This is a genomic window from Rahnella sp. AN3-3W3 (genome assembly GCF_003263545.1).
Taxonomy (GTDB): domain Bacteria; phylum Pseudomonadota; class Gammaproteobacteria; order Enterobacterales; family Enterobacteriaceae; genus Rahnella; species Rahnella variigena.
This window is the reverse complement of sequence record NZ_JYDG01000001.1, coordinates 57,672-173,014: the sequence shown is the minus strand read 5'-3', so window position 1 is coordinate 173,014 and position 115,343 is coordinate 57,672. Positions and strand designations below refer to the sequence as shown.

Here is a 115,343-nt window from a genome sequence, read left to right as displayed (position 1 = left end):
CGCACAAATTTGGCAGGCAGTTCGAGATCCCAGACCGGCTTAAGCGAGAAGTCGAGGAACTGGATGCCGCTGTCCCGGATCAGAGTAATCTTTTGTTTAAAATCAGTAATGGTTGCCAGCATGGTCTTATTTACCTTCGCGCTTAATCGTCATTGGGTAAACCGTGTCGCCGTTATAACGGCCCTGACACACGGCAGCGCCAGTCGCGCCCTGGGTACAACTGATTTCCGGCATCTGATATCGGGAGCCGTCACTGCATTTCGCTCTGTAACGGGTGTTGATCACCAGGTTTCCTGACTGCATCAGCCCGGCATTGACCGGCGCACGACAGGTAACCCCGGCACCATAGGTAATTTTCACCGTACCCTGACCCTGTTTGAACTGATAACGCAGCACCGGCGGCTTGCCGGTTACCGGGTCTTTGATTTCAACGATGCCGTTCCAGTTACCGTTGAGGAATTTCGTTGAACCGATTTTTACCGCATCCGGCGGCAGTACCAGCGCATTTTTGCTGACTGACGCTGGGGCAGGTTCTGCCACTACCGGCGTTTTCTCGACTTCCGCGATCGGGTCTGGCGCAGGCACCACTACAGCAGCAGGCGCGGCTTGCGGGGCTTTCACTTCTGATGCTGTAACTTCCGGTGCCTTCGCGGGTTCAGCAACTGGTGGCGGGGCGATCACCGCAGGTTCAGCTGCCGGAGCAGGTTTCCGGGTTTCGGTTTGAGCTGTCTCTGCTTTCGGCGCAGGGGGGCGGGAATACAACCAGCCCGCTGCCGAACCGGCCACGACCAGCGCCGCCACCGGCAGTGCCCAGATTAGTGTCGATATTTTACGGCGCGGTGCAGCAACCGGTTCAGGCGTGACGGCCTGCTGTTCTGCGGCGCGCGCCTCAATGGTTTTTATCACACGCACTGGCGCTTCAGGCGCGATAACCGGTTCAGGCGTTTTGACTTTTTCGGCGGCCAGCGAAAGTGAAGGCAACGGTTCGTCAGCTTTGAGCGTATCGCGCAGGGCGGCAAAAGGTTCGGCACTGGCTGTGCTGTCGAGGCTGACAAAGCCCCAGAACGTCAGAACAGGCTGGCCGCCGACCAGATAAACGTGGTTCTGATCCGGAAAACGAAAGGCTTTCTCCAGCAGCGCACCAAAAAACTGACTGGCTGATTTTTCGGAGGATTTAGCGGCTTTGCTGATTTGCGACACGACATCGAGGCAGTTTTCCAGCTGACGTAAGGCCGAGGCACGCGCCGCGTCAGTGGCAGCCGCCCAGGAAACCACTTTGCCTTCGCGAGGGGAATACCAGTCGAGGCGGTCACCGGCCTCATTGAGTTGAGGAATAGCCAGACAATCCGCGATTGCGGGTTGTTTACGCAGGCGTAAGGTTTCCCGTAATTGCAGGGCTGATGCGTATACCGGCTGCCCGTTTTCGCCCAGCGCGAGGATGTCGTTGAGACTGCCACTGCGTAAAAATGATTTTGCCACGCCTGAATAGCCTTTAGTGGTTTTGCACCGCGCCAGCGCGCAGGCAGAAAAGGTTCATGATGCTGCCACCTTAAGCGATTTAAGCGAAATCAAACGGGGGAATAAGGGTCAAAAAGGGTGGCTGTTTGTTGCGTGACATAAAAGCGGCGGCATCCCCCTCGGGAGGGTGTCGCCGTTAAAATAGAGGGGAATAGCAAATTATCTCAGGAGAACGTGTGAGGCATGTAAAGCCGCCACATATTCCTGCAATTCCGCACCACGGTTTTTAAGCCGCATCTGGCTCTCAATGCTTGCCATAATATTAAGATGCGGTGAACGGATATTGATGATTTCGTGCACGGAATGATAGCCGCCCCCGACGAACAGGGCGATAGCGGACAGGGTTATCTGATCAAGCTGAGACTGACTCAGTGTATCGTCCAGAACATCTGCCGCCGTAAATAAACAGGCGGTGCTGCCCGAGATAGAAGCAAGCAAAGGATTATCACGATCAAACATGCGTTCAACAAATGCCGGACTGCCGTCTGCCAGTTTATGACTGATACGGGTACGGAAAAGCGGTCTGTTTTTCGTCAGGCCGTTAATGGTTAATATTTTTTGCAGTTTCGGGTCAAGCTGACTGAAGACGGCTTGGTCAAGAATACCGATATCTTCACGATAGGTATTAGACATCACGCCACTGCGTCCCCTCACGGTGAACAGACTGTCAGGCCTGTTTCTTTGCACTATTTTTGCTACCGGAGGAACATTATCTTTAAACAGAAATGTGTATTTCCCCGCATCATTAATGGCATGATTGATGATAAATTCACCCATAGCCTTAACTAGCAGTATTTTTTTGGCAAAAATTTCTGCTGAATATTCTGATGACAAAAGGTTGGAGGTAATATCCTGTTTAAATACCCTTGCAAACTGGCCAGTAGCATCTACATTTTCTTCAACTTCCTTTGCAAAAAAGTTAAATGCTTCAGAGCCGTTATTTTTTAACCAGATCTTCGCAAACTTAGCGCAAAGAATATAAATCGTCTCACCAAAAACAGGGGCATTCCTGAGAATAACGGCAGCAGCCCAGGATTCCTGAACCGTTTTCTCTATATTGTTGAAATTGCGATCATGTACCAACTTTCCCTGAAACTCATAAGTATGGCTTAACTTTTTTTTCGTGCTGGTGAGTTGAGCAAGTTGTTTGTTTTTCAATCTGTATATAAATAAATCATCTTTGGACTGGGATCCATTTCTTGCCTGTGGCAGCATAAATTTCCTTATTATTTAAAAGAATCACTTCTGCAAAAAATCAGATTTCATTTTTTGGCAGCGGAGTCTAACACAAGGAAATAACCAAACGGATTAAATCGTTAGTTTAGGTTTATTAATAAACTTAATGAATAATAGAAATGGGAAATATCTATTAATAAGATAAATGGTTCTACTTTGCCTACAGGGCGGAGGACTTAAAAGTCAAAAAGCTGCCATCCTGAGCAATTTCAGTGCAATCATAGGGATGGTAATCAACAAAAAGGGTGACTGTAGAAGCCGTGACGTAAAAGCGGCAGCATCCTCACTGTGCAGGACCCTGCCGGTAAAAAGCGGGGGAATAAATTATCTGAGCCGGTCGCAGGCATCATGTAAAGCCGCGATATATTCCTGCAACTCTGCACTACAATTTTTTAGTCGCATCTGGCTTTCAATGCTGGCAATAACATTAAGGTGAGGTGAACGGATATTAATGACTTCGTGCATAGCGTGATAGCCGCCCCCGACAATAAGGGCGATAGCGGAAAGGGTTAACTGATCAAGCTGAGACTGGCTCAGTTTATCGTCAAGAACTTCTGCTGCAATAAATATGTCTGCGGTACTGCCGGAGATAGAGACGAGCAAAGGGTTATCGCGATCAAACATACGTTCCACAAATGCGCGACTGCCATCAGCCAGTTTGTGACTGATCCGTGTCCTAAAAAGCGGTCGGATCTTCGTCAGCCCGTTAATGGTTAATATTTTTTGCAGTTTTGGGTCAAGCTGATCGAAGGTGGCTTTATCAAGAATACCGATGTCTTCACGATAAGTTTTCGATAGCACGCCGCTGCGCCCCCTGACAGTGAACAGACTGTCAGGTCTGTTCCTTTGTTTTATTTTTTCCACCGGGGAGGCATTATTTCTAAACAGAAACGCATATTTACCCGCATCATGAATCGCATGATCGATGATAAACGTCCCCATCGATTTAAGTAACTGTATTTTTCTGACGAACATTTCTGCTGAATATTCGGCAGACAACAGAACAGAGGTAATATCCTTTTTGGATATCCTTGCAAACTGACCATCGATATCAACATCTGTTTTTTATTGTCTGAGTGAGTTTCGCGAGTTGTTTATTTTTAAGTCTTTGAAGAAAAAGGTCATCTTTGGACTGATGCCTATTTTTTGCCTGTGTCAGCATAAATATCCTTATTTTTTAAATAATCACATCGACGAAAGTTGAAACTTCATTTTTAGGCAACCCAGTCTAACACAGGGTGAAAGGCAAAAAGAGGAACTTTCTATGTATCAGAACTTAATAAACATGATGAATAATAGCAATACCATCTATTTATAAAATAAATAACTCTTACCTGCTGCGCAGATGAAATAAATATCGGCGGAAATATTTCCGCCGCGAATATCAGGCTCGCAAATTAAGCTGTTCAATAACACGTGCCAGTTGCTGGCGTTCATCACCCGTAACACACTGAAGCGGTAACGGCAGACATGGGGCAGAAACCAGGCCGAGAATTTCTGCGGCGGCTGCCACAACGCGCAGGCTTCCGTGCTGGCGGAACATTTCCCATAACGGCTCAAGCTGTGCCGATAAAGACTGCGCAGTTTGGGTATCCCCGTTTTGTGCTGCACGTGTGATCGCCACCGGAATTTCCGGGAACAATCCGGCAATGACCGAATACCACACATCGCCGCCCTGCGTCAGAACCGTGGCAGCAGCCAGATCACCCGCCGCGCCGAGCGTCACATGCGCCGGAACCAACGGACGAAGCGCCGCCAGACGTTTTTGCGTGGCAACAGGGTCAGCAGATAACCCGGGGATTTTGATACTGGCAACATGCGGCAGTTGCGCGATACGCCCGTAAAGCTCATCGGTGAAATCAAAATGCGTCGTGGCAGGATTATCGTAAACGCACAGCGGCACCGAAAGATGACGGGTCACCGTTTCATACAACGTGAAGACTTCATCACTGGTGAGTTTCTGATACGACACAGGCGCCAGTAATACAGCACTCACCCCCGCCCGCTGGGCATCTTCCGCAAGGTGCAGCACGTCAGAAGTACGCACTGAACCGATACTGACCATCACGGGAATACCCTCAGCGTGTTCTACCGCCAGCCGGGCAACGCGGTCACGTTCACTGTGTTTCAGATAAGCATAACTGCCCGTCGAGCCCAGTGCGCCGATGGAATCCACACCCGCACTCACCAGACGCGACATTAGCCTGACAAAAGATTTCTCATCAATGCCTTTATCCGTCAGCGGGGTGAGAGGAAAAGCACTTAATCCTGTGAACATCGGAAACTCCCAAAGGGGTTAATTAACAAGACTCAGCATAGAGCAGCGATTTACTTTTTGCCCGAGACAGATGAACCGGCATCCGGTTTCAGGCGCAACATATCCAGCCAGCCAATCAGGGTCAGCACCGCGATAACAATAAAGGCCACTTTGAAACTCATGCCGGGAACAGACTCCCAGTGCAACATATCCACCAGTTGTTCACCCAGGCGCGTACCGAGCGCACCGACCGTGATCCCAAGCCCGACCGACAGTTGCAGTACCGTGCTGAACAGCGTATTAGCATCGGCCATTTGTTTTGCAGGCACATCAGAAAAGGCCAGCGTACTGATGCCGGTAAACTGCATTGAACGGCTAAGGCCGCCGAGAAACAGCAATAACATCACCAGCCAGTCCGGCGTGCCAGGCGTCAGAAACGCGCAGAACAGCAGTGAGAAAACGCTCAGCAGGCCATTCACCACCAGCACCGGACGGAAGCCGAAACGGCGGATCAGCGGCGTGGTCGCCGGTTTCATCGCCAGATTACCGGCAAACACCGCCAGCACCAGTAAACCGGCATGGAACGGATCCATACCAAATCCGACCTGTAACATCAGCGGCAGCAGGAACGGCACCGCGCTGATGGTCACGCGAAACAACGAACCGCCGCCCATACTGATACGAAATGTCGGGATCACCATCGACCCCAGATTCACCATCGGCGCGGGGTCGCGGTAAAGATGACGGACAGCCAGCACCGAAAGCACCACACCAGCGACCAGTAACAGCCCGGCGGTTGTCCACAAAATATGATCCTGGCTGATCAGCTCCAGCCCGGTGACCAGCGAAAGCATCGCCAGCCCGGTGAGCAGGAACCCCGGTTTGTCGAAATGTTTGGGTTCATCGGAAGGTGCCTGAGGAAACAGACGCCACGCCAGCATCATCGCAATAATTCCGAGCGGCACATTGATATAGAAAATCCAGTGCCATGAGGCGTAATGGGTAATGAATCCACCGAGCGGCGGCCCGAGGATCGGCGCCACCAGCGCAGGCCAGGTGAGCGTGGCGATAGCTTTGATTAACTGTGGTTTTGGCGTAGTTTTCAGCACCGTGAGACGCCCGACCGGCACCATCAGCGCACCGCCAACACCCTGAATAATACGCAGAATGATAAACTCACTGACGCTGGTCGCCATAGCACAAAACAGCGAAGCCAGCGTAAAGACGGCGAGGGCAAAGGTGAATACGTTGCGGGCACCAAAACGTTCTGCCGCCCAGCCACTGGCGGGGATAAGTACCGCCAGCGTCAGCATATACGCACTCATCCCGGCATTGAGATCGACCGCTGATACGCCGAAAGAAATCGCCATTTGCGGCAGCGCGGTGGCAATCACCGTACCGTCGATAAACTCCATAAAGAAAGCAGCAGCAACCAATAAAGCAATGACGGAGATCCCGTTACTGGCGGCGGTTTCTCCCTGCGGATGTTCTGACGCATCCGATTTACTGTGGCTCATTGTCTTCTGTCCCGGAAAAACAGCATCGCTGCAGAACGCAGCAAAAGATAGATGATAAGTATTAAACCTATCACACACCTTTGGCTGGGTTATAGATCGCATGAGGATCAAAAAGAGCGATTTCCTGTCATCGGAGCGCAGTGAAGAACCCGCCCTGCAACTGGCAGGTAAAATCGCTGACATCTTCCTCCAGACAAAGTGCGATATCGGCGGCAAATCCACGACGGTTCAGCTCACGCGCTGAACCACAGCCTTCAAGTTCTGCCCGTGTCAGATGTTGATAAACAGCACAGGCAGCGCGGGCTTCAGCAGATAAACGACGGTGCGAAAGGCGCGAAACCAGCCCGCCAGCGGCGGCAAAATCTTCAAGTGCCGGACGCAGTGAGTTGTCCGGCCACTTTTCACCAGCGGGCACGATCAAAATCTGGCGAAACTTTTCACACGCGCGGGCGGTCGCGGTCAGATTGCGAAAACAGGCGGTGAAAATCGCCGCCTTGTGCGCCTTGGCTTTAAAAGTCAGCGCGGATCCGTTCGGCGAAGGCAGCACCAGCCGCGTTCCCGCTGTCATGTTCAGCAAGGAGCAGGGAGAAAGAGTGAAACCCTGCCCCTGAAAACGCCGGTCAAACTGCGCACATTCGGCATTATTCTCTGCGGCAAATTGCTGCGCACTGGCGTCTTTCCAGGGATACGGGAAGATCATGCCGCCGCGTTCACCGGCCACACTCACGCAGGTGGAAAACGACATCACGTCGATAATGACAATACAGTCCGCTTCTGCCGCCAGATGCTCCATGGCAGGCGCGCCCCATTCCACACGAACATCAAAATCAGCCTGCGAAAAATCAGTCATGAAAGCGTCCTGTTCAGAATATAAAAGCAAGAAAAAGCAGATTAATTCGCCAGCGTATTCACTACACTGATTAACACGATTTTAACGTTGATAATTCCATTACTAAAACAAGGCAATAGCCAATATTCAATAGGGGATGTGAATGAAAGCGGGTGATTTTTGCCGTCTGTTACTGCTGGCGGCGATCTGGGGGGGTAGTTTTCTGTTTATGCGGGTGGCGGCACCGGCATTCGGTGCCATCAATACTGCGTTCTTGCGCGTGCTGTTTGGGTTTATCGGACTCGTCGTTATCCTTGCCGTGATGCGAACGCCGCGTGATTACCAGCAAAAATTTGGCAGTTCGCTGCTGCTCGGGGTGATCAACTCCGGTTTGCCGTTCCTGATGTATTGTCTGGCTGTGCGTGCTGGCAGTCGGCCTTATCTGTACCGCGTGGGCGTATATCCTGTATTTCCGGCTCATTGCCGACATCGGCCCACTGCGCAGCATGACAGTGACATTTCTGATCCCGCCGTTCGGCATTTTGTGGGGTTATCTGTTACTCAATGAAACGCTGTCTGAAGGCTTCTTCGCGGGCGGAATACTGATCTGCGTGGCGGTGTGGCTGGTACTCAGTCCGGGAAAAAAGTTGGCGGGAAAAGCAAAAACGCCCGCACCTGAAGCCAAATAGATTCAATCCCCTAAGCAAGGTACGGGCAGGGCGTCAGCCAAGATATTCGATGATTGTTAAACCACCGTTGTAGTCGGTGCTGTAGATAATGCCCTGTGCATCGACAAACACGTCGCAGGACTGGATCACCTGCGGCCTGCCCGGACGTTTATCCATCATGCTTGCTGGTGCAGCGGGCACCAGCGCACCGGTTTCTTTTGGATGATACGGATTGCTGATGTCGTACGCACGCACTCCGGCATTCTGATAGGTGGCGAAAATCAGCGTCGAACTGACAAAACTACCGGGACGGTTTTCATGCAGATTATGTGGCCCGAAATGCGCGCCCTTTCTGACGTAATTCCGTTCTGCCGGTTGCGGGAAGGTCGAAATACTCACCGGATTCGACGGCTCGCGCACATCAAATACCCAGATCAGCTTCTCGCCATCTTCCTGATTATCCAGCACCGCTTCATCGAGCACGACCAGCAGATCCCGGTCCGGCAACGGCAGAGCGGTATGCGTGCCGCCGCCAAATGGCGGGCTCCAGTTGCGGTGTGAAATCAGCTGCGGCGCGCTGCGGTCTTTGATATCCAGCAGTGTCAGGCCGCCGTCGCGCCAGCTGGCATAGGCAGTATCACCGCTGATGATCGCGTGATGCAATGCGTAGCGTTTACCTTCCGGCCAGTCCGGCGTTTCACCGCCAGCGGTGTGCATTCCGGGCAACCACCAGCGACCGGCAACCTGAGGATTGCGCGGGTCGGCCAGATCAATGGTCAGGAAAATGTAATCGCTGTAGCCGTCAATCAGCGCGGACACATACGCCCAGCGCCCGCCGACGTACCAGATACGATGCACACCGATCCCTTCCAGCCCGAGAAAGCCGATCTCTTTTGGCTGATCGGGCAGCGAAATATCAAAGATACGCACACCGGCACTCCAGCCACGCTGTTGCGTGTCTTGCACTGTCTCGCTGACGGAGCGGGTGTAATAGACTTTTTCATCGGCAAAACGCACGTCGGCGAACAAATCCCGCGCGTTGATCACCAGCAGTAAATCGTCGTGCGCCTGTAAATGCACGTTCCAGGTGCCCGGAGGCGCAGCGACAAAACCGGCAGGGCGCGGATTTTTTAGGGTCGCGCACATCCACAATGGAAAAGCCCTGCGACACCATATGACCGATATAGGCATAACCACGGTGAACCATGACCTGCACGCCGTCAGGTTTTCCGCCCTGATCGCTGTGGCCGATCAGCCGCATATTCCGGCTGTATTCCGGCGTGGGGAGAGAATGTGTAGTCATCTTCAGGCCTTATTTTTTGTGCTGCGCTTCAAGCGTGGCGAACCACGGCGCAATAAAATCATCTGATTTACCCCAGCCCGGGATCACTTTCGCCAGCGACGCCACATTTACCGCGTCAGGATTGCTGACCAGCAGCGCCTGCGGAATGGCTGCGGCTTTGAATTCATAGCTGGCAGGCGTTTTCTCACCGGCAATTTTATTAGCAACCAGACGCAGGTTGATCGCCCCAATCAGTTTCGGATCGACCGCCACGCTGACTTTCCACGGGCTGTTAGCTTCGCGCATCAAACCAATATCCTGATTGGAAATATCAATGCTGTAGAGTTTGATTTCGGTACGGCCATTCTCCTGCAGGGCTTTGTACGCGCCCTGACTGAACGCATCCCAGGTTCCCCAGATAGCATCGATTTTGCCTTTCGGGTATTTCGCCAGCAGCGCGCCGACTTTATTTGCGGTATCCCCCTGAACGTCAGAAGATACCGCGCCGACGGATTCCAGCTCATGAATGCCCGGATTGGCGGCTAAGATTTTTTTTATACGCGTCCTGACGACGTTCCATTGGCGGGAAACCGGCGACCCACAGTTTGACGATATTGGCTTTGCCATTGAAATCTTTAATCAGCTGACCGACGGAAAGATCGGTGAGCGACGCATCGTCCTGCTGGGTGACGGTCACACCGGGAATGTCGCCGTTGACCGCCGTATCAAACACTGAAACGGCAATGCCGCTGGCGGTGATGCGTTTGAGCAGTTCGGTGGAATAGGGATCGCGCCCTTGCGACAAAATAATGCCATCGTATTTCTGGCTGATCGCCTGATTCACAAAGTCCTGGAATTTGGCGTCATCGCCGTTACTGAGAAATGTATTCACCTGAAAGCCCAGCTTGCGGCCTTCCTGAATTGCGCCGGAGACAAACTGCGTAGTGTTGTCGTCTGAGCCCAGATTGCGGATCACTGCAATGCGTACCGGCCCTTTATGATCGCTGATGGCTTTCGGTACAGGCGCAGTGCCGGCGGCAAAAGAAGGGAAAACGGAGAGCAAACTTAACGCCAGTAACGACGAGGAAAACAGTTTCATGGTTATTACCCTGTGTGGTTAATCATCATTTTAACGGGAGGACAATTCATGACAGGCCTTGTACAGGCTCTTATATTGAGTTAATGAATTGATTGCCCGAGTTTTGATGACCCGCGAATGAATGGCAACGAACGAAAAGGCATAAGTTAATGCAAAAGATTATTAGCCATCCGGATGTCCGGGCGTAGGATTATAACAGCTTCTAAATTAAGGATTTCCCCATGAGTGAGACAGATATCCGCGTGGTCACCGGCCCCGCCAACTATTTTTCGTTCCCCGGCGCTATCGAACGGCTGAGCGACTTCTACACACCGGCGCAACTGGATAACGCGCTGTGGATTTACGGCGAGCGTGCCTTAGTGGCAGCACAGGATTTCCTGCCGGAAGCCTTTACCGCTTCGCAGGCCAGGCGGGTTCTGTTTAAAGCGCATTGCAGCGAAACCGAAGTGCAGCGTATTGCGGATATTGGCGGGAATGACCGTCAGGTAGTGATCGGTATTGGCGGCGGTGCAGTGCTGGATACTGCGAAAGTCGTGGCGCGACGTCTGGGATTGCCGGTTGTCGCTATCCCGACCATTGCCGCGACCTGTGCCGCCTGGACGCCACTGTCTGTCTGGTACAACGATGAAGGGCAGGCGTTGCGTTATGAAATCTTTAACGACGCTAACCATCTGGTTTTGGTCGAGCCACGCATTATTCTGCGTGCGCCCAAGGAATATCTGCTGGCCGGTATCGGCGATACGCTGGCGAAATGGTACGAAGCCGTGGTGCTCAGCCCGCAGCCGGAAAAACTGCCCTTAACCGTTCAGCTCGGCCTGAATACTGCGCTGACCATTCGGGATGTGTTGCTCAATGAAAGCGAAGCGGCGTTGCAGGCGCAGGATGATAATCAGCTGACGCAGTCGTTCCTCAATGTACTGGACGCGATTATCGCGGGCGGAGGATTAGTCGGCGGACTGGGCGACCGTTATACGCGTATCGCGGCGGCGCATTCCGTACACAACGGCCTGACCGCATTGCCGCAAACCGATGCGTTTCTGCACGGCACGAAAGTGGCGTATGGCATTCTGGTGCAAAGCGCGTTGCTCAATCAGCCGCAAGTGGTGCAGCAGTTAACCGCACTGTACAAAGTGCTGGATTTGCCGGTCAGTCTGGCGCAATTGCAGGTGGATATTCACGATGAACGGCAGATGTCGCGCCTGATTGAACGCACATTACAGGCCGGGGAATCCATTCATCTGTTGCCTGGAAATCCGAATGCGGAACAGCTGCGGCTGGCATTTGAATTTGTAGAGAATAAATAGTCATGCGCTAATTTATTCTATTCATGTTTTTGTATTCATAAATAAATAACCCGGCATTGACCGGGTTTAATTTAACTTTTTACGTTTAATACTCCTCTGAACTGCTTTCACTATTGCTTCAATAATAACCATTATTAACAGGGTAGAGATCAATCCAGTAACAGACAGGAGCACGGCAAAAATATCATCCTGCAATCCAGGCCACGGCGGCTCTCCGTAATCTGGCTTCATCAGTTGATCAAAATAATCCGCGATGGCTATCGATTTGATGTATTCATAATCAATCAGCCAGCCGGGAAAGGGCGACAACAGGTAGTAATCTATAAAAATAAAAAGCGCCAGCCGCACCGCTATCTTACAGAATAAGGCATGGCGCATTCATATCCCCCGTAACATCCGCATTAGTTTTCTAAAAGATGCTTCAATGACGGCTATAAAACACGTAGCAATAATTGATGTAGTAGTCACCGAAAATATTAGAAACGTAAGTTCTTCCATATCCCCGCGGTCACCTGCATCAAATCCTAAAAAAGAATGATAAAACTCCACAACCGGATCAGTTATCAGGTAAATATAGTGTGTGACTGACTCGTTTAAAGGTATCAAAAGCCATGTAATGACAATGAACAGCACCAACCGCCAAACAATTTTCAACGCGCTAGAAATGCAGGCATGGTGCATTGATATCTCCCAGAACTTCAATTTCTCCATACGCTTTTTGGTCTAAGACAGGAATAATCATCGTATGAGCGCGAAGCAAATAATCCCGCAAAACGTTAAAATCCGTATGGTTATAAAAGGTGATACAACCATCAGAAACCCCAGTACCATCGGGTCTGAGAGGATGAAGACGAAAATTCCCGCGTTCCCTCGTTCCTATAAATGTCCAATCATCTACGAGAGAATCCTGTCTATAAAGAGCAAACCATGAATCGTAATCGTTACCCGATTTCCACTCCTTTCTCATTTTCACTATCCACGAATTTAAACCGCCGGTAGGGCGATCAACAATCCAGTACCTTCCTGGCGGAATAGCTCCATTTTTTAAATCTGAACATCCCTGCCTGTTGAGCAGTGAACCAAGTCCTGAAAATACAGGAAAGACCCCCACACCAGCACAATAAAGTTTTGCGATTTTTCCGCCTTCATAAAGACGATTGAAATCCACTTTGCACGAAATCATCCCTGTGTTCCCTGTTATGCGTACAAGCTGGAATTCCATTCATCGGTAAAACTGATATGTCCATCGAGGTACAACCAGGTGATTTTATGATACCCGAGACCAATGGACTCGGTAGGAATGCTGGCCTGTCCCTCAGCATGTTTAAAATTATGCATATGCGGATTGATATTAAGAAGACGAACACCTTCCATTGTCATATTTAAATATTCATCTTCCATTCCGGCCGCGTTAATCCGATACCATTTAACGACTGCTTTTTGTAGCTTCTCGCTGGTAGCTACTGCGCGGTAAAGATAAGGCGTAGATTTATCAAACTCTTTGACAAGCCCCATCGTTTGATGGACACGAGTAGACATTAACCGCCCGGTATTCCCATCGAAAGGAACGGAAAGACCGTGTGTGAAACTCTGTATTTCAATCGCGCCTTCACGACCTAAAATCTCAGAACCTCCCTGGATTAATACACCGTTTGAATCGTATAACCATAAATAAGCTGGTACGGACATAATCAAATCCCTTTATGTATTGAGGGGTATACGTTATGCCTGTGCAAGAGGTCTGACAATTAGCAGTTCCTGTAAAAAAGACAATTTTCAGACATTTAGTATCTATCCACGGAAAGCCTTATGTACTCTCCGACGCTTCGCACAATCAGGAGGCAGAAAGAGGTTAATGTCAGGAATATGTAAACGGCAACTAAACGCTCGTCATTTTCCCACCTGCATTGCGTTCTCTTTAATTCTACGTTGTAAAGATGTTTAAAAATCGGGTGATACCGTGATTATTTCAGGCAGCGGAAACCGATCATGGAACACTCATCCCTTAACGAAACCGAATCCCTCAACGGCGCATTTTCCTCCGGACAAATCGGCGTTGAAGAAACAATCAAGAAAAGCAGCGGATTCAGCTTGTTTATGGATCTGCTGAGCGGCGCGTGCGTGCCTGATAATCTGTGGCGCGACCGGATGTTCCGTGTGAAATACGCCGTGCGTACCTTGCTGCACCCGCTCGATACTCTGAAAGTGCTGAACAAAATGGCCAGTGAACCCGTCTGGCAGGAAGCATTCAGTATTCAGACCAAACTGCCGAGCAAAATTCACAAACCTTATCTGCATCTTGGCCTGCCTTCTGCCGGTCGTGCTGATGCGCTGGTGGATCACTACGAGTTCGTCAAAAATCTCGAAAACGTGCAGATGCGTAACACTTTCCTCAGCGAAAAGGGGAATACGGTTACGCAGTTCACCGGTAAAGATGGGGAAGCTTTTCGCGTGGTTCTGGGTTCCATCGGTAAATCCGAGCGCGAAGGCGAAGCCAATATGTTCCTGTATATGGAAGACACCTTGCTGGCGGCGCTGACCTTCAGCATTGTGCAGCGCCCGGAAGGGCCGACGATGATCGTCGGGGGATTCCAGGGCGCACACCGCTCGACGCCACATGAAGTCATTAAACAGGCGACGAAATCCTGTTACGGGCTTTTCCCAAAACGCCTGCTGCTTGAAAGCCTGCAACGCGTCGCGGCGGAGACCGGCGTTCAGCGCATTCTGGCCGTAAGCGATACCGGCCACGTTTTCCGCAGCCTGCGCTACCGTCACCGCAAGAAAAATGTGTTTGTCGCCAGTTATAACGAATTCTGGGATTCCATCAGCGCGACGCCGTATTCCCCGGCACTGTATGACGTCCCGCTGGAATTGCCGCGCAAACCGATGGAAGAGATTGCCAGTAAGAAACGTTCCGAATACCGCAAACGTTACACGCTGCTCGATGAACTGCATGAAAGCACCGCGTCGCTGCTGAAAAGCTGACAGCAACGTCCTCAGAATTATGACTCGCTGTAGCAGGCAACAGGGCCAGGGAATGGCCTTTCTGCCTGATTTTGCATGCCATAGCCCCGGTAACGCCCGTCAGATGCACGACCTTCACGGAAAATTCCCTTTAGAAATTCTTATCTGCACTTTGCTTAAGCCACGGTTTCATAAGTCATAGTTATCTAATCATTCGAATTAAAACCAATTCATTCCCAATAGTCGCGCAAATTGTGTATTAATTATGAATGATATTGTTACACGTATCTCAAAACTGACCGCTCATTCGTACACTCCTGTGTCAAATGTGAACTAATTCACATCTATTCATTCGCCTCGCCTATATAAAACGCCATATCCATAAAATCGAAACAGCGGTTCAGTTTTATAATCACTCTCCGGGCGGGACGACTATGAACGCAGAAAAACCAATTCTTTTCAGACACCAGCTGGCCTATGGCGGCGGGAACTTACTCGGCAGCGGGGCGCTGGCAATCGCCGGTATCTGGTTGCTGTACTTCTACACCACGTTTTGCGGCCTGACGTTGTTGCAAGCTTCAGCAATCTTCTCTGTCGCCAGTATCATTGATGCTATCAGTAATCCGCTGATGGGTTATCTTTCTGATAACTTTGGCAAAACGCGCCTTGGCAAACGCTTCGGGCGTCGTCGTTTCTTTATTCTGCTCGGCGTACCGCTGATGATGTTCTACCCGTTGTTATGGGTCGAAGGCTTCGGTTTCTGGTATTACCTTTCCACCTATGTGCTGTTCGAACTGATTTACACTTCGGTGATGGTGCCTTACGAAACACTGGCCACCGAAATGACCACTGATTTCTCAGCCCGCTCTAAACTGACCGGCTACAAAGCGATTTTCGGCAAAGTGGCGAACTTCCTGGCGGCCTTTATTCCGGGTCAGTTCATCCTGATTTACGGCAAAGATTCCGCTGAGCCGTTCTTCTTCACCGCACTGACTTACGGCGTCATTCTGTTTATCGCCATCGGCCTCTTATATTTATCTTCCTGGGAACGTCCGGTGGAAGAAACCACGCCGGTGGATGAGAAGAAAATGACGCTGGGCAAAACCATGCTGACGCTGGTGCGGGACATGAAATCCACGTTTCACCTGCGCGTGTTCCGCAAGCATCTGGGCATGTATTTGTGCGGCTTCGGCGCGGAATGGCTGTTCGCCTCGGTGTTCACGTATTTCATCATCTTTGTGCTGCAATATGATCCGACGATGGTGGCCGGGCTGAGCAGTCTGAACTCCATTCTGCAGTTGTTCTCCACCGCCATTTTCATCGGAATTTGCGTGAAGCACGGCTTCAGCAAGCCTTACATTCTGGCGCTCGGCATCGTTGTATTCTCGGTTGTATGCTACAGCCTGCTGCACTTACTGCATCTGCCGCAACAGTACGCGACCGTGGCGATGCTGACGATCACCGTGGTGTTTGGGATCGGCACCGGTGGCGTGTATTACATTCCGTGGACCGTTTACACCTTCCTGGCTGATATTGATGAAGCCTTTACCGGCCGCCGCCGTGAAGGGATTTACGCCGGTGCGATGACTTTCTCCGGCAAGCTGATGCGCTCGGTGATCGTCTTCGTGATGGGCGCGATTTTAAGCTTCTACGGCTTCCAGTCTAAATCCCATACGCAGCCTGAAAGTGCGGTAACGGCGATTGCGCTGGTGTTCTGCATCGGCGTGATAGCACTGGCACTGATGGCGATGGTATTCAGCCACCAGATGAAACTTAACCGCAAAACACACTTAGTGGTTCTGGGGGAAGTGGCGCGTATCAAAGCCGGCGGGGCGATCACCGACGTTCAGCCGGAAGTTCGCGCAGTGATGGAAGAACTGATCGGCTATCCGTATGAAGAATGCTGGGGCAACAGCAAAGTCTGCCGCAAAATCTTCGACACTCCCGCCGTTGAACTGGACGCGGCCAAACCGATGGTCAGCGCCACGCAAAAACCGTAAACCCTGATTTAACTCTGCATTTCTTACTTCACCGACTGGCCGGGAAACCGGCCAGCGACCCCTCACGTTTTTAGGATAAGAACGATTATGCGGGCATCAAAATTTGTTATTGCCGCGCTGTCCCTCGGGATGTGCGCACAAAGCAGCGCCGCTGCATTGCCTGACGCCAGTAAACTGGTCTGGCGCAGCATCACGTTTGGTCAGTCTACTGACGTCAATTTTGCCACCAACGTTTTGCCACAAAAAATCGGCATGAACGAAACCCGGCTCGCTGACGGTAAACCGGTGCCTGCCACAGGCACTTTGCTCAGCACGCCGTTTACGCTGGAAAGCCGCGGCGGTAAGGTCGGTAACAGTCATGATGGATTAACCTACTTCTATACGAAATTACCGGCTGACGTGAATTTCCGTCTTGAGGCCGATTTCACCCTCAACCAGTTCGGGCCGGAAAACGGCGCAAAACCGGCAGGGCAGGAAGGGGCAGGATTACTGGTGCGCGATATTCTGGGTACGCCTCGTGAACCCGTGACCAAACCCGGCATTGAAGAATTACCGGCCGCATCAAATATGGTGATGAACAGCGTAATGGCTACCGGCGATAAACCGCCGGTTCTGGCGCTGATTGCCCGTCAGGGCGTGCAGCAACCGTGGGGAAATACCGGGATCAGCATCGTGCGTGAGAGTTATCACCCGCTGACCACACCTGCGCATTTCTCATTACGCCTGACCCGCACGGATAACAGTTTTGATGTCGCTTACGCGCCGCAGGGCAGCGACCAGTGGATCAGCCAGTCCGTTGCAGGCGCTGACCGTGTGACGCAGCTGGATAAAACCGGCTATTACGTCGGATTCTTTGCTTCCCGCAATGCCAGCATCACCGTCAGTCACGCCAAACTGACGCTGGATGAAGCGCATACCCAACCTTCCGCACCTTACGTGACGCCGTCACTTAATGCGCGTATCGAAGTCATGTCATCGCCACTGATCACCCGGCGTGAAAGCGTGATCCAGTGGCGTACCAACGGTGACGGTCAGTTGCAGATTGATCAGGATGGCAAACCTTTACTGCGCCAGACCGCCGTTCGCGGCGGCGAAGTGATGACAGCGCCATTCCACGCACAGCAGCCTGTCACGCCGTTACAGATAATTTTTACGCCGGAAAACGGCACACCGGTCATGCTGGAATTTCCGCTGAAAATGGCACTGGTCAGCAACCCTGATGAATTGCACGTGTCCCCGCAGGGCGAGGCCGGTAACGACGGTTCCGCGCAACATCCGCTTGATTTCGCCAGTGCCGTTAATCTGTTAGCGCCGGGCGGCACCTTGTGGCTGGCAGAGGGGGAATATCCGGCTGGCGTGATACCGGCAACGGCCAGCGGCACGGTACAGAATCGCAAAACGCTGCGAGCGCAGGGCGACAACGTGGTGTTTAACGGGCTGAAGCTCGATGCGAGCTTCTGGAATATACGGGACATTACCGTCACGCAGAAAAGCTTCCACATTGCCGGCAGCTACAATCATATTGACCGCGTGAAAGCCCATCACGCCGATGATACCGGCATCTGGGTCGCCTCACCGGACGGCATTGGCCGTGCGCTGTGGGCCAGCCATAACCTGATCAGCAATTCAGAATCCTGGGGAAATCAGGATCCGGGACGCAAAAATGCTGACGGTTTCGCGGTCAAAATGCGCGTCGGAGAGGGTAACCGGCTGGTGAACTGCTATTCGCATGACAATGTTGACGACGGCTTTGACCTGTTCAACAAAATTGAGGACGGCCCGAACGGCAGCGTGACGATTGAAAACAGTCTGTCGGTTCACAACGGCAGTAACGGTTTTAAACTGGGCGGTGAAGGATTGCCTGTCGCACACATCATCCGTGACAGCGTGGCGGTCGAAAACGGCATGGACGGTTTCACCGATAACTTCAACCCCGGTGCGCTGATTGTCGAAAACAACCGCTCGCTGGACAACAAGCGTTTCAACTTCTTGTTCCGCCCGTCGCCTTACACCACGGCGGACAAGCAGGGCACCTTCAAAGGCAATCTTTCCTTGCGCACCTCGCCGGGTAAATATGACGATGCCGTGACCGGCAATGTGGACGACAGCAATTATTTTTATACCGGCCACAAAACGATGAATAAACAAAATAAAGAAATTCAGCCCGGAGATTTTATTTCTTTGCGGCTGCCGGATCCGATAACCCGTCTTTCAGACGGCGGATTTAATTACGCTGACTTTCTCAAGAAAAAGTGAATGCAGCGCAGTTAAAAAGCAATACCCATTTTAAATAAATAATATTACTCAATATCTCTGGGATCTAGAACTAATGAAAAATTGCAGACTGATACTCTCCGGCTTACTGCTGGCCAGCGCCAGCAGTCATGCCGTGACGATTGATCTTCGCCATGAATGGCTGGATGACAGTAAACAACATAAAGACCGCGCGATGGTGTCACACCGTTTCGCTAACGGGTTTGGTTTCTCGCTGGAAGCCAAATGGAAGTCCGGCGGTGACAACCCGAACAAACCCTTTAATAATCTGGTGGATAACGGCACTGAAAGCACCATAAGCTATCAGTATAAGATCACCCCTAAAGTGTTTATCCAGCCTGGCTTCACGCTGGAGTCCAGTTCTGACAGCAGCATCTATAAACCTTTTTTAACCGCAGGCTATACATTCGACAACGGGATCTATTTTAATGCCCGTTATCGTTATGAATATACCCGTTATACCAAAGAGAATACCGAAGACCGTAAAACTAATCGTGGTGAAATCTGGTTAGGTTATCGGATTTCCGACTGGCGCTTTGAATATAATTATATTTATAAACACAGCGATCAAATCCTTTACGACAATGATAAATGGGATTATGAGCAGGATCTGAAAGTCGCTTACAATATTAATAAACAATGGACGCCTTATGCGCAAATCGGCAATGTGTCTGTGCGGAAAACCACTGACGAAAGACAAACGCGTTTCAGGTTAGGGATCCAATATAATTTCTGATGTTATCACATTCGGGTGAGACATCTGCCAGCCGGTCAGCGAATGCTGTCCGGCTATTTCTTCACTGAAATATAAACGAAACATATCAAGCAATGTTTTCGGGTTGACAATAATATAGCGCATGGGTAAATTGCACGAGCCGCAAGTAGCGGCCTTTATTAACTTTACATAAGAGACTAATGGACACTGTAACCAGTAGCTTGCCGGATGACGCTGATATAGCGTGCCGGAACAGTAAACATAAAATCGATTGTGATCATTTCATCGTTTGGGTGTACCTCGCCAGAGCCTGATGCTCTCGTGTAATCCTGCCTCAACCTGAATGTCACGGTCCCGAGGTGTGTTATGAAGTTCAAATCTACCCTTTTTTCTGATGGCAAAACAATGACATCCACTTTGCGTGTCCGCCCGTCCCGTGACAGGATGTTGGCTTCCCGCAAGAAAGACGCAACATCTATTTTTTCCTCTAAAATCAACAAGATTAATCACCGCGTTACCACGTGGCGGGTCAGTCCTGTCACCGGTCAGCTGGAACAACGCTGTATCGTTTCTGACAGCGAAGATCCACATAGTCGGATTTCCTTTCACTGATTCAACGTCAGCATTTCGCTGCGCTGAACATCGTCTTGACACATGTCTGACGGCTTTGGTCGTTTTATTATTTCTTTAATAAAATTCCAGCGTCAGTTATGCATCAATAAAAGACACATAATCGATTTCACTCTGTTTATAAACTTTTTAATTAAAGGGAAATAAACGGCGGGAATTCTGCACGAAAATAATTAAATACCGATCACTGAAATAAGGTGAAGGGTTTCTGCTGTCTGAAAATAACAGACTGCGGTTTCATCTGCGCGTTATCCGGTGACAGGAGCATCACCATGACTGTACCGGTTTTTATCGTGACCTTGCTTTTCGTAACGGTTTTCACACCACAAAAACAACCCTGAAAAAGGGGAATGACAATGATTATGACGACTCAATCCGGAACCACACTGCTTGTCCATCTGGCAGGCGCCATCGCGCTGCTGCTGTGGGGTTCTCATATGATTTCAACCGCGCTGCAACGCGGATTTGGTACGCCGCTGCGTCACTGGATGGGGCGGCATCTCACTAACCGCTGGATGGCGCTGCTTGCTGGCGTCGGGATTACCGGCCTGTTGCAAAGCAGCACCGCGGTCAGCCTGATGGCGACTTCATTTACCGCCGCCGGAACGCTGAGCCTGGCACCGGCGCTGGCGGTTATGCTCGGCGCGAATGTCGGGTCGACGCTGGTGGTTCAGCTGATGAGTTTCAACACCGAAATTGCCGTTCCCTTGCTGATACTGAGCGGATTTGTGGTGTTTAAACTTCGTGACCATTCCGGTTTCGAAAGTGCGGGCTGCGCGCTGATAGGCCTCGGCCAGATGCTGCTGGCGCTCGGGATGCTCAGCGCCACGCTGGGACATATCGAAACCACGCCGGTATTTCATGCGGTGATGCAGGGGCTGGAAGGCGACACGCTGATTGCGCTGATGGTTGCCATTATTCTCACGCTGGTTTGTCACTCCAGCGTGGCGGTGATTTTGCTGATTGCCTCGCTTGCTGCCACTGGCGTGATGACACCGGTTACCGCGATGGTGCTGGTTCTGGGTGCCAATATCGGCGGGGCGCTGCCACCATTACTGAACGCGGGTTCTGCCGTGGCTCGCCGTCTGCCAGCTGGTAATTTGCTGGTGCGCGGTGCGGGATGCGTGGTGGCTCTGGCGCTGATGCCGCTGCTCGGCAAACTGGCCGCCGCTTTCGAACTGCCCACGCCGCAGCTGGTGGTGATGTTTCATACCGCGTTCAGCGCCGTTCTGGCCATTATTTTTATCGGGCTGACCGGTCCGCTGGCGCGCGCACTGGAGCGGTTTTTCCCGGAAGAACCGCGTCCGGCGGATCCAGGTATGCCGATGTATCTCGACGAAACGGGGCTGGATATCGCCTACATCGGGTTGTCCAATTCCGTGCGCGAATCACTGCGGGTTGCGGACATGCTGAACGTTATGCTCGACCGCCTGCGTGCGCTGTTTGCCGCTCCGGATCCGCTGAAAGCAGGCGAAATCAGGCAGGCCGATCAGTCACTCGACGGGCTGAGTGCGGCGATCCGCGCCTATCTGGCGGATATTGGGCAGGAAGGGCTGAGCGATTCAGATGCCGACCGGGCGCAGGAAATCCTGATGTTTGTCATTAATATCGAGCACGCAGGCGACATTCTTTCCAGCAGCCTGACGCAGCTGGCAACCCGTCGCGGACGCCGTGGCGAGCAGTTCAGCGCATTCGAGCTGCACAATATGGGCCTGCTGCACGCGGAAATCCTGGTGAGTCTGCGTCTGGCCATCACCGCATTTCTTGGCGAAGATCTGGCGGCAGCGCATCAGCTGGTGGCGCGTAAAGAGGTGGTACGTCAGATAGAGGCGACAGCCAGCCGCGAGCACTTCAGAAAGCTGCGTGACGATAAAAATGCCTGGGCGGAATCCGGTGATATTTTCCAGCGCGTGCTGCGTGATTACCGGCGTGTGCATCATCACATTGCCGCCGTCGCCTATCCGGTGATTGACCGTCTGAGCGATGACGAAATCGTAACTGATGAAAGCCGGGCAAACGCATGAGTGACATTGTCACCTTTATCGGGATTTTCTGAGAATACCCTGCACCGGCGGGCTTGTGGATAAATCTGATTATCCCGGCGGTGCGCTGATAAGAGACTATATTTGTTAATTCGAAATTGTTCATCGCGAAATAGCTTGTGGTGAAATAGTTCAGAGTGAAATAGCTCAGCGGTTAATAGTTAATCGCGAACAAGGTATCAGATACAACTATTACAAAATAAGAATACGCCCGAGGGTTTTCAGCGCATTGACGCGTTGTTTCGTAACTTATCAGCAGGAGAATGACCTTGACCTCAGAAATTCAGGAAAATACCACCGAAACACCGCTACTTCCGCACCCGGACAGTCAACAATACGCCTTCTTTTTCGATGTCGATGGCACCCTCGCCGAAATCCGCGATGAGCCCGATGCCGTGTCCATTCCGTCCGATGTCCGTCAGCATTTACAGGCGTTGTTTACCGCGTCCTCCGGCGCACTGGCGCTGATTTCAGGCCGTCCGGTTGAACAACTGGACCAGCTGGTTGCACCGTTAATTCTGCCAGCAGCCGGTGTTCACGGTGCAGAAATGCGTGACGGCGAAGGGCAGTTTCACCGCGTGACGTTACCGGCGCAGATGGCGAAAGACGTTGAACAGACGCTCGCTGCCGGTATGGAAAAGCTGCCAGGCACCTTACTGGAAGTGAAAGGGATGGCCTTCGCACTGCATTACCGTCAGGCCATGCTTCATCAGCAGCACGTGCTCGAACTGGCAGAATCTGTGGTAGCAAAACACCCGGAGCTGGTTCTTCAGCCGGGGAAGTGCGTAATTGAAATTAAGCCCCGCGGCAAAGACAAAGGCGCGGCGATTTATGATTTTATGCAACAACCGCCGTTTGCCGGACGCCTGCCGGTATTTGTCGGCGACGATCTGACCGATGAGAAAGGGTTTGAAGTCGTCAACGCGCTGAACGGAATTTCCGTAAAAGTCGGCGAAGGTTCCAGTCTGGCGAAATACCGTGTTAAACACGTTCGCGATGTTTATCAATGGCTGGATACGTTACAACGTCACGCCGCATTATCTTCATCTACTACTCATACAAACACACATACAAAGGAGTCACACTCATGAGCCGCCTGGTTGTTGTATCTAACCGTATCGCTATTCCTGACGGGTCGAAGTCCGCAGGCGGGCTGGCCGTTGGGATCCTTGACGCACTGAAAAACACCTCAGGTCTGTGGTTTGGCTGGAATGGCGAAATCAGCGAAATTTCCGGCGAAGATGACGAAGATGAGCTGAGTCTGGTTGAAGATGACGGCATCACGTACGCTTCTGTTCCGCTGGATCAGAACGATTACGACCTTTATTACTGCCAGTTCTCCAATGCCGTCCTCTGGCCCGCGCTTCATTACCGCATTGACTTAGTCGATTTCCAGCGTGAAGCCTGGGACGGCTACTGCCGCGTTAACGACCTGCTGGCAAGAAGATTGCAGCCGCTGATTAAAGAAGACGACATTCTGTGGATCCACGACTACCACCTGCTGCCGTTTGCTGCCGCATTACGCAAGCTGGGCGTGAAAAATCGCATCGGTTTCTTCCTGCATATTCCGTTCCCGACGCCGGAGATTTTCAATGCAGTGCCGACGCATGATGAGCTGATCAAAATGATGAGCGAATACGACCTGCTCGGTTTCCAGACCGAAAGCGATCGTCAGGCGTTTCTCGATAATCTGAGCCAGCTTACCGCGCTGGAACAAACCGGTTCCGGCACCCATCAGGCTTTCGGTAATACTTTTGCCACCGGCGTGTATCCGATCAGTATTGCGCCAGAAAGTATTAAAGAGATGGCGGAAGGGCCGCTGCCGCCAAAAATGGCCGCCATTGAACGTGAACTGCGTGAAGCGCAGAATATTATTTCCTGCGAGCGCCTCGATTACACCAAAGGGCTGCCGGAGCGTTTTCTGGCCTTTGAAGCGTTGCTGGAAAAATTCCCGCAGCATCGCGGCAAAGTGCGTTATACCCAGATTGCGCCGACGTCGCGTGGCGATGTGCAGGCCTATCAGGAACTGCGTCATCAGCTGGAAACCGAAGTCGGACGCATCAACGGTAAATACGGCAGCATGAATCAGACGCCGCTGTTCTATCTCAACCAGCATTTTCAGCGCAGTCTGCTGATGAAATTGTTCCGTCTGACCGACGTCGGGCTGGTGACGCCGCTGCGTGACGGCATGAATCTGGTGGCGAAAGAGTATGTCGCGGCGCAGGATCCGGCTGACCCCGGCGTACTGGTGCTTTCGCAATTTGCCGGCGCGGCGAATGAACTCACCTCGGCGCTGATTGTCAATCCTTATGACCGTGATGACGTGGCGTCGGCGCTGGATAAAGCCCTGACCATGCCGCTGGCCGAACGTCAGGCGCGATATAACGACATGATGGCCGTGCTGACTAAAAATGATATCGCAAACTGGGGTGACACCTATTTGCGAGATCTGAACAATCTGACATTGCACGGCGGCAAATAAAACGCTGTTGCAATCGTTCTCAAAATCCAAGTCCTCTAACCAAAAGGCTCGCTTATGCTAAATGAGAAATATCAGACGAAGGAGATCGCAGCACCGGAAGGCGAAGAGTTTCGTCTGAGCGAACTCGAGCCAATTGAGCTGATCCTTGACCGGATGATGGACGCCGAGCCGGAACCGGAGATGATCGAAGGTCTGCCGCCTTCCGATGCGCTGACGCCTGCCGACCGATATATGGAACTGTTCACCAGCGTCCAGTCCTCATCGCTTTTTGCCGACAGCAAAACGTTTCCTGACTGTCCGCCAAAAATGGATCCGCTGGATATCCTGCTGCGCTACCGCCGGATAAAAAACCATCCGGGCTTTAATCTGAAACGCTTTGTTGAGGCGCATTTCTGGCTGCCGGAACCGCACGGTGACGAATACGTGTCTGATCCGGGTGATTCGCTGAAAGAGCACATCGATAAACTCTGGCCGGTGCTGACGCGCCAGCCGGAAGACCATGTTTCCTGGTCGTCACTGCTGCCGCTACCGCAGGCTTACGTGGTGCCGGGGGGGCGTTTTGGCGAAACCTACTACTGGGATTCGTATTTCACCATGCTGGGACTGGCGGAAAGCGGGCGCAACGATTTGCTGCGCACCATGGCCGATAACTTTGCGTGGTTGATCGAGATTTACGGGCATATCCCTAACGGCAACCGCACCTATTATCTCAGCCGTTCGCAGCCGCCGGTCTTTGCGCTAATGGTCGAACTGTTTGAAGAGGATGGTGTGCGCGGTGCGCGTCGTTATCTTGATCATCTCAAAATGGAATATGAATTCTGGATGGATGGCGCGGATTCACTGGCACCCAATCAGGCTTATCGCCACGTGGTTTGTCTGCCGGATGGCACCTTGCTCAACCGTTACTGGGATGACAGGGACACGCCGCGTGATGAATCCTGGCGCGAAGATGTGGAAACCGCGAAACTCTCCAGTCGTCCGGCTAACGAAGTTTACCGCGATCTGCGCGCCGGTGCGGAATCAGGCTGGGATTATTCCTCGCGCTGGCTGCGTGATGGTCACCGGCTGGCCAGTATCCGCACCACGCAGTTTATTCCAATCGACCTCAACGCTTTTTTATTCAAACTGGAAAGCGCCATCGCCAATATTTCCGGCCTCAACAGTGACCGGGCGACCGAAGCGGAGTTCCGCCAGAAAGCTGAAACCCGCCGTGAAGCCATCAACCGCTATTTGTGGGATGAGACAGAAGGGTGCTTCCGCGATTACGACTGGCACCGTCAGCAGCTGGCACTGTTCTCAGCCGCCAGCGTGGTGCCGTTGTACGTCGGTCTGGCCACGCATCATCAGGCCGTTCGTATTGCTGACGCCGTGCAGACGCGCCTGCTGACCTCCGGCGGACTGATGACCACGGAATACGAAACCGGCGAACAGTGGGATAAACCTAACGGCTGGGCGCCGCTGCAATGGATGGCAATTCAGGGCTTCAAGCTGTATGGCAACGACGCACTCGGCGACCAGATTGCCCGCAGCTGGCTGAAAACGGTAAATCAGTTTTACCAACAGCATCATAAACTTATCGAGAAATATCACATTTCCGGCAATGCGTCGCGCGAAGGTGGCGGCGGGGAATACCCGCTTCAGGACGGCTTCGGCTGGACCAACGGCGTCGTCCGCCGCCTGATTGGTTTGTACGGCGAAAACTACGACTGATCCGCGATCCCATCACCACTGTGACCCTGCTCCACCAGCCAGTCTTCAGAGGCGTGGTGGAGCAGGTTGATGTTTTACCTGGTGGGCTCAGCGCTGGCCTGAAATATCCGTTAGAGGCTGGGATATTTGCCGTCATCATCCACCAGATCCACGGCGGTCAGATACCAGCGGTGCTGCTGATACACCAGACGGTACTCATACGTCGGCGTGTAGTATTGCTGCGGGAACTTCGTCACCACCACCGCTGCGCCACCTTTGATTTTCACCGACACGATTTTCTCTTTAGCCGGATCGTGCATCGGTTCAGAGCTGTAAGCGACAGGTTCGCCGACAAAATCGGGCAGGGTGTATTTCTTCAGCATCTCGCGGTAGGTTTTATCTGCCATCGCCATATTGTCAGCGGATGTCTGATCCGCTTTCGCCGCCATGGTCTGGTTATTCCAGCGCAAATAATCTGTCTGGAAGGCAACCACTACATCTGCCGGAGACGCCATCTCAGCCGCCTGCGCGGCACCAACTTTCAAACCCGGCCAGCACAAAAGCAGGCTAGTCAGTAAAGTCATGAAAATACGGAAACCGAAAGGAAGGATGCGCAAAATAAAGTCTCGCTGAGCAAAAGCATCAATGAAAGCATAATGATAGAGCAAAGCCTTGCTGCGGGAAACACAGCAAGGTGCAATTGAGCAGGCAATCTTATGATCCGGTTTCCCTGTACGCCGAACACCGATTTTAGCGTGTTTTTATTCCTGGCAATTCTTCGGAAAAACGCGCCGTAATGGCATCACGTTCATAGCCCTGACGCTCAGTCAGAATGTGGTAGAGATCGGGGCGACGTCCTGCCATCCAGCGCCTGCCGGTACTCATCGGAATAAGCGAAAGATCCAGTTCTGCACTCACCATCGCGTCTGCCGCCGCCCAGGTTTCTTCGACGATGCGGCCGTACGGGTCGATAATCATCGCGTTTCCTGTGCGGACTTCATCATCGTCTGCACCCACGCCATTGCTGAACAAAATAAACATGCCGTTATCGTGCGCCCGCGACGGCAGCCAGCGCATCAGCCACTCACGGCCACTGGCACCTTTAAAGGCTTCGGTGATTTCCTCCGGTCGTGTGGCGCGCTGCTCCCATAATTCCAGCGCAACGGGCTTCATGCCGTACGGACTGCGGGAATTTGTGCCACCGGTCTGATGCGGTGCCAGTAAAATATCTGCCCCCAGCAGTGCCGTTGCACGGGCGTTTTCCACCAGATTGTTATCCCAGCAGATAAGGATACCGACCTTCACGCCCCAGGGCGTATCAAACACAGTATAGGTATCGCCGCAACTGATGGAAGGATGTTCAAAGGCGTGCATTTTGCGGTGCGTATGCACTGAACCGTCCGGCATACAGGCGGCATAGGCGTTATAAAGACGACCGTCATCTCCCCGCTCGATAAAACCGGCACCAATCAGCATCTGATGTTTCACGGCCAGTTTGCGGATAAGGCGCACAGACGAACCAGTTTCGACGGATTCGGCCAGCGCCGCCACACCGTCGTTATCCAGTTTCGGCACATGCCAGTAGCCGGTGATACACATTTCCGGGAAAGCCAGAATTTGTACGTCGTTAATCGCCGCCTGCTGGATAAAACCCTCCATCATCATCAGATTATATTTTTTGTTTCCGGCCTGATGCTGAAACTGAACTACCGCCGTTTTAATCGATGCCGACATTGTCATTCTCCGTAACGTTAAGGTTTAGGGTTCACGCTGGTATTAAAGCAATGCGGCTGATAACTTTATAATGAAGTATTTTCTGGTTCTGATAACTAAACGGAATGCAAAATGAATACGCGTTTGCTCAAAGCTTTCGTCACGCTGGCGCAGGCAGGGAATTATGCAGCGGCGGCTGATACTCTTTCCATCTCGCAACCGGCGCTGACCAAGCAGATCAGTTTGCTGGAATCCCGCCTTAACGTGATGCTGTTTGATCGCGGACGCCATGGCACCACGCTTACGCCGGGAGGGCGACGACTTTTGCCCGAAGCGGAGAAGGTGCTGCGTCAGATGACGGCCTTTATGCAGCACGTCGGTCAGGTGGAAAAGGGCGGTCAAGGGTTACTGGCGGCGGGATTTGGCCTGTCGAGTTTTACCTTTGCGCCGCAATGCATCGCCAGGTTCAGGGCAGTATATCCCGGTGTGGATATCACGCTGGAAGATCTGCCTTCTGCCGTGCAATACGACATGTTGCAAAGCGGGGAATTACAGACTGGATTTGTGCGCGTGCCACCGGCTGCACCGTTGAGTTATCACACCTTGTTTGAAGATCAACTGGTGTGTGTGGTGCCCGCTGACGACGGAACGACGGTCGCAGGCTGGCTGAAACAGAAACCGCTGCTGCGTTTATACCCCGATCGCGGGCGGGGGCTGAACGCACAAACTGACCGCTTTCTGGATGAAAACCAGTTGCACACGCCTTTCGTACAGCAGTCCGAAGATATCCAGACGATTGTCGCGCTGGTTGTCGCCGGTGTTGGTGTCGCGCTGCTGCCCAATAGTGTCATGCATATTGCGCCGCCAGGACTGAAGACGCTGCCGCTGAGTGGCAAAGCCACCCGCTGGCAGGTCGGGATCGCATGGGATCCGCGCAGAGAGGATTTAATCCGCGATAATTTTGTGCGGATGGTGACTGAAATGACGGATGCTGGCTAAAACCCTCGAATCCTTCACTAGCCTTGATCAGTCTTTCTTCAGATAAAGCCCCGGACGGGTGATCACCCAGGTGTAATTGGGCTCGTTCACCGGCGTATAGCCAAACTTCTCATACAGCCAGGGTGCCGTTGAGGTAAACAGCGCCATTCTGCGCAGCCGGGCGGTGACCGGATGCGACTGAACACATTCAATCAGCCATGCTCCCAGATTTTTCCCCTGATATTCCTCTAACACATACACATCGCACAGATAGGCAAAGGTGGCGTAATCAGTAATGAAACGTGCGTAACCGATTTGTTTTTCATCGTCGAACAAGCTGAAATTGAGGCTGTTTTCCGCGCCATCGCGCACCGTTTGCTCGTCAATTCCCGGCGCCCAGCTCGAGCGGGTCAGATAGGCGTGGACGGCAGGAATATCCAGCTGGCTGATGTCGGTGGTTATCCGGTAGGCGTCTTTGCTCCAGTTGCAGACTTCTTTCACATTTGTCACAGAATCCTCACGAGTACGTTATAAAACGGGTTATTTTCAACCTTAGCGGTTATCTGGAAGAAATTCACGCCTGCGCCGCACTATAAAAAACAGGCTGGATGATGTATCCTGCATTGATTATTGGTATGCTGTATATAATTACAGTATAAGGAGCGAATCATGGCTGTTGAAACAAAGTTTGTTGTCGTCAGAAAAGGTGAAGAAAAAATGACATTTGCCAATAAGAAAGAAGCGGACGCTTACGACAAAATGCTCGATATGGCAGATGCTTTTACTGACTGGTTGTTGCAGAGCGAACTTGAGATCGATGAATCGCTGGCAGAAAACATTGCCCTTCGCCTGGCTGAGCAAAAAGATACCGTTCAGCACATCCTGCGCACCAGCAAGCTGCCGGAAGAAGAAGCTGCAAAAGAACCTGTCGCGCAGATTGAAGAACCGGCAGTGACTGAAGCTGAAACAGAAGAAGCAGCGGAAGAAAACACCGAAGAAACCGCAGCAGCGCCAGCTCCTAAAAAGACGCGTGCGGTTAAAGCGGCCTGAATCGCTTTCTGCTCTCCGTAAAAAAACCGGCTTATCAGGCCGGTTTTTTTGTTTTTTATAAGCGATATTTGAAAATAAAAATTTTCTGAAAGACGCTTATTTGTGTTGTTTCGCGAACTCTTCTTTAGCTTTCTTCAGTTGCTGCTGGAAAGCGTCGTTGGTGTGCAGCGTTGCTACAACCGCAGAACCGACGATACGCGCTGCATCCACATCACTCTGCCAGTGGTATCCGCAAATCACGCGGCTCTGGCCTAAATCATAGCCACGCTGCAGGATCTGATCCTGACGTTGCGGGTTGATTTCAGTCAGCACTAACGCCGTTGCCCAGCCAATAGACGTATGACCTGAAGGATAAGAGCCGTTCTTCGAAAGCTTATCCTGCTCGGTGGTGTTACAGGTCGGGACGCCGTAGAAGGCAAACGGGCGGATACGCATGTACTTCTCTTTCGCGCCACGCGTCGCCAGATCTCCGGCATCTTCAATCATATTGGTCAGCAGCTTGTGCAGTTCCGGCGTGTCTTTGGCGGTGATCGGTGATCCAAACGCACCGGAGAAGGCATTCGCCACACCGCCTCCGCTCAGGTTTGCATCTTCAGCAGCCTGCTTGCCGCGCTCGGTTGAACGCAGCAGACGGCCTTGCTCATACATCGCCTGGTCATTGAGGAACGCAATGCTGCCCACAGCCGGTGGCGGTGGCAGTAAAGTCAGGCTGTTGATGGCCTGGTCATTCTTTAAATAGTAGAGATCCGGTTTGGTGGTGGCATCGTTGCCGGTCAGGGCAAACGCATTAAATGATACAAGTCCCGCGAGGCAAAAAGTGGTGAGTCTTTTCATGTTAGCTTCCTTACGTGCAGCTATTTTATTTTCATTACGGAATCATTTCCGTAACATTTCCTAACATCGGGTAGTAAAACAAAATAGGTGACAGAAAGTTGGTATGAGATCTCAAAACGAGAAATTGATAGCGGGCGTGAATGTTTTACGGCTAAAAAATGGGCTTTTTAAGGGAAAGCTGTAATCAGCGGCGAAATTTGGTACAACATTTTCTCCGCCTATCCGTCTGTTCATCCGACACAGGGAGATTGCTATGCCAGATAAATTGTCCGCTCAATGCCATTGTGGTGCCGTCACGTTCAAGGTCGCACTGACCGACGGTTTTAACGGCGTGCTGCGCTGCAACTGTTCATTTTGCCGTATGCGCGGCGCGGTCGTCGCCACTGCCGGTGAAATTGACATCACGCAAGGCAAGGATAAGCTGACGGAATATCGCTTTAACAGCGGTGAGGCCGCGCATTTCTTCTGTTCGGTCTGCGGTATTTATACCTTCCATCAGCGTCGCTCCAATCCCGAATTTTATGGCGTCAATGTCGCCTGCATCGAAGGCGTATCGCCCTTCGATTTCTCTCCGATCCCGGTCAGTGATGGCATCAACCATCCGAAAGACGGCGGGAAGGGCGGCGTGGCGGGCTACGTTATTTATGAACCCAACATTTCTGAATCTGACTCCTGATAATGATTTCTGACGCATAAGGAAACGCAATGAATTCTGATACTGCCTACACACTGGCCACTGTCCCGGCACCGGTCACTTACCCTCAGGTGCCCACGCCGGTGTTGTCGGATGAAACCATGAAAGCCCGCCTGAACAACGTTCTGAGCGCCATGCAGCAACAAGGCTTATCGTCGCTGGTGATTTACGCCGATAAAGAACACGGCGGCAATTTTGAATACCTTTCTGGTTTTATCCCGCGTTTTGAAGAAGCTTTGCTGGTGGTAAGCAGTGACGGCGAACTGACCTACATAATGGGTAACGAGAATCTCAAACTGGTGCCGCATGCCCGCAACGGAGGAGCCTGTCTGCACGCGCCGGTGTTTTCCCTTCCCAATCAGCCGATGAAACATCATCAGCCGCTGCAAAATCTGCTGGCAACGGCTGGCGTGACAGCGTCACAAACCACCGGCGTCGCGGGCTGGAAATTGTTCCGTACCGATCCGCAAACAGATCCATACAGCTTTGATGTTCCGGCGTTTATTCTGGATGCTGTGCGCAATGCTGCCGGTGGAAAAGAGAATGTGGTGAATGCCACCGGCCTGTTTATCGCACCTGAAAATGGCGCACGCTGCATTAATAACGCCAATGAAGTCGCGTTTTATGAGTACGGCGCAAATCTGGCGTCATCCAGCCTGATGGCCGCACTGGACGCGATTGCTCCCGGAAAATCCGAGAAAGAAGTCGGTCAGTTGCTGGCAGGCGATGGTCAGCAGGGCAATGTCATCATGATTGCCGCAACCGGCGACCGGTTCGCTCACGCCAGTCTTTATCCCTCGGACAAAGTCATCCGTCACGGGGATAAATTTTCACTGACCGTCGGTTATAAAGGGGGGTTATCGAGTCGTGCCGCGTACGTCGTTGCCAGTGAGGAAGAGTTGCCGCAGGACGTCGCTGACTGGCTGCCGCGTCTGGCGATCCCTTATTATCATACGGTGGTCACCTGGCTGGAGAATTTGCATATCGGTATGCGCGGTGGCGATGTATACCGCCTGGTGGAAAAAACGCTTGAGCAGAAAACCTGGAACTGGCATCTCAATCCGGGGCATCTGGTGGCCGATGAGGAATGGCTGTGTTCGCCGGTTTACCCTGATTCGGCCGTGCCACTGGCGAGCGGAATGCTGTTCCAGATAGATATTATTCCCTCGCTGCCGGGTTACGGAGGCAGCAGCATTGAAGATACCGTTGCGCTGGCGGATGAAGCGTTGCGCCGCGAACTGGAAAGTCAGTATCCGCAGGTCTGGCAACGGATGGTGGCGCGCAAAAAATATCTGGCGGACGTGCTGAACATTCAAGTTTCTGACGATGTGATTTTGCTGTCGAACACCGTGGGTTATCTGCGCCCGTTCCTGCTCGATAAAACACGTGCGCTGGTGAAGGCGTAGAAGGTATAAAAGAAAAGGGAGGCAATTTTCCTCCCTTCAAAATGATGGCAAACATGAAAAGCTGAGCCATTGCCGTAACCGGTTATTTAATCTTTTTACCCTGACCATCCACAACCTGTTCACCGTCTTCTTTGGTAAACGCGCCACGTTGAGTATCAGGCAAAATGTCCAGCACCACTTCAGACGGGCGGCACAGTCGGGTTCCCAGCGGGGTCACCACGATCGGACGATTGATCAGAATGGGATGCTGCAACATAAAACTCATCAGCTGATCGCCGGTGAAGACATCCTCAGCCAGTCCGAGTTGCTCATAAGGCTCAACGTTCTTACGCAGCAACTGCCGCGGGGTAATATCCATATCTGCAAGCAACGTAGCCAGTTCCTCACGGGATGGCGGCGTTTCCAGATACAGAATAACGGTGGGTTCAGTGCCGCTGTTGCGGATCATTTCCAGCGTATTACGAGACGTACCGCATGCCGGGTTGTGATAGATAGTGATCAAGCTCATAGGATATCTCATTAGAAAGTGACTGATAGCCGCAACGCCAGCGCAGCAAGCGTGACGAACAGCACCGGAATAGTCATCACCATGCCCACCCGGAAGTAATATCCCCAGGTGATTTTGATATTTTTTTGCGACAGAACATGCAGCCACAACAATGTTGCCAGACTGCCAATGGGCGTGATTTTTGGCCCCAGATCGCTGCCGATCACATTGGCGTATATCAGCGCTTCTCTGATAACACCGGTCGCGGTACTGCCATCAACAGACAGCGCGCCGATAAGAACGGTAGGCATGTTGTTCATCACTGACGACAGGAAAGCCGTGAGGAAACCCGTTCCCAGAGTGGCGACCCACAACCCCTGATCTGAGAGATGATTTAACAGGGAGGAAAGATAGTGGGTCAGCCCGGCGTTGCGTAGCCCGTAGACCACCAGATACATTCCCAGCGAGAAGATAACGATTTGCCACGGCGCGCCACGCAACACTTTTCCAGTGTTAATGGCATGACCTCTCTTCGCAACAGCCAGCAGAAGCAGGGCACCCGCGGCAGCGACCAGGCTGACTGGCACCCCCAGCGGCTCCAGGGCAAAGAATCCCACCAGAAGCAAAACCAGAACCAGCCAGCCGGTTTTAAAGGTTCCGGCATCACGGATAGCGGCTTTCGGCTCTTTTAACAGCGTGACATCGTAAACAGCAGGAATGTCTTTGCGGAAAAACAGGTGGAGCATGAGCAGCGTTGTCGCAACAGACGCCAGATTGACCGGTACCATTACGGCGGCATATTCAGTAAATCCGAGATGAAAGAAATCCGCCGAGACGATATTGACCAGATTCGACACAATCAGCGGCAAGCTGGCCGTATCGGCAATAAACCCTGCGGCCATGACAAATGCTAACGTTGCCCGCTGACTGAATCCGAGTGCCAGCAGCATCGCAATGACGATGGGGGTCAGAATAAGCGCGGCACCGTCGTTAGCAAACAGTGCAGCGACCATCGCGCCCAGCAGGACAATCCAGGTAAAGAGCAACCGTCCCCGGCCATTGCCCCAGCGGGCGACATGCAGTGCGGCCCACTCAAAAAAACCTGACTCATCAAGCAACAGACTGATGATGATCACAGCAATAAAGGTTGCGGTCGCATTCCAGACAATCTGCCATACCACCGGAATATCGGCAGGGTGAACGACACCTGTCAGCAAAGCCAGACCGGCGCCCAGCGTAGCGCTCCAGCCAATTCCCAGTCCCCTTGGTTGCCAGATAACCAGAATGAGGGTGAATACAAAAATAGCACCAGCCAGTAACATCAGAAACCCCTGACACATTCACTATGGTGAATGTGAATGCATGTTTTAACAAGAAGTGGGCGATGTGTTGTCGAGCTTTTTGCGCACATTCTCTCTTTCACAATTCCACGCTGAATCAATAATGGCTGCAGCCCAGGCAGGCATATGGGGGGACAACCGGTAATGCACCCATTTTCCTTCCCGGCGATCGATAACCATCCCGGACTCTCGCAACATCGCCATGTGACGGGATATTTTCGGCTGAGATTCCGCCGTTGCTGCGCAAATATCACAGACACACAGCTCACCTGATTCGCGCAGAAGCATCACAATGGCCGAGCGGGTTTCATCGGAGAGCAGTTTAAAAAGCTGGACAGGCTGAAGCATGGAAAACCTCGGTTTGAAATACTCACATATATGCTATTTCATATGTATTAAGTTTTAAAGCATAACTTACGACACGGGGAAATTTTATAACGCAGTTACCTGCAATTGAACCAGATTGCTTTGATGGGGCGATTGCTGGCAGAAATGGGAGCAGAAGTGGAAATCTTTAATCCTTCCGGTTGCCTTTGCCGGATGATGCGCCGGATACCCATTCGAAAGTGCTCGAATCAAGGTTTAAGGAAAGGTGTACCGGCTTATCGGTGATATATTCATACAAATGAGTGCAGAACAATATACTTAACAACAATCTTTAAGAGGCGAATTAAATGTACAAGCTTGGATTTTTGCTGATTATTATCGCCATATCTGGCTGTATTGACCTCGGCCGGGTAGGGACGCACCCGACCCTAAAGACTGCTTACTTTGACGGTAAGCCACAAGACGTGTCGGATTGCCTATTCTTAGCCGCGCAAAAACAACGCCTGACGTTACTGGAAGATGAAACCGGTGCCGGTGGTTTACAACGATATAACTTAAAAGACGGGAATGATGAGGATGTCGCATGGATTGATTTATCTTCTGGCGGCAGGAGAAAAACCAGTGCTAATTTTTACTATGCTCCGCATGCACCCGAGATTACGGCTGCGATAAATTCGATGATCTCCCAATGTCGGCTTTTGTAGTTGAAGGCTGATTCAGTCTCGCAAAAATGCAAATGCATCAGACGCCAGTGGCATAAAGCATCCGCATCTCCTATCGATGTAAACCAACAGGCAGCACTTGGAGGCACGTCCTTCAAACTAAAAAGTGACATTATCAAATGGGACTTACAATTTGGTGCGCATAATCATGATTATGTTAAATTGAATGCATTGATCAATGCGTTCATCATTCATCCCCCATCCCCCCGTCGCATGTTGACTCATTCAGTATTGATTCTGTCATATTGGCTGGCACAATGCCCAATTCATAACTACCTTGAATAATCCGCATCCGGATTGTGTAAATCCAGTATAAATAACTGACAACCAAAGGCCTCCCTATGAGCGAAGTAAAAATTGTTGCCACACTGACCCCTTTGCCCGAATTCATCGAAACGGTAAGAGATGCCGCATTGGCAATGGTTTCTCCAACTCATCAAGAAGCAGGATGCCTGCAATATGATCTGCATGAAAGTCATGCTGTACCCGATGTGCGTAACCTCGAAAATAAAGGCAAAGTCTCATTCATCTTTATTGAACGCTGGAAGTCTGAAGAAGATTTGAAAAAACACGTGGCAATGCCTTACCACGACGATTTTCTCGATATCCTGAACGGTAAACTGGAAAGCCTGAACGTTCAGCGTCTGACTGAGCTGTAATAAGTCTCGCATCCTTCACATCCCCTGTACAAAAATCCGACGCATTGCCTGAACCAGGCATAAAAAAGGCAGCGCCGGAAATCCCGATGCTGCCCTGATAGTCTTTATCGCATCACATCAAAACGCATAATTCGCGCTGACCGAGACACTGCGCGGTTCGCCGTAAACGGCGTAATCACTGAGCCATGAGTAATAGGTGCGGTCAAACAGGTTGTTGATGTTGGCCTGAACCGACAACTGTTTTGTCACCTGATAACGGGTGAACAGATCGACAATCGCCGTGCTGCCCTGCGATACACGATGGGTCTCGCCGTCTGGCCCGGTTGCATCCTGGAAGGTGCGGTTTTGCCAGTTAACACCGCCGCCTACCGTCAGATCAGGCATCATCGGCAACTGGTAACGGCTGAACAGTTTCAGCTGTGTCTGTGGCATGTTGCTGTTCAGGCGGCTGCCGGTATCGTCTTTCGCCACATAACGCGTCGCACCGAAGGTCATTTGCAGATTGTCGGTGACAGCGCCGCTCAGCTCAAACTCTGCCCCTTTGCTCACTGTGCCATTTGCCGCGACGTACGCCTGCTCGCTGGAACCGTTGACATAATTGCTACCATCGGCCTGCGCGACATTATCCTGCTCAATACGGAACACCGCCAGCGAGGCGTTAAGACGACCGTCCATCCATGCCGATTTCAGGCCAGTTTCGTAGTTTTTACCCGTAGTCGGTGACAGATAATGGCCGTTGATATCGCGGTCTGTCTGCGGCTGGAAGATTGAGGTGTAGCTGGCGTAGGCCGACCAGGTGTCATTGATGTCATACACCAGCCCGCCGTATGGCGTTATGTTGTTCTTCTGCATGTTGCCGCTGCTGCCATTGCTGGTCCACTCGGTGTAACGCGCGCCGACGATCAGCGAAAGCGGATCAGCCAGCGAGAAGCGTGTGGCGAAATAGCCCGCTTTCTGACGAACCACATCGTCGGCGTTCAGGTACCAGTCGCCCCACTCCGGCTCGCTGACGCTGCCGTCCCAGCTGTTGCCAAAGCTGCCAATGGCGTCGCTGTCAATGGATCCATCCGCACTGTAAGTCTGGTTATGCTGGCGGCTGTAGCTGAGACCAGCAACCATCTGATGCTGACGACCAAACAGTTCAAACGGCCCGGTGGCATAGGTATCCACCGAATCCACTTTGCGCGTGCCACGGTCTTTACTGCCAAAACCGCTCAGCCCTTCACCAGTGGTGTGATCCGGGAAATCCATCAGATACAGCAGTTTATCATTAAAGGTTTGCTCGCCATGCGTGCCGTTAACCCGCCATGTCCAGCCGTTATCAAAATCGTGTTTCACGTTGGCGAACACTTTACGCGACTGAATGGCGTAATTTGTCCAGTCGGCGGAAGTATTGGTGCTGCGGTCGTAATGCGTACGCGAACCGTCCGTATACCAGGTCGGCAGGCCGCCCCAGGTCGGATTGCCGGTGTTGGTTTCCTGATAATCGTACCCCAGAGATACCGTGGTGTTGTCAGTAACATCGGCATCGATCACGCCGTAGAGGAATTTTTTACGCTTGTGATAACGATCCAGCCAGCTGTCCTGATCCTGATAGCCCGCCACGACCCGTCCGCGCACTGAACCTTCCTGATTCAGCGGGCCGGAAGCATCCAGCACATAACGCTGCTTGTTCCAGCTGCCATAACTGGCGCTGATATCGCCGGTAAATTCTTTGCTGTCGGCGTGTTTACGCACCATGTTCACCGACGCTGCCGGATTACCTGCGCCGGTCATCAGGCCGGTTGCGCCACGCACCACTTCGATACGGTCATAAATCGCCGTGTCTTCAGCTGCATCGCCAAAGTTCCAGGTGTCGCTGACGGACGAAGGAATATCGTCATAGGTGTAATTGTTGATGTAAAAGCCACGGGAGAAATAGGACACGCGTTCGCTGTCGATCACTTCCGTGGAGATGCCCGTGGTGTTGTCGAGCACATCGCCGACCGATTGCAGGTTCTGATCCTGCATACGCTGTCGGGTGATCACGCTGACCGACTGCGGAATATCGCGCGGGGTCAGGTTCATTTTGGTGCCGGCGGTCGTCGTTTTCACCGCATAATCCTGCGCGTCACTGCCGGCGACGGTCGGTGAGCCTTCGATCACCATATCCTGCGAGTCGCCAGATGTTGCGGCATTTGCCGTGCTGCTGGTTTCAGCCGCCCAGACGGGATTGATCGCCACAACAATAGCCAGCGCCAGTGATGAAACGGTAAAGACTTTTCTTATATCTGGTGCGCAAAACTCCGCGACTTTTCCCCTGCCAGTAAAAGACATAACGCATTCTCGTAGAATTTTTTGATGACGCGACGCTGTTTCTATTTTTTATTTTTACAAGAACAGATCGCAATGAGAACGGGAATAGTAATTATTAGCATTGGCATTGTCGCGAGAAGGTTCATTTTTATTGCGTAACAAATTATTAATTTGAGTTTAGGGAGAATGGGAAGTTTTGATGAAGGAATGCAGGCTTCCTGCCTGCATTCCTGAGCATGATGTTACTGCGCCTTACTTACCCGCCAGACGACGTTGCCCGCATCGTCGGCAATCAGTACGCCGCCCTGTTTATCCATCGCCAGCCCGACAGGAAGACCGCGAACCTGTTTCTGATCATCAGTCAGGAACCCCGTCACCACAGGTTGCGGCAGCCCCACCGGTTTACCCTTTTCGAATTTCACCCACATCACCTGATAGCCGTTCAGCGGTTTACGGTTCCAGCTGCCGTGCTCGCTGACGAAAGCACCATCGCGATATTGCGGCATGTTTTCGCCGGTATAGAACAGCAATCCAAGGGGCGCGACGTGTGAGCTGATGGCATAATCAGGCTTGATCGCTTTCTCTACCAGATCCGGACGCGGCGGTTTGACCCGTTCATCAACGTGCTGGCCGTAATAGCTGTATGGCCAGCCGTAGAAACCGTGTTCCTGTACCGACGTCATGTAATCCGGCACCAGATCAGAGCCAATTTCATCGCGCTCATTCACCACCGCCCAGAGTTTTCCACTCTGCGGTTCCCATTGCAGGCCGGTCGGATTGCGTAATCCGCTGGCAAAAATGCGGCTGGCCCCGGTTGCAGCATCCACTTCCAGTATCGCCGCACGACGGTCTTCTGCCCCGATGCCATTCTCGGTGATATTACTGTTCGAACCGACGCCGACGTACAGTTTGCTGCCATCCGGACTGGCCAGCAGGGATTTCGTCCAGTGATGGTTAATCGGACCGCCCGGCAACAGCGTCACCACTTCACCAGGCGCGGTAATTTCTGTTTCACCTGTCTGATAGGGATATTTTATCAGGCTGTCAGCACTCGCTATCCACAGCGTATTTCCGGTCAGCTGAATGCCGAAAGGTGAGTTTACCTGCGCAATAAACGTATGTTTCTCCCATTTGCCGCCGGTATTACGCAGCAACGTAATGCGGTTGCCGCCCTCGCCGCCTTTACCTGACGACTTCTGCACTATGCCCATAATCAGCTCTTTCGGACGGAAGATGAGTTTTTTGGCCGGACCATTCGATTCCGCCACCAGCACATCGTTATTGGGCAGCACGTAAACCTGACGGGGATGTTTCAACCCTTCAGCGATTTTCTCGATTTTCAGTCCGTCGGCAACTTTCGGCATTTCGCCGCTTTTCCAGGGAATACCTTCCGGCACTTTCATTGGCGGCATCAGGAAATTCTGCGCTTTTGGCAGTTCAGGATCTGCCCCGGTTTGTTTTTTCGGATCAATTTGCGAACTGTTATCACAGCTGCTGAGCAGCCCGGCAAGCACACAGGCGGACAACAAACGTTGATAATTTTTCATCGTATCGCCCCTCCTGCAACCGGAAGGCGTAATGCCAGCTGGACATTGGCCAGAAGCATAAGCACCACCACCAGCGTTGAAAGAATGACGCCCGCCGGGACAACCGCATAAGCATCACGGCTGTGAATAAAGGCATTGAAAATCGCCAGCACGATTGCCAGCAGGTTCAGCCAAAAGTGCAGTTTACGCGCGCTGTCAGCGATAGATTCAGGACCTGTCCAGACCTGGAACAGATTGATAAGACGAGGAATAACAGCGATGAAAAGCCCCAGTACAATCAACCAGTTCGCCGCATCGGTCCACATGGTGATAAAGGTTTTCATATAGAGAATGTCGAAAATCCAGGCGGCGACAAAAAAACCAAGAGGAATGGGGTTTAACAGTTCGTACAACGCCGTGGCAATTCCACGGCGCGTCGAATTCGAATGCGTTTGCATGTCCTTCTCCTTTGACTAATCCAAAGCTGTCAGCGCCAGAAATGGCGCGACAGCCGACAGGGTTACCTGTAATAGATTAGTAAAGTTGAAGAATGCTGCCGGAATGAATGCCGCTAAGCAGACGGTTTCATCACGAGAAATTTTCCAGAACAGACAGAAACGTATGCCGGTCGCCGTGGCCTTCGGTTAAGCGCACGCGCCCTTCGATGTCGGCAAGATGGTGGTCCATCAGCTGCTGCGCTTTGGTCAGGTCTTTCTCTTTGATGGCCGCCACAATCATTCGGTGATGATCCGCGCCGCAATCGTCCTTATGCTCTTCTTCATACAAAGACATCACCAGTGAGAGCCGCGCGACAATCTTCGCCAGCATTTCGGTCAGCACAGGATTCCCGGCGATTTCCGCCAGCACGATGTGGAATTTGCCGGAAAGCACGGTTTTCGATTTTTCATCGCCATGATGATGGATGTGCTCTTCCTCATCCGCCAGCTTTTCCAGTGCTTCCAGCTGTTCGGAAGTCGCCCTTTCCACCACCAGCTCCAGCAGAAGGGCTTCGATTTTACGCCGTGCTTCAAACAGGTTTCTGGCCTGCTCAATACCGGGTTCTGCGACAAACGTGCCACGATTTCTTTTGCGCTCAAGCAGATGGTCGCTTTCCAGTACGCCCAGCGCGCCACGCACCACCGTGCGGCTGACACCAAAATGTTCGGCAATCGCCTCTTCGAGAATTTTGGTGCCCGGTTTTAACGCACCTTCACCAATCGCCGCCGCCAGCGTGGCACGGATCCGCTCGGAAACATCGTCGTTATTATCGGCCGTACTGGCCGCGACCGGCGCTGTCCTGACGCTTTGCGCGCGCGTTTTCTTCATTGTTGTCTCCAGATTTACGCTCAGTCATATCTTATGCCGGACAAAGGCGCTCCGGTCATTGCGGGTTTAAGTATCTCGTTAAGAATGTTTCTGCGCAAATGCTGAATAAGCTTGTGGCAATATTTGCACAGAAACTCTTAATCCCCAGGCTTCAGGCTAATATTATGCCTTTCTGTTCGCAGATAGCGCGGATATGGCGTGCAGAGTCCTGAATAAACCGCGTCGCAGCATCAAAGCCGTAAGACTGATTTTCATAGGTCGGATAACCGTACTGCGCACTTTCAAATCCTTCCCAGTCCGGGATTTCCCCTGAAGCAACGCGCTTTTCGCCTTCATCAAGCATGGCAAAATAGAGTTCAAGCTCCGTCTATTCAGATCCGGATGACCGGCACGCCAGATCGGATCATCAATCTGAATACACTGGCGCGGATTAGGCTGGCGGCGTTTGTCGTCGGTTGACTGATTAATTTCCAGCGACAGATTCAGGTCAGGATTGGCCTTAGCGAGTATCGGTAAAATCGCCGCAAAATCCACCACACCCTGACCGCAGGCACGGGGCTGGAAATCCAGACCGCCGGGCGCGCGACGACCCAGGCATCTTTAATGTGCGTCTGCCGGATATAAGGCGCCAGCCGCTGCGCCGCCATCACCGGATGCTCACCGCGCTGCAACATATTGGCGGTATCCAGCACAGCGCCGACACAGTCTTCACCCACTCTTTCAATCAGACGCAGGATTTCAAAAGACGTGATTTCGTCATGCGTCTCAATATTCATATGTACGCCATGCGCGCGCGCCACCGGCGCCAGCTTTTGCAGCACGTTGCCCATAGCCTGCAACTGTTCGTCCCAGGTGACATCGGTTCGAAAACGATCGACTGCCAGACGTCCGCGATACTCGCCTTTAAAATTACCGGGTGATACCCACATCTCGCGGCAACCTATCGCTGCGCTGGCTTCGATCATTCGTGTGAAACCCGCAATAATGTCGCCATCGCCAATCGCCCTTAATTCCGGGGCTTCTGCGCTGCAATAAGGATTGATTTTCCCCAGACCACTTTCCAGATAAAGACCTAACTCGTCCGCTTTAGCCCGGATTTCCCGCAGCATTCCCGCATCCAGCGTCGGGCTCATATCCAGTACGGTACTGAAAAATATCCCTTCCAGACCCAGTTCCCTGACATGGTCGAGGCTGCCCAGCGGTCCGCGTTTCTTAACTTCAGGGAGTTTCTGTCCGTCGATGCCTAATTTCATAAATGACTCCGCAGCTTGTGGCTGCCAAAAGAGGAATTAAAGATTCATCGTAGACAGTGCAAATCACATGCCATGACAGAGGGGCACGGCGGGGCAAGCCTAAACAATCTGAAATATCAGACATTTAAAATCAACTCCATATATTCGCAACCACTTTCGAAAGTTATTGCGAATTAAAATAACAACATTCGCACCAAAATGGTTAACACAATGCACCATCATGGCGTAACAGCAGGGTGTTTAAACATACGAATATCATGCTTTATTTTCATAAACATCTGCATGCGCAACTCTAAATTTCTATTTAACGTCTGTTTTTCAACGGGTTGAATTTTAACCTGCCGAGCATATTCGATTCTGGCACGCCGTTTGCTATTTCTTTTTCAAGCACACGACTCAGATTCGGGAAGCCATATGCCAGACATGCAAAACACCACTGAAAGCAAACGCCTGAACGTTCACGGCCTGACTCACAGTTACGGTGGAAAGAACGCCATCAGTGATGTGTCATTTTCAATAGAAGCAGGCGAGATTGTGGCGTTGCTGGGGCCGAGCGGCTGTGGCAAATCCACCGTGCTGAGGGCTATCGCCGGTCTGATCCAGCCGAAGAACGGCAAGATCGTGCTCGGTGATCAGGATCTGGCCGATGTGTCAGCCAGAGGCCGGGGGATCGGTATGGTGTTCCAGAACTATGCGTTATTCCCGCACCTGACTGTTGCCGAGAACATCGCCTATCCGCTGGCCTGTCAGCGGATTTCCCGTGCCGCCCGTAAGCAGCGTGTGGAAGAAATGCTGTCACTGGTCAGGCTGAATGATTTCGGCAACCGGCTGCCGCGCGAACTATCCGGCGGACAGCAACAGCGTGTCGCCGTCGCCCGTGCTATCGCCGGTCGTCCTTCACTTCTGCTGCTCGATGAGCCGTTTGGCGCGCTGGATCGTGCATTGCGTTTCGATCTTCAGGTGGAGCTGTTGCATCTGCAAAAAACGCTCGGCATCACCACGTTGATCGTCACTCACGATCAGGAAGAAGCGCAAAGTCTGGCAAACCGTCTGGTGCTGATGAACAAAGGCAACGTCGAACAAATTGATACGCCGATGACCGTGTATGACCGTCCGAAGACACTGTTCGTGAACACTTTCATCGGGCAGGCCAATTTGCTGCACGGTACGGTGCTGCGTTTTGAACTCGACACCACCGTCATCGGCCTGGCGGATAACCGGCAGCTTCGCCTGCCGCGCCGTCTGAATTTCACTCTGGGTTCTCGGGTCACCATCACCTTCCGTCCGGAAGAAGTGCGTTTATCCGCGCTGCCGGGTGAAAACACCCAACCCGCACGGATGACCGTCTCGGTGCCGCTCGGCCCCTCGCTGGTTCACGACCTGATTCTGGAAGACGGGACCAGCCTGCGCGCGTCCGAAGTCAGAGGTCCGTCGACGTTCATCCCTGAACCAGGGTCACAACTTTTCGCAGAAATCGATACCGCAAGGTGTCATGCCTTTCCGGCTGAACCGGAATTCATCAGTGAATAAACAGAGGTGAGCTTTATGAAAGACTTTGAAATCAGTCGTCGCCGGTTCGGTTATCTCATGGCAGGTGTTGCAGCCTCCACAATGCTGCCTTTTCCGTTACGTGCTGCGAGTGCATCTACCGGCGGCAGTGCAGTCGCGGCCACCTTCCCCGGAAACTGGGAAGATGCCTATCGCAACGTTCTTACACCGGTGCTGAAAAAACAAGGCTTTGACCTGACCATCGCACCAGCCATGGCACAGGATCAGCTGGCTAAAATCATGGCCAGCTCAGGGAATCCGCCTTATGACACCTTGCTGATGTCGCCGGGGCAAATGACGATTGCGGTTCAGAACGATCTTATCCAGAAAATTGACCCGTCCAGACTGAAAAACTGGGACCTGCTCGATCCGTCCTTCCAGGGCGAATACGGCCCGACCGTAACCGTGGAAGTGAACGGTATCGCCTATAACCCGGATCTGGTGCCGCGACCAAAAGGGTATCGCGATTTGTTTGAAAATCCGGCTTACAAAGGGCTGGTGTCGTGGACCGGTTTTGCCTCGAATACCGCCGTGATGGCCTACACCGAAATCGCCAAAATTTACGGCAATGGGCCAGCGGATATGGCCGCCGTGTTTAAGCTTTTCAAGGAACATCCTGAGCAACTCAAAGGCGTGGTGGACAGCACCAACCATCAGATGACGCTGTTCCAGCAGGGCGAAATCGCGGTGTTCATGTGCAGCACCAGCAACGTGGCGCGCCTGAAAAGCCTTGGCCTGAATGCGGAATTCGTGCATCCGGAAACCGGCTCTCCGGCCGCGCCGGTCAATATTCATCTGACCAAAGGCAGCAAAAATCTCGACGCCGCCTACGCCTATATGGATGCCGCCATTTCCCAGTCTGCACAGCAGCAACTGGAACAGCCGCCGACCGAGATGTTCCCGACCAACAAAAACGTGGCACTGACCCCGGCGATTTCCGCCTATGTCACCCGCGAACAGCTTAAAACCCTGGTCTATCCGGACTGGGCAGAAATTAACAAAAACCGTGATGACTGGATCCGCCAGTTCGACACACTGGTTGCAGGCTGAGGTGGAATGATGAAGCAGAGCGGCTTCCCTTACGTCGTACCGATGTTATTACTTTCCGTGGCATTTTTTGCGACGCCACTCGCCGTGCTGGTCGGTTTCAGCTTTACCGGCAACGGCGGAATGACGCTGGATCATTACGCCCGTTTCTTCGGGGATGCGTTTAATTTCCGCGTACTGGTCAACACTGCGCGGCTCGGTATCGAAACGGTTATCGGCACCACTCTGCTGGGCATTCCGATTGCCCTGCTTTACTGGCATGGCGGACGCAATCTGCGGCAGATCCTGATTTTCCTGACCCTCATTCCGATGCTGACCAGCAACGTGGTGCGCACGTTTGCCTGGATTGTGATCCTAGGGCGTCAGGGGCCGATCAGCGAGGCGCTGATGGCGATGGGCATTACCGGTATGCCGGTCAGCCTGATGTTTACCGAACTCGGGCTGGTAATGGCGATGTGTCAGATTGATCTGCCACTGATCATTTTGCCGCTGATTGCCATTCTCTCCCGCACGCCGTATCAGCTTACCGAAGCGGCGCAGGTATCAGGTGCCGGGCCGTGGCGCATTCTGGTGACCGTGCTGCTGCCGCTGATGTTGCCGGGTCTGCTGGCGGGCTGGATCCTGGTTTTTGCCAGCACCAGCAGCTCTTTCGTCACTCAGGCGGTGATCGGCGGCGCGCGAAATGTATACGTCCCGCAGCTGATTTACCGTGAAGTCGGTACGCTATTCGACTGGCCGCTGGCCTCGGCCATCGCCGTGGTTCTGTTGCTCTCCACGGGCTGCCTGCTGGTTGCGCTCACCATGATTTCACGCCACAGGAGACTGGTCGGTCATGCTTAAAACACGAGAAAACCCGCTTCCGGCGCTGCTCTACAAACTGTTCGTGTATGGCTTCGGCACGCTGTGCGTCATCTATCTGGTGGCACCGATTGTCATCGCGCTGATGATGTCGTTTACCTCCGGCCAGACGCTGAAATACCCGCCGCAGGGTTTTTCCCTGCGCTGGTACGAAGCATTGCTGGATCCGGTGCGTTCGGCCACTGAACAGACCGCAGCGTGGAACTCGCTGAAAATCGCCGGTCTGGCCGTGCTTGGTGCCTTGCTGTTCGCGGTTCCCGCCACTATCGGCATGACCCGTATGAAGCGCCGCAGCGTCAGCACTATCGAACCGCTGCTGCTCGCGCCGCTGGTGTTGCCGAGTCTGGTTTACGGGCTGGCGGCGCTGATTGTGGCGAACTTCATCGGCTTTCAGCCGTCGCTATGGCTTACGGTGATCGGGCATGTAGTGGTATTTGGCCCGCTGATGTACCGCGCGGCGTCGGTAGTTGCGCAAGGGATCAACCCTTCGCTGGCAGAAGCCTCTACCACCATGGGCGCCAGCTGGTTTATGACGCTGCGCCGCGTCACGTTACCGCTGTTGCTGCCGGGGATACTGGCCGGCGCGTTTCTGGTGTTTATCCAGTCGCTCGACAACGTGTCGGTTTCGCTGTTCCTTGCGGATGCCAAAACCACGGTACTGCCTCTGCGCATGTTTGCGCTGATTGAAGAATCGCTGGATGTGCGTGTGGCGGCTATTTCCGGGATCCTCATCGCCGTCACATTACTCGGCCTGCTGGTTGCCCGTCGGGTTCTGGCACCGCGTCCTGCCGCTGAAAACTCATAACTCACTGACTCTTTTTTTGATGTAAGGAAGACCCTATGAACACTCATGCGACGATGGCCAACGGCTCCCGCATCGGACAGTTGCTGGCGGATTTTCAGCCAGATTTCGATTTCACCGCCCCGCTTCCTCTGCCAGTGGAAGAGTTTGAAGAACGTCTGCGTAAAATCCGCCGTCAGGCGGTCGAAGCCGGACACGATGCTATCGTGGTTCACGCCGGCAGCGTCGGCTGGTTCCATGCGTCGAATGCGTATCTGCGTTATATCTGCGACTGGATGCGCGAAGGTGTGTTGATCATCCCCACGGATTCGCATCAGCCGCTGGTATTGCTCTCGTTCTTCACACAATCCGTGCTGCTGCCGCCGGGTGGCGAACCGGTGCTGGTGGATGAAATCTGGCAAATCGGGCCCATCGGGCGCGAGTACGCCGACCGTCCTGGCGATTCAGTGATTAAAACAGCGGAGAAATGTGCGCAGGTACTTGCCCGTTTCGCACTGACCGCTGCGCAGATTGGCATAATCGGTGACCGTACATCCCTGACCTTCTGGGCGGCACTCGGATCGCTAACGCCAAAATGCAAATACTTGGCCGATAACGCCATTCTGGATCGTCTGCAAAAAGTCCGTTCACCGCGTGAGATTGCGTTATTTCGTGGCGCAGCGCAGATGATCAGCCTCGGGACACAGGCCGCCTACCATGTCGCCAGACCGGGTGTGACAGATCATGAAATTTACGCGGCGTTTTCTTTTGCTCAGCTGGCAGCCGGAGGCGAAACCGGCGACGGGTATCAGATTGGTATCAACGAGTTTGGCACGCATTGCGGCAAACCTTACGGCCATGTTGTCCGTCCGGGCGATCTGATCAATTTGTATATTTCCAACGTGACATGCCGGGGTTATACCGCGCAAACGGCCAGAATGATTGCGGTCGGCGACATCACACCGCATCAGGAAGACGTACTCGCCGCCTGTACCGAAGGTGTGAAACAGGCAGAAAAGCTGATCCGTCCGGGTGCATTAATGCGTGATATCAACAATGCCGCCTTCGTTCCGATGATTGAGCGCGGCATGTTGACCTCACCGGAGGCGCGGACCATGCCTTATAACTGGGCACCGATGCCGGATGGCAACGCACGGCTGATACCGCATCAGTATGTGCAGGATATCGACTGGGAAGCACAGGGGCGCAAGCTGATGCATGTTTATCCGGCGACGCATGGCCCGCACAATCCCAATCTCGGGCATTCCGTCGGCATGGCCGGTGCGCAGAACAGCTTTAATATTTCGTCGCATAATTACGACACACTGGAAGAAGGCATGGTGTTTGTCCTGCATACTCAGTGGCTTGAGCCGCTGTCCGCAGGTTGTAATATCGGTGATTGTTACGTTGTCACTAAAGACGGTTTTGAAAATCTGAGCCGCCACACGCCACTTGAAACCCATCGCGTTACGGCAGGAAACTGATATGACCCGACCTTCTTCGCACACTCATTTTGATTTTGCACAGCTGACGGAACGTGAGCGGTACAAAATCCTGATCGGCACGGTGATCCCACGTCCTGTCGCGCTGGTCACGACCGTCAGTCAGGACGGCGTGCCGAATGCCGGGCCCTTCAGCTTTTTCAATGTCCTGACGCATGACCCTGCGATTGTGGCGATAGGCGTAGAAAATTATGCCGATATGCGCTTTAAAGATACCGCGCGCAATATCCGTGAAACCGGCGAATTTACGGTTCATATCGTCGATGATGCGCTGGTCAGTCAGATGGAAATCTGTGCCATTAAATTCGGACCGGAGGTAGATGAACTTAAAGAAGCGGGGCTGGATACCACGCCGGGGCTGATGGTCAGAAGTCCCCGTATTCTCGCAGCACCGGCGGCGCTGGAATGCCGTCGTCACACCACACTTCAGGTGGGACCGGCGCGTGAAATTATTCTCGGTGAAGTGCTTGGTGTGTACGTCCGCAGCGATGCGGTTGACCCGTCGAATCTGCACATCGACCAGCAGATAATGGATGCTATCGGAAGAATGGGCGGTCACACTTACACCCGCACACGTGACCAGTTTGATGTCAAAACGCTGACGCCGGAGGAATGGGCCGCACGGGGATTATAACGTCAGATATCGAAATCATTCATTCGTGGTATGCCAGCGGGGAAGTTGTCGTAGATCCCGCTGATATAGGTCCCTTCTCTGAAAATGACGACTTCATCCACCCTGACCGGATGCGAACAGACTGCGCAGATAATAGCATTCACCTGTTCAGCGAAAGGTGTATTTGCGCTGGCGACGAAGCGGTCTGAGCCGCATTGTTCGCAGACAATCCTGATATCTGGCATGTGACGGGTCCGGCAATAAGAATAAATATTTAAGTTAAATATAGCATAATTAGATAATTCTCATTGTCCATAGTAAAACTCAGGGTTTTCAAACGGAAAGTGGCTTTTTTTCGTTAACTGGTCAGAAATCCCACAAAAAAAAAGCCCGCACGACGGCGGGCAATCACAGACAGACACAAGGATTAAATGCAGTGGTTATCTGTAGCGTGGTACAGATGAATCAATCATAGCTTCCTTTACATTGTCCGCGAGGCGACTTTGCTTGCGTGATGAAAAATAGGAATAATCCGCAGATTGCTCCCTTCAAACCACGACGTCACCGGCAGACGCCGGTGACTTTTTCTGTCATCGCAGCGAATGAAAACTACAACGTACCGGTGCCGCCGTCAGAGCACCAGACCTGCCCCGAGGCATAGCTGCTTTCCTGCGAAGCCAGCGTCACATACATACCCGCGATTTCCGCCGGTTGTCCCGGACGCTTCAGCGGAGCCTGTTCACCGAACGATTCGACCTTTTCCTGAGGCTGACCGCCGCAAACCTGCAACGCCGTCCAGTACGGGCCCGGCGCAACTGAATTCACGCGGATGCCCTCAGGCGCCAGTTGTTTAGCCAGACCTTTAGTGAACGCCACGATAGACGCCTTGGTCTGAGAATAATCGAGCAGATTATCGCTTGGTAAAAATGCCTGAACCGAGGAGGTATTGATAATCGAACCGCCGCGAGGGATAAATTCCAGCGCTGCTTTGGTTATCCAGAACATGGCATAAACGTTGGTTTTAAAGGTGGCATCAAACGCTTCGGTCGTCAGATCTTTAATAGAATCGCAGAACTGCTGGCGACCGGCATTATTGACCAGCAAATCCAGGCCGCCGAGTTTTTCTGCAGCGTCGTTCACCAGTTGCTGACAGAATTTTTCATCACGGATATCGCCGGGAAGCGTCACCACTTTCAGCCCTTCACCTGCAAGCAATTCAACTACTTCTTTCGCATCAGGTTCTTCGTCAGGCAGATAATTGATCGCCACCTGCGCCCCTTCTCTGGCGAACGCAATCGCCACTGCGCGGCCTATGCCGGAGTCACCGCCAGTGATCAGCGCTTTACGCCCTTTCAGCCGCCCGCTGCCTTTATAGGTCTTCTCGCCGTGATCGGGAACCGGCTTCATTTTGCTGGCGAGTCCGGGAAACGGTTGTTTCTGGCGTTCGAACGGCGGTGTCGGGAAAGCGTCCACATGTGGCGCATTGAGTGAGTCGGGAATCATTTTTTGATTGCTCATCAACATTCCTTATTTGAAAAATGAGTGAACTATAAGGCTAGAAGAAATTTCGACGGGCGTTTGCACTAACGGACAGTTCTGAAATCATTTGCATTTCGACACAAAAAAACGCCCCGTCATCAGGACACTTTCTCGTTATTATCCTGTCCTACAGAAAAAGCACAGGCTTTGGCTTTATGACTCATACAATGGACTGGCAGCATATCACCGAGGCACGCATTAAGTTGATGGTTTTAAACGGGATAATCTATGCGTCATTTTAAAATTGTTATGTTATCTGCTCTGGTTGTTTCTTCAGTGTTACCTCTGGCCAATACGGCGTTTGCCGCGTCAAACTCGCATGAAATCAAATCGTTCTACGATGATTCCAAACTGTATGCGATTGGCGACCAGGTTCCGGCGCTGTACCGCACCAAGCCTTACGAAATCGTCGGCTGGCAGGAACGTCATTTGCCTGCCCCGGATGCAGGCAGCCACTGGACTTATATCGGCGGCAGCTACGCGCTGATCACCGATACCGACGGCAAAATCCTCAAAGCCGAAAACGGTGATATTTACTTCCAGTGATCCGCAAGTAAACGACTCTGCGAATTGCAAAGATAAGGGCCTGAAGAGATTCAGGCCTTTTTTCTTTCCTGCGAAGGCGTCAGGCCAAAGACCTGCTTATAGGATGTGGTGAAATGATTACTGTTGGAGAACCCGCACATAAAAGCGATATCTGTAATGGACGTTTCGGTATTTTTAATTTTCACCCTTGCAGAAACCAGCCGTAATCTTTTCAGGTAATTTTCCGGCGTCATGCCCGTGGTTTCCTTAATGCGCCGGAACAGCGTTCGTTGGGTCAGCAAAAATTCATCCGCCACATCTGTCCAGTTAATCTCGGTGAAACAGTGTTCCTGCAGATAACCAAGCATACGGTGCAGTTTGTATTGGGTATGATTGCGATCCCCGGTTTCCTGCTGATTCACAAGATTCATGATCAGTTGAAAAAAAAGGCCCTCCTGTTGTAACGCCTGAGGATCCTGTTCCCGGTTATGGGCAAACATTTGACCGACAAGACCGCGACAATGATTTTTGACGTCAGGCAACAGCCAGCCGTAATGGCTGCCTTCGCTGGCTGAAAAGCGGGACAATAAACTTTCCGTATTGGTCAGATAATTGAACTGAGTTTGCGGGTTGATAAGCACATTAATCAGTTTCAGCGTGCCCAGCTCATCATAGAAATGGTAGTCATTGTCCCTGACAAAAAAAACGTCCCCTTCCTGAATAAAAATAGGTTTGCCATTGATCACGTGCAGGCCGTGCCCGCTATCCACGATCACCAGTTCGTTGAAATCATGACAATGCTCACTGTTATTATCTTCCGGGTCACTGGAATAGACCGAAAGTTTCTCATCAGCAGACGGAAAATAGGCTTCAACTCTGAGCTTCTCCATAGGGCACGTTATCTCTTTTCGTTAACATATCCGGGCAGGCAGCCAACATAAATTATTGCCTTCAGGGCGGCGAATCTGTTTTCGGAATTTGTGATCATTACCTTAACTACCCCACTCTGGCTGCCATCCCTGCCCTCTGGCTGGCAATCTCAGAATAGCTGGCCGCTCCCGCCGGGTGCACACTGATTGCCACCACAATATCGATCAGGAATCAGGCATGTCCCAGGGAATTCAAAAAAACAGCGAAGTGATTTTTCAGCGCAACACCCACTTTCTTTCTACCGCAGCCAGCCTCGTACCTGCGTTGCAACAGCATCGCTGTCCGGCGTTAAGTCTGGTAAATGCTGTCCCCGATGCCTCGCAGATCCACGGCTGGCGCACCGATTCCTGCGGTACGCCGGCCGGACTGGCAAACCGGGAATTCGGTCCGGGGGAAGAAATCGTTGTCGATTTAGGAACGCATTGCGTCGGTTACTTCAGCCTGCGCTGTGAGGCCGCCGGAAGCCCGCCTGACGCCCCGGCCCATCTGCAATTCATTTTTGGTGAAACACCTGCGGAAATCGCCGAACCCTTCAGTGACTATGATGGCTGGCTTAGCAGTAGCTGGTTGCAACAGGAAGATCTCTATCTGGATGTGTTGCCCGCGCATGTCCGTTTGCCCCGCCGCTATTGCTGCCGCTACGTCAAAATTAAAGTGATATCGACCTCTGCTAAATTTTCGCTGCGCCTTAGCGACATTCATCTCATGACGGTGACGTCAGCAGATCCCTCCGCACTTGAAAATCTGAACCATCCGGATGCCCTGCTGGGTCAGATCGATCAGGTCAGCGTACTTACCTTACGTAATTGTATGCAGGAGGTGTTTGAAGACGGCCCAAAACGTGACCGCAGGTTATGGCTGGGTGATTTACGGTTGCAGGCGCTGGTCAATTACCAGACCTACGGCCAGAACGATCTGGTCAGGCGCTGCCTGTATTTGTTCGCAGGAGTGACCCGTGAAGATGGCATGGTTTCATCGAACTTGTTTATGAAACCCGAGATCATCGCAGACGATACTTTTTTACTTGATTACGCCCTCTTTTTTGTCGCAACGCTCGCCGACTACATAGAGGCAACGGACGACCTGACGACCCAGAATGACCTCTGGCCAACCGCAGTACGGCAGATGGAACTAGCTCTTGAGCGTGTCGGCAAAAATGGCATTCTGCACGACAGCGAAGACTGGTGGGCATTTATCGACTGGCATGAATCACTGAATAAACAAGCGCCTGCACAGGGCGTGCTGATTTACTGCCTTAAAAAAGGGCGGGAACTGGCGCAGCGATGTGATCACCCCCGTGTCGCCTGGTTGGATCAGCAAATCGGACGTCTGGATGCGGCGGCCAGAAATGAACTGTGGGACGAAGAAAAAGGCTTTTTTGTCAGCGGCACTCAGGCGCAAATCTCCTGTGCCTCTCAGGTCTGGCTGGTGCTGGCTGGTGTGGGGGAAGAGGAATTTCGTGCCCGCATCATGGCGAATCTGCTGACCACACCACCGGAGACCGGCATGAATACCCCCTACATGATGCACCATTTCATTGATGCACTGATAAGCGTAGGGCAGACAAGCCGCGCAGTGCAGGAAATAAAAAAATATTGGGGCGGCATGGTTCAGGCCGGTGCGGATACGTTCTGGGAATTATATGACCCGAAACGCCCTGACTTTTCTCCGTATGGCAGCAAACTGATTAACAGCTACTGTCATGCATGGAGCTGTACCCCCGCTTATTTCATTCGCAAATACGGGTTATAACGTTTTAAAAAATAACAATAACCTCCACCCTGAAGAGAATAAACCATGCAAAACACAACATTTTCCCTGTGGCGGCAACGCCTGGGATATGGGATCGCAGATTTGTCCTGTAACCTCGTCTGGCAAATGATCTCGCTCTATCTGATGTTCTTCTATACCGACATTATGGGATTGCCCGCCTACTACGCCGGACTGATGTTTTTAGTCACGCGGCTGGTGGATGGTGTCGCCGATGTCCTGATGGGACTGGTGATCGACAACACTTATACCCGCTGGGGACGCTGCCGTCCTTATCTGCTGATTGGCGCAGTGCCCTTTGGGTTGTTATGCGTGATGGCATTTTATGTCCCGGATTTCGGTCTGACAGGCAAACTCTGGTATGCATTCCTGACCTATCTGTGCCTCTCATTCCTTTACACGCTGGTGAATATCCCCTTCTGCGCCATGCTGCCTTTTATCACCAATGATTCGAGAGAACGCACCACACTTTCAGCGGTGCGTATTGTCATGGGATCGCTTGGCTCAACCATTGTGGCCGTCGCCACCCTGCCGCTGGTTCATTCGCTCGGCAACGGCAATCAGCAGTCCGGCTTCCTGTATACCGCGATGATCTTCGGCGGGATTGCCATCTTTTTCCTGCTACTGAGCTTTGCCAACGTCAAAGAAAGCATCAACGTGCATAACGAAAGAATGACCCTTAGCCGGGCGTGGACCAGTCTGCGACATAACCGTCCGTGGTTTGTTTTTGCCGTTAATATTTTCCTGATGTGGGGCGCTTTCTTTTTCCAGACTGGCGCGCTGGTCTATTTCTTTAATTATTATGTCGGTGATCCAAATATCACTGCTATTGCTGCAGGTATTTCAACCTTTGTTCCGTTATTAGGCACATTAACCGTGCCCTTTATGGCAGCGAGAATGAAAAAGCGGCACGTTTATTTATTATCCTGCGCGATTAACTTAGCCGGCATGATAGTTATGATATTTTCCGGCAGCGCCATTACAGGCTTACTTGCAGGGGCAACAATATTATCAATTGGTGCGGGGCAACGCACGGCGATCTATTTTTCAATGCAGGCTGATCCTGTCGATTATGGCGAATGGAAAACCGGTATTAACACCGCAGGCATATTGACCTCCATTAATGGATTCCTCGGTAAGGTGGCTATGGCTGGCGCAGGCGCAATCAGCGGCATCCTGCTCTCTGCGGGCGGGTATGTCGCTAACCATGCGCAAAACCCGCAGGCACTTTTGGCCATCAAAGCCTGTTATCTGTATATCCCTGCTGCCCTTATTCTCTGCTCAATGTTCTGGATAGGGTGTTATTACCGGCTCGATGATAATTATGAGAAAATTAAATCCGAACTGGATAAAAGAAAAACTGAAAACGACAATAATTCCGGACGAAAGGTAGCACCACAAACAGTTAATAACCTTTAAAATAAAAATAAACTGCCCTTTCAACAATAACCTCAAATAACAATAAAGGTTCGCTATGCGTTTAACGACAATTTACGCAGGAATGTCATGTCTTTTTATCGGCATGGCATCGCCGGCAATCAGTTTCGCAGCCGGAAATACGTTAACGGTAGAACAGCGTCTGGCTTTGCTGGAGCAACGATTAAATCAGGCTGAAAATGATGCCAGACAGGCGAAGTTACGCGCCACAAAGGCTGAACAGCAAACCCGTGATGCCGATGCCCGTGCCAGGATGGCGGAAAACCGGGTGCAACAACTGGAAAACCGCACGTCAGCCGTTGAGGCACAAACTGCGGAAACGGGCAAAAAAATTGACGATACCGCTCTGGTGTCCGCAAAGACCAACCCCGCAGACAATGGATTTGAATTCTCCGGTTACGCGCGGTCGGGCATGTTAATCAACAGTAACGGACGGGGTGCCCGCGGTGGACCGGGCGTGTCTCCGGCCAGCTCTATTGGCGGCGATGCCCATGTCGGGCGTCTGGGTAATGAAAAAGATAATTACGTAGAATTAAGTTTTATCAAACATCTTCAGTTTGATGATGGCTCGAAAGCACGGTTTAAAACCATGTTGGCCGACGGGGCAAACAATCCCGATCCGTGGGTTCAGGATAACGACAGCCATCATCTGAATGTGCGTCAGCTTTATGTCGAAATGGCGGATTTACCCAGTTTTGGCGGGCCGGTTAAAAACGCCACTCTCTGGGCAGGCAAAAGGTTCGACCGGGATAATTTTGATATCCACTTCACCGACAGCGACATCATGTTCCTCGGCGGCACCGGTGGCGGGATTAATGACGTGCAATGGACACCGCACTTCAAAAACGATTTCTCCCTTTATGCCCGCAATTTTGGCGATCTTGGCAGTGACCGCTATAACGACAACGATGTGCAAAACGTCATGCTTACCGCTAACAGTTTCTATGATAACTGGCAACTGATGCTGACCGGCATGGCGGCGCAGGGTAACGATGAGCTGAAAGACAACACCTCCACCACCGGCAGTTACGCGCTGCGCAGTGACAACACCGCGCAACATGGGTATTACGCGATGCTGGCTTATCATGATAAAGAGCGGTTCTATGGTGTATTGCCGGGCAGCTCAGAAAGTGCATTACAGTTCGGTCACGGTCTTGGTGCAGAAGCACGGCAACCGGGCAGCGATGGAGATCTGACCCGTGATGCCATGTCAGTCAGGTTCGCGTCTTACGGTATTCTGCCGGTGTCGAAAAACTGGGAAATCGCGCCGTCAGTAATTGCACAACACAGTGAGGATCGTTACCGCAATGGCGACCGTTATGACTGGGCAACATTCAACCTTCGTGCCTCCCAGGCCATCACGCAGAACTTCGCGCTGCTTTATGAAGCCTCGTGGCAATATATGGATCTCAATCCTAACGGCAGAACCTACAACAATGACGGAGATATTGATGCGTATCAGGCTGTAAAAGGAGATTTCTACAAACTGACCTTTGCTCCGACATTCAAGGTCGGCGACGTGTTCGATATCAAAGCGCGCCCTGAAATTCGTTTCTTTGTCACCTACATGAACTGGGATAAAGAATTGGATCGTTATGCGGTGAACGATGATTTTGGCAGTGCAGGCTTCACCGCAGGCGGAAACTGGAACTTCGGGGTGCAAACTGAGATCTGGTTCTGATGAAGATTCCCCGTGAATCCCACTTTTGAAAGTATTAAATAGCGGAAATATCAGACAAATAGTCATATCATTATGCGTGAACAGGGATGGTTCATGCAGTGTTCAACGCCAGACCGCCGGACGAACAACGCGAACTGTCAAAATCATCAATGAGCATTTGGCTCTCTTCTCTCCGGGGCTCCCATGAGCGACTCGCAGCAACGCCATCCCGTGCGCAAGCACCCCATGAAACTCAGCACATCGGTCATTCTGATGGTCAGCGCGGTGATAGCTTCCGTGTTGCTGGTCGTGCATATGCTGTATTTTGTGCAGGTCAGCGATACCACCCGCGACGGCGTGAAAGATAAAGCACTGGCCGTGGCCCGCACCATGGCGGATCTGCCGGAAACCAAACGCGCCCTGCTTCTGCCGCCTGACAGCAATATCATTCAGCCGATCGCCAGCTCCGTCCAAAAACGTAACGATCTGCTGTTTATCGTAGTCACCAATATGGACGGCATCCGTTATTCGCATCCGAATGCGGATGTGATCAATCATCATTTTATCGGCGATGACATCAATCCGGCACTGCTCGGCAAAGAGAACGTCTCGATCAATAAAGGCACGCTTGATGAAGCGCTGCGGGTTTTCACGCCGGTCTATGACAACAATCACAAACAAATCGGCGTGGTCGCCATCGGGATTTCGCTGGTCAAAGTCACCGAGCAAATCAACAAGAGCCGCTGGAGTATTCTGTGGACGGTGCTGTTCGGCATCATTGTCGGCGCACTTGGCACGTATTGTCTGGTGAGAATGCTCAAACGCATCCTGTTCGGGCTGGAACCTTATGAAATTTCGACGCTGTTCGAACAGCGTCAGGCGATGTTGCAGTCGATCAAAGAAGGCATAATCGCCGTAGACGATCTGGCGCATGTCACGCTGATTAACCAGACTGCCCGGCAAATATTTCAGGAAACCGCTAAAGACGTGACACCGGATGAAAGCACTCTGCCGCTGATCGCCAATCTGCGGGACGTGGTGAATACCGGTGTGCCGCGCCGTGACGAAGAGATCAATTTCAAAGGCCGTTTACTGCTCAGCAACACGGTGCCGGTACGCAACAACGGCGTGATTATTGGCGCTATCTGTACCTTCAGGGATAAAACCGAGGTCAGCCAGTTAATGCAGCGTCTGAGCGGCATGGTAAACTATGCCGATTCGTTGCGTGAAAGATCGCATGAATTTATGAACAAGCTGCACGTGATCCTCGGATTGCTGCATATGAAAAGTTACGCGCAACTTGAGGATTACATCCTCAAAACGGCCAATAATTATCAGGCGGAAATCGGTTCCCTGCTGTTGAAAATTAAATCTCCGGTGATTGCCGGTTTCCTGCTGAGCAAAATTAACCGCGCGTCTGATACCCGGCATTTGCTGACGCTCAGCGATGACAGCCTGTTGCCGGACAACAATAATGAAGATCAGGTGGCTGCGCTGATCACCGTGCTCGGCAATCTGATTGAAAACGCACTGGACGCACTCGGTGAGCAGCCTGATGGTGAAGTCAGCGTGTTGCTGCATTATCAGAACGGACAGCTGGCGTGCATCGTGAGTGACGATGGTCCGGGCATTCAGCCGGAAAATATTGAATCCATTTTTGAAAAAGGGGTGTCGTCAAAAGGCTATCAACGCGGTATGGGCCTGTTCCTGGCTAAACAGCAGGTCGAAAGCCTGGGCGGTTCGATTAATGTCGAATCAGAGCCTGACGTTTACACCCAATTTTTTGTACAACTTCCCTGGGATGCGGAGAGGACAAGTTCTTGATCAATGTGCTGATAGTTGACGACGACGCCATGGTAGCAGAGCTGAACCGCTGTTATGTTGGCCAGATAGAAGGTTTTACGTGCTGCGGTACGGCATCGACGCTGCAACAGGCGAAAGATCTGGTTCTGAATTCAGAGCTGTCTATCGATCTGATTCTGCTCGACGTTTATATGCAGCAGGACAACGGGCTGGATTTACTGCCTGAACTGCGCAATGCCCGCCGGCCAATCGACGTGATTGTGATTTCCTCAGCCGCTGATGCGGAAACCATCAAGAAGTCGCTGAATTATGGCGTGGTGGATTATCTGATAAAACCGTTCCAGTTCTCCCGTTTTGAGGAAGCACTGACCGGCTGGCAGCAGAAAAAAACGCTGATGGATAATCAGCAGTATTACGAGCAGTCTGACGTTGACCGGTTGATCCACGGAAGTAATCCTGCCGCTGCGGACACCAAAAAGCTGCCGAAAGGTTTAACGCCGCAGACATTGCGCACGTTGTGTCAGTGGATTGATGCTCATCCGACCATGGAATTCTCCACGGATGAACTGGCCAGTTCGGTGAATATTTCGCGGGTATCGTGCCGTAAATACCTGATCTGGCTGGCGCAGATGAACATTCTCTTTACCAGCATTCACTACGGTGTCACCGGCCGCCCGGTTTACCGCTACCGTTTGCAGGCCGATCACTATTCGCTGTTAAAACAGTATTGTCAGTAAATCGTGATCCGGTAACTGTCATCCAGCGGCGTGAAGGTAAACTGCCGCTGCGATGACAAAATAATCTGCCCGTCGCGGGTGACAAAAATCGCCTCGATGTGCGGGATCTGCTTCAGATACGCCAGACTTTTCTCCACGCCCATTCCGTATAGCAACGTTGTCCAGATATCCCCGTCTATCGAATCTTCTGAAATAATGGTTACGCTGAGCAGTTCGTTATCCAGCGGATAGCCGGTTTTCGGATCGAGAATATGGTGATAACAGTGACCCTCCAGCTCGAAATAACGTTCGTAAATACCAGACGTCACGACCGATTTACCGATAACGTTGATTACCCCAATCAGCGTATCCGGCTCGGAAAACGGTTTTTTCAGGCCAATTGCCCACGCCCCTTCTGCACCGGCACCCAGCGTCTGTACGTTCCCGCCCAGATTGATTAACGCGTTCTCAACCTGCTGTTCACGCAGATAATCACGCACCACATCGGCGATATAACCTTTAGCAATCGCGCCGAGGTCAATTTCCATTCCTGCCTGTTGCAGAAACACCGAACGGGTTTGTTCATCGAGGATCACATCTTCGGGATTTGTCAACGCAAGTAACGTCTGGAGATCCTGAGCTGCCGGAATGCTGTGACCGCTAAAGCCGATTTTCCAGCACTTAACCAGCGGGCCGATAGTGAAATTGAAATTGCTGTCTGGCAGGCAACTGATGGCTTTAGCGCGACGGATTAACTCAAACACCGGTGGGCTGACAGTGACAGGGTCACGTCCGGCGGCATGATTAATCGCCATGATATCGGAATGCGGGCGATTCACCGTGAAGGTGTTTTCCTGATGTTTAATCAGCCTGAAAACGCCAGACGCCAGACTCTCGTTATGTTCAAACAGCTTGAGAAGAATGGGCGAACCCATCAAAACAGTGGAATAAGCATAAACACGATCGTCTGGCGTCATTGTATTACCTTGATGATAAACGGTTACCGCATCGCGAATTTCGCGGCGTTTTGTCCTGCAAGGATACCGAAGATAATGATATCTGCAACGGCGTTACCGCCGATACGGTTACCGCCGTGGATCCCGCCGACCACTTCACCCGCCGCAAATGCGCCACCAAGCACCTGTTGCTGCGCATCGAGCACGCAGGTGTCGGTGTTGATGGTCACGCCGCCCATGGTGTGATGTACGCCCGGCGCGATACGGATTGCATAGAATGGCCCCTGATTGATTGGGTGGCGCAGCGCGGTGCGGCGACCAAACTCCACGTCATCCTGCTTATCAACGGCCACGTTATAGCTTTCCAGCGTCGCCAGGAAAGCGTCTGAGTTCATCTCCAGTTTTGCCGCCAGTTCGCGTGGCGAATTGCCGCTGATCACAAAGCCTTTGGCGATGTATTCATCAGCCGCTTTGTTGTTCAGACGCACCTGCTCATCAAACACCACGTAAGCAAATTTCTCCGGCAACGCGATAATGTTCGCCGAGACTTTGTCGCGGGTTTCCATTTCATTGAAGAAGCGTTTGCCTGCTTGGCTGACCAGAATCGCACCGCCGCCGCGAATGGCTTCTGAAATCAGGTAAGACGTCGTCTGTTCCACGGTCGGGTGGATCTGGATTTCACCCATATCGACCGTGCCAGCGCCGATATCTTGCAAAATAGCGATACCGCTGCCGGTCGCGCCTTTGTGGTTGGTGGTGACGAAACCGTCCAGCTCTGGGCGGTATTTCACAACCATATCGCGGTTGGCGCTGAAACCGCCGGTAGCGACAATGACGCTTTTGGCGTTAACCACCAGCACTTCGTTTTCATCATTGAGCAAATTCACGCCCTGCACCGCGCCATCGGCATAACGGATTTCAGTGACAGAAGTGTCGAGCATGACGTCGATATTGCGTTTGTTGAGATTCTTCACCAGGCCGCTGATCAGGAAGCCGCCAACTGCGCTGCGATCCGCCGGACGGTGCGTACGGTCGATACTCATCCCGCCGGTAATGGTGATGTCGCTCAGTTCAATATTGTGCTCAGCCAGCCATTCCACCGCCTGCGGCGCACGTTCGATGAACTCTTTCAGCAACACAGTATTGTTTTTGAACTGGCCGCCTTTCAGGGTTTCCTGATAGAACAGCTCTTTGCTGTCTTCGATGCCTTTCAGTTTCTGGTAGCGGGTTTCTGCGGCGTTCATACCAACCGACGCTTTAATGGTGTTACCGCCAATGGTAGACATTTTCTCAACAATCAGGACTTTCGCCCCTTCGTCACACGCCTGAATTGCCGCCGCCAGACCTGCGCCGCCGCTGCCCACCACTACAACGTCGTAGTTTTGTGGCTCATTCAGACTGCCGCCCTCTTCCAGTAACTGAGCCTTGCACGATTTAGCGATCGCTTTGGATACCGCTTTTTTCACCGCTTCGCTCTGTTCGGTCGCGCCGGTCACCGCATCAACGTGCGGGCTGTTGGCGTCCAGAATACGGGTACGGATAATTTCAAAACTGGTGGTGAATTCCACATCCAGATCCGCACCTGCTTCCAGCGCGATATCCGCAATGCGGTCGGTTTCCAGACTGACGCTGATCGCCAGTTCGTGTGCAGGATCCTGCACTTTTTCCTGGAACACACCGGCTTTAAATTTCTTCGACGTCATGCTCATGTCGCGGATCATCGCGTCCACCAGCGAGAAACGCCACAGCGGCTCAGGAATGGTCAGCGCTTCGCGTTGTGTGCTGTCGATGAACAGATCGAGTTTCTGATCGGCGGCGATACGGTCAGCCCAGTCCGGATAGGCGATACACGCTTTACCGATAGCAATCATGTCGTAGCCGTGTTCCAGCGCCATATCCGCATCGGATTTATTGACGATGCCGCCCACGCCCATCACCGGAATTTTTGCCAGTGTGTCGGAACGCATTGCGACGTATTTGTCGATCAGCGGTGTCGGATCCGTGGTATCGACAATGGAAGGACGCAGCGAGTAACCGAGGGAGAAATGCAGATAATCCAGACCCCGCGCTGCCAGTTGTTCCAGCAGGTACATAGTGTCGGCAAAACGGATACCCGGTTCTTCCAGCTCTTCCGGAGAGAAACGGTAACCAATAATGAAAGAGTCGTCGGCGTATTTCTTCGCCATTTCATGCGTAATGTCCAGCACTGCCAGCGGGAAACGTGCGCGGTTTTCACGGCTGCCGCCCCATTTGTCGTCACGCTGGTTGGAATTCGGAGAGAAGAATTGCTGGATAAGATAGGTATTGGCACCGTGGATTTCTACGCCGTCGAAACCGGCTTCAATGGCACGACGCACGCCTTCACCAAATTTGGCGATCATGCCGTCGACTTCTTCTGCGGTCAGCGCGACAGGTGTGGCTGCACCTTCACGCGGTGCTGCTAATGCACTTGGCGCGACAGGCTGCTGGCCGCCAATCAGTTTTGGCTCACTCATGCGGCCGCCGTGATAAATCTGCAGAACGGCTTTTGAACCCTGAGATTTCACTGCGGCAGCGATTTTCGCCAGTCCGTCGATTTTAGCGTCGTTGTCGATACCGATGGCGCCCGGGAATGCCAGGCCTTTGTCATCTACAAAACAGCATTCAACAATCACCGTACCGATGCTGCCGGCGCGAGCACGGTAGTATTCGACCAGTTCGCTGGTGACGGTGCCGTCATAAAAACCGGTGCAGGTGGTCATTGGCGCCATCAGAATGCGATTTTTCAGCACAGTGCCATTCGGTAAAGTAAACGGGCTCAATAGCAGATCGTTGTTGCTCATAATAGTGACTCCAAACTTTAAGGTTTTAAATCTGAATTCGTCACCGGCGCGCTATTTTTGTGAAGCGTGTTGAAATGTTTATTTATTATTAGTTGTATTATTTCAAAGCCGGAATCATGCTTATTAATATAGTTTTATTTTTACTTTCTAAACCTCTAACATTAGTTAATTAACTATTTATCTATTAACTTAATGCCTGTTATATTAAAAATATGTTAACTAACAAATTAAATAATCACATTCCTGTAAACTACGGGCGTAATTGTATTTAACTGATGAGAATATTATTACATCCTGCCGCCCTTATCCTCCGGCAGATCATGAAGTTCAGCCGCTGACAAGTGGCGCATGAAAGCCTGAAGACAACCTGCGGATGTAGCTCAACACTGTGAATGCCTCTCATTTGCCCTACTCCGTTTTTGCTGATCTACTCCCCGAACACTTCCAGAATACTGCCCGCAAACGATGTCGCCCTCCTGTCTCGCCATAATTAATCAGATAAAGCCTGTTCTTTTGTTTTATTCGATTTAAAAAACAATTCAGCCCCGTATTTTCTTGATCAAGATCAACAGTTAAAAATAGGGAAATCGCATTATATAAACATTTCCTCCCTCTTACGGGGAATAAGAGTTATCAGACAAAAATAACAATAATGAGGCAATGAACATGCCACTATTGAATAACTAAAGAAAATATTAAGTAACTAAAAAAACCAGAACAACATCTTACCTATGCATCATCACAATATTCCTAACTACCTAAGATAAATATTATGAGCGAAATAACAAAAACTGCGGTGAAAGAGCCAGCGAAAAAAGCCGAACCCGGCAAAAAAAATCGCTGGATCTTTATGATACTTCCCGTGCTGGTGTCGGTGTTGTTGCTGCTGGTTCCGGTGCCTGCCGGGCTTGAACCTTATGCATGGCATTTCTTCGCCATCTTCGTGGGCGTCATTGTTGGCCTGATCTTCGAACCCTTGCCGGGTGCCGTTATCGGCTTGACCGGTGTAGTGGTCATCGCCCTGTTCAGCCAGTGGTTGTTGTTCAGCCCGGCTGAGCTGGCGGATCCTAAATTCAAAACCGCAGCACAGTCCTTCAAATGGGCCGTCAGTGGTTTTGGTAACTCCACGGTCTGGTTGATCTTCGGCGCGTTCATGTTTGCTGCCGGCTACGATAAAACCCAGTTTGGCCGCCGTCTGGCGCTGATCCTGGTGAAATATCTGGGTCGCCGCAGCCTGACGCTCGGTTACGCCATCACCTTCGCTGACTTATTACTGGCACCGTTTACGCCTTCCAACACCGCGCGCAGCGGCGGCACAATCTACCCGATCATTGCCAACCTGCCGCCGTTGTACGGTTCAAAACCGAATGACCCGAGCGCACGTAAAATTGGTTCTTACCTGATGTGGGTGGCGATTACCGCAGCCTGTATCACCAGTTCCATGTTCCTGTCTGCACTGGCACCAAACCTGCTGGCGCTGGGCATCGTGAACAGCGTAACCGGTATCAACATTTCCTGGGGCACCTGGTTCATCGCCTTCCTGCCGGTCGGTCTGTTGCTTCTGCTGACCATGCCGCTGCTGGCGTACTGGTTCTACCCGCCGGAAGTGAAAATCAATGACGAAGTACCTCGCTGGGCGACCGCTGAACTGGCGAAACTGGGCAAAATGTCCCGTCATGAAATCCTGCTGCTGGTATTCGTGTGCTGTGCGCTGGCAATGTGGATTTTCGCAGCCAGCTTCATTGAACCGGCAATGGCCGCACTGCTGGTCGTGGTGCTGATGCTGTGGACCGGTGTGCTGAACTGGAACGACATCACCAGCAACAAACCCGCCTGGAACACTTTTGCCTGGTTCGCCACACTGGTGGCACTGGCCGACGGCTTATCCCGCACCGGTTTCATCACCTGGCTGGGTAAAGAAGGCGCAGCGCTGATGGGCGGTATTTCCCCGGGTGCGGCGACGATTGCTCTGCTGCTGGCGTTTTATTTGCTGCATTACCTGTTCGCCAGCACCACGGCGCACACCACCGCGCTGTTACCGGCTATGCTGACTATTGGTGCCGCCATTCCGGGTATTAATATGCAGGTATTCTGTCTGCTGATGGTGACGTCTCTGGGTGTTATGGGGATCATCACACCTTACGGTACCGGTCCAAGCCCGATTTATTACGGCAGCGGTTATCTGCCAACCAAAGATTACTGGCGTCTCGGGACAATCTTTGGTGCCATCTTCCTGATTGCTTTACTGGTAATCGGTTATCCGTGGATGGTGATGATGTTCTGATTGTGGCGATAAAATCACCCACAAAGCATTAACAGAGCATTTACTGAAAGAAAACATATAAACCCCGTTGCCAGCCTGTGTACTTGGCTGCAACATACAGAACGAATATAAACGTCGCCCTGAATACCTCTGCTATACCGAGTCAACAGTCCCATCCGTGGCGGCAAAAACGGAAAAAGTGAGAAAACAATGTCGAACAAACCGTTCTATTATCAAAATCCCTTCCCCGTTTCTAAAGATGACACCGAATACTACCTGCTGACCAAAGATCATGTTTCTGTCAGCACCTTCGATGGCGAAGAAGTGTTAAAAGTGGAACCGCAGGCGCTGACCCTTTTGGCCCAGCAGGCGTTCCACGATGCCTCTTTCATGCTGCGCCCTGCGCATCAGCAACAAGTGGCCTCTATTCTTCATGACCCGGAATCAAGCGAAAACGACAAATATGTCGCGCTGCAATTCCTGCGTAACTCTGAAATCGCGGCCAAAGGTATCCTGCCAACCTGTCAGGACACCGGTACTGCCATCATCATGGGTAAAAAAGGCCAGCGCGTCTGGACCGGCGGCGGCGACGAAGCCAGCCTGTCTCAGGGCGTGTACAACACCTTTATTGAAGATAACCTGCGCTATTCCCAAAACGCCGCGCTGGATATGTACAAAGAAGTGAACACCGGCACCAACCTGCCTGCGCAAATCGATCTCTACAGTGTCGATGGCGACGAGTACAAATTCCTGTGCATCGCCAAAGGCGGTGGTTCAGCGAACAAGACCTATCTGTACCAGGAAACCAAAGCGCTGATCACGCCAGCTAAGCTGAAAGATTATCTGGTTGAGAAAATGCGCACGCTGGGTACAGCAGCCTGTCCGCCGTACCATATCGCGTTCGTGATTGGCGGAACTTCCGCTGAAGCGACGCTGAAAACGGTGAAACTGGCGTCCACCCATTACTATGACGGTCTGCCAACTGAAGGTAACGAACACGGTCAGGCATTCCGCGACGTCAATCTGGAACAGGAACTGCTGGCTGAAGCCAACAATCTTGGCCTGGGCGCACAGTTCGGTGGCAAATACTTTGCCCACGATATCCGCGTAGTACGTCTGCCACGTCACGGCGCATCTTGTCCGGTCGGCATGGGCGTTTCCTGCTCAGCAGACCGTAACATCAAAGCCAAAATCAACCGTGACGGTATCTGGATCGAGAAACTGGAAGACAACCCTGGTAAATACATTCCTGAAGCGTTGCGTCAGCAGGGCGAAGCCGGTGTGGTGAAGGTTGACCTGAACCGTCCGATGAAAGAAATCCTAGCGCAGCTTTCTGAATATCCGGTATCAACCCGCCTTTCCCTGAGCGGTACGATTATCGTTGGTCGTGATATTGCGCACGCCAAACTGAAAGAGCGCCTGGATAACGGCGAAGGTTTGCCGCAGTACATTAAAGATCATCCGATTTACTACGCAGGCCCGGCGAAAACCCCTGAAGGTTACGCTTCCGGTTCTCTCGGCCCGACCACCGCTGGCCGCATGGATTCCTACGTGGATCTTCTGCAATCCAACGGCGGCAGCATGATCATGCTGGCAAAAGGTAACCGTAGCCAGCAGGTGACCGACGCGTGCCATAAACACGGCGGTTTCTATCTCGGCAGCATCGGCGGCCCGGCAGCAGTTCTGGCTCAGCAAAGTATCAAGAGCCTGGAATGTGTGGAATATCCTGAACTGGGTATGGAAGCCATCTGGAAAATCGAAGTCGAAGACTTCCCGGCGTTCATTCTGGTGGATGACAAAGGCAACGATTTCTTCCAGCAAATCCACGCAAGCACCTGCGCGAAGTGCGTGAAGTAAGCGCCTCCTGAAAGACAAAAGGCCTGCCAGAAATGGCGGGCCTTTTTTGTCGAAATGCCGCTTAAGTCTCTAATTAAAGCTCTGCTTTCCCCGGATTATCAAATCCGACACGCCCGACAAACGGCAAACGCAACGCCGGGTTTTTGACATCGACACCCAGGTTCAGCCCCAGCACATTAACTTCCAGACCTTCTTCCACGCCCAGCGTAACGCCCAGAAGCCCAAGCAACGATACCTGAACACCACGCCCGGAAGGCGGCAACCCAATCGGATTAGTGATTCCGCGATAATCCTTACCGATGGCGTTAGACGGCATATCCAGTTCAAGTTCCGGCACTTCACGGCCAATATGCGCCATAAACGTGTTGCTGTTTGGTCCCGGCCAGGCGTGATAAGTGTGCGGATACGGGTAACTTTTAATGGCGGCTTCAATTTTTGGGATCATCATCTGCACCTGCGCGCCACGGTGATCCACCAGCAAACGTGGCTGCGAACCAAACCAGTAGCCATCCGGAATAGCATAATTACGGCGAACCACATTCGTACTGCCCCAGCTGATGACGTCATAACGGGTAAACTGTGTTTCCCCTTCCCGCTTGAATATGATCCACGGGTGTACAGCGACCAGTCCGCGCCAGCCATAGGTCGGTGCAGCATAAATCTGCACAATGGCGGTACTTTTGAGTTTGGCTGGATCCGGCGCAATTCCGGCGGAATCCCGCCGCGCCGTAGACCAGCTCTGCCCTGCGGGTTCTTCACGGGTTTGCGAGGCTTTTGCATAGCTGTATCCAAAAGACAGCAGTAAAACGAGGACAAATACGAGGCTAAACCATTTTATGGCGATCATGCTTTTATTCACCTTTGCCTGTCTGTTGGAAACAACATCAATACTTCATCTGCTCCTATAGTAAAGACTTCCCGCCTCATGCACTAGCGCTTGCAATGAAACCCCGGTTCATCATCAGGCGCTCTGCCGACAGGGAAAATCAGACTCCAGCCCATTGTTGCCCAAACGTTACAGGCTCATACTGCAATTAATAGGAAGCAGATTTACTGATTTAATGAAAAAAATAAACTGATGTTAACGCATTGATTACATAAGGATGAATATGACTGACTCTAAGAAAGCATTGATCATCGGCGCATCGCGCGGTATCGGTTTAGGTGTGGTGGACGTACTCACAAAGCGCGGCTGGCAGGTGACTGCTACCACCCGTGATGCCGTACCTGATAAAAGCCCCGCGTCAGTTGAATGGGTAAAACTGGACATCAATAAATCCGAAGCGAGGGAGGCGGTAAAAGACGCGCTCTCCGCGAGCCATTTTGATTTGATTTTTGTGAATGCAGGCGTGTTCGGTCCGGATCATCAGGATATTCATCAGGCCAGCGATGACGAAATTCTTCAGCTGTTTTTGACTAACACTATCTCCCCTGTACGCTGCGCCGCCGAATTGTTGCCGCTGCTAAACCACCGCACCGGTGTGCTGGCGCTGATGACGTCTGAGCTTTCCAGTCTCAATGAGAACGAAGTGGCGACCTATCCGCTTTATTCTGCCAGCAAAGCCGCGCTGAATATGCTGACCCGTGGTTTGCAGCAACAGACCGAAAAACAGGAAGTGACACTGCTTTCCGTCCATCCGGGCTGGGTGAAAACTGATATGGGCGGTGAAAATGCCACCCTGACGATTGAAGAAAGTACCACCGGTATTGTTGATCAGTTTGAAGCCTTATCCGGTAAGGGCGGCCATCATTTCGTGGAATATTCTGGCCGTAAGTTACGCTGGTAACTTTTTGCTGGCAAATAGTCACAAATAAACACCCGTTTTGCGTCAATTCTGCCAGCTTTAGAAAAATAGCTTGCCGGTTCCTCAACGAAGTGCCACCATTAGGAAATTAACGTTTCCTAATGGTGGCGACTCCTGTGCAACCTTCCCCTTCCAGAGAACGCGGACGCCCGCGTGAGTTCGACACCAGTCTGGCGCTGGATAACGCCATGACGGTATTTCGTGAGAAAGGCTTTCATGCCGCATCTGTCAGCGACCTGAGTCGGGCGATGAACCTGACGGCGGGCAGCATCTACAAGGCTTTCACTGATAAACGTACTCTGTTTCTCAAGGTTTTTGAGCGCTATACCTCATTGCGTAATGCTCAGCTGCGCCAGCAGATTGAGAGGGTTACGACCGGGCGCGAACGTATTGCCCAGGTGCTGCGCTTTTACCTTAAATCTTCGCATGAAATTGAAGGCCGCCGCGGTTGTCTGGTTGTCGCCGGCACTGTTGAGTTACTGACCTTCGATGATGAAGTTGCCGGGCTGGTTCGCCAGGCGATTACCCGCAATAAAGCGTTCCTGATTTCGTTGATCAAACTGGGGCAACGTGACGGTTCAGTCTCAACGGCCATTGATGCACATGCCGCATCAACCCTGATGCTTTATATCGTGCTGGGAATGCGTGTTGCCGGCAAAGTTGAAAACAATCCGGATGCTGACTCCACGCTGGAACTGGCGCTAAAAATCCTCGATTAAAATTTTTTTGCCATTTAGGAAATAAACATTTCCTAATAAACTTTAACAGGAGAAATATCATGAATCAGAATATGCCTTCCACTTCCGTTGCCACCACGCCTTTCGGTACACCCGATCCAACACTGAAAGGATTTCATCACCATTACGCCACAGTGGATGGCGTGCGAATGCATTACGTTTGTGGCGGAAATCCTGACGGCGAGGTTTTACTGCTGCTGGCCGGTTTCCCGCAGAGCTGGTTTGCATGGCGTCACGTTATGCAGGATCTGAAGGATACTTTCTGGCTGGTGGCCCCTGATTTGCCCGGTCAGGGCGACTCCGACCGGCCAGAAACCGGCTACGACACACAGAGTCTGGCGCAGAAAACCCACGGGCTGATGCGGTCTCTTGGACATACACGCTATTTTCTGGTCGCCCACGATGTCGGTGCCTGGGTGGCTTATCCGTATGCCGCGCTCTACTCGAATGAAGTGAAACGACTGGCGCTGCTCGATGCCGGGATCCCCGGAATTACCTTGCCGGATGCGCTGCCTGTCACGCCGGATAAATCATGGAAAACCTGGCACTTTGCGTTTCATACCCTGCCCGATTTACCTGAAGCATTGATTACCGGCAACGAACGGATCTATCTGGACTGGTTTTTACGCAGAAAAACGGCAGCGCCTGATGCCTTTACGGACGAAGACATCAGCGAGTATTTGCGCGTTTTCCTCAAAAGCGGCGGGTTGCGCGCCGGACTGGCGTATTACCGTTCAGCCACGGTTTCCGCTGAGCAGAACCGGAAGCTGAACAGTCAGGGAAAATTGCAGATGCCGCTGCTGGCGGTGAGTGCCGATCAGGGTTCTATCCCGGATATGGCCGTACCGCTGCGCGATTTTGCTGAAAACGTCACCGGAATTATTATCGCCAACAGCGGGCATTTTATTCCCGAGGAGCAACCAGAGGCGCTTGCACGCGAACTGCACACTTTCTTCACAATGTGATAGGGAGATTTGTTGAATTTTTTATGGTAAAACGGCCGATAAGATTGTTTGTTAATTATTTGTATCCACAATAATTGCCGGGCTAACTTGTCGCATGCGACCAGCAGACACGGCATCTTTCATTTTTCAGGGATTTGTCATGTCACCTTCTTCCGGTAATCCGGATTCACTGTTACAGCACCGCTCGTTTGTGGCGTTCTGGATAGCCCGCGCGGCCTCCAGTTTTGGTTTCCAGATGCTTTCCATTGTGGTGAGCTGGCAAATCTACTCGATTACCGGAAGGGCGTTTGATCTGGGGCTGATCGGGCTGGTGCAGTTTTTCCCCTCTGTCGCGCTGGCGCTGGTCGCCGGACACGTGGCGGATCAGTTTGACCGCCGCCGCGTGGTCTTGCTCGGACAAGTCGCCGAATGGGTGGCGATTGCCGCCCTGGCGTATTTGTCGCTGACACATCACGTCAACGAAGTCATTATCCTCGGCCTGATTTTTATCATTTCGACCGCCAAAGCCATGGAAGCGCCGTCTTTACAGTCGATGCTTCCGGCACTGCGCGCGGACGCGTCAGCGCGGTCAACTCCATCTTCATCAACACCTCGAACCAGCTCGGCGAATTTGAATCCGGTCTGATGGCCGCCTGGGTGGGCGCAGTCCCGGCAGCGGCCATTGGCGGCATCGGTACATTGATTGTCGTCGGATTGTGTATAACCTGGTTCCCCGGTTTGCGTAAGCGGCAGAAACTGGAAAATGAGGTTGTTGAGGCGTAACGGCGGGTCGGGGAATTTTGAAACTGGAACAATTCAAAATTCCCTAATATAATCAGCTCATTCATTCACCAATTTTATATATAAGGAGGATCCCCATGCTGACCCGTGAATGGTTTTTATATTCACCTGTCTTTGGCGATCGTCGCTGCTCAGGCGTTTCCGGCTCCCTGCCGCGATAACCTGTCTGAGCGAAGCTAACTGACAATCTGAGTTCTTCCCTCCGGCTTACCGGTTATCGTCGGCTTTATTGACGAGAGGCATCCTATGCCCGAAAACCTGAGTAAGCATCATGACTTTACTGTCTGCACAATCTGTATCATTCGATAATTCTTTTGGCCCTTTGCTGGCTGAGATTTCCTTCGGCCTGAAAAAAGGCGACCGCATCGGCCTTATCGGCCACAACGGCTGTGGTAAAAGTACTCTGCTGAAAATCCTCAGCGGTGAACTGGCAGCAACGTCCGGCAGTGTCACGCTGGCGAATCAGTGCCTGATGGCCCGCGTTGAACAACATCTGCCCGAAGAACTGAACCACCATACCCTGCTTGAATCTGTTCTGAACCATCTGCCGCCAGGCCTTCATCAGCCTGAGCTCTGGCAGGCGCAGGTGTTGCTTTCCACGCTGGGTTTCGATGAATCCGCCTGGCAGCTGACGGCAGGAACGCTCAGCGGCGGGCAGCATACCCGCCTGCTGCTGGCCCGCGCGCTGATCCGCCAGCCCGATTTACTGCTGCTCGATGAACCGAGCAACCATCTGGATCTGCCGACGCTGTTATGGCTGGAACAGTTTCTGAAAAACTGGAACGGCAGTTTCGTGCTGGTTTCTCACGACCGCAGCCTGCTTGATAACGTGACCAACAGCACCTGGATCCTGCGCGATAAAACCCTGCAGTTTATTCGTCTCCCTTGTACGCAGGCACGTCTGGCGCTGGAAGAAAAAGACGCCTCCGACGCTGTGCGCAGGGAAACAGAACAAAAGGAGATTGATCGCGTAACTAAAAGTGCCAAACGTCTGGCGCTGTGGGGCAGCGTGTATGACAACGAAAAGCTGGCGCGCAAGGCAAAGCAAATGGAAAAGCAGGTCGACCGGCTGAAGGAGGATCAAACTGAAGTCACCGCCGGTAATCAGTGGAAGCTGCAGTTAAAAGGCGAAGCGCTGGCGGCTGACCGGGTTCTGGCGCTGTCCGGTTTGCAGGTTCGTCCTGCGCAAAATGCTCCGGTGCTGTTCACGCTGGATGAAATGCGCATCAAAAGCGGTGACCGTATCGCGCTGGTCGGGCGCAACGGTTGCGGCAAGTCCTCGCTGTTGCAGACGTTGTGGCACGCCTTCAGTCAGCCGGAAACAACCCATACGGGTGTGACTTTCCATCCCCGCGTGCGTGTGGGTTATTACGATCAGAATCAGCATCAGTTGCAGGACGATGATTCTCTTGGTGATGCGCTGGCGAACTTTGCCCCGCTGACGGAAGAGCAGAGAAAAATGGCGCTGATTGGCGCAGGATTCCCGTTTATCCGCCATCAGCAAAAAGTGAGTACGCTCAGCGGCGGCGAACGTTCGCGGCTGCTGTTTATCGGGCTGACGCTGGCGAATTATTCGCTTTTGCTGCTTGATGAACCGACTAACCATCTGGATCTGGAAGGTAAAGAAGAGCTGGCGGAAACGCTGAAAACCTTCCGTGGTGCGGTGCTTTTGGTGTCACACGACCGGACGCTCATCGAGCAAAGTTGTAACCGGTTCTGGCTGGTGGATGAGCAACGGTTAGAAGAGTGGCATACCCTTGCGCCGGTTTACGCCGTACTGGCGGGTTCTCCCCCGCCAGCGGAATCGTTTTTTTCAGAAAGCGGGACTGACGTAATCCACACCGAGGACACGGAAGAAGAGCAACTGCTGGCGAGGCTGGTGGAGGTTGAACACCTTCTGGCAGAAGATCTGGCGCGCAAACCTAAGCACCAGAAACCTGAGCTGCAACGTCAGTGGCAATCACAAATTGAGCAGCTGAGTGCGTTGTTGAGTCTGGATTAATTGTTCTTTTGGATCCAAAGGCCTCAGGGACGGGGTCTTTGTTTCTGACTAAACGGAAAGTTTATTCACGGCGGATACGCTTTAATGATCATAGTATGTTAAAAAATGGTATCCGATTTTCATCCGAACCCTGCGTTCCTGTCTGCCGCCGGAGAGATTATGTTTAACGTTTTACGTGCTGAACCCAAAACTACCTTTGAATATGGCCCGTTTCGTATCCGTCGTATGCGGCCGGGGCAAATCCAGCCTGAAAAAAATGACGACGCTTTCGGCCCTCTGAGTGTTATAGACCATGCCACTCTCGAACAGGGTACGCTGGTGAAAATGCATGAGCATAACAACGACGAAATCCTCAGTTATATGTGGCGTGGTTCGATGGTGCATGAAGATTCTGCCGGTAACCGTGTTCCCCTTTCACCGAAACAACTGATGATGATGAACGCCGGTGAAAGTTTCTGGCATGAGGAGTCCACGCCGCTGGTGTCGGCAGAAATGTTGCAGATATTTATCCGTCCGCGTCAGGCAAATCTGGAAGGCCGCGTGCAGTTTATGACGCGCCCTGACGGCATAAAAAGCAATGAGTGGACGCTGCTGGCTGCGCCGGAAGGCATTGAGTCTCCGCTTGAAATCAGGCAGGCGGTATATGTCTATGACATTCGCATGGATGAAAACACCACCACGGAAGTTCCTTCACATGCGGGTTTTGCACAATGGCTGTATGTGATGGACGGCGAAATCAGCATCGGCGATTTCACTCTGTCAAAAGGTGACGCGATCAGCGATGAGGACAGCGCATTAACTGTTGCGACTGCAGGTAAAGACACCACGCTGGTGTGTTTTTTGGTTTGTCTGGGCGCGCAGACGATTCTTGAAGGCACTATCAGCGGGAAATAAAGAGTCACAAGCGGTACAAATGAAAAAGCCCCAGTCGTTAAACCGGGGCTTTTAAGGTACTATCAAATTAACATTTAACATTCATCAACTTAATTACGTGTACTGCTTAGGTAATGCAACTGCTAAAGATGTACATATTCTCACAGGATATATTTTTACTGCCTGGTAACGCTATCCTCCTATAATTTTGTGGAATAACATCAGTATCCTGCTCGTTTCATTTACCCTTCTGATATGTCTCGGGATAAATGAGTACATCACCCTCGCGATATATACTCTTTGATGCGTGGCCTTACTTTCGTCGCGACATTCTCGATTTCATACTTACGTACCCAATCGCGAACATTACTCTAACTAACAAGGCGTTACATCATCGCGTTTTCGTCCACATCATGCGATTGCACAGCTTTACTGCGTGGCCTTAAAGCATCATCTCACGGACTTTCAAATAACGCCCGGTGTTGAATCACCCATACTAAAATACTTCGTGGCCTTTATCGCATCTCATTACTGACAAGTTTATCAACTTGCTAATTGCACCGCGAAATAAAAATTTCTTTTCACTTCTCTCTGGTGCTGAGTTCTAATTTACTCGCTATATGTTGTGTGTCAACCCTGTATTTTCAAACAGGGTTTTTTATTTTTGTTAGATAAGAAATCGTAATGAAATCTGTGATCTGCGCCATGAATATCCCGCACCCTATTAACCGCAAAATTGCACAACGTTAATGTTTTGTACACATTTTCGGCGTTATTTCCCTGCTCACCTTACTGATTGCCCTGTTCAGCTTCTGAATGTGCGTTTTTGTATCAGCAAACTAGTTCAGCAGTGTACAAACCGCTTCATTTCCACTATATTGCCGCGCTTAAGACCAAAATCGCAGCACAAAACAGCGATTTCTGTTCGTTATTTAACTATTTTCTTTTTCGGCCATTCTTTCAACGAATTCTGATAAAGGCCACGCGAGGATACGCACTATGGCGACGCTTTCTGTGACCGCCCCGCAACGTTCAGTACTGGGCGGTGCAATGATTATTGGTGGAACGATCATCGGCGCAGGGATGTTTTCCCTGCCGGTGGTGATGTCCGGCGCCTGGTTTTTCTGGTCTGTAGCTGCCCTGATTTTTACCTGGTTTTGTATGCTGCATTCCGGACTGATGATCCTTGAAGCAAATCTTAACTATCCGGTGGGATCGAGTTTCAATACGGTGACCGGCGATCTGCTGGGTAAACACTGGAACCGGCTGAACGGCATCACTATCGCGTTCGTTTTGTACATTCTGACCTACGCCTATATTTCCGCCAGCGGCTCGGTGATCCAGCACACGTTGCGTGAGATGTCGGTGAGTTTTTCTCCCCGCCTCGGCGGTCTGCTGACGGCGCTGGTCGTGGCCTTTATCGTCTGGCTGAGCACCCGCGCGGTGAGCCGGATGACGGCCATTGTACTTGGCGCGAAAATCATTGCCTTTTTCCTGACCTTCGGCAGCCTGCTGTGGCATGTGAAACCTGTGAATTTGCTTAACAGCGTCGAAATTAATCCGAGCTACATGCCTTATGTGCTGGCAACGCTGCCGTTCTGTCTGGCGTCATTTGGCTATCACGGCAATGTGCCGAGCCTGATGAAGTACTACGGCAAAAATCCGCAAATCATCAGGAAGTGTCTGCTGCTGGGTACGCTGATGGCGCTCGGGCTGTACATCATCTGGATGCTGGGAACGATGGGCAACATTCCGCGTCCGGAATTCATCAGCATCGCTGAACGGGGTGGCAATATTGATGTGCTGGTGCAGTCACTGAGCCAGATACTTAACAGCGCCGGTCTGGACTTGCTGCTGACGATTTTCTCAAACTTTGCCGTCGCCTGTTCATTCTTAGGGGTGACGCTCGGCCTGTTTGATTATCTGGCGGATCTGTTTAAGTTCAACGACAGCCGGACTGGTCGCTTCAAAACAGCGCTGGTGACGTTCGTTCCGCCCATTATTGGTGGCGTGATTTATCCCGACGGTTTCATTTATGCGATTGGTTTTGCCGGACTGGCGGCAACGGTCTGGGCGGTGATTGTTCCGGCGCTGATGGCACGCGCATCACGCCAGCGTTTTGGCAGCCCGCTGTACCGCGTATGGGGTGGGAATAAAATGATCGTACTGGTGCTGCTGTTCGGCGTGCTCAATGCGGTGGTACATATTCTTTCAAGCGCGAATTTACTGCCGGTATATCGTTAATTCAAACTGCAATGTCCGGCAGATGTGCATATGGCAAAGACGGAGGAAAAAAGAGGAAATTGGTGGGAAACTGACATCACGCAGCCTGTTCTTTACGTAATACAAACAGGCCGCGATCACAGAGAAGGTTGTTAATGTTTAAGCTTTGTTTACCGAAACAATTTCTTTGATGAAGGTGAAGCTTGAATCACCATGATCTGTTTTGATCATCGGGTAAATTCTCTCTCCCTTCTTCACAAAGCCAGTTACTTCGTGGGTTGAGCCGTTCTTGACAGTAAAGCTATCGCCAACACTGATGGAACTTGCTACTTCGCTCATAACAATCCTTAACGCTTACTTCATTGAACTTCATTAAACCCTTTTGTTGCCGGTCGATGGTAGGCCTTTATGCGACAGGTAGCCAGTGCCGTCGTGCCGTGGTTAATCAGGCGGAGGCTTTTCCAGTTCGACAGGAGCAAATTGTTGGGTCATCAGGATCTCTTTAAATAAGGAATACATGCACACAAGCATGCCAAACCTGCACTGCGGACACTAAGCATTCGGTGCTGACTGCCGGGATTTAAACGGTTTACGCAAAAGATGCACAGCTAATGCCAGCAGGAAAAGCATAGCCTGAATCAGCACTATCGCCGGTCCGGTCGCTGCATCGATATAAAAACTGATAAAGGTGCCGGAAATGGCGGCAATAAGTGACACCGTCACAGCGACGATTATCATTTTCGGCAGCGTCTTACACAGCAGAAACGCAGTAATGCCTGGCGTAATCAGCATTGCGACCACCAGTACAACGCCAACGGCCTGCAACGCCGCCACAATGGTCAGCGCCAGCATACACAGCAACGCATAATGATAAAAACGTACCGGCAGACCGATCACTTTCGCCTGCACCGGGTCGAAACAAAATAGCATCAGATCTTTGAATTTGATGATGATTGCCAGCGTCACCACCAGCGCGATAATCAGTGTTTGCAGCATTTCACTGTCCGTCACGCCCAGCACATTGCCGAACAGAATATGGCTGAGATGCTGCTCCGTATTCACCCGGGAAAACAGCACCAGACCGGCAGCAAACATGCCAGAGAAGACAATGCCCATCACCGAATCCTCTTTGACCCGGCAATGCTCTTTGATAAATCCGGTTGCCACTGCGCAAAACAGACCGGAACCAAACGCGCCAATCACCAGAGGAATACCCGCCAGATAGGCCAGCACCACGCCGGGCAGCACTGCATGTGAAATCGCATCGCCCATCAGCGACCAGCCTTTGAGCACCAGAAAACAAGAGAATATCGCGCAGACAATGCTGGTCGCCATGGCGGTCAGCAGCGCGCGCTGCATAAAGTCGAAGCTCATTGGCTCCATCAGTACATCAAACCAGGACATCATGCGCGACTCCGGCGTTTGATACGCAAATGACTGGCCAGCCAGCCGTGTTTTGGCGCGAATAAAAACGCCAGCAGGAAGACCGCGGTTTGCAGGCAGACGATAACGCCGCCGGTTGCGCCATCCAGGTAATAGCTCAGCCAGGCGCCCGCCGCGCTGGTGACTGCGCCGATAATCACCGAAATAATCAGCACATGGGAGAAACGGTCAGAAAGCAGATAGGCCGTCGCACCGGGCGTGATCACCATGGCAATCACCAAAATTGCGCCGACGGTTTGTAACGCCGCCACGCTGCACGCGCTGAATATAGTGAAGAAAATGATTTTGAGTCGCAGCGGAGAAAGCCCGACCGAAACCGCGTGCGCCTCGTCGAAAAATACCGCCAGCAGGTCGCGCCAGATCACGCACAGCACCAGCAGGGAAACGCCGACGATAATCTGCACCTGCAAAATATCAGCGTCATCGATACCTAAAATATTGCCGAACAGAATCGACTGCACGTTAACGGATGTCGGATTAAGGGAAACCAGCAACAGCCCGAGCGCAAAGAAGGTCGAGAAGACGAAGCCGATGATCGCGTCTTCGCGCAGCTTGGTGAAATGGCGCAACAGCGTCATGGATAGCGCCGCCAGAATGCCGGTACCGAAGGCTCCGATTGCATACGGAAAGCCCAGTGCATAAGCGCCTGCCACACCCGGCACGACGGAATGCGAGAGCGCATCGCCCATCAGCGACCAGCCTTTAAGCATCAGATACGCCGATAAAAATGCGCACACCGCGCCGACACCGGCACTCACCCAGATGGCTTTCACCATATAGTTATACTGAAACGGCTCCAGCAACAGCGCCATCATACCGCCCGCCTCACCGGTTCCTGTGGCACTAAATAACCGATGTTCCTCAGCGCGCCGCCAAAGGTATTTTCGAGATTATGAGAGGTAAACGTAGTGTCGAGCGCACCAGCCGCGATGACCGTGCGGTTGATCAGCACCACGCGGTCGCAGAAATCCGGCACACTGGCGATGTTATGTGTCGAAACCAAAATCAGATGCCCTTCTTCGCGCAGCTGGCACAGGAGTTCGATAATGGCATTCTCAGTTTTGATATCCACACCGGTAAAGGGTTCATCAAGCAGCATGACGCGCCCTTGTTGTGCCAGCGCCCGCGCCAGAAAAACGCGTTTTTTTTGCCCGCCGGAAAGCTCGCCAATCTGCCGATGCGCCAGATCAGTGAGGCCTACGCGAGCCAGCGCCGACGCCACCTGTTTTTTGTCTTCCGCCGATGGGATCCGCAGAAACGACATTTTGCCGTAGCGCCCCATCATCACCACATCACGCACCAGCACCGGAAAATTCCAGTCCACATCTTCCGACTGGGGCACATAAGCGATAAGGTTTTGTTTCAGCGCTTTCGCCACGTTCAGACCGTCCAGCGTCACGCTGCCGTGCGTAGGACGGAGTATTCCCATGATGGTTTTAAAAAGCGTGGATTTACCGCTGCCGTTAACGCCGAGCAGCGCGCAAATCGAACCGCCGTGCAGGGTAAACGAGGCATTTTCAATCGCGGTATGACCGTTGTTATAGGTCACCGAAATGTCATCAACGTTAAGATGCAGCGCGGCGTTACTCATTGTCCGAACCCTTCTGCAATGGTACCGACCGTGACTTTCAGCAGATCGATATACGTGGGAACCGGGCCGTCAGTCGCTGACAGCGAATCGACATACAGCACGCCGCCGTATTTCGCGCCGGTTTCCTTGCTGACCTGTTTTGCCGGTTTGTCTGAAATCGTGCTTTCGCTGAACACCACCGGAATATTCTGCTGACGCACCAGATCAATGATTTTTTTCACCTGCTGCGGCGTGCCCTGTTCTTCAGCATTGATTGGCCACAGATAGGCCTCTCTCAAATCATAATCTTTCGCCAGATAACTGAACGCACCTTCACTGGTCACTAACCAGCGCTGCCCTGCCGGAATTTTTGCCAGACGTTCACGCAGTGGCGCATCCAGCTGGCTGATTTTTTGCGCATAATTTTTGGCGTTACGATCGTAGGTTGCGGCATTTTCGGGGTCATATTTCACCAGCGCCGCACGGATATTTTCGACATACACCAGCGCATTTTTTGCCGACATCCACGCGTGCGGATTTGGATTGCCCAGATACGGCCCTTCCTGAATCGGCAGCGGCGTTATGCCGTCCGTCACGGTGACCGAAGGCACATGTTTGATGTTGGCAAAGAAGCGCCCGAACCAGCGTTCAAGATTAAACCCGTTCCACAAGATCAGATCGGCGGATTGCGTTTTCACAATATCCCGCGGCGTAGGCTGATAGTCGTGGATCTCAGCGCCCGGTTTGGTGATCGACTCCACGGTGGCGGCATCACCGGCGACGTTCTGCGCGATGTCCTGGATCACCGTGAAAGTGGTCACCACTTTAAACTTTTTTTTGTCCTTGCTGGCCGCCTGGTCTGCCGCCTGCGCGTTGCCGGTGAGCAGCGCCACAATCATGCCGACCAGCATCAGCCGCAAACGAAACGGCGAATGGCTGAATAATTTTAAGATGTGTCGTCCATTTTCCATGAAATATCTCCTGTCATTCTGCGCATCAAACGGCGGTTTATTATTCAGGTATAGCACAGGCTATACTCCATAGCCAATGCAAAGTTTTCATAAATTGGTAGATATGTGGACTTGGTTTACAATGCGTGGGTTGCTGCGGTGAGCGCGGCTGCGGTGAAAAACCGTTAAGCAAGAAAGAGGCAGGCGTAGTGAAAGATAAAAAAATGAATCCATTACTGGATGTGGAAGAACACGCGCAGGGTTTCTTACAGGTGCGCGAGGCGCATCGCCGGGAATTAATGGATGATTACGTTGAGCTGATTTCAGATTTGATTCACGAATTTGGCGAAGCGCGACAGGTAGATCTGGCCGCACGTCTGGGTGTTTCCCAGCCGACAGTGGCAAAAACCCTGAAACGCCTGGCCAATGCCGGACTGGTTCACCAGCTGCCCTATCGCGGAACCTTTCTGACGCCGGAAGGTGAGAAACTGGCGGCGGAAAACCGCGAACGTCATAACGTGGTTGAAGCGTTTTTCATCGCGCTCGGCATCAGCGCAGAGACAGCGCGTCTGGATGCTGAAGGGGTGGAGCATCACGTTAGCGATGAAACGCTGGAAGCCTTCAGACGTTTTACAGCAAGTAAGAAATAACACCTTAAATCCGAATTTTTTAATTCTCAGCCCGGATTTGCTGTGGCAAAACCGGGTCTGAAATATGAATCCCCCGCCTCTCAAACCCTGAACGTAAACAAACGTTTGCTGCTGAATTTTTTGGTCACAATTGCTGCCACAGCCTTGTCATATTCACCCTAATCCCCCGCCAACCTTTTAGCCGCAACAGGCGTATCGTTATCCTCAGGAGTGGTGGGTTTTATCACTTCGGACATCCGCTCAATGCACTTCGAGGTCGTTATGAAAAGGCTGTTGTTGTTGATGCTCACTGCTGGCGCGCTGATGTCGGCCAGTTCTGCGTCGTTCGCCTACGGTTATTACGGTCATGGTTATTACGGTCATGGCTATTACGGCCATGGTTATTACCATGGCGGCTATTATCGCTGGGGCTGGTATGGCCCGAATGTGGTGATTGGCATTCCTCCGCCGGTCTATTACGGCCCGCCAGCCGTCGTTTATGCTGCGCCACCGCAGCCGCAAACGTATGTCGAGAAACCCCCGGCTTATGCGTATTACTGCCAGAATCCGGCGGGATATTATCCGCAAGTCCCGGCCTGCCCGCGCGGCTGGATGAAAGTGGTCGCAGGACCACGTTAACAGGCGATAAAAGTCATGAACAGGTTTACTCCGGTGGCGGTTCTCGCCTTAGCCGCGGCCTTATCCGGCTGCGTTTCTCCTCCAACCCGACCAGATGTGATGGTGCTGCCAGGTACCGGAAAGGATTATCAACAGTTTCAGATGGATGAAATGTCATGCCGTAACGCGGCCTATGGCAGTGTGAATGGCGTCGCAGAAACTGCCAGTAATAATGCCGCTGGTACCGCTGCCGCTGGCACCGTCGTGGGCGCGGCAGCCGGAGCACTGATTGGCGCAGCGTCGCATCAGGCCGGACCGGGCGCGCTGATTGGCGCAGGCAGTGGTTTGCTGATTGGTAGCGCAATGGGCAGCAATAATGCAGGGGCCAGCAGCGGCGATTTGCAGGATCAGTACGATACGGTGTACACGCAATGTATGTACGCCAAAGGCAATAAGGTGCCGGTAGACACCAGCGACGGTTACAGCTCGAATCAACCGCCGCAATCGCCGGTTCCGCCGGATTACTACCCTGCAGAACCCGGTGACAGCGGCGTTCCGCCAGACTACGTGCCTTAATTTTCATAGCACAATCTTCACTACACAATGCTAAAAAGGCTGCCGTTTTACACGGCAGCCTTTTCGTTTTAATGCACATTGAACTGCTTAAGCGAATGGCGCGCGACCGTTCAGCACGTCATCAATCACTTTCAGCACGCCCTCATCACGGTTAGATGGCGCGACGTATTTCGCGGCGGCTTTTGCCGGTGCAGAGGCATTTTCCATCGCAAAACCGTAACCGGCGTAGCTGAGCATTTCCAGATCGTTGCCGCTGTCGCCAAACGCCAGCACTTCGTCATCGCGGATACCATAAATTTGCTGGATTTTTTGCAGACCGCAGGCTTTGTGATTTCCGCTGATGATCAGATCAACAGAGCCATGTCCGCTGGTCACCGGTGCAACAATCCCGCCAAGGTTGGCGTTAACTTCACTCATCAGCGGATAGACATCGTCTTCCACGTAGCTCAGTGCAAATTTGAAAATCGTATCGTCGATTTCTGCGTATTGATGCACTTTTGTCAGTCGGTGATAGTAACGGCGCATACGACTGATGAAATCCTCATCGGTGCCGCTGAGCACATAAGCCCCTTTGCGCCCACACACAATGGTGTTAATGCCCGGCGTGCGACTTATCCATTCCAGCACCTGCGTCACCTGTTCCGGTTCAAGTTTGCCGCAGTAAATTTCCTGTTCTTTATCGACCACATACCCGCCGCCTTCCGCAACGTAAGCAATTTGTGTATCGAGATCATCAAAGAAGGATTTCAGCTGGTAATACTGGTTGCCGCTCGCCACCACAAACTTAATGTCACGTTGCACAAGTTGCTGATATTGCTCGCCAAAGCGGGCTTTATTGTATTCGTGCTGCGGATTGAGAAACGTTCCATCCATGTCTACGGCGATAAGTTTTACAGCCATTACTGCTCCTTACAGAGTCGGATTTTAAATCAATCAGGCTAAAAGAGGGCTGGCGGGTTTTACGCGCCAGCTGGCAAATTTGCCACTCAGTTATAAATCATTGGTCTTTGAAAACAATCAATACTTCAGTTTGTATGCGCCAAACGTGATGACCATAAACGCCGCCGCGACCGCCGAGAATGCGACATACAAACTGGAAAGATGGGCAATAAAGCCGATCAGCGCCGGACCGCCCAGCACACCGAGATAACCGAGCGTTGCTACCATCGCCACCGCCATATTGACCGGCATCACTTTTTCCTGACCGGCCAGCGTAATCAGCACCGGAACAATATTCGCTGCGCCTATCCCGACCAGCGCAAAACCGCACAATGGCAGGATCCAGCCCGGCAACAGCACAACCATCAGATAACCGGCGATACCCAAAATCCCGCCGATAATCAGGATCCGTTTGCGCCCTAGTGCACTGACAATCGCATCACCGGTCAGTCGCATCAGCGACATCGCCACGGCAAATACCGCAAAGCCCCAGCCCGCATGTTCGAGCGCCAGACCGCGATCCTGTGTCAGGAAGACACCGCCCCAGTCCAGCACCGCGCCTTCGGCCATAAAACAAATCATCGCCATCACCGCCATCAGCACCAGACGGAAATTCGGTCTGGCTTTCGGCTGGCCTTCTTCAGGTTCCTCATGCGCGCCAAACGGTAACATTCCGCGATAAGAATACGCCGTCAGCGCGATAACCAGCACGACGGCAAAAAACGTGCTGCCGAGCGGCGTGATACCGGCACTGAGCAGCAACGCACCGCCTCCGGCGCCGGCGATCCCGCCCACGCTCCACAGGCAATGAAACCCTGACATCAGTGGTTTATCCGCGGCCTGTTCCACCAGCGTGCCCTGCACATTGACGGCTACATCCGCCAGCCCGATGCCCATGCCGAAAATAAACAGACTGAGCGCCAGCAGCCAGATGTCACTGAACACCGCCAGCAGTGGCAGCATCAGACAGTACAAAATGACCGCCGCGACGATCACTGCCCGACAGCCAAACTTGCCGATAATCCGTCCCGACCCAAGCATCGACAGCAGCGAACCGGCACCAAGACACAGCAGTAATAACCCGAGATCACCCGCCTCTGAATGCGTCCGCAATTGGGCATAGGGAACCAGCGCCGCCCATAGCCCCATCGCCATGCCGGTGACAAAAAATATCGCCCGCGTCGCGACACGCCGGACAGGACTTCCGGCATGAATACCGTTGTGCGCAATTTCAGATGACAGTGACATCAGATTCTCCCGCGAGGTGAAGTTAGTTATTAAAAGTCTTTTAATAAGTCCGCAGTATAAGGGGGCGAACAACAAAGTCAACCGGCGTTATTCACCGAAAGCAATGTGCAGACTGTAGTTGCTGAGCGTCAGTTCCGCGATGCCTTGAAGATAATCCTGACGCATCGACGGGCGGTAAGTCAGCTGCGGCATATGCTGTGCGGGAATGTGCCGCAGGCAAAGCATCTTCAGCTCAGGCAGCAGTGCTTCACTTATTTTCGGGCCGGAAAGCGCGATGGTGGCCGGGTTGATAATGGCGGTCAGCGAGACAATCACTTTCGCCATTTCTTCTGCGACCGGCAGTTTATCCAATCCTTCAAAAGGCAGATTTGATACTTCCCCTGCAAACTGGCTGGCACCCTGTAATACCTGACCGTTAATCACCATGCCACAGCCCAGACAAGGCACTTCAGGCTTGAAGAGGTAGGCTACCGGCGCGGTAATACCTGCGCAACTGCTGCGGTAAAAACCCCACGCGGTGTAGTTCATGTCGTTATCCGCCTGAACATAAATCCCGAACTTTTCACGCAGTTGCTGCTCAACCGCCACCCCGGCAAACACGCTGATATCACAGGTCGCGACGGTTCCTTTAACCACCACGCCCGGCAGGCCAATGCCCAGCGCTTTAATATTGGGATAGTCCGCCAGCAGGCTGCCAATTTGCTGATAAAACGTCGCCAGCGTCAGCGGTAAAAAGCGGATTTCACCCTGCGCCAGACTTTCACCGGTGGCTGAATTCACCGACCAGACAATCTGTGCGGCAGCGTCGCTGCCCTGCGCGTACAGGCTAAGTACCGAGAAATAGTTCGGGTTATACGCATAGCGCTGCGCCGGACGGCCACCACGCGAGACTTCGAGTTCCAGCGCCAGCACTTCGTGCCGCTGGCTCAGATCATTCAGCACTGCGCCGCAGGTGGCGATACTCAGACCGGTGACACCCGCCAGTTCCGCCTTCGTCGCCGAGCCCAGAGATTTCAATGCATTCGTCACCAGTACGACATTGTTTATCTTCATTTCACGGGTGGTACGGTTGGAAGGGATGATCATGTTGCCTCGGGAATGCACGTAAGAATTGTGGGTAATTTAGCACAAAGTTAAAAAAGCCAGGATCCTGGAAAGACAAAAGTCAGCACGCCGTGAAATAACCACGCTCCACCACTAATCTTTTAAAATGATAATTAACATATAAATCAAGTTGTTGCAATCAACACTAAAGATGTTTAGAACAGATAGAGTTTCGTTACGAAAAAATCACATGGAAACACTGCGACGGAAATCTCATTTTTTCTGACTCATGGAATGAACGTAAAACAGCCTAAGGGAACTCATTATGGCTATTATTCCTATAATGCCAGCCTCTGGGTTTAGTCTTCTGAATAAAAATATTATGGAGGCAAAAGCACGTGGCATGAGCAAGGGAATGGCAACCCCGGCAACTTATTACTGGTTTTATCATAAGGTAAGAAATCGCGGAGTATGGGACTATAAACAACAGAACAAGAAGCTGGCTAATTTTGGCAATTTTAATTTCGGGGCTACCGGATATGTTGCGGGTATCCCGCCAGATATTTTACTCATGGGCGGTGGATTTGCACAAAGTATGGCGGGCACCTCCAGAGAAGAATGGAGCAATTGGTATGGCGTAGCGCCTTACGGAGATGACCCGGTTGATCAAAGATGGATTAAACAAGGTATTGATTATGCCAAACAGCATGGTTATTAAATGGGGGCACCGTATAGTAACCGTCGTTTTATTACTGCTGGTAGCAAGCTATGTTGCTTATCAGCATTACACTGGGCCACCCTATAATGATGCACTATTCAAATCGCAGCAATTAAACGAAAACACATGGCTCTACGTCACGAAATATCAGGGCGGGGGTGCGACGGTTTCCGAAGTCTATCGTTACTACTTGTCCGGAAAGATAGCTGCGAATCCCGTGAAAGCCCTGGGGGAAATGTCCCCATTTCTTACATCAGATAGCGCCGAGGCCAAAGTTACTAAAATTGGCCGTCTTGTAACAGTAAGAATAACTGGAAGGATTTACGACTTTACTAATTCAGTTTTGTACACCTCGGATGGGATCGAATATATCCCATCTATCGAACTGTTTGCGTATCCACCATCTTAAAGTTTGTTAACACACGGCTTCCGAGATTGGGAGCCGTGTGTTTGCCCTTTTACCCGAAATTTTGCACCAGCCTGCCCAGTTCAGTTTCTGCCACGCCTTCGTGATGCCCGTCAGTAAAACAGGCACCGGTCACAGGTTCGCGGAGATCCGGGAAGTGATAGACCGCGTTCACGCACGACGGGCCGCCGCCTGAATGACCGGCTGAACGTCCCGCGTCTCCCATCGCACCGCTCATCAGCCCCAGCGCGTAACCGCATTCTGTCCAGGGCCGCCCTTCGAGGGCACCGCCAAGCGGGATGGTCACCTGCATTTCAGCCGACGACGCAGCACTCAGCAGTTTACCGCTGAATAATCCGTGCAGCAGTCTGGCCGCATCCCGCACATTGCCTGCCAGACAACCATGATATACCCAGCCCGGAGCGTATTTTCCGGCGGCTTCACAGTGCAGTTGCGCAAATTCCTCGCGCGAGGTGACAAGTGCGACACTGGTCAGTCCGAGCGGTGTCGAGATGAGGTCAGTCATCAGTTGCGCGAAACTCAGCCCTGACGCGGCTTCAATGTGTTCGCGGGCCAGCATGTAGCCAATATTGGAATAAGACCAGCCCGCGCCCGGCGCAAACAACATGCCTCTGGCTGACGCGGCACTGAGCAATTTTTCGCGTGACCAGGGTTCTCCTCCGGCAGCGACAGCGTCATGATAATCTTTCAGTGCGCCGTAATCCGGCAATCCGGCGGTGTGGTTGAGCAACTGCCGCAGGGTGTAAGCTTCGCCATCAACACAGCCATCCAAATTTACAGTCCCGTTTTCACTAAGTTTCAGCGCACAAATCGCGATCGCGGTTTTCGTGAAACTCCAGTAAGGAAAACGGGCATGCATATCGCCTCCTGCCCTTTCTTCGCCAGAGGCTGAAATACAATAAGAATGGAAGCTCTGCATGGCAAACCTCATCACATTAAAGAAAACGGGCGCTGTTTGAGCGCCCGTCGGATCATAATACTTTACTCAAAAATTCGCGGGTTCGCGGATTTTCCGGTGCGGTAAACAGTTGCGCCGGTGGCCCCTGCTCCTGAATCACACCCTGATCGATAAACACTACGCGGTCAGCGACTTCACGCGCAAAGCCCATTTCATGCGTCACAATCACCATCGTCATGCCTTCGAGCGCCAGCTGTTTCATGACCGCCAGCACTTCACCGACCAGCTCCGGATCCAGCGCTGACGTCGGTTCATCAAAAAGAATGATCGACGGTTCCATTGCCAGCGCACGGGCAATTGCCACGCGCTGTTGCTGACCACCGGACAAACTTGAAGGCCAGGCGTCGATTTTGTCGATCAGTCCAACTTTTTGCAGCAACTTTTCGGCACGCGTTACGGCTTCCGCTTTCGATAATCCCTTCAGCGACATCGGCGCCATAATCAGGTTTTCCAGCACGGTCATGTGCGGGAACAGATTAAAGCGCTGGAATACCATACCAACGCCGGAACGCAGCGTATTCAGATTGGTTTTCGGGTCATGCACCGCAAAACCGTTCACCACCACTTCGCCGCCATTGGGCTTTTCCAGCGCATTCAGGCAGCGCAGAAAGGTGCTTTTACCGGAACCTGAAGGCCCGATGATGCACACCACTTCTTTCTCTGCGATGTCACAGGAAATGCCGCGCAACACGTGGGTTTCGCCAAACTGTTTCTGTAAATCCTTAACGTGAATCACTTTTGCCAAACCTCTTTTCCATGTGTTGAACCAGCAGCGAGAGCAGGAAAGTCAGAACCCAGTAAACCAGTGAAATAGTCAGGTAGGGTTCCCAGTAGGTAGCGTAAGCGCCGGAAACAGTACGCGCGGCATACGCCAGATCGGCCAGGCCAATCGCCGAGGCCAGCGAGGAATCTTTCACAATCGCGATAGCGTTATTACCCAGCGGCGGAAGAATACGACGGAACGCCTGCGGCAGGATAACCTTGCGCATCGTTTTGCCCCAGCCCATTCCCAGCGCGCGGGAAGCTTCCATCTGACCGTTGTCGATAGACTGAATACCCGCACGGAAAATCTCGGAAACATACGCCCCGGCGTTCAGCGTAATCGCCACCACGCAGGATAAGAATGCACCGTAATCTGAGCGCAGCGCACGGGCGAAATCCGAGGACATCAGACCGTTCGCCACTAAAATGCCGTCACGCGGATTAATAAACAGCGGCACTAAAGCAAAGTGAACGACCATAATCTGCACAAACAGCGGCGTACCGCGAAAAGCACTGACGTAAATGCGCACCGGCCATTGCACGGCGAAACGCAGAATAGGTTTCCACGGACCGTCGTCGGCACGGGCCATCCGTCCGAGCCCCAGCAGCAGGCCCCAGGTGGTGCCTAAAATGACACAAATAATGGTGCATTTGATGGTCATCAGCGCGCCCTGTACAAACAGCGGCGCATATTCTGAGATTATCTCCCAGCGAAATCCGGTCATACCTGTCCTTGTTCAGGAGCGTGTTACCGCCCCTGATTAACGTTGTTCGTGATGAGAAAATTATTGAGCAGGGAGCGCTGGAACGTTCTTATCAAACCAGGTTTCGTAGATCTTGGCGTAGGTGCCGTCAGCCACGATTTTCTTCAGACCGGCATTGATTTTAACCAACAGTTCGGTGTTGTCTTTAGCGACCGCAATACCGAAATACTGACGCTCGAATTTAGCATCCGGTACCAATTTCAGCGCTTTCTCCGGATGGGATTTGATGTAGTACTTCACCACACCCACGTCACCGACCGCCGCGCCGATGCCGTCTTCCGCCAGCTCCTGCAACATCAGCGGAGTGTTATCAAAACGTTTGATGTCGGTGCTGTTTTTGCCCAGTTCATTGGACACCACGATGTCGCCGGTGCTGGAGTTCACCACACCCACTTTCTGACCTTTCAGGGCGGCCACGGAATCCACTTTAGAGCCTTCAGGCACCACGATGGACTGTTCCGCCGGGAAATACGGGGCAGAGAAAGCCACCATCGCTTTACGTTTATCGGTAATGGTGATGCCAGAAATAATGATGTCACGATCACCGGAATTCAGTGTCGCAAAAATTCCTTCCCACGGCGTGTTAACCAGTTTGATGTCAAAATCTTCGGCTTTGGCGATCGCCTTGATGATGTCGATATCAAAACCTTCCAGCTGTTTCTGGCTGTTTTCGTATTCAAACGGACGGTATGTACCGCCGGAACCGACCACGTATGTAGTCTGTGCGGCATAAGCAGATGTGATTAATGAAGAAAGCAGGCACCCGGTGAAAATTAATGACTTAAGCATGGTCACTCCTGTGTGGTTGTTATTTTATGCAGTTAATTTGCATAAAAATACACAAGTTGACGAAGCGCTTCAACCGAAAGTTACAGCGGACTGCTATGAATAACACATTGAGAAGTGAATAGCAGACTCCTCCGAGTTCCCTGTAAGAACGTTCATCTCTCCCGTGGGATCAGGTATATTGATACGCAGATCACAAAAATCCCTTAAAGGAAGACGTCGCAATATGAGTTATCGCTTCACCCTTGCTGCCGTAGCAGCCGTTATCGCACTCACAGGATGCGCAAAAACGAAAACCGCCGACCAGGCACCGGCTTTCGATTTTGGCTCGACGCGCCTGACCGTTGCGCACGTCCCGACGAAAACCGACGATGGCACCAAACTGTATGTGACCATTGATGATAAAGAGGCGGGTGCGCTGGGGACTGGCGAGAGCATGGAAGTCCAGCTTCCGGAAGGTAAACATAAAGTCGGCGGCTATGCCCGTTCACTGATCGGTCGCGTCACCATCGCGCCTGTCGAAGTCGCGACATCGCGTGATGCGGTCAGCCATGTGACTTATTCTGTGGCAAATCTCAAACCGACGTTCCTGGTTCGGGCATCAACGCCAGTGCCGAAACCGAAATCAGAATCGATTCCGGCAGAACCGGTTCCGTCGCTGCCGAAAGACATCGAAGCACCGGCAGCCGCCGAACAGTCGCAGGCTTCAGCAACGCCAGCTGACGCACCGGCAGCCACTGCGGTAGTGACTCAGCAGACTTCTGCAACGTCTGCGACTTCAACAACTTCAGCGTCAACAACTCCAGCGCCAGTTGCGACTCAGCCGGTGCAAACTGCTACCCCTGCAACCCCTGCAACCCCGGCAGCGACTCAGCAGACACAAACTGCCGCCCCAGCTGCGCAGACACCGGTCGTTACCGACCTGACACCGACCACTCAGTCGCAAACCTCACAGGCGACGCAGAGTACGACCGCGCCTGAAGTCACCGACCTGACTTCAGAACCGCAGGCATAATCTGCTTTTCCCGCCGGTTTTACGATCCGGCGGGCAAATCATCAGAATTTCACCACCGCACCCAGCTCAATCACCCTGTTCGGGGGAATATGATAATGCTCAGGCGCGCGCAGAGAGTTACGCTGCAAGAACTGGAACAGTTTCCCGCGCGCTTTTAAATACCACGGACGGGGTTCGCCCAGCGTAAAGGTGTCCCGCGACATAAAGAAAGACGTCTCGTTCATCGTACATTTCAGCCCTTCCAGCCCGCAGCGGTAGAGAATATCCGTGACATTCGGCGTTTCCCGCCAGCCATAACTGGCAATCACCCGCCAGAATGCCGGTGAAAGCTGCTCAATCGTCACTCTTTTCACGTTGTGAACATAAGGCACGTCTTCCGTCACCACCGTCAGCAGCACCACACGCTCGTGCAAAATTTTGTTGTGCTTGAGATTGTGCAGCAGCACCAGCGGCACTTCATATTGGCCGCGCGACATCACCACTGCCGTGCCCGGCACGCGTTTCGGCGGTGCTTTTTCCAGCGAGGCGATCAGTGCCTCAAGCGCTTCCGGATCCTGCCTCAGGCGGCGCAGCAGGCGGGAACGCTCGGTTTTCCAGGTCAGCATAATCAACAGAATGGTCAGCCCGATAGCCACCGGCAGCCAGCCGCCGGAGAACAATTTGGTCAGGTTGGCGGCAAACAACGGCACATCAATGATCAGCATCGCTGCCATCATCAGGCCACCAGCCCAGGTTTTCCATCCCCAGTTTTTGACCATGACAATGCCAATCAATACCGACGTAATGACCATCGTACCGGTGACCACAATCCCGTACGCCGACGCCAGATTGCTGGAATGTTTAAAGCTGACGATGGCAATCAGTACCGCGAAATACAGCAGCCAGTTGACGACCGGAATGTAAATCTGACCAGATTCTTCATCTGAGGTATAGATGATGCGCATCGGCGGCAGATAGCCCATACGCACTGCCTGACGCGTCAGGGAGAACACGCCGGAAATCACAGCCTGCGAGGCAATCACCGTCGCCAGCGTAGCCAGTATCAACAGCGGGATCAGCGCCCAGCCAGGCGCGAGGAGGAAAAACGGATTCACGATAGCGTCGGGTTTGCTGAGCAGCAATGCGCCCTGTCCGAAGTAATTCATCACCAGCGAAGGCCCGACCAGCACAAACCAGGCAATGCGGATCGGTTTTTTACCGAAATGGCCCATGTCGGCATATAACGCTTCGCCACCGGTCACCGACAGCACCACCATGCCGAGCGCAAAGAACGAGACGGTTTTGTATTCCACAAAGAAATGCAGCGCCCAGTAAGGATTCAGCGCCTGTAATACATCGGGATTACGCATAACTCCGCCAATCCCCAGCGCACCGATAGTCACAAACCACAACACCATCACCGGTGCAAAGATTTTGCCCACGCTGCCGGTACCATTTTTCTGAATAAAGAAAAGCAGAGTCAGCACGGCAATCGAAAACGGAATAATAAAACGGTCGAGCGACGGCTCAATAATCTCCAGCCCTTCCATCGCCGAAAGCACCGAGATGGCGGGCGTGATCACGCCGTCGCCGTAGAAAAAACTGCCCCCCACCAGCCCGATAAACATGATGAACGGGATCCAGCGCGGATTAAGATTGCGGATCGCCAGCGACATCAGGGTGAGAATGCCGCCCTCGCCGTCATTGTCGGCACGCATCACGAAGCTGATGTATTTCACGGAAACGACCAGCATCAGCAGCCAGAAAATAAGCGACAGAAAGCCGAATAATGCACTTTGGGTCACGGCGATGCCCGCTTGTCCGGTCAGGCATTCACGCAGGGTATACAACGGGCTGGTACCGATATCACCATAAACGACACCAATACACGCCACGGTCACAGTCAGCAGCGATGATTTATTTTTTGTATGCTTCATGAGTGGCTTCACAATTTACCGGGGCGACGTTGGTCGCCCCACACAGAAAGTATAGCCGCTCTTTATGAAGCTCAGAGTTCCTGTGTAACCTTATAACTCAATTACCGGAATGCCTGGGTTATGCTTCATCATTAACTCGCCAGCTTTTCTGGATTCTTTTCTTGCTTGCTGCTTAAAGAATTCGCTGCTGTTTGTGACATATTTAGGCGCAAGAATAATACCTGCCACTTTTATTTCCCTTGTCGCTAGAAGACCAGGGTACAGGCTAATATTTGGACGCCCGATAACGATGATTTCGTTATAATAAGAGCTATTCGTCTGAGACAGGATTTTACGGGGGGCCAGAATTTTATTATATCCTCCCTCAACATTCTTCGAGGGTTTTTTGGCTTTACCGCTGAAGATGCTGTCAGACAATGCAGATTTATCAAAGATACGTTGATTTTTCAGATCAACACCTGCATGGTTTGGAAACCAGGCATCGCGCGGGAACGTACCTAATATATTCTGGGTTGGCACCTCTAATATAAAACCTGCTTCAAAAAAAAGCCCTGTTGCGACATGCCCTCTTCGGCCAACGGCACCGAAGTTCTTTTTAAGTGCTTTTAAATCAATGAGGGATGTCGACACTATATCCCATGTTTTGAACACAGACTGTGCATCCTGAGTGAGCAAAACACTATTATTCAAATACTGCGTTCTCACGGTATGGACAAGCAACAGATTTTTCTTATCTCTTGCTTCCCATTTTTTAAGCTCAGCTAGATTTATTTCACCTTGCGTTTTAATCTTTTTATTACCAAACATATTACTACTCCTTGAAATATATTTTTTCAGTTATCATAATAATAGCAACTGACATATTCAGAACTTCACGCAGCGATATTTTTACAGTGCCTATTGTGCAGCAATCACTGCTTCGGACATTGAATTCATGCAAAGTTCAAATAACGATATGCTAGTGTTTTATTGTCTCCTGACTCCCGATATAAAGCATATAATTTTTGTACAGGGGTTATTTACTTTCTGAAAAATAGATCAACACTACAATCCTTGATAAAGTTACAGTATTTATTGTTTCAGCCAACAATTTCCCAATTCTTCATGATATTACTCCTAAGATTAACATAAATATTATTAATATTTCCTGACCAGTTTGCTCCCCGGAAATTTTCATTCTGAAAGGACGACTGCGAAAAACGATTAAGCCACTGGGGATTTAATTTCCCATCACCAGACTTGAGTGAAACTCCGCTATCATCCATTCGATTTACGGCACCCACAACAGTTGGATGAAATCCCATTTTTAGATAAAATCCCTGACTGTCGTCCACCGGCACCAGTGAGGCTTGTTCAATCTTCATCTCGAACCCATATTTTATTGCAGCGAATACTAAAAGCTGCCCTAAGCCAACAAATTGGTTAGGATTTTTTTTCGTTGGAGTATTGGAATTACCCTCTACATATATTGCTGATATATATAAAAAATCTTTTCCCCTTGGTTCGCTTTGCACAGAACAACGTCCCGAAGCAACTTCCTGATGTGCTTGCGTAAGTAACCAAAAATTCATTGCATGTTGGTCACACTCCGGCGGTGCTTCGACGTCCTTTGACAACGTCATTATTAATGGCTTTCTACCTTGCGGATACTTTTCTATAAAATGCATACTTTTCCATACCTCTCCTGAATGTTTAGTCTGATGAACTACTTTCGAATATTTTGAATTCAGACATTCAATTAATAAATAAAACTTAATCATTATTTTTTATAATCATCAGTTAGAGCCACAAGTAGCAAATGATGATTAAGCAATCTTTGAAGCTTTCTATTTTTTCTGCAAGTGTCTAATTCAACATGACACTGGCAGCATTTAAGGCATCTATTCTCTGTGAGATTTGTTTTATCAGGGCGGGGTTAACCTGACGGTTATTCTCCCTGTCCTGTTGAATCGTCCACAATAATGTTTCCGCGCTGGTTCCGTTACGTTGCAGGTCTTGGCGTAGCTGATATACCGCTGTTTTCAATTCCGACACTGTCATATATTGGCTGTGTTTCTTTTCGGCATTCAGTAAGCGTGCTTCAAGCTCATCAAGATGTTTATTAGCAAGAACGACACCATCCAACGCAGGGATATAACCCGCCTTCTCATCTAATGTGCGCTGCCATTGCGCACTGTATTCATTGCCCGGATAAGCTTTTTCCAGATGTTCAGATAATATTTTTCCTTGCCGCAGCAGCACATCGGAAGGTTGCGCGCTCAGCCAGACCAGCAAGGGGGCAGCGTGGGTTAACACCGCCGTTTTTTGTGCACGCAATTCTGGTTCCTGCGCCCTACGCCAGGCCTCATCCAGCCGATCCTCACTGTGTTGCAGTGCCAGTAACGGAGCACTCAGTTTTTCACCGAAACTCAGCGACTGCGCAAAAAACCAGATACTGGCCGCGACGGCGCATATCACGATACCCGCCGCCATCCCGGCCAACACCCACAAGACCGGCCGCGGACGTGGCACTGGTTGCAGACGGATTTCTGCAGGTTCTGCATCCGGCAGTATTTCGGTCACCGGCATTTTTTTCTCGCTGATGCTTTCAGGCGCTGGCTCCGGACCAGGCTGCAAGGCTTTCACCGGTTTTAACTGTGAAGGATAGGGCACCGACCGGCAGCGAACCTGAAGAAAATAATGCAGGTTCTTCAGCGAATCATGGCTTCGGGAGTGCAGGTTTTTAGACTGTCCGCACAGCACACCAATACTTTTTTCAACCAGACGCATTTCCCCACTGTTTTCCGGGCCATATTCCAGCGTATAGATATGTGTCGCCACATTTGCATTGAACCAGTCCATCAGTTGCTGACGTTGCTGAACCGCCGCGACAGGTGGCCAGCAACGCTGGCTGTTGTGAGCAAATGCTGTGGACAGCAGATCAAGTGCCAGCGCCAGCCCTTTCCAGCTTTTAAGCCGCAAGTTGATCAGGCAAAACCACATGCCACTTTGCAGGTCATAGCCATATTCATGGAACAGCTGAAAACACTTTTCCTCCAGCGCATTCCAGTCCAGCCTCGCAGGGATCGTACCGCTCAGCGGACTGAGCTCACTGCTCAGCAGCAAAAACGACTTGCTGAGACGAGGATCATGCCCGTTGATTTTTAGCGCCCGAAGATTCACCCGGTTTTTCATGGTCACTCTTTCCCTGTCGTTCAGGCGGGTTGTTTCGCAGCAGAGCGTTTCACTGCTGGCTGTTTGGTCAGTGTGAGCTGATCCTTACTGACACCAATTTGCAGGCGGATATCAGCTTTGCTTTCAACTGCCAGCAGGCGATCGGTCAGCAGCGGCAGCAATTCCCGGTTCAGTACGGCATCAATTTCGCGCGCCCCGCTTTGTTCCACCTGACAGCGACTGGCCATGAACTCCACCACTTTTTCACTGTAAGTCAGCGCAGAGTTGCCTTCACCCGCGGCGGTAAAGCGTTTGCAGACTTTATCGAGTTTGAGTCGGATAATTTTTGCCAGCGTTTCGCCCACAACAGGCAGATATGGGATCAGTTGCAAACGGCCCATCAGCGCAGGACGGAAGAATTTGTCGAATTCAGGCCGCAGCAACCGGGTCAGCGCATTTTGATCGGTGCTTCCGGCTGCGCAGGCGGTCATCACCAGATCGCTTGCCAGGTTGCTGGTCAGGATAATCAGCGTGTTACGGAAGTTAATCAGCTGACCTTCGGCGTCTTCCATCACGCCTTTGTCGAACACCTGATAGAACATTTCCATCACATCCGGGTGCGCTTTCTCCACTTCATCAAGCAGCACCACGCTGTAAGGGCGACGGCGCACCGCCTCGGTCAGCACGCCACCCTGACCATAGCCGACATACCCCGGCGGCGATCCTTTCAGTCCGGACACCGAATGCGCTTCCTGATATTCAGACATATTGATGGTAATCAGACTCTGTTCACCGCCAAAAAGCAGTTCGGATAAGGCCAGCGCCGTTTCTGTTTTACCGACGCCAGAAGGCCCGGCCAGCATAAAGACGCCGGTTGGCTTAACCGGATCAGCAAGATTGGCGCGGCCGATGCGGATTTGTTGTGCAATTGTCGCTAATGCATGGGATTGCCCAATCACCCGGCTTTCCAGCCGCGCGACCAGATCACTAAGCTGTTGCTGTTCTTTTTCCACCATTCTGCCCAGCGGAATACCTGTCCACCCGGCGATCACATCCGCGACACAGACCGCATCGACACAGTCATAAACCAAAGCATGATCTTTATGCATCTCCGCCAGTTGGGTACGCATTGCAGCAATCTGCGCCACGTCCTCACACGCGGTGATCTGCGCCACCAAATCTTGCTGTTGCCGCCAGACGGGCAGCAGTTTCCCCAAGCTCAGGGTAAGTTCGCTTTCACGCTGATCCAGCCATTTCAACCTTGTGGCGTTATCTCCTTCTTCGAGCAGACTTTCCCGTTCAGTATGAATGTTACTGAGCAGCGCGTTGAGATCTTCGATCTCCTTAGGTTCATGGCATTGCGAAATCGCCACACGGGCGCAGGCGGTATCCAGCAAGCTGATCGATTTGTCCGGCAGCTGACGGCCTGATATATAGCGGCTGGACAAGCGAACAGCCGCTACCAGCGCACTTTCGAGGATCTGCACACCGTGATGCTGGCTCAGCGCCGGTTTCAGCGAGCGCAGCATGGCGGTGGCAGTTTCTTCATCCGGTTCCGCCACTTTAATGACCTGAAATCGACGCGCCAGTGCGGCATCTTTTTCAAAATACTTTTTGTATTCCGCCCAGGTAGTGGCTGCCACCACGCGCATTTCTCCTCGCGCCAGAGCAGGTTTAAGCAGGTTTGCGGCATCGTTCTGCCCTGCCTGACCACCTGCACCAATAAGCGTGTGAGCCTCATCGATAAACAGGATCACCGGAGACGGATATTCTTTGATTTCACGTAACAGCGTTTGCAGACGATTCTCAAATTCGCCTTTGACGCTGGCACCGGCCTGTAACAGCCCCATATCCAGCGATAAAATTTCCATTTTCTTCAAGGCTTCCGGCACGCTGCCTTGCGTAATACGCTGAGCCAGTCCTTCGACCAAGGCCGTTTTCCCCACGCCCGGCTCACCGGTCAGTACCGGATTGTTCTGACGGCGACGCAACAGCACATCAATCAACTGACGAATTTCCTGTTCGCGCCCGAGTGCCGGATCAAGCGTCGCCTTGCGCCCCTGTTCTGTCAGATTACGGGTGAATTTCATCACCGCAGAATCCGCGTTATGATCCACCGGCGCGGCTGCGCTGACACCGGCATTGTGCACACAAGCGTCACGCAGTAACTGATCGGCGCGATCCGCCTGACACACCAATGCCTGCTGTAGCGAGGGGCAAAGGTGCGTCTGAATGTCTTTTTCATTGGCAATCAGACTGCCTAGAAACGCCTGTACCGGAAGCTGCACTTGTTGCCAACAGGTGCTGGCATGAAGCCAGGATTTTTCCAGATGCTCCACCAGTAATTCCGATAACACCGGACTGCGCGTATTGCCGCTGCGCTGCTGATTCAGGCTGGTTTTCAGTGCATCGACCAGCGCATCGCCGCGCAGCCCTGCATTCAGGCAGAGTTGCTCAATCATGGCTGGCTGACGCGTCACCACCGCCAGCAATAAATGCTCGACCTCAACTTCATGGTGCGTCCGGCTGACCGCCAGACTTATCGCCGCATCGAGGCATTCACGAGCGCCGACATTCATTTTTTCTACAATTTTCTTCAGGTAGCTACCCATAAGTCATCCTGTTTAGTTTTCTCAACCGGGTCTTAAGCAGACACTCAGTGACAATCGGTGATACGAACCGGTAACTGCGAGAACCCACTGTTCAGCGCTGCTGGTCGTTGTTTTTCCGCTTTTTTGCTACGGGCATTCTGTTGCGCATCCGCATTGTCATTTAGTGCCTGACGCAACTCCTGCCACTGCTGCCAGGTTTCCTGGATCCGGTTTTGCGCGCCAGCCTGATAGCGCACCATCACTTCTTTAATACCCAGCGAAGCCAGCTGCGCGGCATCATCCGGGAAGTCATCGGCTTTAAAGCTGTGCTGACCGTTGGCAAAATCTTCCAGGAAATCCGGCCAGGCGGCATCGCCGAAATATTCATAAGTCAGGTCAAAGCCAGGGAAATTAATCACCAGCGTTGCGCGGCTACAGTGCCCTGCCCGCCAGCGGAATGGCGCCTGTTCGCTGAAGTTCATGCTATTAAGTTTCCATTGCTGCTCATCGCAAAACAGCGTCAGCCGGGTGCCGGTGGGCATCAGACGCGCACCGCCGGGAATGGTGGCAGGCTGACTTTTCAACGTCAGTTCCAGCGTTTTTGTCTCCAGTGCGGCCATTTGTGCTTCGAGCTGAGTTTGTTCTTCTTTCAGAGCGGCCAGCGCATCGTCGCTGCGGGTATTCTCACGTTCCGGCATCGCCAGTACGTCATCGGGCCGCAGCACGTGATTGACCATCCGCAGGAACTCCGGTGTCAGACCCGGCGTTTGCCCGCTGAATTCACCCGCTTTCGGCCCGCTGTCATCAACCACCAGCACGGTTTTCGCCGGTCCGCGAATAAAGTCAGACAGATACTGCCAGGCCAGATCTTGCTGATCCTGATACTCAAGACGACTGGCGTTATTTTCCATCGGCCACAGCACGCGGCTCTGCCATTGCTGTTGCAGCCAGCAGCCAGAACGCTGCATGGCATGCGCCACCAGCCAGCGGGAATCGTTTTGATACAGTGCCCACACCGCGTCAGTTGCGAAATCAGGGCGTTCCGTCGAGAGGCTTTTACGCAACACGTTAAAGCGACTTTCGAGCAGTTGCAGAGGATTACTGTCACCCTTCTCACCGGTCTGGAATAACCCGCGGGTCAGCCGGTCACTGTTTTTCGGCGTGGCAAAAACATCCGCGACTGCCGCGTGCAGACCGGCCTGCCAGGCATTCCAGTTCTTCACGTTGAGTTCGGAAATTGCAGGCGTCTGCGTTTTGCTATCGAGTTTCAACAGTGCCACTATTTTCTGTTGCATGGATTGCTGCAGTCTGCTGAAGCGAGGCATCAGCGCGCCGGGTAATGGCATATTTTGTAACTGCTGCAGACGGCGAAGCTCGCGCAACCAGAACTGCGCTTGCGTTACGCTGATATCTTCCAGTTGCTCATTCGCATACGCGGCAAACTTCATCGACGGACTGTGCCCCTGATCAAGAGCGATCAGCGTGGCTTGCCACTGCTCATCAGCCAGCACAGGCGCAGGTTGCTGGTTCATGGCCAGCATCATCTTCATCCATTGTGTTTGGCGTAGAATCGGCCAACGTTGCTCAAAGGCGGCCAGTTCCGGCATCGGGGTATTGCCGCCCGCCAGGCGAATTTCATGCAGCCAGTGCTGAATTTCAGCGGTGCCCTGCAACGTCCACAGACCGCTGAGGTAAGTTTTATCGGCTGAAGCAGGCAGGAAATCGGTCAGATTCACCGGCGTCAGATCTTCAGACGGTGCCACCAACCACTCAGTTTGCGGATCACTGTTCACCAGACGGCCCAGTAATTCTCGCAGCACGGTAAGTTGTTCTTCACCACCGGGCTGTTGCAACAAGGCTCGCTGCAGTACCACATCTTGCGACGGTGGCAAGGCAAGCGCCGCCCCGGTCAGGCTAAGTTCAGCGGGAACAGGCTCCCGCTTCATCAGTTCACTTAACGGCTGCTTTTCCCACATGGCCTGCTTAGTGATCAGAGTGCGTGCCAGCGTCAGGATCATGGTCCGTTTTTGCGGCGCATCGGCCTGTTCAAATTGTTCCTGATACTGGTCAGCAATCTGGCGGATATTAATGTTATCGCGTGGCGTTGCCGCCATGATGCTGGCTTCAAGTTGAGCATGACGCTGGTTGAGCACCGGCACAAAAGGCAGATAACGCACGGGTGTCTTGCTCCAGCCTTCGATATTTTCCAGTTGCTGAACCTGTGCCATGACATCGGTTTTTCCGGGTAAAACATCCGTCAGATTGTGGACAAAATAGCCACTCACCAGCACATATAAGACCGCCAGAGCGCTGAAAGTCAGCATCCCCCATTGCTGCAGAAAACGCCGGCCAAAGCCGACTGGCATGACTTCACGCTGACGGCTTAATATCGGTAAAATCCGCGTCATCAGATCATGGACAAAGACAGCCTGACGCGTGGCACTGTTTTTACTGACCGGCTCCGTAGCGGTAAACCAGATCCCGCCTAACTCCGCCGGTTGAAAGTACGCATCCGGTTCGCACAAGGCCGCCAGATAGCGTTGCAGCGCGGGTTGTAACTGAGGCAACTGCTCCGGAAAGTCCATCAGCGACAGCGTCTCGCCGTCAGGTTCGCCACCGGAAAGCTGGCTGACCCGTACTTTATCCAGTCCGTCTTTCACGCAGGTAAAAAGGGGATCCAACAGCGCCGGATCTTTACCATCTACGACTGGAGAATGGCGCCAGTAATAACCCAAAGGCTGCTGACGCTGGGCTGGCGAGAGTTTGTTAGCCCAGTGACTGAACCCGGCTACGCGGTCGCAGCAGGTAATGAACAGGTACACCGGCAGACGGCGTCTGACTTTATTGACCAGCGGTTCGATTTGCGTGCGGATATGTCGCGCATGCAGATGCAACGCAGCTTCATCTTTTTCGAGCAGTTCGGTGACAGAAACGCACACCACTATTCCTGCCGGGGCAGGCAAACGACCACACCAGTTCACCAGCCGCAGCCAGCCACGTTCAAAGGCGGGCGTTTTACTCAGAAAATGGCTGGAAAGATCCAGAAAGCCTGCTGACCGGAAAAACCACCAGCGCAGGGTGCGCGTCGGCACCACCAACGAACTTTCCGGTTCATTAGAAAACAGAGGCAATCCGGCGCCCGCCATCAGGGTTGTTTTGCCGCTTCGCCCGCCCGTCAGAACAAACCAGGGAATAGGCTGCTTACGTCTTCTGATGCGTTTAATCACCGCCGCACCCGTTTTCCAGTGCTCGGATAATACATATTCCAACCGGGTCAGCTTAAATTTCGCTTTCAGGGCTGCAATATATTTCGCTTGTGTAATCCCTGAAGAAAACCCCCAAATGAAGCGGACAATTAAAATTGTCAGGATCACAACAAACCACATCATAAATGCATAAATAATTTCTTGCCCAAGAATTGATGAGACCACCAGGCAGATAATAAATAACACGCACAGAAACAAAGCCCACGCGACAAAGGAAGTTAATTTTTTCAACATAATATTATCCGATAAACATCCCTAAGCCAGCGAACCTAATCAACACATAAATAACGACGGGCAATGAGAGTAATAACCACTTTCGCTGACGGAATTTTTTTGGCACAGCACTGTTTTTTTCAATGTCTCCGCCGTCCTGCTCAACCAGCAGGGCATCATTCGGCCACTGACGCCAGGCTTCTGGCAGACACTGACGTTCATCATCGATACATTGCTGCAATAACGAAGCGTCCTGATGAGTATATTTACCGTGAAAACCCATCAGCAGGCAGAATAAATACACCATTCTCAGAGGAACATTTTCTTTATCTATTGCATCAAGCCTGACAAAAAACTCCTCACCGCCGACCGAAATATCAAAATAATATTTCTGCAGCAACTGACTGCGCCAGTCTTTCACCCAGGCCGCCTGTGAACGTAATACCCGCTCATCAATCCAAAGCACGACAGCGAAATAGGCCTCTTCGCATTCCTGAGGTTCATGATGGCGTTCAGATTCATTTAATGCCTGCTGTAATAACGTCATGCATTTTTCGCGAAACCCGGCGTAATCCGCATAATTCTGTGGATTAATAAAGAACGCGGTGACATGCCGGAAAAGCGGCAAATAACAATTCAGTAAAGTCATCATGACGGCACCACAAAAATAATCTGTACCTGAAGATCGTCAGGCATATCCGGCCAGTAAAAGGCAATGCTGTTGTGCTGGCCGGCTTTACGCCATAAATCGCTGTCTTGCTCAACCATGAAATAATGCGAGTCGCTGCGGTTAGGCACACCACGCGGCGGCTGAGGACAACGCGTCACCGGGATCCCCGGCAAAGCATGCTGGATCAGCGGTTCAATCACTTTTGGCGACGCCAGTTTGATGCCGCCCGGATTTTTGACCTGACGGTTTTCCATCGGCATGTTTGCTGAACGTAAAAGCAACAGCACCATTTCGGCATCTTTACTTTGTGTAGTGTCAAAATCGCCGATGAACACACCCTGCTGATCGTTCTCCAGCGTGATGTAAGTGTTGTCTTCGAGAACCAGACTGTTGAGCAGAGCCATCAATGTCTTACGCGCACTGTCAAAACAGCTCAGCAGATCATTATGGTTATAGGCCTGTAGCGGATTTTCACCATCACGCCATTCACCCAGGAAAGAACAACTGTCGTTGAAGGAGGAGAGTTCACCGATCAGCTGGCACAATACGTTATATACCTGCCACGGATGGATCTGACGGGCCTGACAAAAGCTTTTCAGCTGAGGTAGCACGCGGTTCAGCGAACGCATAGCCAACAGTTGAGTCACCTGATCACCACGGTCTGCGTCACTGACCAGACGTTCAGAGCGCTTATATTCCTCAAGTTTTCGGGCACGGGCACTCATTTCAAAATAGAGTGTTTCGATCAGTTTACCGAGGCTGCTCGATCCGAAAAGCGTCACCGCAGGCGGCGAAAATGCCGGATCAATAATCACGCTTTCGTTTTCATAACGCAGCCGGGTGAGTGGAATACACTCACAGTCAACGGCATCGGCTTTTTCGACATCGGTCAGCAATCTTACGTTGTAACAAAGGCGCGCCACCGTCGCGTCGGGAGCATGATCATAGACATCTTTCATCACCAATTCTTCGCTGGTATTTATCCAGCGGGTGACCGCACGGTCATGCTCTTTCTCCAGCGTCGTGACATTACTGTGCAAAGGATCGAACCGGCGCAGCGCCAGCCAGAGTGTCAGTGGCTGATCACGCTGCTTCCAGCTATCGCGAAAATTGCGCTTTTCTACCAGGCTATTACCCGGTTGCGACAGCAACGTGCCGCCGGGTAAAATACAACGGATCTGCTCAACGCTGATGACGTAATCGCTTAGCGCCGCCTCATTAATCGTCAGCTCAATCAGCCCGTAATTATAGGGTTGGGCAAGGCGCAGGTGTTCAGCCAGACTCCATTCATAATGCAGGTCAAGTGACTGAAAATGCTGGGGCTGAAGATAAAGCCCTGAGTGCCAGTAAATTTGTTGTTGTTCCGGATACATTAACGTTTTTCTCCGTCAGTGGCGGGAACATCTGCGCTGACGATACTTTCACTGCCCAGGGTTACAGACAGGGTAAGCGGTGTTAAATGTGCCTGCCAGACCGGTTCCCACCAGCCGGTGCTGGTGGCTTCAACCGGCACCGCTGTGCTGACCATGTGTTTTTTTACCGGGAAGGGGTAATAACCCGCTACCAGCGCCACATTGCGGGTATCCCTTGCACGATCGACATGCACGATATTGGTCTGGCCTGGCATCATGACGTAACGGTCGACCTGCAGAACATCACCTTCACTGCCCGCACCGGCAAACAAACTTTTCAGCGTGGCAGGATTACCCAGCAACTTCTCCAGAGCCGGTTTGTCTTTCACCTGCAACAGCAACACCGTGCAACTGTTAGGCATCTCATTGACAGTATTCAGCCCCGGTTCAGCTCGCAGTTGCAGGATAATTGCACCGTTTGCAAAAGGCGCAGGTGCCTCATCCATGGCTTGCTCACGTCCCTGGTGATTGTCTGAAACGCAACCTGCAAGAAGCATTGCGGCCAGCATCAGCCCCGCCCTTTTTTTACCCGTCATTCTCTTCCGTGCCCTTTCAGTACATTGTTGATATCGCGCATGCTGCTGTCATCCTGCAACATTTCCTCCAGCCACTCGGTCAGAGTCATTCCTGCCCAGCGTGCGGCCCGTTCCATCAAGAAAGGCACCGGGCTGGACGGCTCGGTCTGGCGAAAGAAATGGGCAATGGTCAGCATTTGACTGATAGCCAGATCCCGCGACATGGTCTGTTTATGGGTCGTGTTCATCAGTGAATTAACGTCGCTTTCCTGTTCATCGTCATAAGGCGTTAATACGTTAAGTGTCATCACGTCGTCATAGGCGGGTGCCGCACGATCAAACAGGCGCTTCACGAATTCCTGCATTTCGACGGTCGCACTGCGCGTCTGCCCCATTGCCACCGAATCTGCCTGTGGATTGAGCTGACCGTAGGTCGTTTCCAGCGTGTCCAGTATGGCGACCATCTCACTCAACATGTCGCTTTGCGCAGCGACTTTTTGCGGGGCCAGTGCAGCGGCCCAGCGGTTGAATGTTTCCATCGAGAAATCGTCATCACTGCCCGGCACTGCGGCGCTGTCAGGTTTCATGGTGACGCGATGCTCATACGCGAGAACTTTCCGCCAGTGATCGAGCGTGCTTTCCGCCTGACCGAATAAAGGATGGCATTGCAGCAATTGCGCAAGCTGACGATCCAAACGATTGATCATACCGTGGCGGATAATCGCACCATCGTCATCCAGTGCCGGCCACCCGCTCTGCCAGTAGCGTTGAATAAAGGGTGTCAGAAAACCGATCCCGGCGAGCAAACCATTGAGCCCATGCACCTGGCTCAGACCTTCCGTCAGCCAGCAGGCGACCTGAAAATCCTTACTGTCCTCCTGCAATACCTTTGTGCTCAACCGGACGACTTTGCCCCAGTCAGCCTTGCGCAATTCAGTCGCCCATTCGCCCTGTGGCAAATAATCAGGATCGCTTTCCCTCGCCTGGCGGATATCGTCAAAGATCTGCTCATATTCCATATCACGGCCGGCAGGCTGGTCGGCATCGAGAGGCGCCAGCAGGGGCTCAAAGTTCATTATCATGTCAATATGCTCTAAGAAATCAGGACGGTCGGACAACCCGCAACAATGGTTCCGCCATGCGCGGTGCTGTCACCCATACGCGCGGCAGGTTTTCCGCCGATAAGCACTTTGCTGCTGCCCATCACTACCGAATCCGGTGGCCCGACGCAGACCGCCATCGATCCCATTGTGGCGGCGGGCATCCCGCCGATCAGAACAGTTGGTGTACCCGGTGTTGTTACCGGTCCGCCAACGTGCGGAATGGGCGGCAAACCCGGCGTGACCATCGGGCACACATGCATATCGCCTACTCGGGCAGCGGGTTGAGCCATCAGTTAACACTCCGTGAAGCCAGCCATTCAGCCAGCAGGATTTGCGCGCCGGTGTGCGGCGGGGTATCTGTTGCTATCGCCACACTGAGTAATTTCAATGCGCAGTGCAGCATCAGCCGTGACAAATGGGGTTCGGGATAAACCGCTTCGAACTCTGAGGCCGTCATACTGCCCTTCATCCAGAACAGCGATAAACCTAGGGCACCGGCCGGAGTATCAAATCCCAGCAATTCGGCCTGCTGGAAAATGCTAAAACGCAGTGCCTCATCGGGTGCGCTCAGCCACTGGCTGATGTCGCTGCTACAGTTTTTCACCGCTGTGTCCTGCGATCCGGCGCGACTTAACACCTGTTGCAATGTCCAGGCCATCAGTTTTTCTTGTGGCTCTTGCGCCGCCAGGCAGGCCAGTGCATCTTCCCATTGCCCTGCCTGCATCAGACGCATGGCATTTTCAGCGGTACTTTGCAGCGGGTTATGCGTTGCGAGCGCCTCTGGCGAGAGTAATTTGTCTTTCATTTTATGTTTGTCCTCAGCCAATCATCGTCACGCCGCCCTTGATCTGGGTCATACCACTACCCTGAACAGTGACCATTGCGCCTTTAAGTTCTGCCGTCCCCTTGCCCTCGATTTTGATCGTGGTTCCGCTGAGCGTAATACCGGAAGGAGAAATAGAGATTTTGCTGCTGCCAACTTTGAATTCGATCGTCTGGGTGGATTCAATGACGCAGGCTTTATCCGCTTTAACGGAACTCCCGCCCCCACTGATTTTTAACTGATGATCGCCACCGCTCAGGCTTTCCTGCAGGTTGCCTTTTATGTCCAGGCTGTAATCCCCCTGTTTAAGCGTCAGGGATTGGTTGCCCTTTGTTATTTCGGTGGTGCGGTTTTCACCGATGGTTTCCGTGACATTTTTAGCAATGTCGGAAATCACATCGTTTTTTACCGTCAGCAACAGATCGCGTTGCGAGGTGATGATCAGCCGTTCTGCGCCTTTTTTATCGTCAAAGCGCAATGCATGCCCTTCTTCTACACTGGCGTTAAGCGAACTGCGTGACACGAATCCGGCGTGATTTTTTTCTTCCGGCAAGCTCAGCGGTGGTTTGTTTTGACCATTGAATACCGTACCGGTCACCAGTGGATAATCCGGGTTGCCCTGCACGAAACTGACCGTGACTTCGCTGTTGACGCGAGGCAGGAACACGGCACCAAAGCGCCCGCCAGCCCAGGGTTGTGAAACCCTTACCCAGCAGGAACTGCCGTCGTCGTGTTTGTTTTCCCCGTCCCACGGGAACTGAATTTTGATGCGACCGTATTCGTCTGTATGGATTTCTTCTGATTTGGGACCGACGACGACTGCCGTGAGGATACCTGCGATTTCAGGCTGTTTCGTAAGACACGCGGGACGCCAGGCGAGGCTGTCTTTCAGCACGGTGAGTTCGCAACTGAAATCAGGGCCGCTCTGGTCAATGCTGCTGGAAGCCTGCATATGTACAGACTTAATACGGTAATCGCCCGGGCATGAAGGGTGAGAGCTCAGATGGAATTTATCGCCACAGCCTAGCCACCAGATACTGGCTTCCGCGTAGAACTGCTGGTTGTCTGACTCAAGCTGTTCCATTTTCAGCCGTGCGCCCGATTGCAGCAATTCACGTTTTTCATGGCCATCAGTGTCAACATAGCTGACACCCGGCACCGCATATTCAGCCACCACGGCCTGAGAACCGCCTTCAACACTGGCTGCCTGGACCATGTTAAAACCCTTCAGCAATACGGACGATGCCGCAAGAGAAGAGCACGCCACCCAACTCAGGATCCCGACACCATCACCCCGCCCTGCCTGAGGCATAAAGGGCAGTTCTGCCGTTTTGCCGGTCTGGTGGCTGGAAGGATGATCGGCCAGCACCAAGGTGTGTTGTCCGGCGTCGTGCTGGAAGTAGTAATAAATGCCTTCCTGCTCAAGTAATCGACTGATGAAATCAAAATCGGATTCACGATACTGGATGCAATATTCACGCGGCGTATATGTCCCGCGCAAACGTAAATCAATGTGATTGATATTCTGCTGACGCAGCAGCTTGCAGACTAAATCCGGCACGGTAATATTTTGAAAGACCGCCAGATTTCGTCCCAGGCGCAACAGCGCCATACGCGGCTCCAGCGTACCGGTGAAAGTGCTGAGGCCATCGGTATTGTTGTCTTCTTTGATGTTCGTCAGCACACCGTGAACGTACCGTTTTTGATTGCCACGACCAATCTCGCAGGCAATTTCATGCCCGAGAAAACGGCCCATCTGACCGGTAATTAACGATGTACGAAACTGAATCTGATAGCGGAAGGTGTCAGAAAACTGCTCATCCCCTTCGATATGCATCAACGTTAGTTGATCCGCAGCGTTCCCGACAAAGCGGATAAACCGGTTGTCTTGCCCCAGTAAGTTTGACATGTTTTATTTTCCTTCCCGGCAGACGGGTAAACGAATTTTATGCAGCTCAGCCGCCGGAGAAGTACCAAGGCAAATATCCAGCCCGAGTTGCCCGTTCCCCAATGGCGTAACTACGTTTGATTTATTCTCAATAAGCAGGTCGATGTCGAAATCCAGTCCCTCACCGACATATTCGCGAATATGCGACCATAACTTTTGGTAATGCTTTCCCTTTGGTAAAAACTGACCTGCGTTATGCATCGGCACCGGCCCCATAGTGACCGTAAAATGTGCCTGCCGGTCCCAGTAGACACCGCCCAACATCGGGGCGACAGCCAGCGGTTGAGCCGGATTCCCCAGACAGCAACAAAGCTCAGGTTCCATCGTTTGCCATCCGCCGGTGAAAGGCGTGACTTTCACGCCGACCGAGAAACAGTGCTTAAGCCAGGTTTCAAAGTTGAGCATGGAGCGGACTGAATGCGCAAAAAGGTCGGCAAATTGCTCCTGCTGTAATGAAGGCGAGCTGTTTGTTACGCCGGATAACGCACGCAGCGCGGTACTTAGCGGCCGTGTTACGCAAAATTCTGCCATCGCGTAGTAGTGATATTTCTGCCAGGCGAGATAGCGCAGGCTATGTAACCGGTGATTGAAAATATCGAGGAAAGCCTTGGCGGTCACATCCCCGTGCCGGTAGTAACGCTCAATCATCCATTCGGTATACACCGTCGGTAATGCGCCCAGTGTTCCCGTCAGCCCGTGTCCTGACACTTCAACCTGCCAGCGCTGCTCTTCGAGCGGTGTCACTGCGGTAATTTCACCTCTCGGCGCATCCAGCGAGAGCGGCGAAACGAAATAAAGCTGTTCTTCGAGCACCTGCTTGCTGTCAGTCCCCTGCCCGCGTGTCAGCCTGCGCAACATGGTGCGCACCTGCTGGAAAAAGTTATGTGGGCTGAGAATTTTATTCAGATCCATAACAGTCGTCCCGCGCGAACGGGCCAGGTGCATGCTGTTTCATCGCGGCCATCGATACAGGTCACTACGCGGGTAAAGCTGTTGACTGGGGAATACAGCGCCAGGAAGCAGTCGATAAACCGGCAAAGCAAAAAATACTCAACCTCTTCGGCAGCCTCACCGGCAAAGGTCATACGAATTTCAATGCCGCGCGCCATTGAACGGGGATCCTGTGGGTTCAGGCGGGCGACAACGGGGCTGGCACTGACGCTTTTAATCAGATTAATCAGACGGCTAATGCCCGGATTATCCGTAAAGTTGTACAACGCCAGCGACTCTTTGAGCACGCGTGCGCCTTCCGGCCCACTGATCAGCATATGATTGAGCGAAAGCTGAGAAATAAGACGCCAGCGAGTAGCCTGTTTCACCGGTGGTCTGACCGGCAGCGTCGGGCGTGTCAGCGCGATAATTTTCATGCCCGCAATCGGTAGTTCTGATTCAAAATCGCCGTCAGGATCGCCATTACGCATAGCGGCGGGCACATCCCGGTTGGTGCAGGACAGATTCAGACTGACAATATCGCAGCCGGGCACCAGCGGTTTTTCTCCGCGGTCAGAAAAGGCGATAAACAACGTGGACGCCACGCCCTCATTGAGCAGGGTTTCACGACGCATGCATTGCCAGAAAAGCCCGGACTCACCGTCGCTGGCCGAATGATCCAGCCCGAACAGCGGATAGATGGGACGGGAGCGTGTTTCATTGCCCTGCTTACGCATCGCACTGACGCTGTCCACAGACCAGACTTCCATCGCATCCTGATAACGGATGTCCGGGATCACAGGATATTCAGCGGTTTCATGGTCAGGCGAAATCGGCTCAGCACGGTGTGCGAACAGGTTAATGGCCGGGGTGCAATTGAGCAGGAACAGATTCTCATCCACCGTACCAGCTATCTTTTCTAGCTGGCGCGCCATCGCGCAGCGGTTAAATTTCACCACCAGTGACAATTCTGTTTGTCCGCCAGCGACCATTGCCGCCGGCAGTGGAATATCAATAAAATGAAACTTTTGCGGAAAGAAAAAATAGTCCTGCAACAAACTGTGCGTCGGCGAAACCCGTGAGTCCCCTGACAACAATCCTTCATCTTCGCCAAAGCCCACGGCATGTATCGCCTGCGGCGACAAGGTATGACAGTGGTCTTGCGCAAAAACAGACAGGCTCTCCACTTCACTGCACAGCAAGGTATATAAGATGTTTACGATGGTGCTGGCACCACGCAGATGGATCCTCAGCGTCTCCGCCGTCAGCGTAGCGCCAGGCCAGACTGACAGCTGCATTTTCAGACTCCAGCTCATGTCATCATCATCGAGATGCAGACTGGCTTTGTGCAGACTGACCGGCTGGAGTGTCACCGGATAGGTGGTGCGGAAACGACAAATCTGCCCGTTGACCGGACGGGAATATAACGCGGTACCGGCGTCGATACGGTTACTGGCCGTCAGCGCACTCACCTTACTATCCGGCAACATTTGCACGATGCACACCGAAGGAAAAGGACGCAGAAACTGCGGAGCCAGAACGGTCAGTAATGCATCGGTGACTTCCGGCATATCCTCATCGAGCCGCTGCTGGATTTGGGCGGTAACCAGGGCAAAAGATTCGATCATTCGCTCAATATGCGGATCTTCTGAGGTACCTTCTGACATGCCCAAACGTCTGGCGACCTTGGGAAAATGGCGTGCGAAGGCCTTTCCCTGCGTTTTCAGGTAAGCGAGTTCATTCTGATAATAAGAAATTAATTTTTTCGCTAACATAATTCATACCTGTCATTCACGCAGAGAGAATTGACTAATTACATCGTCCCATATAAGCCGGTAGCGAACTTCACCAGTAAAAGTCTCAGCATCAATGATGAATGAACATAAACTTCCTTGCTCATTTCCTGGCGTAACGCTGATATTTTTCAACCTCGGCTCAAAGCGTTGCAATGCAATTTCAATACGTGACTGCATAATGGCATTACGCTCAAGACGAGGTGTATCACTGGCAAATACATCACTCACACCATAATTAAGAATGGATTCATTAATTAATGGCGTTTTATCAATTCGATAACTTCTGGGGCGTGAAGACAAAAGCAGCAATATCTCTTCAATTAACATGCTGCTTTTGTCTTCGGCCACATCAGGACAATTTTGGTCTTTCGGATTATCATCAGACAATTGCTGTAATAAACTTTTCATTAAGACACCGTGAAACAGTGCATGCCGAAACATGCACTGATGATTTGAAAAATTACAGCTTGGTATTCTCAACCAAATTCCAGCCCACAGGACCTTGTTTGCTGGTTTTACCGTCTGGCTCAACCATATTGGTTTCGAATGTCATCTGACCAAAGACGAAGCTCAGATTTTCACTCGGCACTTCACCTTCAGAGTAAGCAGCAAAGTTGTAGCTAGTCAGCACACAGTTTTTGTAGGTCAGTTTCAACGCCTGAACCATTTTCTCGCCCTGGAACAATGCTTTAACAATGGAAACTTGTTTAAGATTGGTGCCCTGAGCAACCATATTAGCCAGTTGCGTTGAAGTGGTGTCCATTACTTTTGAGAATGAAATCGCATCAAAATTCACGCCATCGCTGTTTACCTGACCGCTGGCATTATCGATTTTTGCAGAGCAATATACACCGAAGTTCATATTCTCAACAGCAATCCAACCCTCAAAACCTTTATTACTTACGGTGCCTTTAACGCCTTCAATTTGCATAAAAAGGGATTCAGTAGCCATGGTATTTCCTTATAGTGTTGATTAAATATTTATGCACCGGTTGATGCAGGGAGTTCCGCTACCAGACGCAGCGACATGCTGAGACCTTCAAGCTGGAAATGCGGTTTCAAATACGCAACGGCGCGATAACTGCCTGGTGAACCTGGGACATCAACAACTTCCACAACTGCCTCACGCAATGGATGACTGGCTTTAATTGTTGGCCCTACATTGTCGGAACCCACCACATATTGGTTGATCCAATTCTGCAGAAAATGCTGGCATTCAGATTTGGACATAAAACTGCCCACTTTATCGCGCACGATGGATTTTAAATAATGAGCAAAGCGCGACGTTGTCATAATATATTGCAACTGACTGGACAATTTAGCATTCGCATTAGCCAGTTCAGAATCATATTTGCGCGGTTTATTTGTTGATTGCACAGCGAAGAACGCCGCATAATCCGTGCCTTTGCAATAAACCAACGGAATAAAGCCCAGATCGGCTAATTCTTTTTCGCGACGATCGGAAATCGCCACTTCAGTCGGGCATTGCATGACTTTTTCGCCAGTTTGCGAAATATAATTATAGGTCGGCAAGGATTTGACCAGACCACCGCCTTCGACACCGCGGATCGCAGCGCACCAGCCATGTTCTTCAAAAGCTTCGACCATACGGCCCGCTAATTCATACGCGGCGTTCACCCATAGGTAACTTGCACCGTCATTGTTTTCTGCAATTTTTTCTTCGAAATTGAAGGCTTCTACAGACACGGTTTTAGCGCCATAAGGCAGGCGCCCGATAACACGCGGCAGTGTTAAGCCAACATAACGGGAATCGTCGCTCTGGCGGAATGACTTCCAGCGGGCATAATCAGAGGTATCAAATAACTTGCCCAGATCACGCGGACGTGGCATCTCAGAATACGACCCCATACCGAACATGCCTGGATTCGCGGCACTCAGGAAAGGTGCATGTGCTGCGGCAGCAACATGAGAAATCTGTTCCAGTAATTGCAGGTCTTCCGGCATGGAATCAAATTCAAAATCACCGACAAAAGCAGAATAAGGGTCGCCACCAAAGGTGCCGTATTCGCTTTCATAAATGCTTTTAAATAAGGAAGACTGATCAAAATCGGAGGCCGATTTAAAATCACGCAGCAACTCTTTCTTCGTGCAGTTAAAAACGCGCACTTTGGTATTTTCTGTCACGCTGCTTTGCACCAGTTTGTGCAGACCGCGCCAGGAGGATTCCATACGCTGAAATTCCGGCGCCTGGATAATTTTGCTGACCTGAGAAGATAACAATTCATCAATGGCGGCAATGCGGGCTTCAATGCTTCCCACCAGATCATTAGACACAATGACCGCACCGGATGCCACTTCAGACAGGAAGTTATCCAGCTGCGTTTTCACTTTATGGCGGTCAGATTCCCGGCGAATAGCCTGGGTATTATCGATGATCTGATCAAGATAATCGCTTGATTGCTCAGCCGGTGCTGAGGTATTCATGACCTGAATATCACTCATTCAGCGTCTCCTTTTGCAGGGTCGGCGTCTTTATTCAGGCTCTCAAGCAATTCAACCAACTGTTCTTTCAGGCGATCATTGCTGGCTGTCCGGTTACGTAAATCGCTCAATTGTTCACGTAATTCAAGCAGTTTGCGCAGAGGCTCAACTTGCATGGCCACATTCTCAGGCGAGAAGTCATCCATACAGTTAAATTCCAGCGAAACGGCCATCTGACCTTCTTTTTCCGGTAATGTGCTTTCGACAAGCATGTCAATTGCCGGGCTCATGCCTTCCATCACATTGTTAAAGTTGTCTTTATCAATATGTGTGAAACGACGATCGCGCAGAGACATTTCATCTTTGGCAAAATCACCAATAACGCCCATGACTAAAGGCAATTCTTTTTTGGATTCAGCTCCGCCAACTTCCACGTCATAGGTTATTTGAACGCGAGGAGGGCGAGCTTTGCTAAGTTTATGTTGTGTATTGCTCACAGATAAATCACCATAATAGAGGGGAGGTAATTAAAATACAGCGACAAGGATAGACAATTGTTTTTTCTTTTTAAATCTCTTTCTTCTTACTAATATATTAACTTTATTTAACTAAAAATTAATCAATGAAATCATGATATTATAAATACATTACATTTGTTTACTTATGAAAGGTACACATTTATTGAAATACCCCCCTCTATTAAATAAATATAAAGTCATATAACACCATAATATGTAGATATTTTAATTTCCTAAAAATAATATCTTCTAACACTTTATTTTGTGTGCAGTTTGCACAGGGCAATTGTTTACTGTCTAAAATAGCTCGAATAAATTTCAGGCTTCATAATTTTATCGTCTTCCGGTCGGACGGCGATTGCATGTCAGCAACCAGATGTAAGCCGGAACATTAAATTTTCTGTCCGCACAGGCAGATAGGATTTTCTTCATCTGACAGGCTTGATCCGTGCCCCCTCAGCGTGAATACTGT

General features: G+C 51.9%; 101 protein-coding genes and 6 pseudogenes (1 of these 107 only partly in view). 45 read left to right on the top strand and 62 right to left on the bottom strand.

What is annotated here, in order from left to right:
* The 7 genes from UC15_RS00805 to UC15_RS00775 all read right to left on the bottom strand — a co-directional run.
* A protein-coding gene (locus tag UC15_RS00805) for a virulence factor SrfB (RefSeq protein WP_112286670.1) crosses the window boundary here: on the bottom strand, positions 1-122 show its 5' end (the start). 2,851 nt of this gene lie to the left of the window's left edge; 122 of the gene's 2,973 nt are visible here — the first part of the coding sequence; it begins with the start codon at positions 120-122; the stop codon falls past the left edge of the window.
* A 4-nt stretch (positions 123-126) separates the two neighbouring features.
* A complete protein-coding gene (locus tag UC15_RS00800; RefSeq protein WP_112286669.1) occupies positions 127-1,479 on the bottom strand; it encodes an SrfA family protein in 1,353 nt (450 codons plus the stop codon).
* Between the two features lie 198 nt (positions 1,480-1,677).
* On the bottom strand, positions 1,678-2,733 hold the full coding sequence (locus UC15_RS00795) for a hypothetical protein (protein ID WP_112286668.1): 1,056 nt from the start codon (positions 2,731-2,733) through the stop codon (positions 1,678-1,680).
* A gap of 345 nt (positions 2,734-3,078) precedes the next feature.
* Positions 3,079-3,729, bottom strand: a complete 651-nt coding sequence (locus UC15_RS00790) for a hypothetical protein (RefSeq protein WP_157960949.1) — start codon at positions 3,727-3,729, stop codon at positions 3,079-3,081.
* A gap of 409 nt (positions 3,730-4,138) precedes the next feature.
* Positions 4,139-5,032, bottom strand: a complete 894-nt coding sequence (locus UC15_RS00785) for a dihydrodipicolinate synthase family protein (protein ID WP_112286666.1) — start codon at positions 5,030-5,032, stop codon at positions 4,139-4,141.
* 50 nt (positions 5,033-5,082) lie between these two features.
* On the bottom strand, positions 5,083-6,528 hold the full coding sequence (locus UC15_RS00780) for an MFS transporter (RefSeq protein ID WP_112286665.1): 1,446 nt from the start codon (positions 6,526-6,528) through the stop codon (positions 5,083-5,085).
* A gap of 127 nt (positions 6,529-6,655) precedes the next feature.
* Entirely contained in the window at positions 6,656-7,378 is a 723-nt protein-coding gene (locus tag UC15_RS00775; RefSeq protein WP_112286664.1) for a 2-phosphosulfolactate phosphatase, read from the bottom strand.
* A gap of 142 nt (positions 7,379-7,520) precedes the next feature.
* On the opposite strand from UC15_RS00775, the pseudogene UC15_RS00770 reads away from it, so the two are divergent.
* Positions 7,521-8,046 (top strand): annotated as a pseudogene (locus UC15_RS00770) (EamA family transporter).
* Positions 8,047-8,079: 33 nt separating this feature from the next.
* Here the strand turns inward: UC15_RS00770 and UC15_RS00765 are convergent.
* Positions 8,080-9,328 (bottom strand): annotated as a pseudogene (locus UC15_RS00765) (LVIVD repeat-containing protein).
* A gap of 9 nt (positions 9,329-9,337) precedes the next feature.
* Positions 9,338-10,406: pseudogene (locus tag UC15_RS00760) on the bottom strand (sugar ABC transporter substrate-binding protein).
* A gap of 221 nt (positions 10,407-10,627) precedes the next feature.
* Here UC15_RS00760 and UC15_RS00755 point away from each other — a divergent pair.
* On the top strand, positions 10,628-11,710 hold the full coding sequence (locus UC15_RS00755) for an oxidoreductase (protein ID WP_112286663.1): 1,083 nt from the start codon (positions 10,628-10,630) through the stop codon (positions 11,708-11,710).
* 66 nt (positions 11,711-11,776) lie between these two features.
* Here the strand turns inward: UC15_RS00755 and UC15_RS00750 are convergent, their stop codons facing one another.
* The 3 genes from UC15_RS00750 to UC15_RS00735 form a co-directional block, all read right to left on the bottom strand.
* A complete protein-coding gene (locus UC15_RS00750) occupies positions 11,777-12,088 on the bottom strand; it encodes a hypothetical protein (protein WP_112286662.1) in 312 nt (103 codons plus the stop codon).
* Between the two features lie 280 nt (positions 12,089-12,368).
* Positions 12,369-12,893, bottom strand: a complete 525-nt coding sequence (locus tag UC15_RS00740) for a DUF2778 domain-containing protein (protein ID WP_112286660.1) — start codon at positions 12,891-12,893, stop codon at positions 12,369-12,371.
* Between the two features lie 14 nt (positions 12,894-12,907).
* Complete coding sequence (locus UC15_RS00735; RefSeq protein WP_112286659.1) at positions 12,908-13,399, bottom strand: type VI secretion system tube protein TssD; 492 nt, start codon at positions 13,397-13,399, stop codon at positions 12,908-12,910.
* Between the two features lie 300 nt (positions 13,400-13,699).
* On the opposite strand from UC15_RS00735, the gene UC15_RS00730 reads away from it, so the two are divergent.
* The 8 genes from UC15_RS00730 (at position 13,700) to UC15_RS00690 (ending at position 26,527) form a co-directional block, all read left to right on the top strand.
* Entirely contained in the window at positions 13,700-14,695 is a 996-nt protein-coding gene (locus tag UC15_RS00730) for a VirK/YbjX family protein (protein ID WP_112286658.1), read from the top strand.
* 413 nt (positions 14,696-15,108) lie between these two features.
* Entirely contained in the window at positions 15,109-16,674 is a 1,566-nt protein-coding gene (locus UC15_RS00725) for an MFS transporter (RefSeq protein ID WP_112286657.1), read from the top strand.
* Positions 16,675-16,761: 87 nt separating this feature from the next.
* A complete protein-coding gene (locus UC15_RS00720; protein WP_112286656.1) occupies positions 16,762-18,930 on the top strand; it encodes a right-handed parallel beta-helix repeat-containing protein in 2,169 nt (722 codons plus the stop codon).
* 73 nt (positions 18,931-19,003) lie between these two features.
* The gene (locus tag UC15_RS00715) at positions 19,004-19,684 is read left to right on the top strand and encodes an oligogalacturonate-specific porin KdgM family protein (RefSeq protein WP_112286655.1); all 681 of its coding nucleotides are present in this window, start codon (positions 19,004-19,006) and stop codon (positions 19,682-19,684) included.
* Between the two features lie 971 nt (positions 19,685-20,655).
* Positions 20,656-22,317 (top strand): Na/Pi cotransporter family protein, encoded by a 1,662-nt coding sequence (locus UC15_RS00705; RefSeq protein ID WP_112286703.1) that lies wholly within the window; start codon positions 20,656-20,658, stop codon positions 22,315-22,317.
* A 299-nt stretch (positions 22,318-22,616) separates the two neighbouring features.
* The gene (gene otsB / locus UC15_RS00700) at positions 22,617-23,426 is read left to right on the top strand and encodes a trehalose-phosphatase (RefSeq protein ID WP_232829786.1); all 810 of its coding nucleotides are present in this window, start codon (positions 22,617-22,619) and stop codon (positions 23,424-23,426) included.
* Entirely contained in the window at positions 23,423-24,817 is a 1,395-nt protein-coding gene (gene otsA, locus UC15_RS00695) for an alpha,alpha-trehalose-phosphate synthase (RefSeq protein ID WP_112286652.1), read from the top strand. The genes otsB and otsA overlap by 4 nt, the downstream gene beginning before the upstream one ends.
* A 54-nt stretch (positions 24,818-24,871) precedes the next feature.
* Positions 24,872-26,527, top strand: coding sequence for an alpha,alpha-trehalase (locus UC15_RS00690; RefSeq protein ID WP_112286651.1), 1,656 nt, complete (start codon positions 24,872-24,874; stop codon positions 26,525-26,527).
* A gap of 110 nt (positions 26,528-26,637) precedes the next feature.
* On the opposite strand, the gene UC15_RS00685 is transcribed toward UC15_RS00690, so the two are convergent.
* Together UC15_RS00685 and UC15_RS00680 are read right to left on the bottom strand one after the other, a co-directional pair.
* Entirely contained in the window at positions 26,638-27,090 is a 453-nt protein-coding gene (locus tag UC15_RS00685) for a hypothetical protein (RefSeq protein ID WP_157960948.1), read from the bottom strand.
* Positions 27,091-27,256: 166 nt separating this feature from the next.
* Entirely contained in the window at positions 27,257-28,246 is a 990-nt protein-coding gene (locus UC15_RS00680) for a nitrilase family protein (RefSeq protein WP_112286649.1), read from the bottom strand.
* Between the two features lie 105 nt (positions 28,247-28,351).
* On the opposite strand from UC15_RS00680, the gene UC15_RS00675 reads away from it, so the two are divergent.
* Positions 28,352-29,218 carry a LysR family transcriptional regulator gene (locus UC15_RS00675; protein WP_112286648.1) on the top strand — a complete coding sequence of 289 codons (867 nt, stop codon included), beginning with the start codon at positions 28,352-28,354 and terminating at the stop codon, positions 29,216-29,218.
* A 27-nt stretch (positions 29,219-29,245) separates the two neighbouring features.
* On the opposite strand, the gene UC15_RS00670 is transcribed toward UC15_RS00675, so the two are convergent.
* Positions 29,246-29,707 (bottom strand): GNAT family N-acetyltransferase, encoded by a 462-nt coding sequence (locus tag UC15_RS00670; RefSeq protein WP_112286647.1) that lies wholly within the window; start codon positions 29,705-29,707, stop codon positions 29,246-29,248.
* A 159-nt stretch (positions 29,708-29,866) separates the two neighbouring features.
* On the opposite strand from UC15_RS00670, the gene UC15_RS00665 reads away from it, so the two are divergent.
* Positions 29,867-30,247 carry a YebG family protein gene (locus UC15_RS00665; RefSeq protein WP_112286646.1) on the top strand — a complete coding sequence of 127 codons (381 nt, stop codon included), beginning with the start codon at positions 29,867-29,869 and terminating at the stop codon, positions 30,245-30,247.
* Positions 30,248-30,343: 96 nt separating this feature from the next.
* Here the strand turns inward: UC15_RS00665 and phoC are convergent, their stop codons facing one another.
* Positions 30,344-31,081, bottom strand: coding sequence for an acid phosphatase PhoC (phoC, locus tag UC15_RS00660; RefSeq protein ID WP_112286645.1), 738 nt, complete (start codon positions 31,079-31,081; stop codon positions 30,344-30,346).
* 253 nt (positions 31,082-31,334) lie between these two features.
* Here phoC and UC15_RS00655 point away from each other — a divergent pair, with 253 nt between their 5' ends.
* Entirely contained in the window at positions 31,335-31,757 is a 423-nt protein-coding gene (locus UC15_RS00655; RefSeq protein WP_112286644.1) for a GFA family protein, read from the top strand.
* A gap of 29 nt (positions 31,758-31,786) precedes the next feature.
* The gene (locus UC15_RS00650) at positions 31,787-33,181 is read left to right on the top strand and encodes a Xaa-Pro peptidase family protein (protein ID WP_112286643.1); all 1,395 of its coding nucleotides are present in this window, start codon (positions 31,787-31,789) and stop codon (positions 33,179-33,181) included.
* An 82-nt stretch (positions 33,182-33,263) separates the two neighbouring features.
* Here the strand turns inward: UC15_RS00650 and arsC are convergent, their stop codons facing one another.
* Genes arsC through UC15_RS00635 form a run of 3 tightly spaced genes read right to left on the bottom strand, consistent with a single transcriptional unit; the run spans position 33,264 to position 35,356 of the window.
* Positions 33,264-33,689, bottom strand: a complete 426-nt coding sequence (gene arsC, locus UC15_RS00645) for a glutaredoxin-dependent arsenate reductase (RefSeq protein WP_112286642.1) — start codon at positions 33,687-33,689, stop codon at positions 33,264-33,266.
* 11 nt (positions 33,690-33,700) lie between these two features.
* Positions 33,701-34,990 carry an arsenic transporter gene (locus tag UC15_RS00640; protein WP_112286641.1) on the bottom strand — a complete coding sequence of 430 codons (1,290 nt, stop codon included), beginning with the start codon at positions 34,988-34,990 and terminating at the stop codon, positions 33,701-33,703.
* 45 nt (positions 34,991-35,035) lie between these two features.
* Positions 35,036-35,356 (bottom strand): metalloregulator ArsR/SmtB family transcription factor, encoded by a 321-nt coding sequence (locus UC15_RS00635; RefSeq protein WP_112286640.1) that lies wholly within the window; start codon positions 35,354-35,356, stop codon positions 35,036-35,038.
* Positions 35,357-35,479: 123 nt separating this feature from the next.
* Here UC15_RS00635 and UC15_RS25830 point away from each other — a divergent pair.
* The 3 genes and pseudogenes from UC15_RS25830 to UC15_RS00620 all read left to right on the top strand — a co-directional run.
* Positions 35,480-35,613 (top strand): annotated as a pseudogene (locus tag UC15_RS25830) (arsenical resistance protein ArsH); the annotation flags it as partial.
* A gap of 69 nt (positions 35,614-35,682) precedes the next feature.
* The gene (locus UC15_RS00625) at positions 35,683-36,039 is read left to right on the top strand and encodes a hypothetical protein (RefSeq protein ID WP_112286639.1); all 357 of its coding nucleotides are present in this window, start codon (positions 35,683-35,685) and stop codon (positions 36,037-36,039) included.
* A gap of 359 nt (positions 36,040-36,398) precedes the next feature.
* Positions 36,399-36,716 (top strand): putative quinol monooxygenase, encoded by a 318-nt coding sequence (locus tag UC15_RS00620; protein ID WP_112286638.1) that lies wholly within the window; start codon positions 36,399-36,401, stop codon positions 36,714-36,716.
* A 117-nt stretch (positions 36,717-36,833) separates the two neighbouring features.
* On the opposite strand, the gene fhuE is transcribed toward UC15_RS00620, so the two are convergent.
* The 6 genes from fhuE to UC15_RS00595 all read right to left on the bottom strand — a co-directional run bounded on the left by fhuE (position 36,834) and on the right by UC15_RS00595 (position 43,116).
* Positions 36,834-39,032 (bottom strand): ferric-rhodotorulic acid/ferric-coprogen receptor FhuE, encoded by a 2,199-nt coding sequence (fhuE, locus tag UC15_RS00615; RefSeq protein WP_112286637.1) that lies wholly within the window; start codon positions 39,030-39,032, stop codon positions 36,834-36,836.
* Between the two features lie 221 nt (positions 39,033-39,253).
* A complete protein-coding gene (locus UC15_RS00610; RefSeq protein ID WP_112286636.1) occupies positions 39,254-40,558 on the bottom strand; it encodes a sorbosone dehydrogenase family protein in 1,305 nt (434 codons plus the stop codon).
* Positions 40,555-40,995, bottom strand: coding sequence for a DUF2231 domain-containing protein (locus UC15_RS00605; protein ID WP_112286635.1), 441 nt, complete (start codon positions 40,993-40,995; stop codon positions 40,555-40,557). The genes UC15_RS00610 and UC15_RS00605 overlap by 4 nt, the downstream gene beginning before the upstream one ends.
* A 130-nt stretch (positions 40,996-41,125) precedes the next feature.
* Positions 41,126-41,863 carry a GntR family transcriptional regulator gene (locus tag UC15_RS00600; protein ID WP_112286634.1) on the bottom strand — a complete coding sequence of 246 codons (738 nt, stop codon included), beginning with the start codon at positions 41,861-41,863 and terminating at the stop codon, positions 41,126-41,128.
* Between the two features lie 151 nt (positions 41,864-42,014).
* Positions 42,015-42,206: a hypothetical protein gene (locus UC15_RS25825; RefSeq protein ID WP_232829782.1), complete on the bottom strand. Its 192-nt coding sequence runs from the start codon at positions 42,204-42,206 to the stop codon at positions 42,015-42,017.
* A gap of 139 nt (positions 42,207-42,345) precedes the next feature.
* Positions 42,346-43,116 (bottom strand): sugar phosphate isomerase/epimerase family protein, encoded by a 771-nt coding sequence (locus UC15_RS00595; RefSeq protein ID WP_232829781.1) that lies wholly within the window; start codon positions 43,114-43,116, stop codon positions 42,346-42,348.
* Positions 43,117-43,530: 414 nt separating this feature from the next.
* On the opposite strand from UC15_RS00595, the gene UC15_RS00590 reads away from it, so the two are divergent.
* From UC15_RS00590 to UC15_RS00565, 6 genes are read left to right on the top strand one after another with little or no spacing between them, the layout of a single operon-like run.
* Positions 43,531-44,646 (top strand): ABC transporter ATP-binding protein, encoded by a 1,116-nt coding sequence (locus tag UC15_RS00590; RefSeq protein ID WP_112286633.1) that lies wholly within the window; start codon positions 43,531-43,533, stop codon positions 44,644-44,646.
* A gap of 15 nt (positions 44,647-44,661) precedes the next feature.
* Positions 44,662-45,714, top strand: coding sequence for a PotD/PotF family extracellular solute-binding protein (locus tag UC15_RS00585; protein ID WP_112286632.1), 1,053 nt, complete (start codon positions 44,662-44,664; stop codon positions 45,712-45,714).
* Between the two features lie 6 nt (positions 45,715-45,720).
* Entirely contained in the window at positions 45,721-46,551 is an 831-nt protein-coding gene (locus UC15_RS00580; protein WP_181955523.1) for an ABC transporter permease, read from the top strand.
* Positions 46,544-47,374: an ABC transporter permease gene (locus UC15_RS00575; RefSeq protein ID WP_112286631.1), complete on the top strand. Its 831-nt coding sequence runs from the start codon at positions 46,544-46,546 to the stop codon at positions 47,372-47,374. The genes UC15_RS00580 and UC15_RS00575 overlap by 8 nt, the downstream gene beginning before the upstream one ends.
* 35 nt (positions 47,375-47,409) lie before the next feature.
* Entirely contained in the window at positions 47,410-48,834 is a 1,425-nt protein-coding gene (locus UC15_RS00570) for a M24 family metallopeptidase (RefSeq protein ID WP_112286630.1), read from the top strand.
* Between the two features lies 1 nt (position 48,835).
* On the top strand, positions 48,836-49,486 hold the full coding sequence (locus UC15_RS00565) for a flavin reductase family protein (RefSeq protein WP_112286629.1): 651 nt from the start codon (positions 48,836-48,838) through the stop codon (positions 49,484-49,486).
* Positions 49,487-49,488: 2 nt separating this feature from the next.
* On the opposite strand, the gene UC15_RS00560 is transcribed toward UC15_RS00565, so the two are convergent.
* Positions 49,489-49,710 carry a hypothetical protein gene (locus tag UC15_RS00560; RefSeq protein ID WP_112286628.1) on the bottom strand — a complete coding sequence of 74 codons (222 nt, stop codon included), beginning with the start codon at positions 49,708-49,710 and terminating at the stop codon, positions 49,489-49,491.
* 364 nt (positions 49,711-50,074) lie between these two features.
* Positions 50,075-50,983 carry an SDR family oxidoreductase gene (locus UC15_RS00555; RefSeq protein ID WP_112286627.1) on the bottom strand — a complete coding sequence of 303 codons (909 nt, stop codon included), beginning with the start codon at positions 50,981-50,983 and terminating at the stop codon, positions 50,075-50,077.
* A gap of 249 nt (positions 50,984-51,232) precedes the next feature.
* Here UC15_RS00555 and UC15_RS00550 point away from each other — a divergent pair, with 249 nt between their 5' ends.
* Positions 51,233-51,550: an RcnB family protein gene (locus UC15_RS00550; protein WP_112286626.1), complete on the top strand. Its 318-nt coding sequence runs from the start codon at positions 51,233-51,235 to the stop codon at positions 51,548-51,550.
* A gap of 50 nt (positions 51,551-51,600) precedes the next feature.
* Here the strand turns inward: UC15_RS00550 and UC15_RS00545 are convergent, their stop codons facing one another.
* Positions 51,601-52,419: a helix-turn-helix domain-containing protein gene (locus UC15_RS00545; protein WP_112286625.1), complete on the bottom strand. Its 819-nt coding sequence runs from the start codon at positions 52,417-52,419 to the stop codon at positions 51,601-51,603.
* Positions 52,420-52,636: 217 nt separating this feature from the next.
* Here UC15_RS00545 and UC15_RS00540 point away from each other — a divergent pair, with 217 nt between their 5' ends.
* The 5 genes from UC15_RS00540 to dcuR all read left to right on the top strand — a co-directional run bounded on the left by UC15_RS00540 (position 52,637) and on the right by dcuR (position 59,866).
* On the top strand, positions 52,637-54,211 hold the full coding sequence (locus tag UC15_RS00540; RefSeq protein ID WP_112286624.1) for a family 78 glycoside hydrolase catalytic domain: 1,575 nt from the start codon (positions 52,637-52,639) through the stop codon (positions 54,209-54,211).
* Positions 54,212-54,256: 45 nt separating this feature from the next.
* Positions 54,257-55,648 carry an MFS transporter gene (locus tag UC15_RS00535; RefSeq protein ID WP_112286623.1) on the top strand — a complete coding sequence of 464 codons (1,392 nt, stop codon included), beginning with the start codon at positions 54,257-54,259 and terminating at the stop codon, positions 55,646-55,648.
* Positions 55,649-55,703: 55 nt separating this feature from the next.
* On the top strand, positions 55,704-57,347 hold the full coding sequence (locus UC15_RS00530; RefSeq protein ID WP_112286622.1) for a carbohydrate porin: 1,644 nt from the start codon (positions 55,704-55,706) through the stop codon (positions 57,345-57,347).
* A gap of 183 nt (positions 57,348-57,530) precedes the next feature.
* Positions 57,531-59,150, top strand: coding sequence for a sensor histidine kinase (locus UC15_RS00525; protein ID WP_112286621.1), 1,620 nt, complete (start codon positions 57,531-57,533; stop codon positions 59,148-59,150).
* Positions 59,147-59,866, top strand: coding sequence for a two-component system response regulator DcuR (dcuR, locus tag UC15_RS00520; RefSeq protein ID WP_112286620.1), 720 nt, complete (start codon positions 59,147-59,149; stop codon positions 59,864-59,866). The genes UC15_RS00525 and dcuR overlap by 4 nt, the downstream gene beginning before the upstream one ends.
* Here the strand turns inward: dcuR and UC15_RS00515 are convergent.
* Complete coding sequence (locus UC15_RS00515; protein ID WP_112286619.1) at positions 59,860-60,822, bottom strand: FAD:protein FMN transferase; 963 nt, start codon at positions 60,820-60,822, stop codon at positions 59,860-59,862. The two genes, dcuR and UC15_RS00515, sit on opposite strands and share 7 nt — an antisense overlap.
* 23 nt (positions 60,823-60,845) lie before the next feature.
* Positions 60,846-63,623, bottom strand: coding sequence for a flavocytochrome c (locus UC15_RS00510; RefSeq protein ID WP_112286618.1), 2,778 nt, complete (start codon positions 63,621-63,623; stop codon positions 60,846-60,848).
* 772 nt (positions 63,624-64,395) lie between these two features.
* Between UC15_RS00510 and UC15_RS00505 the strand changes: the two genes are divergently transcribed.
* Together UC15_RS00505 and fumA are read left to right on the top strand one after the other, a co-directional pair.
* Positions 64,396-65,907: an anion permease gene (locus UC15_RS00505; protein ID WP_112286617.1), complete on the top strand. Its 1,512-nt coding sequence runs from the start codon at positions 64,396-64,398 to the stop codon at positions 65,905-65,907.
* A gap of 189 nt (positions 65,908-66,096) precedes the next feature.
* Complete coding sequence (gene fumA / locus UC15_RS00500) at positions 66,097-67,743, top strand: class I fumarate hydratase FumA (RefSeq protein ID WP_112286616.1); 1,647 nt, start codon at positions 66,097-66,099, stop codon at positions 67,741-67,743.
* A 73-nt stretch (positions 67,744-67,816) separates the two neighbouring features.
* Here fumA and UC15_RS00495 read toward each other — a convergent pair whose 3' ends face one another.
* Positions 67,817-68,590 carry a DUF3750 domain-containing protein gene (locus UC15_RS00495; protein WP_112286615.1) on the bottom strand — a complete coding sequence of 258 codons (774 nt, stop codon included), beginning with the start codon at positions 68,588-68,590 and terminating at the stop codon, positions 67,817-67,819.
* Positions 68,591-68,852: 262 nt separating this feature from the next.
* Between UC15_RS00495 and UC15_RS00490 the strand changes: the two genes are divergently transcribed.
* The 7 genes and pseudogenes from UC15_RS00490 (at position 68,853) to mtr (ending at position 77,149) form a co-directional block, all read left to right on the top strand.
* Positions 68,853-69,530, top strand: coding sequence for an SDR family oxidoreductase (locus tag UC15_RS00490; RefSeq protein ID WP_112286614.1), 678 nt, complete (start codon positions 68,853-68,855; stop codon positions 69,528-69,530).
* A gap of 119 nt (positions 69,531-69,649) precedes the next feature.
* The gene (locus UC15_RS00485; protein ID WP_112286613.1) at positions 69,650-70,267 is read left to right on the top strand and encodes a TetR/AcrR family transcriptional regulator; all 618 of its coding nucleotides are present in this window, start codon (positions 69,650-69,652) and stop codon (positions 70,265-70,267) included.
* A gap of 59 nt (positions 70,268-70,326) precedes the next feature.
* Entirely contained in the window at positions 70,327-71,250 is a 924-nt protein-coding gene (locus tag UC15_RS00480; RefSeq protein ID WP_112286612.1) for an alpha/beta fold hydrolase, read from the top strand.
* Between the two features lie 139 nt (positions 71,251-71,389).
* Positions 71,390-72,012 (top strand): annotated as a pseudogene (locus tag UC15_RS00475) (MFS transporter).
* A 286-nt stretch (positions 72,013-72,298) separates the two neighbouring features.
* Positions 72,299-74,032 (top strand): ABC-F family ATP-binding cassette domain-containing protein, encoded by a 1,734-nt coding sequence (locus UC15_RS00470; protein ID WP_112286611.1) that lies wholly within the window; start codon positions 72,299-72,301, stop codon positions 74,030-74,032.
* A gap of 159 nt (positions 74,033-74,191) precedes the next feature.
* The gene (locus UC15_RS00465; RefSeq protein ID WP_112286610.1) at positions 74,192-74,926 is read left to right on the top strand and encodes a pirin family protein; all 735 of its coding nucleotides are present in this window, start codon (positions 74,192-74,194) and stop codon (positions 74,924-74,926) included.
* 978 nt (positions 74,927-75,904) lie between these two features.
* Positions 75,905-77,149: a tryptophan permease gene (gene mtr, locus UC15_RS00460; protein ID WP_112286609.1), complete on the top strand. Its 1,245-nt coding sequence runs from the start codon at positions 75,905-75,907 to the stop codon at positions 77,147-77,149.
* Positions 77,150-77,287: 138 nt separating this feature from the next.
* Here the strand turns inward: mtr and UC15_RS00455 are convergent, their stop codons facing one another.
* The 5 genes from UC15_RS00455 to UC15_RS00435 all read right to left on the bottom strand — a co-directional run bounded on the left by UC15_RS00455 (position 77,288) and on the right by UC15_RS00435 (position 81,112).
* Positions 77,288-77,467: a hypothetical protein gene (locus UC15_RS00455; protein ID WP_112286608.1), complete on the bottom strand. Its 180-nt coding sequence runs from the start codon at positions 77,465-77,467 to the stop codon at positions 77,288-77,290.
* Positions 77,468-77,680: 213 nt separating this feature from the next.
* Positions 77,681-78,535 (bottom strand): metal ABC transporter permease, encoded by an 855-nt coding sequence (locus tag UC15_RS00450; protein ID WP_112286607.1) that lies wholly within the window; start codon positions 78,533-78,535, stop codon positions 77,681-77,683.
* Complete coding sequence (locus UC15_RS00445; protein ID WP_112286606.1) at positions 78,532-79,386, bottom strand: metal ABC transporter permease; 855 nt, start codon at positions 79,384-79,386, stop codon at positions 78,532-78,534. The genes UC15_RS00450 and UC15_RS00445 overlap by 4 nt, the downstream gene beginning before the upstream one ends.
* Positions 79,383-80,162: a metal ABC transporter ATP-binding protein gene (locus UC15_RS00440; RefSeq protein ID WP_112286605.1), complete on the bottom strand. Its 780-nt coding sequence runs from the start codon at positions 80,160-80,162 to the stop codon at positions 79,383-79,385. Before UC15_RS00440 ends, UC15_RS00445 begins: the two co-directional genes overlap by 4 nt.
* The gene (locus tag UC15_RS00435; protein ID WP_112286604.1) at positions 80,159-81,112 is read right to left on the bottom strand and encodes a metal ABC transporter substrate-binding protein; all 954 of its coding nucleotides are present in this window, start codon (positions 81,110-81,112) and stop codon (positions 80,159-80,161) included. Before UC15_RS00435 ends, UC15_RS00440 begins: the two co-directional genes overlap by 4 nt.
* A gap of 188 nt (positions 81,113-81,300) precedes the next feature.
* Between UC15_RS00435 and mntR the strand changes: the two genes are divergently transcribed.
* The 3 genes from mntR (at position 81,301) to UC15_RS00420 (ending at position 82,914) form a co-directional block, all read left to right on the top strand.
* Complete coding sequence (gene mntR, locus UC15_RS00430) at positions 81,301-81,741, top strand: manganese-binding transcriptional regulator MntR (RefSeq protein WP_112286701.1); 441 nt, start codon at positions 81,301-81,303, stop codon at positions 81,739-81,741.
* A gap of 261 nt (positions 81,742-82,002) precedes the next feature.
* Positions 82,003-82,359, top strand: coding sequence for a hypothetical protein (locus tag UC15_RS00425; RefSeq protein ID WP_112286700.1), 357 nt, complete (start codon positions 82,003-82,005; stop codon positions 82,357-82,359).
* Between the two features lie 15 nt (positions 82,360-82,374).
* Positions 82,375-82,914 carry a glycine zipper family protein gene (locus UC15_RS00420; RefSeq protein WP_112286603.1) on the top strand — a complete coding sequence of 180 codons (540 nt, stop codon included), beginning with the start codon at positions 82,375-82,377 and terminating at the stop codon, positions 82,912-82,914.
* An 87-nt stretch (positions 82,915-83,001) separates the two neighbouring features.
* On the opposite strand, the gene UC15_RS00415 is transcribed toward UC15_RS00420, so the two are convergent.
* The 3 genes from UC15_RS00415 to UC15_RS00405 form a co-directional block, all read right to left on the bottom strand.
* Entirely contained in the window at positions 83,002-83,814 is an 813-nt protein-coding gene (locus UC15_RS00415) for a Cof-type HAD-IIB family hydrolase (protein ID WP_112286602.1), read from the bottom strand.
* Positions 83,815-83,931: 117 nt separating this feature from the next.
* Positions 83,932-85,101 carry an MFS transporter gene (locus UC15_RS00410; protein WP_112286601.1) on the bottom strand — a complete coding sequence of 390 codons (1,170 nt, stop codon included), beginning with the start codon at positions 85,099-85,101 and terminating at the stop codon, positions 83,932-83,934.
* Between the two features lie 87 nt (positions 85,102-85,188).
* Positions 85,189-86,187, bottom strand: coding sequence for an ROK family protein (locus tag UC15_RS00405; RefSeq protein ID WP_112286600.1), 999 nt, complete (start codon positions 86,185-86,187; stop codon positions 85,189-85,191).
* 173 nt (positions 86,188-86,360) lie between these two features.
* Here UC15_RS00405 and UC15_RS00400 point away from each other — a divergent pair.
* The 3 genes and pseudogenes from UC15_RS00400 to UC15_RS00390 form a co-directional block, all read left to right on the top strand.
* Positions 86,361-86,459 (top strand): annotated as a pseudogene (locus UC15_RS00400) (type VI secretion system tube protein Hcp); the annotation flags it as partial.
* 11 nt (positions 86,460-86,470) lie between these two features.
* On the top strand, positions 86,471-86,863 hold the full coding sequence (locus UC15_RS00395) for a polymorphic toxin type 44 domain-containing protein (protein ID WP_112286599.1): 393 nt from the start codon (positions 86,471-86,473) through the stop codon (positions 86,861-86,863).
* Positions 86,841-87,272: a hypothetical protein gene (locus UC15_RS00390; RefSeq protein WP_112286598.1), complete on the top strand. Its 432-nt coding sequence runs from the start codon at positions 86,841-86,843 to the stop codon at positions 87,270-87,272. Before UC15_RS00395 ends, UC15_RS00390 begins: the two co-directional genes overlap by 23 nt.
* A 49-nt stretch (positions 87,273-87,321) precedes the next feature.
* On the opposite strand, the gene UC15_RS00385 is transcribed toward UC15_RS00390, so the two are convergent.
* From UC15_RS00385 to UC15_RS00370, 4 genes are all read right to left on the bottom strand, one after another.
* Complete coding sequence (locus UC15_RS00385) at positions 87,322-88,149, bottom strand: serine hydrolase (protein ID WP_232829779.1); 828 nt, start codon at positions 88,147-88,149, stop codon at positions 87,322-87,324.
* A gap of 112 nt (positions 88,150-88,261) precedes the next feature.
* Positions 88,262-88,984 carry an amino acid ABC transporter ATP-binding protein gene (locus UC15_RS00380; protein ID WP_112286699.1) on the bottom strand — a complete coding sequence of 241 codons (723 nt, stop codon included), beginning with the start codon at positions 88,982-88,984 and terminating at the stop codon, positions 88,262-88,264.
* On the bottom strand, positions 88,971-89,735 hold the full coding sequence (locus UC15_RS00375) for an amino acid ABC transporter permease (RefSeq protein WP_112286596.1): 765 nt from the start codon (positions 89,733-89,735) through the stop codon (positions 88,971-88,973). Before UC15_RS00375 ends, UC15_RS00380 begins: the two co-directional genes overlap by 14 nt.
* 60 nt (positions 89,736-89,795) lie before the next feature.
* Positions 89,796-90,563: a basic amino acid ABC transporter substrate-binding protein gene (locus UC15_RS00370; protein WP_112286595.1), complete on the bottom strand. Its 768-nt coding sequence runs from the start codon at positions 90,561-90,563 to the stop codon at positions 89,796-89,798.
* A gap of 223 nt (positions 90,564-90,786) precedes the next feature.
* Here UC15_RS00370 and UC15_RS00365 point away from each other — a divergent pair, with 223 nt between their 5' ends.
* Positions 90,787-91,575 (top strand): hypothetical protein, encoded by a 789-nt coding sequence (locus tag UC15_RS00365; protein ID WP_112286594.1) that lies wholly within the window; start codon positions 90,787-90,789, stop codon positions 91,573-91,575.
* A gap of 41 nt (positions 91,576-91,616) precedes the next feature.
* Here UC15_RS00365 and kup read toward each other — a convergent pair whose 3' ends face one another.
* The 19 genes from kup to tssB form a co-directional block, all read right to left on the bottom strand.
* Positions 91,617-93,491: a low affinity potassium transporter Kup gene (kup, locus tag UC15_RS00360; protein WP_112286593.1), complete on the bottom strand. Its 1,875-nt coding sequence runs from the start codon at positions 93,489-93,491 to the stop codon at positions 91,617-91,619.
* 90 nt (positions 93,492-93,581) lie between these two features.
* The gene (locus tag UC15_RS00355) at positions 93,582-94,298 is read right to left on the bottom strand and encodes a hypothetical protein (RefSeq protein WP_112286592.1); all 717 of its coding nucleotides are present in this window, start codon (positions 94,296-94,298) and stop codon (positions 93,582-93,584) included.
* A gap of 272 nt (positions 94,299-94,570) precedes the next feature.
* A complete protein-coding gene (locus UC15_RS00350; protein ID WP_232829778.1) occupies positions 94,571-95,251 on the bottom strand; it encodes a GNAT family N-acetyltransferase in 681 nt (226 codons plus the stop codon).
* A gap of 85 nt (positions 95,252-95,336) precedes the next feature.
* Entirely contained in the window at positions 95,337-96,665 is a 1,329-nt protein-coding gene (locus UC15_RS00345) for a VasL domain-containing protein (RefSeq protein WP_112286590.1), read from the bottom strand.
* Positions 96,666-96,685: 20 nt separating this feature from the next.
* Positions 96,686-99,256 (bottom strand): type VI secretion system ATPase TssH, encoded by a 2,571-nt coding sequence (tssH, locus tag UC15_RS00340; protein ID WP_112286589.1) that lies wholly within the window; start codon positions 99,254-99,256, stop codon positions 96,686-96,688.
* Between the two features lie 44 nt (positions 99,257-99,300).
* Positions 99,301-102,504, bottom strand: a complete 3,204-nt coding sequence (locus UC15_RS00335; RefSeq protein WP_232829777.1) for a type VI secretion system protein — start codon at positions 102,502-102,504, stop codon at positions 99,301-99,303.
* 235 nt (positions 102,505-102,739) lie between these two features.
* Entirely contained in the window at positions 102,740-103,366 is a 627-nt protein-coding gene (locus tag UC15_RS00330; RefSeq protein WP_112286587.1) for a DotU family type IV/VI secretion system protein, read from the bottom strand.
* Positions 103,363-104,757 (bottom strand): type VI secretion system baseplate subunit TssK, encoded by a 1,395-nt coding sequence (gene tssK / locus UC15_RS00325; RefSeq protein ID WP_112286586.1) that lies wholly within the window; start codon positions 104,755-104,757, stop codon positions 103,363-103,365. Before tssK ends, UC15_RS00330 begins: the two co-directional genes overlap by 4 nt.
* The gene (locus UC15_RS00320) at positions 104,757-105,332 is read right to left on the bottom strand and encodes a type VI secretion lipoprotein TssJ (RefSeq protein ID WP_112286585.1); all 576 of its coding nucleotides are present in this window, start codon (positions 105,330-105,332) and stop codon (positions 104,757-104,759) included. The genes tssK and UC15_RS00320 overlap by 1 nt, the downstream gene beginning before the upstream one ends.
* Positions 105,329-106,393: a type VI secretion system protein TssA gene (gene tssA / locus UC15_RS00315; RefSeq protein WP_112286584.1), complete on the bottom strand. Its 1,065-nt coding sequence runs from the start codon at positions 106,391-106,393 to the stop codon at positions 105,329-105,331. Before tssA ends, UC15_RS00320 begins: the two co-directional genes overlap by 4 nt.
* An 11-nt stretch (positions 106,394-106,404) precedes the next feature.
* Entirely contained in the window at positions 106,405-106,704 is a 300-nt protein-coding gene (locus UC15_RS00310) for a PAAR domain-containing protein (RefSeq protein WP_112286583.1), read from the bottom strand.
* The gene (locus UC15_RS00305; protein ID WP_112286582.1) at positions 106,704-107,219 is read right to left on the bottom strand and encodes a hypothetical protein; all 516 of its coding nucleotides are present in this window, start codon (positions 107,217-107,219) and stop codon (positions 106,704-106,706) included. The genes UC15_RS00310 and UC15_RS00305 overlap by 1 nt, the downstream gene beginning before the upstream one ends.
* A gap of 13 nt (positions 107,220-107,232) precedes the next feature.
* Positions 107,233-109,146, bottom strand: a complete 1,914-nt coding sequence (locus tag UC15_RS00300; protein ID WP_112286581.1) for a type VI secretion system Vgr family protein — start codon at positions 109,144-109,146, stop codon at positions 107,233-107,235.
* 3 nt (positions 109,147-109,149) lie between these two features.
* Positions 109,150-110,097: a type VI secretion system baseplate subunit TssG gene (gene tssG, locus UC15_RS00295; RefSeq protein ID WP_112286580.1), complete on the bottom strand. Its 948-nt coding sequence runs from the start codon at positions 110,095-110,097 to the stop codon at positions 109,150-109,152.
* Positions 110,088-111,890: a type VI secretion system baseplate subunit TssF gene (tssF, locus tag UC15_RS00290; protein ID WP_112286579.1), complete on the bottom strand. Its 1,803-nt coding sequence runs from the start codon at positions 111,888-111,890 to the stop codon at positions 110,088-110,090. Before tssF ends, tssG begins: the two co-directional genes overlap by 10 nt.
* Before the next feature lie 12 nt (positions 111,891-111,902).
* Positions 111,903-112,319 (bottom strand): GPW/gp25 family protein, encoded by a 417-nt coding sequence (locus UC15_RS00285; RefSeq protein ID WP_112286578.1) that lies wholly within the window; start codon positions 112,317-112,319, stop codon positions 111,903-111,905.
* A 52-nt stretch (positions 112,320-112,371) separates the two neighbouring features.
* On the bottom strand, positions 112,372-112,863 hold the full coding sequence (locus UC15_RS00280) for a type VI secretion system tube protein Hcp (RefSeq protein ID WP_112286577.1): 492 nt from the start codon (positions 112,861-112,863) through the stop codon (positions 112,372-112,374).
* A gap of 29 nt (positions 112,864-112,892) precedes the next feature.
* Positions 112,893-114,374, bottom strand: a complete 1,482-nt coding sequence (gene tssC, locus UC15_RS00275; RefSeq protein ID WP_112286576.1) for a type VI secretion system contractile sheath large subunit — start codon at positions 114,372-114,374, stop codon at positions 112,893-112,895.
* A complete protein-coding gene (gene tssB / locus UC15_RS00270) occupies positions 114,371-114,850 on the bottom strand; it encodes a type VI secretion system contractile sheath small subunit (protein ID WP_112286575.1) in 480 nt (159 codons plus the stop codon). The genes tssC and tssB overlap by 4 nt, the downstream gene beginning before the upstream one ends.
* Positions 114,851-115,343 lie beyond the last annotated feature (493 nt).

Bases quoted from the DNA above. Each gene is read 5' to 3' on its own strand.
- UC15_RS00390 (WP_112286598.1), top strand. From the start codon at position 86,841: ATGCCAAACAGCATGGTTATTAAATGGGGGCACCGTATAGTAACCGTC.
- UC15_RS00345 (WP_112286590.1), bottom strand. From the start codon at position 96,665: ATGAAAAACCGGGTGAATCTTCGGGCGCTAAAAATCAACGGGCATGAT.
- UC15_RS00510 (WP_112286618.1), bottom strand. From the start codon at position 63,623: ATGAGCAACAACGATCTGCTATTGAGCCCGTTTACTTTACCGAATGGC.
- UC15_RS00640 (WP_112286641.1), bottom strand. From the start codon at position 34,990: ATGTTACTGGCTGGTGCTATTTTTGTATTCACCCTCATTCTGGTTATC.
- UC15_RS00515 (WP_112286619.1), bottom strand. From the start codon at position 60,822: ATGACGCCAGACGATCGTGTTTATGCTTATTCCACTGTTTTGATGGGT.
- UC15_RS00435 (WP_112286604.1), bottom strand. From the start codon at position 81,112: ATGGAAAATGGACGACACATCTTAAAATTATTCAGCCATTCGCCGTTT.
- tssH (WP_112286589.1), bottom strand. From the start codon at position 99,256: ATGGGTAGCTACCTGAAGAAAATTGTAGAAAAAATGAATGTCGGCGCT.
- UC15_RS00350 (WP_232829778.1), bottom strand. From the start codon at position 95,251: ATGATTAAGTTTTATTTATTAATTGAATGTCTGAATTCAAAATATTCG.
- UC15_RS00655 (WP_112286644.1), top strand. From the start codon at position 31,335: ATGCCAGATAAATTGTCCGCTCAATGCCATTGTGGTGCCGTCACGTTC.
- UC15_RS00300 (WP_112286581.1), bottom strand. From the start codon at position 109,146: ATGTCAAACTTACTGGGGCAAGACAACCGGTTTATCCGCTTTGTCGGG.
- UC15_RS00635 (WP_112286640.1), bottom strand. From the start codon at position 35,356: ATGCTTCAGCCTGTCCAGCTTTTTAAACTGCTCTCCGATGAAACCCGC.
- UC15_RS00725 (WP_112286657.1), top strand. From the start codon at position 15,109: ATGAACGCAGAAAAACCAATTCTTTTCAGACACCAGCTGGCCTATGGC.
- UC15_RS00545 (WP_112286625.1), bottom strand. From the start codon at position 52,419: ATGGAGAAGCTCAGAGTTGAAGCCTATTTTCCGTCTGCTGATGAGAAA.
- tssK (WP_112286586.1), bottom strand. From the start codon at position 104,757: ATGTATCCGGAACAACAACAAATTTACTGGCACTCAGGGCTTTATCTT.
- UC15_RS00790 (WP_157960949.1), bottom strand. From the start codon at position 3,729: ATGTTCGTCAGAAAAATACAGTTACTTAAATCGATGGGGACGTTTATC.
- UC15_RS00735 (WP_112286659.1), bottom strand. From the start codon at position 13,399: ATGTCCGTACCAGCTTATTTATGGTTATACGATTCAAACGGTGTATTA.
- UC15_RS00375 (WP_112286596.1), bottom strand. From the start codon at position 89,735: ATGACCGGATTTCGCTGGGAGATAATCTCAGAATATGCGCCGCTGTTT.
- UC15_RS00330 (WP_112286587.1), bottom strand. From the start codon at position 103,366: ATGATGACTTTACTGAATTGTTATTTGCCGCTTTTCCGGCATGTCACC.
- UC15_RS00730 (WP_112286658.1), top strand. From the start codon at position 13,700: ATGGAACACTCATCCCTTAACGAAACCGAATCCCTCAACGGCGCATTT.
- UC15_RS00665 (WP_112286646.1), top strand. From the start codon at position 29,867: ATGGCTGTTGAAACAAAGTTTGTTGTCGTCAGAAAAGGTGAAGAAAAA.
- fumA (WP_112286616.1), top strand. From the start codon at position 66,097: ATGTCGAACAAACCGTTCTATTATCAAAATCCCTTCCCCGTTTCTAAA.
- UC15_RS00620 (WP_112286638.1), top strand. From the start codon at position 36,399: ATGAGCGAAGTAAAAATTGTTGCCACACTGACCCCTTTGCCCGAATTC.
- UC15_RS00675 (WP_112286648.1), top strand. From the start codon at position 28,352: ATGAATACGCGTTTGCTCAAAGCTTTCGTCACGCTGGCGCAGGCAGGG.
- UC15_RS00690 (WP_112286651.1), top strand. From the start codon at position 24,872: ATGCTAAATGAGAAATATCAGACGAAGGAGATCGCAGCACCGGAAGGC.
- UC15_RS00440 (WP_112286605.1), bottom strand. From the start codon at position 80,162: ATGAGTAACGCCGCGCTGCATCTTAACGTTGATGACATTTCGGTGACC.
- UC15_RS00720 (WP_112286656.1), top strand. From the start codon at position 16,762: ATGCGGGCATCAAAATTTGTTATTGCCGCGCTGTCCCTCGGGATGTGC.
- UC15_RS00445 (WP_112286606.1), bottom strand. From the start codon at position 79,386: ATGATGGCGCTGTTGCTGGAGCCGTTTCAGTATAACTATATGGTGAAA.
- UC15_RS00680 (WP_112286649.1), bottom strand. From the start codon at position 28,246: ATGACAATGTCGGCATCGATTAAAACGGCGGTAGTTCAGTTTCAGCAT.
- UC15_RS00785 (WP_112286666.1), bottom strand. From the start codon at position 5,032: ATGTTCACAGGATTAAGTGCTTTTCCTCTCACCCCGCTGACGGATAAA.
- UC15_RS00610 (WP_112286636.1), bottom strand. From the start codon at position 40,558: ATGAAAAATTATCAACGTTTGTTGTCCGCCTGTGTGCTTGCCGGGCTG.
- UC15_RS00540 (WP_112286624.1), top strand. From the start codon at position 52,637: ATGTCCCAGGGAATTCAAAAAAACAGCGAAGTGATTTTTCAGCGCAAC.
- UC15_RS00320 (WP_112286585.1), bottom strand. From the start codon at position 105,332: ATGACGGGTAAAAAAAGGGCGGGGCTGATGCTGGCCGCAATGCTTCTT.
- mtr (WP_112286609.1), top strand. From the start codon at position 75,905: ATGGCGACGCTTTCTGTGACCGCCCCGCAACGTTCAGTACTGGGCGGT.
- UC15_RS00395 (WP_112286599.1), top strand. From the start codon at position 86,471: ATGGCTATTATTCCTATAATGCCAGCCTCTGGGTTTAGTCTTCTGAAT.
- UC15_RS00280 (WP_112286577.1), bottom strand. From the start codon at position 112,863: ATGGCTACTGAATCCCTTTTTATGCAAATTGAAGGCGTTAAAGGCACC.
- UC15_RS00740 (WP_112286660.1), bottom strand. From the start codon at position 12,893: ATGATTTCGTGCAAAGTGGATTTCAATCGTCTTTATGAAGGCGGAAAA.
- UC15_RS00715 (WP_112286655.1), top strand. From the start codon at position 19,004: ATGAAAAATTGCAGACTGATACTCTCCGGCTTACTGCTGGCCAGCGCC.
- UC15_RS00455 (WP_112286608.1), bottom strand. From the start codon at position 77,467: ATGAGCGAAGTAGCAAGTTCCATCAGTGTTGGCGATAGCTTTACTGTC.
- UC15_RS00525 (WP_112286621.1), top strand. From the start codon at position 57,531: ATGAGCGACTCGCAGCAACGCCATCCCGTGCGCAAGCACCCCATGAAA.
- UC15_RS25825 (WP_232829782.1), bottom strand. From the start codon at position 42,206: ATGCTTGATGAAGGCGAAAAGCGCGTTGCTTCAGGGGAAATCCCGGAC.
- UC15_RS00580 (WP_181955523.1), top strand. From the start codon at position 45,721: ATGATGAAGCAGAGCGGCTTCCCTTACGTCGTACCGATGTTATTACTT.
- UC15_RS00370 (WP_112286595.1), bottom strand. From the start codon at position 90,563: ATGCTTAAGTCATTAATTTTCACCGGGTGCCTGCTTTCTTCATTAATC.
- fhuE (WP_112286637.1), bottom strand. From the start codon at position 39,032: ATGTCTTTTACTGGCAGGGGAAAAGTCGCGGAGTTTTGCGCACCAGAT.
- phoC (WP_112286645.1), bottom strand. From the start codon at position 31,081: ATGAAAAGACTCACCACTTTTTGCCTCGCGGGACTTGTATCATTTAAT.
- UC15_RS00625 (WP_112286639.1), top strand. From the start codon at position 35,683: ATGTACAAGCTTGGATTTTTGCTGATTATTATCGCCATATCTGGCTGT.
- otsA (WP_112286652.1), top strand. From the start codon at position 23,423: ATGAGCCGCCTGGTTGTTGTATCTAACCGTATCGCTATTCCTGACGGG.
- UC15_RS00650 (WP_112286643.1), top strand. From the start codon at position 31,787: ATGAATTCTGATACTGCCTACACACTGGCCACTGTCCCGGCACCGGTC.
- UC15_RS00410 (WP_112286601.1), bottom strand. From the start codon at position 85,101: ATGTCACTGTCATCTGAAATTGCGCACAACGGTATTCATGCCGGAAGT.
- UC15_RS00595 (WP_232829781.1), bottom strand. From the start codon at position 43,116: ATGAAATTAGGCATCGACGGACAGAAACTCCCTGAAGTTAAGAAACGC.
- arsC (WP_112286642.1), bottom strand. From the start codon at position 33,689: ATGAGCTTGATCACTATCTATCACAACCCGGCATGCGGTACGTCTCGT.
- UC15_RS00405 (WP_112286600.1), bottom strand. From the start codon at position 86,187: ATGATCATCCCTTCCAACCGTACCACCCGTGAAATGAAGATAAACAAT.
- UC15_RS00450 (WP_112286607.1), bottom strand. From the start codon at position 78,535: ATGATGTCCTGGTTTGATGTACTGATGGAGCCAATGAGCTTCGACTTT.
- UC15_RS00480 (WP_112286612.1), top strand. From the start codon at position 70,327: ATGAATCAGAATATGCCTTCCACTTCCGTTGCCACCACGCCTTTCGGT.
- UC15_RS00565 (WP_112286629.1), top strand. From the start codon at position 48,836: ATGACCCGACCTTCTTCGCACACTCATTTTGATTTTGCACAGCTGACG.
- UC15_RS00505 (WP_112286617.1), top strand. From the start codon at position 64,396: ATGAGCGAAATAACAAAAACTGCGGTGAAAGAGCCAGCGAAAAAAGCC.
- UC15_RS00780 (WP_112286665.1), bottom strand. From the start codon at position 6,528: ATGAGCCACAGTAAATCGGATGCGTCAGAACATCCGCAGGGAGAAACC.
- UC15_RS00750 (WP_112286662.1), bottom strand. From the start codon at position 12,088: ATGCGCCATGCCTTATTCTGTAAGATAGCGGTGCGGCTGGCGCTTTTT.
- UC15_RS00490 (WP_112286614.1), top strand. From the start codon at position 68,853: ATGACTGACTCTAAGAAAGCATTGATCATCGGCGCATCGCGCGGTATC.
- UC15_RS00535 (WP_112286623.1), top strand. From the start codon at position 54,257: ATGCAAAACACAACATTTTCCCTGTGGCGGCAACGCCTGGGATATGGG.
- UC15_RS00585 (WP_112286632.1), top strand. From the start codon at position 44,662: ATGAAAGACTTTGAAATCAGTCGTCGCCGGTTCGGTTATCTCATGGCA.
- UC15_RS00365 (WP_112286594.1), top strand. From the start codon at position 90,787: ATGAGTTATCGCTTCACCCTTGCTGCCGTAGCAGCCGTTATCGCACTC.
- UC15_RS00465 (WP_112286610.1), top strand. From the start codon at position 74,192: ATGTTTAACGTTTTACGTGCTGAACCCAAAACTACCTTTGAATATGGC.
- tssG (WP_112286580.1), bottom strand. From the start codon at position 110,097: ATGGATCTGAATAAAATTCTCAGCCCACATAACTTTTTCCAGCAGGTG.
- kup (WP_112286593.1), bottom strand. From the start codon at position 93,491: ATGAAGCATACAAAAAATAAATCATCGCTGCTGACTGTGACCGTGGCG.
- tssF (WP_112286579.1), bottom strand. From the start codon at position 111,890: ATGTTAGCGAAAAAATTAATTTCTTATTATCAGAATGAACTCGCTTAC.
- UC15_RS00530 (WP_112286622.1), top strand. From the start codon at position 55,704: ATGCGTTTAACGACAATTTACGCAGGAATGTCATGTCTTTTTATCGGC.
- UC15_RS00495 (WP_112286615.1), bottom strand. From the start codon at position 68,590: ATGATCGCCATAAAATGGTTTAGCCTCGTATTTGTCCTCGTTTTACTG.
- UC15_RS00755 (WP_112286663.1), top strand. From the start codon at position 10,628: ATGAGTGAGACAGATATCCGCGTGGTCACCGGCCCCGCCAACTATTTT.
- UC15_RS00570 (WP_112286630.1), top strand. From the start codon at position 47,410: ATGAACACTCATGCGACGATGGCCAACGGCTCCCGCATCGGACAGTTG.
- UC15_RS00385 (WP_232829779.1), bottom strand. From the start codon at position 88,149: ATGCATGCCCGTTTTCCTTACTGGAGTTTCACGAAAACCGCGATCGCG.
- UC15_RS00310 (WP_112286583.1), bottom strand. From the start codon at position 106,704: ATGGCTCAACCCGCTGCCCGAGTAGGCGATATGCATGTGTGCCCGATG.
- tssA (WP_112286584.1), bottom strand. From the start codon at position 106,393: ATGATAATGAACTTTGAGCCCCTGCTGGCGCCTCTCGATGCCGACCAG.
- tssC (WP_112286576.1), bottom strand. From the start codon at position 114,374: ATGAGTGATATTCAGGTCATGAATACCTCAGCACCGGCTGAGCAATCA.
- UC15_RS00555 (WP_112286627.1), bottom strand. From the start codon at position 50,983: ATGAGCAATCAAAAAATGATTCCCGACTCACTCAATGCGCCACATGTG.
- UC15_RS00600 (WP_112286634.1), bottom strand. From the start codon at position 41,863: ATGAAGAAAACGCGCGCGCAAAGCGTCAGGACAGCGCCGGTCGCGGCC.
- UC15_RS00415 (WP_112286602.1), bottom strand. From the start codon at position 83,814: ATGGCTGTAAAACTTATCGCCGTAGACATGGATGGAACGTTTCTCAAT.
- UC15_RS00485 (WP_112286613.1), top strand. From the start codon at position 69,650: ATGGTGGCGACTCCTGTGCAACCTTCCCCTTCCAGAGAACGCGGACGC.
- UC15_RS00550 (WP_112286626.1), top strand. From the start codon at position 51,233: ATGCGTCATTTTAAAATTGTTATGTTATCTGCTCTGGTTGTTTCTTCA.
- UC15_RS00775 (WP_112286664.1), bottom strand. From the start codon at position 7,378: ATGACTGATTTTTCGCAGGCTGATTTTGATGTTCGTGTGGAATGGGGC.
- UC15_RS00355 (WP_112286592.1), bottom strand. From the start codon at position 94,298: ATGTTTGGTAATAAAAAGATTAAAACGCAAGGTGAAATAAATCTAGCT.
- UC15_RS00305 (WP_112286582.1), bottom strand. From the start codon at position 107,219: ATGAAAGACAAATTACTCTCGCCAGAGGCGCTCGCAACGCATAACCCG.
- UC15_RS00560 (WP_112286628.1), bottom strand. From the start codon at position 49,710: ATGCCAGATATCAGGATTGTCTGCGAACAATGCGGCTCAGACCGCTTC.
- UC15_RS00685 (WP_157960948.1), bottom strand. From the start codon at position 27,090: ATGACTTTACTGACTAGCCTGCTTTTGTGCTGGCCGGGTTTGAAAGTT.
- UC15_RS00575 (WP_112286631.1), top strand. From the start codon at position 46,544: ATGCTTAAAACACGAGAAAACCCGCTTCCGGCGCTGCTCTACAAACTG.
- UC15_RS00605 (WP_112286635.1), bottom strand. From the start codon at position 40,995: ATGCAAACGCATTCGAATTCGACGCGCCGTGGAATTGCCACGGCGTTG.
- UC15_RS00795 (WP_112286668.1), bottom strand. From the start codon at position 2,733: ATGCTGCCACAGGCAAGAAATGGATCCCAGTCCAAAGATGATTTATTT.
- UC15_RS00425 (WP_112286700.1), top strand. From the start codon at position 82,003: ATGAAAAGGCTGTTGTTGTTGATGCTCACTGCTGGCGCGCTGATGTCG.
- UC15_RS00590 (WP_112286633.1), top strand. From the start codon at position 43,531: ATGCCAGACATGCAAAACACCACTGAAAGCAAACGCCTGAACGTTCAC.
- UC15_RS00420 (WP_112286603.1), top strand. From the start codon at position 82,375: ATGAACAGGTTTACTCCGGTGGCGGTTCTCGCCTTAGCCGCGGCCTTA.
- UC15_RS00705 (WP_112286703.1), top strand. From the start codon at position 20,656: ATGACGACTCAATCCGGAACCACACTGCTTGTCCATCTGGCAGGCGCC.
- UC15_RS00285 (WP_112286578.1), bottom strand. From the start codon at position 112,319: ATGAAAAGTTTATTACAGCAATTGTCTGATGATAATCCGAAAGACCAA.